The sequence below is a fragment of the Chitinimonas sp. BJYL2 genome (genome assembly GCF_027257935.1).
In the GTDB taxonomy this organism is placed as follows: Bacteria; Pseudomonadota; Gammaproteobacteria; order Burkholderiales; family Chitinimonadaceae; genus Chitinimonas.
In genome coordinates this window covers 1-113,221 of sequence record NZ_JANZKW010000003.1, presented here as the reverse complement: position 1 = coordinate 113,221, position 113,221 = coordinate 1, and the positions used below count along the sequence as shown (strand labels likewise).

Below are 113,221 nucleotides of genomic sequence, written 5' to 3'. Positions count from 1 at the left end.
CGCAACGCCCTCATCTGGTCGCCAGCCTCAGCGTGGCCGAGAACCTGCAGCTGGCGCAATATCTTGCCCACCTGCCGCAAGACCCGCAGCGCATCGACACGGTACTGACCGCACTGGGGATAGCCGAACTGGCCCGGCGCAAACCCGCCCAGCTCTCGCAAGGCCAGGCACAACGCGTGGCGATTGCACGTGCCGTGGTCAACCGCCCGGCCGTATTGCTGGCCGACGAACCCACCGCCAGCCTGGACGATGAAGCCACCGCCGCCGTACTGGCACTGTTGCGCAGCGCCGCCGACGAAGCCGGTGCCAGCCTGCTCGTGGCCAGCCACGATGGCCGCGTCAAATCCACCTTCGCGACTACCTTTGCACTGAGCAGGGCGGGGGTGTCGGCATGAACATCGTCCGCCTCGCGACCCGCCAGTTACTGGCTCGCCCGCTGCACAGTGCGCTCAATGTGATCCTGCTGGCGCTGGGCATCGCCACCATTACCCTGCTGATGCTGTTCAGCGCCCAGCTCAGCGACAAGCTGCTGCGCAATGGCGAGGGCATTGATCTGGTAGTGGGTGCCAAGGGCAGCCCGCTACAGCTGATCATGTCTACCGTGTATCACGCGGACATCCCCACCGGGAACATCGCCAAGCGCGATGCCGACAAGCTGGCGCGGCATCCGCTGGTGGCACGCGCCGTGCCCTTGGCGCTGGGTGACAATCTGGCAGGCTTCCGCATTGTCGGCACCACGCACGACTATCTGGCGCTCTATGGCGGCCAACTCGCCAGTGGTCAGCCTTGGTCGGTATCCATGGAAGCGGTGCTCGGTGCGAACGTGGCCCGCACGACGGGGTTGAAGCTGGGCGACAATGTTTCCAGCTCCCACGGCCTCGGCACAGGTGGCCACGCTCATGATGACAACCTGTATCAGATCGTCGGCATCCTTGCCCCCACCGGCACCATTCTCGATGAGCTGGTACTGACCGATCTGCAAAGCGTATGGGATCTGCACGAGGACCACGGCAGCACCAACCCCGCGCTCCAGGGCGCAGATGCGCATGCCGGACATGCAGAGAACGACGAAAACGGCAAACCGCGCGACATTACCGCCTTGCTGATCCAGTACAAAACCCCGCTGGCCGTGCTGGCGCTGCCACGGCAAATCAATGCCAACACGCCCATGCAGGCCGCGTCCCCAGCCATGGAATCGGTGCGCCTGCTCAATATCGTTGGTTTCGGGCTCGATGCCTTCCGCGCATTTGCAGCGATTCTGGTCATCTCGGCCGGCTTGTCGCTGTTTGTGGCGCTCTACACCACGCTCAAGGAGCGCCGCTACGACCTCGCGCTGATGCGCCTCTTGGGCAGCAGTCGCGCGCGCTTGTTCAGCGCAGTGCTGATCGAGGGGCTATTGATCGCTGGCTTCAGCGCCGTGCTGGGCCTAGCGCTGGGCCATGGGGTGGCAGAGCTGGCAGGTCAGCTCAAGCTCACCCCGGGCATCACACTGACCGGCGCACGCTGGGTAGCCGAAGAAGGCTGGCTGGTGCTGCTGGCGCTGGGCGTGGGGCTACTGGCCTCGCTGCTGCCCGCCTGGCAAGCCTGGCGCGCGGATATCGCCCTGATCCTGTCTGAACGATGATCTTGCTGAAAAGGAATCCGACCATGCGCACTCCCCTGCTTGCGCTTGCCCTGCTGGCCAGCGCCCATGCCTACGCCCACGACGAAACACCGTGCACCAAGGAACCCGCCAAGCAATGGCAACCATTCTCCGAGGCCATCAAGAAAGCCGAGCAAGCCGGCCACACGGTCAAGGTCGCCGAGGTGCACCACAGATGCTACGAAATTCGCGGTGTCGGTAAAGATGGCAAGCGCTTCGAATGGGTGCTTGATCCGGTTACCCTCTCACCGCGTAGCGAAGCCCGCAAGTAAGCCGATACCGTCGCCCCAGCCATACCGACCCACACACGACACAAGGAGCACACCATGCTGCGCCTCGCCCTCACAAGCAGCCTAGCCCTGCTGGCACTGAGCACCCAGGCAGCCGACCCCTCCAGCTTGCCCGCAGGCCCTGCGCCGGTGGGCAATGCGGCCTATGGCGTGACACCTACCACCGCCAAGCCGCTGGCCGATAAAGCCGGTTTTGTGTCGTGGAAAACGCTGACCCAAGTCGAGGCCATCAAACAGGGTGACACCATGGTGCCCAAGTTTGATCCCGCCATCGTGCAGCTCGACAAGAAAGTCGTCCGCCTTCAGGGATTCATGCTGCCGCTGGGCATGAGCGAGAAACAGACCCACTTCATTCTCACCGCCACGCCGCCATCGTGTGCCTTCTGCCTGCCTGGCGGACCGGACCAGGTGATCGAGGTCAAGGCCAGCAAACCGGTCAAGTTTGTGTATGACACCATTTCACTCAGCGGCAAACTGGAGTTGCTGAAGAGTGATCCCATGGGTTTGTACTACCGGCTCAGCAACGCCACACAGATCGATTGAGACGGTTGAAACTCTGCGGCGGTACACTGGTCTGAGCGCTGGATATCGAACAGAGGAGAACACCATGCAATGCCCGGTCTGCAAGGACACCCAGCTTGTGATGAGCGAACGCGCCGGCGTCGAGATCGACTACTGCCCGCAATGCCGGGGCATCTGGCTGGATCGCGGCGAGCTCGACAAGATACTCGAACGCGGTCGCCAGGATGCAGCACCCGCACCACAGGCTGCGGCCAGCGCACCCGCCTATCGCCAGGATGACCGGCGCCACGAGCATTCACACACCCACTCTCACGACAAGCACTACGGCCAGAAGCCCTATCGCAAGAAGAGCTTCCTGGAAGAGCTGTTCGATTGAGCAACTTGCGTTGCCGGCTCGCGGCAAGCAAAAAAAACGGCAACCATGGGGTTGCCGTTTTTTTATGGCTGCATCCACACCATCGTCGCCATTCGCCCTGTCGTCTTGTCTCGCCGGTACGAATAGAAGCGTTGCGCATCACGTACGGTGCAGAGACCACCGCCATAGACGGCATCGAGACCGATGGTTGCCAGGCGCAGGCGCGCGAGCAGATAGATATCGGCCCACCACTTGTCCGGTGTCGCACCGGGACGGAACGCAGCGGTAGCAGCAGGTAGATCGCGGGTAAACGCCTCACGCACTTCCTCGCCGACCTCGAAGGCATCGGGGCCGATAGCCGGACCCATCCAGGCGATCAGCTGGCTGCCGTCGCCCAATCGCTTTGCCGTGGCTTCGAGCACCCCCGCATGCAGACCTCGCCAACCCGCATGGGCAGCACCCACAGCCGTGCCGTCGCGCCGGGCGAACACCACAGGCAGGCAATCGGCCGTCATCACGGCGCAGACCGTGCCGGCGACTCGCGCGACAGCGGCATCTGCCTCGGGCACAGCCCCGGTGTATCGGTCTGCTTCCACCACAGCGACGCCATGGACCTGATTGAGCCATAGCGGTGCATTCGGCAAGGCTGCCGCCAGCAATGCGCGGTTGGCCGCAACCGCCTGCGGGTTATCACCGACATGGTCGCCCAGATTCAGGCTGGCATAGGGTGCAAGGCTGGTGCCCCCCGCCCGCGTCGTCACGCAGGCCCGCACATTGGGTGGCGCTGGCCAATCGGGAATCAGCGCGTGATCGTGCCAGTGGCTCATTCGGTGTCCTCGCGCAGCGCGCTGATCAGGGTTTGCATATCGGTCGGCATCGCACTCTGCCATTGCACGGTTTCACCCGAGCGCGGATGCACCAGGGCTAGCTTGGCGGCATGCAGGGCCTGCCGCTGGAACGCATCCAGCGTCTGCCGCAGCGGCGCCGACAGGCCCCCTCCCCGATTGCCGTAAACCGGGTCCGCCGCCAGTGCGTGGCCGATATGCGCCATGTGCACGCGGATCTGGTGCGTGCGGCCGGTTTCCAGCTTGCACTCCACCAGCGTATGCCGGGCCATGTTCTCGATCGGGATGTAGTGCGTTATCGCCGGCTTGCCACCAGGCACCACGGCCATCTTGAGACGGTTACGCGGATCACGGCCGATCGGCGCGTTCACTGTGCCGGCGCGGGTGATCCTGCCCTGCGCTACCGCCAGATAGTGCCGCGACACGGTACGCGCCTGGAGCTGGCGTACCAGCTCGGTCTGCGCGATCAACGTACGCGCCACCACCATCAGCCCGCTGGTGTCCTTGTCGAGCCGGTGCACAATGCCGGCGCGTGGCACGCCGGCCAGTTCGGGATAGCGGTGCAGCAAGCCATTGAGCAGCGTACCCGACCAATTTCCGGCAGCCGGGTGAACCACCAGCCCTGCCGGCTTGTCGATGACGATCAGCGTATCGTCTTCGTGCACCACCGGAAAATCGATGGCCTCGGGCGCAAAAGCATTGTCCTCGGCGCTGGGGGCGGGTTGCACCTCAATGGCCTCACCGCCCCACAGCTTGGTCTTGGGCGTGGCGGTCTTGCCGTTGAGCAGCACCGTGCCCTCGTCGATCCAGCGGGCGAGACGACTGCGCGAGTATTCCGGCAGCAGTCGTGCCAGAATCGCATCAAGCCGACCGCCGGCAGCATCGGGCGGCACAAGTAAACGTATGGTCTCAGCCGAATCGTTATAATCGTCGGCTTCGATATCGGAGTATTCCATGAAGCGCATTCTACCTTTGCTCGCCGGCAGCCTGCTGCTTGCAGCTTGCGGCTCGGTGAACGAGCCGGCCACCCTGGACCCCAAGGCCACGGCCGAGCAGATGTATCAGGAAGCCAAGTCCGAGCTCGATAGCGGCAGCTATGCACGCGCGGTGAAGCTGTTCGAGGCACTGCAGGCACGCTATCCCTATGGCCGATATGCGCAACAAGCCGAACTCGAAATCGCCTATGCCAACTACAAGGATCAGGAAAACGAGCTGGCGCTGTCCGCCATTGATCGCTTCCTGAAGCAGCACCCCACTCACCAGAACGTGGACTACGCGCTCTACCTCAAGGGTTTGGTGAACTTCATCGATGATCGCTCGCTGTTCGCCAGCATTGCGCGCCAGAACATGGCCGAGCGCGATCCCAAAGCCGCGCGCGAATCCTTCGAGGCATTCCGTGATCTGGTGACCCGCTTCCCCGCCAGCCGTTACGCTAACGATGCGCGTGACCGCATGGCCTATCTGGTTGTAGCCCTGGCCGACCACGATCTGTCTGTTGCGACCTATTACTACAAGCGCGGCGCTTATCTGGCCACCGTGAACCGCGCCAAGGCGGTGATCGAGCAATACGCCAATACCGACCGTGTGGAGACGGCACTGGTCATGCTGGCCGCGGCCTATGACAAGCTGGGTCAGAACGAACTGCGCGACGATACACGCCGCGTGCTTGCCAAGAACTACCCGGACAGCAAACTCAGCGAAGAGACCGTGTTCGCCGAAAGTTCCTGGTGGAAGCTCTGGTAACACGGCGAGCGCTTGCGCCTTGCCGGCAAGGCCGACTTGGCGCCATAAGCAGGTCCCGGATCAATGGGGGTTTACAAGCCGCAAGAACCTCTTTATGATTCGCGCCTCTTCGCCGCGGGCCCTGCTTGTTGCGTAGAACCTGTGGGGGTATAGCTCAGCTGGGAGAGCGCTTGCATGGCATGCAAGAGGTCATCGGTTCGATCCCGTTTACCTCCACCACAGAACACCGACAGGTAGCGCAAGCTGCCAGTCAAACTGGCCAAAGTCCCCATCGTCTAGAGGCCTAGGACACCACCCTTTCACGGTGACTACCGGGGTTCGAATCCCCGTGGGGACGCCAACACATCGGTTGGCGTAAACGCAGACCGATACGCGAAACAGCCACCCAGGCTGTGGATGCTTGCAGTAAACTGGGGGTATAGCTCAGCTGGGAGAGCGCTTGCATGGCATGCAAGAGGTCATCGGTTCGATCCCGTTTACCTCCACCAGTAATACCGATGTGCTGATGATGTCAGCATGTCGTAATGGCCAAAGTCCCCATCGTCTAGAGGCCTAGGACACCACCCTTTCACGGTGACTACCGGGGTTCGAATCCCCGTGGGGACGCCAATACAGGCAGTCAGTCTGCCAGCGTCAAAAAGCGGTCATGCGCAGGCATGACCGCTTTTCTTTTGTCCCAACCCTGGGTTCAGCGGGGTAGCAGGATACGCACGCTGGCACCGCCGGCATCGGCACGCGCCAGGATCAGCTGGCCACCATAGGCCGCCACAATGTCCGCCACCACGCTCAGGCCGATCCCGTGCCCGGGCACCTGCTCATCCAGCCGGACGCCGCGCTGCAAGGCCGCCTCCGTATCACCAAAGCCCGGGCCATCATCCTCGATACGGATGCGCAGACCGCCAGCCTCATTCACGAGCTGTATCGTCACCGTCCGTCTGGCCCACTTGGCCGCGTTATCGAGCAGATTCCCCAGCACCTCGAAGGCATCGCCTTCATCCAGCCGCCACCGCAAATCTGCCGGGCACTGCAAGACGAACTGGACACCCCGTTCCGCATACACCTTGCGCAAGGAATCCAGCACCCGCTCGCAGATAGGCCTGAGCGGCAAGGGGGGTGCCAGGCGGTTGCCGCCCTGCGCCCCTGCGCGCCCCAGCTGGTGCTGCACAATGCCATCCATGCGCGCCACCTGCTCGCTGACCGCCTGATTCAGGGTCTCGGGCTGAGCCTGCGCGCTACGCAGCACCGCCAGCGGTGTCTTGAGACTGTGCGCCAGATCAGCCAGCGCATCCTTGTAGCGCGCTTGTCTGGCTGCCTGCTGCTCAACCAGCGCATTGAGACTGCGCGCCAGAGGACTGATTTCAGCAGGGTAGTCGCCCTCGATACGCGCCTGCTCGCCGGATTCGATGCGGCCAATTTCACGGGCGACACGACGCAAAGGGGCGAGCCCCCAGCCCAGCAGCAGGGTCTGGGTCAGCAAGAGGAGAACGGCCGCACCACCCAGCCAGGTCCACAAGGTACGCCGGAAGCTCGCCAGCTCAGAGAGGAACTCGGCTTCATCTTCCAGCACGGAAAAGGTCAGCGGACGAGCCCGCGGCCCCTCGGTCCATTTGACGCCATAGGCAGCTGACAGGTAGGCCTTGCCATCGGCCTGAATCTCGGTAAAGCGCCAGGCACCCGACTGCTGGTCGCGCACAAAGGGCAGGCGCAAGCCCAGCGTGGACGCCGACTGCCACTCTTCACGGCTGCTGGGATTGGCGATATTGGCATACAGGCCTGATGCCGGCAGGGAAAGGCGCGGCTCCTCCAGCGACAGCGGCATGACCAGATTGCCATCCGCATCCAGCTCGGCACGCGCCAGCAACAGATAGACGGTGCTTTGCAAACGCTCGAAGCGTGCTTCGCGCACACCATCAGCGTAAGCCCGCTGCAGTGCCAGGCCGGCGCCGGCCAGAAAGGCCAGCAACACGAGTGCCGCGCCCGCGATCAGCCGGGTGCGGATCGACAGCGTCATGCGAGTACGAAGCGGTAGCCGCGGCCGCGCAGGGTTTCAATGGGCGCCAGACTGCCATCGGGGTCCAGCTTGCGGCGCAAACGGCCGATCAGCACTTCCAGCACATTGCTGTCGCGGTCTTCATCGTGCGGGTACAGGTAGTCTGACAGCTCTTGCTTGCTGACCACCCGGGCACGCTCGCGCACCAGGTATTCGAGCATGCGGTATTCAAACGCCGTCAGATCAACCGCCACCTGCTCCAGCCTGACCTGCTGCGCCGAAAAGTCGATGGCCAGTGTGCCAAACCTCATCACATCGGAACTGGCCTTGAGCGAGCGGCGCAACAAGGCCTTGATGCGGGCGGCCAGCTCGGGGTATTCGAACGGTTTGACCAGATAATCGTCGGCACCCGCCTCCAGCCCCTTGACCTTGTCCTGCCAGCTACCACGGGCCGTCAGAATCAGGATGGGCAGGGTGCGTCCGTCGGCACGCAGTTTTTCGACAACGGACAAACCGCTCAGCTTGGGCAGGCCCAGATCCACCACCACCAGATCCACCGGGTACTCACTGGCCTGGTACAGGCCATCTTCCCCATCTGCCGCCTCGTCTACCCGGTATCCGTCCGCTTCAAGCTGACGCTTGAGGCTGCTACGGAGTGCGGCTTCGTCTTCAATCAGCAACAATCGCATAAAGGTATCCGCTTACAGCACTCGACCGCTGGCCACATCCACCAGCACGACGCGAACCTCACCTTGCGGCGTCACCAGTTTGATGCGCCAGACCGGACGTCCATCCCGCTCACTTCGATCTACCGAGAGCACGCGCCCCTTGGCACTGCGCTGGGCAATCGAGGCCGCCTCATCCCGGCTCACGTCCGCCAGCACAGGCGGCGTCAGAACCAGCATTAGGCCAAGCAGCAAGGGCAAGTGTCGGATCATGATGGGCTACGTCGGTAAGGATGTCTGGATTCTAAGGCAGCAAAGGCTCAACCGACACCCGAACCGGCAGGGTTTTACCGGGTTTGTCGCGCAAAACGGTGCTGTACTGCTGACCACGGTAGTCGTAAACCACCCGATAACCCGTTACACGGGTCTGCCAGTCATCCACGGTACGGCAGCGCTGAATCTCGCTCGGCACCTGCTCGTACTCGGTGCGGCGGTCGCGGTTATCAAGGCGGTCGCCTGCCAGTGCACCGATCACGGCGCCCACGGCCGTCGCAGCTTCGCGACCATGGCCCTTACCCACCTGATTACCGAGCAGACCACCCGCAATCCCGCCAACCACCGCACCACCGTAGCTGCGCTCGCTCTGGGTCTTGCGCGTCTCGTAGACCGTTTCGACGGTACATTCGCGACGCGGCATGCTGATGCGCTCATACTCCGGCTCCACACTGCGGACGCGTGCGGTATCTTCGAAACTGTTGGCCGAGGCGCTACCCAGGCACACTGCCAACACACCGGGGATCAGGATCAGTCTGGACATGATGCACTCCTTGGTTGAGTTCGTGAGCGCAGTCTGTGCCTGATGGCGTGAACCCATGCTGAACGCATTCAGCCAAGAAAAAAGCCGCTGGATCATCAGCGGCTTTTATGTGGGCAGAACACTGCCGGTTTGGGTCAGAACGCTTCCGGCAAGCGCTGGATCAAGATCAGGCGACGGTTCTCGATACGCACATAGCCCCCGAACACCAGCTCCTTCATGATGCGCGCCACCATCTCGCGCGATGAGCCGACCCGATCCGCAATCGCCTGCTGGGTCATCGGTTCGTCGATCTGGCGCATGCCATCGCGTTCAATCGCCAGATCATCGAGCAGCAGGCGCACGCGGCTGTAAACATCCTTGAGTGCCAGATTCTTCACCGCCTCGGTGAGGTGGCGGGTACGGCGAACCAGGTTCACCAGCACCTTGAACTGGATATTCGGGTGTTTGTGCAGCAAGCTCAGGAAGTCATCCTTCTGGAACACGAGGAAGGTGCTCTGCTCTTCCGTTTCCACGGAGGCCGTGCGTGGCTCGTCATCGAGCAGGGCCAGCTCACCCACGTACTCACCGGGTCCCAGAACGGCGAGGATGTACTCCTTGCCGCTGATATCACCGACAAATACCTTCACCCGGCCCTGGATCAGCAGGTACATGGAGCTGCCAGGCTCACCCTCCTGAATGATGACGGTGCTCTTGGCATAGGTTCGCGCCGCGGCGGAAGCCTCGATATGACCCAGCTCTTCATCGCTGAGGCCGTGAAACAGGGGAATCTGTCTGAGTGTGGCGATCATGCTTGGTCCGTAATGGGTCAGGACGGTGCGGATTCAGTGGTGGCTGCCGGTTTGTCCGTAACCGGCGCCGGCGCTTCAGTGGACTCGGGTTCGGTCCCGCCGCCAATATCCACGCTGCTGGCCGGCCCGGTGCCCTTGGGTTGATCGGCTGGCGGGGGCACAACATCCAGGCTGTTCTTGGCCATGTACTCGTTCATTTGCTTCCAGCCGGCAAAGATGTCGGCCTTGGAAACACGGGCATTACGGCGATAGCAGTCTTCCAGATTGCGGCCGGAATGACGACAGGCAGCACCAATCGCCTGGCCATTCATCTTGGCCTGGCTGGCGAGCTCGTTAACGCGATCACAACCGGTGAGCCCCAGCAGGATGGCGATCAGAATTACCCGTGTTGTCATCGTGTTCCGGCGCTTTCTTCAAGTGCTATACGGATTGTATGCCAGAACCTTTGGCAATACTTACATCCATTCCTACCCGGCACTATCGGCACAAACCTTACTCCACTTTAATCTGGGCGTTCGGCACCTCGCCAAAACGCTCGGGTGCGTAGAGCGCCTCGACGCGGGTGGCCGGCAAGGCAAAACGGCCCCGGTTATTCAACCTTAGCGTGTATTCGAGCACATGGCGCCCCTTGGGGAGCCATTCATAGTAAGCGCGATACGCGGTTTCACAGCGTTCCTCGAAGGCCGGCCAATAGCCTTCGCGGCGCTCACCGCCTGCCAGCAAGGCCGAATCCGTGGCAAAACCACGCCCCAGCAACTGACCGCCAACCGGCACCGGGTCATTCACCGCTACCCAGCTCATGTCGGCTTGTGCATCAATCGTCAGCCGCACACGCCACACCTCGCCACGCGCATAGCCCTTGCTGCTGCCTTCGATGCGCGACCATTGCTTGTCCACTCGGTAACCCGCCATCAAAGGCGCGGTCAGTGGTATCGCCGCACGCGACTGTACCGTCACCCAGGGCTTGCCGCTGCCTCGATGGCTGAGCGTCAGCTCGGCTGCTTTGGCCGGCCAGCCCAGATTGATCTGGCCACCTTTGGCGGCACCGGCCCAATCGAACACCTGTTCCCTGGGCGCGGTTTCCTTGGCGAAAGCCGCCACCGTTTTTCCGGCAGGCGCACCGGATTCGACCTGGCTGGCGAACTGGCGCAGCGCCAGCGTGCCCCAGACATTGGCCACCGTGGTATCCCAATGGCCGCGTTGCTGACGCGCCACCAGGCCCCGTGCCAACCGGCCCAACTCGGCGGCATTGGCCGATTTTTGCGCCGTGGCGTCGATCAGGAGCTTGGCCGCATCGGCATCAGTCGAGTCCATCAACCACCAGCGCTCATCCCAGCTTGGGCCGGACAGGTTCAACGTGGTGCCGCCGAGATCCTGTCGCGCCAGCAGGATTTGCCTTGCTGCAGCCAGACGGGTTGCCCGCTGCGGGGCGTCGGGCAGCTTGTCGAGGATGGCAATCCAGTCGAGTACCGTACTGGTCGGCCAGCGATTCGGCTCCAGTACCATGCCATCGAGCATGGCTGGCCGGGCAGCATCGTGGCGGGCCAACGCAGCAATGGCGTCGAGCAGGTAGATCGCTTTGCTGGTTGAATCCCCCGTTGACGGGCGCGCTTGCAAGCGCCCAGCCACATGGCCGGTCAGCGCCGCCTTCATGCGCTCGCGGCCCGTATCGGGCAGCGGCCAGCCGCTGACAGCCGAGAGACTGAGCAAATGCGCGGTGAGAATGGGGCTGCCCTGGCGCATGCCGGGGAAGTACATGGCAAAGCCATCGGCATCCAGATAGTTGTCCAGCCGACTGACCACAGTATCCCAGCCCGCGCGGTCGTTGAGGCCGATCATGCGCGAGGTCTGCTGTTCCAGGCAGCTATAGGGGTAGCTTCGGAAGTAGTCCTCCACGCCATCGAGCGCCGCAGCAAGACTGGGTGAGAGACTGATGCTCAGCCCGCCTCGGCCCGGCAAGGCATCGGCCGGTGGTGCAATCGGCAGCGTGTAGTCCGGCGACAGTTGCGCGAGCGTGGCTTGCAGCACGCGCACCGGTATCGCCTCGATCACGCTCTGGTTCTGGGCGAGCTGGTCGTAACGACGGCCATCGCTACCGCTGACGGTCACCATCCAGTCAAGTTTGCTCGCGGCTACGGGCACGCTGAACGGCCAGCTGATTTCCTGGGCAGCACCGCCGGCCAGCTCGATCACCTGCGGTGGCAGCGGTGGCAAGCCGGCGACGTTGGCGCTCACACTGAGCTTGAGTGTCTGGCCCGTGGTGTTGCGCACGGTAAAGCCGGCATCGAACAGGTCACCTTGCCGCACAGTGCGCGGCAAACCACTGAACAGCATCACATCCTTGCTGGCGCGAATGCTGGCCTGGCCGGTGCCGAAGCGATCCGGCCCTGCGGTGGCCACGGCGACGATACGGAAGCTCGTCAAGGCATCATTGAGCGGCACTTCCACACTGGCCTGACCGCGAGCATCCAGCGCCACACGGGCACGCCAAAGCAGGAGAGTATCGAACAGCTCGCGCGTGCCCGTCTTGCCACCCCCGCCACCCACCGGCACGGCCTTGCGGCCAAAGTGGCGCTTGCCAATCACCATGCCCTGGGCTGTGGCCGTATGGAGTCCATAGGGGCGCTCGCCCAGCATGGCATCCAGCACCAGCCAGGAATCGTTCGGCCGCAGCGCCAGCAGGCCCTCGTCCACCGCGGCCAGCGCAACCTCGGCGCCGGCAGGCAAGGGACGACCATCGGCTGTTTTGACCGAGATACTGACGCGCGCTTTATCGCGAACCTGGTACAGCGTTTTGTCGCTGCTGACTTTCACCTCCAGCGCATAGGCGCTGACACCCACCTTGAGGCGCGCAATGCCCAGCCGGTACGCCGGCTTGCCCAGGTCCACCAAGGCCGTCGGCGCCGGCTCTGTCACGCGCCCCCGAACCAGCAGGACGGACACGTAGACATTCGGTCCATGGTTCGCCTGAATCGGGATGCGGATGGTCGGATTGGCCACCGTGACGCGTTGTGTACGCCAACTGAGCACCCCTTCGCGCTCAAGGGCAATCAGCGCGGTTGCCTCGCGGAAAGGCATCTCGATACGCAGGCTGGCGGTCTCACCGGGCTGGTAGGCCGCCTTGTCGGCAATCAGGTCGATACGGTCGGTGTCGCTGAGGCGCCAGCCGCCCTCATCCTCGCCGAGCCAGGTGTTCTGATGCGTGTATGCCGTACGGCCGGCCTCATCCTGCACACTGGCACGCAGGATCAGCGAACCCTTCAAGGTCGCAGGCAGGGCACAGCCAAAGCGACCGCGTGCATCGGTCTTGCCTTTGCAGACCTCGCCCAGCGGCACATACCGTGTCTGGTAGCTGTAACTGTAAAAGCCGCCCACCAAGCGCTTGCGATGGCTGTCATGGATTTGCGACCAGGCGTCCACGCGCACAGCGTGACCTGCACGCGGCTTGCCCGCCAGATCAGCCACGGCGGCGCTGATATGCTGGCGGCCATCGATACGCTGTCCGATATGCAAACCGGCCTGCACGGCCGCCGGCCAGATCACGGTGCTTGTCGCGCTGGTCTGGACCTCGCCATTGGGGTCCCGGTATTCCAGTTCGGCCATCAGTGTCAGCGCGCTATCACTACGAGCCCAGCCACCCAGATTGAGCGTGGCCGCGCCGGCCTTGTCGAGCCGCACGGTCTGCGGGCTGAGTGCTGCATCAGCCTGCGTTTCTTCCTCACGCTCTTCGCCTTGCAAGACAGCCGGGCTCACATTGCCACGCGAGAAACTGAACTGTTCAAAGCCCTCCAGGCGACGCTCACCGAGCCGGCTGACCATGCCACGCAGGGTGACGCCTTCCCCCGCCGCCGGCCCACCTGCCAGATACTGCACCTGCACGCTGACTGGCAATTGCTGGCTGGCTATAGGGTTAAGCGGCAATTTGAGCGTGCCACGCATCAAGGGCACGCGGAACTCGGCCACCTGGAACAAACCCGCATATCCCAGATGGTCGACCTGCTTGCCGCGCTGACGCTCCAGCTCCACCGCATAGCCTCCAAGTTTGGCTGTCGATGGAATCTGCCAGCTGAGCTCGGCTGAGCCGGCATGCCAGCGCACAGGCAAGACGATGCTGTCGTCCGAGCCCTGATGTCGCAGCCTCACCTGCGCCGGTAGCTGAGATGCTGCGAGGGGGCCGAAACCTGAGGCGGTGCGCTCTCTGGCCAGCAGCTTCATCGATACGGTTTCACCCGCCCGATAGAGCCCGCGGTCAAAAACGGCGTGGTATCCCTGCCGGCGCTGGCGGTCATACTCGGTGTTGATGCCGAACCGCCAGGATTCGATCCCCTCCCGCCAGTCCGATGCCACAAAGCTCACATCCGCGCCTTGCCGCGCAAACACGAACAAGGGACAGTCGTAACGCTCGGGTGGGAGCGCTTGCCGGTAGTGCCAGCCGCCCTGCTTGTCGGTCTTGCCGCTCGCCAGCAGCTTGCCGCGGCAATCGTAGATACCCACGACAGCCCCATTGACGAGCCAACCTTTGTCGAGCGTCGTCACCCACACCAGCGCATCATCAAAGCCACGGCGGAAGTGCACAGCCAGATTCGTCACCAGCGCACCCGCAACAATCTGCATGGGTGCCGCAGGCTGAAGCAGGCGCTGCCCCAGCCGCGTGCTGTCTATCTCGACCAGGGTGAGCCCCGCCTCGGGCAGTGGAATGCCGATCACCTCGGCTGCCTTGTCATCTGCGGGTACGGGCAAACGCAAACTGCGTGTGCCGGCCACATCGCGCAGCAAGGCGGCTGCGCGGTAGTCCTCGTTCGGCCCGGCCCGGGGACCGCGCCGGAGGCGCTGATACCAGTCCAGGATATCTGCCTCGCGGGTCAGGGTGAGCTGGCGGTAAGGCAAGCCCAAAGGCTTGGGTGTGGGCTGGCCATTGGGACTGGCCAATCCAACCAGGCGCTCGCTGAGCAGCACGGGGGGCGGATCGCCTATCCGCGCAGCCTCGCCCACATTGCGCAAGGTCACGGGCAAGGCCGGCAGGCTGCGTTCCACGATACCGAAATCCGCAGAAAACTTGGCTAGCGCAGGGTAGCTGTCGGTCCGTACCGTCTGGGGAAATGCCTTGGCATTGCTGAGCGCCCTGCCCCATTCATCCCGCAATCCCTGGGGCAAGGCCAGCAGCAATGCGGCTTTCTCCGCAAACGGGGGCTTGAAGCGCAGACCACTGACCAGTTCCATGGGCTTGCCTTGCTCATCCAGGCTGACCGTGCGGTCTTCGTCACGCATCAGCTCGCCGGGCCAGCGCTGCTTCCCGTCCGTACTGGTCAGCACCACGCCCCGTAGTTGGGCAGCAGGGAGTGGCGTCGAGAAGCGCAGTTCAATCGGGCTGATGGGTACGCAGGCGCCTTTGTCACGCTGTCGTTCGCAGCCGATCCAGGCACTGAAACCCGGCCGGACGCGATAATCAAATTGCATGGGCTCGGCCAGACGCAGGCCGTTGGCCGCAGCGAGGCCCGCATCAAAAACCAGACGCATGCCCACATCACTGGGCAAGGTGCGTTGGCAACGCAATGCCTCAGCGTGCATGGGCCACTGGCTACGCTGGCTGCCATACAAGCCGCGCAACAGGCTGTCCCGTTCCGCATCCGGTAGCCGTACCACCGGCAGGCGCTCGCTCAGGCCATCCACCTCACAGCGGGCATGGGCCAGCAGACTCTCCGGCGTGGGCGGCGCGGCAAAGGGCACTATGAACACCTGTTGCTCACCGATCCACTCACCCGTTTCCGGACGGATATCGGCCTGCGGCTCCGGCCCGCCAGTACTGAATGCGTAGCTGGCGGAGGCCACCGCCTTGCCGCTACGGCTGACCGTACCGGGACGCAACACAAAACGGCATTGGCTGGCGGCCGGCAAATCCGAGACGAAGTCGTATACCCAGTTACGCTCATCGACCCAGCGCCCCTGACCCGCCTGATTGCCACAGTCAGCATCGAAGGGATCGACGAGCCGCGGATCACCGAAATTCACCATGGGTTCGGAAAACAGCACCTTGACCTGACGGACCGTGCTCACCGCACCCTGAGGTGAGAAACGCTCAATGGTGGCGGCATCGGCAAGCATGGCCGACAGCAACAGGACAAACACGCGCATGGACAACTCCGGCAAGCTGGGTGATTGCCTACATCCTAGTCTGGATTACGCCGCATTCCGGGGATTTGGGGGTATATGCCAATCCGGATGCCCATTTCCCGCCGCATCCGATGACAAGCATGCGCTTGACCGGACGAATCTTATACAATGCGCCTAACCGTCACCGACGGCACTCACGATAACTAGACAAGACCATGACCACCCAAGAAGAGAAGACACGCCGGGCTGAACTGATTGCGGCAGCCAGCCGCCTGTTCAAGGAACAAGGTTACGAGCGCACCACCGTGCGCGATCTGGCGCAGGCCGTGGGCATGCAATCGGGCAGCCTGTTCTACCATTTCCGCACCAAGGAAGAGATGCTGGTCGCCGTGATGGCCGCCGGGGTTGGTGACCTGACCGACCGCGCCGAAGAGGCGCTGGCCAAGGCCAAGACACCGCTGGAACGCTTGCAGACGCTGTGCCGGGTACACCTCGACACCCTGCTGGGCGACGACAAGGGCGCACTCTCGGTGCTGCTGTACGAATGGCCCAGCCTGTCAGACAAGGCGCGTGCCGAGCTGATCAAGCTGCGCGACGCTTACGAGCGCGACTGGCAGAACGTGCTCGACGAAGCCGCGGCAGCGGGCTTGGTCCACAGCGATACGCGCCTCTTGCGCAAGCTGCTGCTAGGTGGCCTGCACTGGACCATCCAGTGGTACAAGCGCGATGGCGGCGACAGCCCGGCCGCGTTGGCGGACCGCATGCTGGCGCTGATCCTGAAGAAGTAAGCGAACGCTACCAACGACAACGCCCCGATCAATCGGGGCGTTGTCGTTTCATGCAGGACGGCAAGCGATCCGCAGGCGGCAGACCAGCCAGCTCAACGCGCCGGATAAGCTACCGTGCGTACACCGGCGCTGCTGGGGCCCTGCCAATCCCATTTATTGCGCCAGGCCGCCAGCACCATGTTCGGGTATTCGGGCTTGCCGAGGCTGCCGTTGTAGCGGCCCAGCGCGCGATAAAGATCGCCTTTTTCGATATCCAGATAATGGCGCAGGATCGTGCAGCCATAGCGCAGGTTCGTGTACATATCGAACAGATTGTGTTCGTTAGTGCCGATCTGGCGGACCCAGAACGGCATGACCTGCATCAGTCCGCGGGCACTGGCCGACGAGATGGCATACTTGCGGAATCCGCTTTCGACTTCAATCAGCCCCAGCACCAGTTGCGGATCCAGGCCGGCGCGCGTGGCTTCATAGTGAATGGCGGTCAGCAACTTCTCCCGCATGAAATCATCGGGAATCCGCTTGCGCAGACGTGACGACATCTCGGTCAGCCATACCGATGCCTCGGTCTGATTGGCAAACACCAGCCTGGGTGCGCTGCTGTCATTGATCGAACGCTGCATCGCCGTGGCCACAGAGTGCGCGAGCGCCACTTCCTTCTGTGCGCCGGCCCAAGCCGGGAGTGCACAGAAGAGTGTGGTCAGCAGAAAGAAATTACGCAGTTTCACGATCAGTGGCTTGTTCAGTTGTTCAGCTTGCCGCTCAGGAAGCCTGCGACCGCCGCTTGATCAATGAGTTCCGTATTGCCATTGCTGCGGCTGACGTACTCGACCTTGCCCTCGGCCAGTGACTTCTCGCCAATGGTGATCCGGTGCGGGATGCCGATGAGTTCCATATCGGCAAACATCACGCCAGGGCGCTCGTTGCGGTCATCCATCACGACATCGACACCGGCTGCCACAAGTTGAGCGTAAAGCGTATCGGCTGCCGCCTTCACGGCTTCGGAACGCTGATAGCCCACGGGCACGATGGCCACGGCGAACGGCGCGATACCGGCCGGCCAGGTAATGCCTTTGTCGTCGAAGTTCTGTTCGATGGCGGCACCGACGATGCGGCTCACACCAATACCATAGCAGCCCATTTCCATCGGCTTGAGCTGGCCGTCGGCATCCAGATACTGGCAACTCAGCGCTTCGGAATACTTGGTGCGCAGCTGGAAGATGTGGCCGACTTCGATACCGCGGCAGATATCGAGCACGCCCTTGCCATCCGGGCTCGGGTCGCCAGCCACCACATTGCGCACATCGGCCACCAGATCGGGCTCGGGCAGATCACGGCCCCAGTTCACGCCAGCCGTGTGGAACTTGGGCTTGTTGGCGCCACAGACGAAGTCGCTCATCACCGCCACGCTGCGGTCGGCGATCACGCGCACGGCACGGCGGTCGATACCGACCGGGCCGAGGAAGCCGGGCGGGCAGTTGAAGAAGGCGCGGATTTCATCTTCCGCCGCAAAGCGGAAGTCCGTCATGCCGGCAATCTTGCCGACCTTTACTTCGTTGAGACTGTGATCGCCGCGCAGCAGCACGATGTGCAGCTTGCCTTCGGCGTGCAGCGCGATCAGCTTCACGGTGCGATTCAGCGCAATGCCCAGCAGCTCGGCCACTTGCTCGCAGGTGGTTTGCTTGGGGGTATCGACATCACGCATCGCCTCGCTGGGCGCTGCGCGCGGCGTGGTCGGCGCCAGGGCTTCGGCCAATTCGACGTTGGCGGCAAAGTCGGACGTTGGGCAATAGGCCAGGGCATCCTCACCCGAATCGGCGAGCACATGGAACTCATGCGAACCATCTCCGCCAATGGCGCCGGTATCGGCCGCCACGGCGCGGAAGGTCAGGCCCAGGCGCGTGAATACGTTGGAGTACGCCTTGTACATCACGCCATAAGTGTCTTGCAGACTTTCCAGCGAGGTGTGGAAAGAGTACGCATCCTTCATCATGAACTCGCGCGCGCGCATCACGCCGAAGCGCGGGCGGATTTCGTCGCGGAACTTGGTCTGCACCTGGTAGAAGTTCAGCGGCAGCTGCTTGTAGCTCTTGATCTCGCTACGGGCGATGTCGGTGATCACTTCTTCGTGCGTGGGGCCGAAGCAGAAGTCGCGGTCGTGGCGGTCCTTCATCTTCAGCATCTGCGGGCCGAACACGGCCCAGCGGCCTGATTCCTGCCACAACTCGGCAGGCTGGATGGCGGGCATCAGGAGTTCCAGCGCACCGGCCTTGTTCATCTCGTCGCGGACCACGGCCTCGACCTTGCGCAGGACACGAAGGCCCAGTGGCATCCACGTATACAAGCCCGAACCGAGTTTCTTGATGAGACCCGCGCGCAGCATCAGCTTGTGACTGGGCAGCTCGGCCTCGTTGGGGGCTTCCTTGAGCGTGGAGAGGAAAAACTGGGAGGTACGCATCAGCGACAGGCTCGGTAATCGATTGAAAGTGCACGATTTTAGCCCAGCTACCGCCCTGCCGCACAGGTGATGGCAACGCAGTGCCCCGCAAGGGGCCGGTCGATACGCTGCAGATCGGCTCAGCGCCCCTTGAGGGCGTCATCAATCCGGCTGGTCACCAGCTTGTCGAGCTGCGGCTGCAGGGCGCCCAGCGTGCGCTTGACGGCCTCGGCATGCAGCACGGCGAGCTGCTTGGTGAGCTCGGCACGCACCATGCGCTCCAGCTCGGGGCGCAAGGAATCCACCACCGAGCCGGCCATCGCCGCCACATCCGGCACCGCATCCTGGGCATCGGGTGACTCATGTAGCTCCAGACTGAGCTCGGGAAAAGCATCCGACGTCAGTCGCGTTGCCGCCGGCGCCGTGACTGGCACGGCAGAGGCGGGCGCCGGCATGGCAGCGGCGGTCACAGGCGCAGCACGCGGCGCCACTGCCGGCGCGGCGACCGGCGCGGGCGCAATGGATGGGGCAAGCGTCGGCGAGGCTGCGGGCGGCGGGGGTACGGGTGCCGGAGCAGGTACTGGCTTGGCGGCCGCGGTCTTGGGCTCGTCCGGTGACGGAAAGTCGAAGTTCAGCGACAGCTCCGGCATCAGCAAATCGCCGGGCGCGGGTGCAGCGGGGCCGATAGGCGTGGCCGGCTTGGCCGCTGCCGGCTTGCTCTCTGGCAGCTTGAGCTCGGGGAAATCAAACATGGGCGCCGGTGGCGCGGTCACCACGGCAGGTTTGGGCTTGGCATTGAGATCCGGCACCGCAATCATGTCCGGCATTGCCGGCACGGCGGGCCTGGGTGGCGAGGCCGGGGTCGCCGTGGCGGGCTTGACGCTGGCCGCAGGTGCAACCGGGGGAGCCGACGCGGCAGGGGCCGGTGCATTCGCGGCCGGTGGATTTGCGGGGATGGCACGGATCTCGTCCGGCGTGAACATCAGGTCATCGCCAAACACAGACTCCACGCTGGTCAGCACGGGGATACCCCCTTGGCTTGGCGTTGCCGGCGCCAGATCCGTCAACACGGGCACATTGGGGTCGAGACCGGTACCGCGATGGCGGGCAATCAGCGCATCCATCTTGCCAAGTACAGCCGGCTCCTCGCTGTCCAGATTCCAATCAGATGGCTGGTCGGCCATGGGCTTACCCCTTTGCGAGCTGCAGCATGTCGGTGAACTCGATCTCGTAACCAGCCTGTTTGTAGTAGGCGAGACGCTGTCGTGCAATCTGCCTCAGACCATCATCGTCGCGCGGGACGATTTCGACAATACGCGCGATGCCGCGATCTGCCGGTACGGCTTGATCGCTCCAGTTGAATAACACATCACGCGGCAACAGGGCATCCAGCTCGTGGTGTATCCAGGCTGGCGTGGCTGCTGCCACCGGTTGGTCAGCCAGACAATGCGGCACAAAGCCGGTGCTGGGTATTTCCCACAACAAACGATCCACCGCCATGCTGTCGGCCTCATTGCCGGTCAGCACACCGGTGGCGAGCTTCCGCTTCACGGCTTTGCCGACAAGCTGGCAAAGCGCCTGCTCGCGGCTTGCAACGTTGTAGTAGAAGCTCGCCTGGGCCATCTTACTTCTTCTTCACGGCCGGTTTGGCCGCCGGCTTGGCTGCGGGCTTCGCAGCCGGTTTGGCCACGGCCTTGGCTACCGGCTTGGCGGCAACCTTGCCAGCAGGTTTAACCGGCTTGGCAACAGGCTTCGCGGCTGGCTTTGCGGCTGGCTTTGCGGCTGGCTTTGCGGCTGGCTTTGCGGCGGGCTTGGCAGCAGCTTTGGCGGGTGCCTTGCTCGCAGCCGCCTTGGCAGCTACCGGCTTGGCCACACCGGCCTGCACACGGTTACGCAGGAAACGCGTCAGCAGCGGAACAGGACGGCCGGTTGCGCCCTTGGCCGCACCTTGGCGCCAGGCCGTGCCGGCGATATCGAGGTGCGCCCAGTCGAACTTGTCGGCAAAGCGCGACAGGAAACACGCGGCGGTGATCGAACCACCACCGGGGCCGCCGATATTGCCGAGGTCCGCAAAGTTGGACTTGAGCTGCTCGTGGTATTCCTCGCCCATCGGCATGCGCCAGGCGCGGTCACCCGCCTGATCGCCCGCGCTGGCCAGCTCGGTCGCCAGGTAATCCTGGTTGGCGTACAGCCCACTGGTGTGGTTACCCAGCGCCACCACACAGGCACCGGTCAGCGTGGCCACATCCACCACCAGGGCGGGGTCGAAGCGTTCGGCATAAGTGAGGGCATCGCACAGGATCAAACGGCCTTCAGCGTCGGTATTGAGCACTTCCACCGTGAGGCCCTTCATCGTGGTGACCACGTCACCAGGCTTGCTGGCGTTGCCGGCCGGCATGTTTTCGCACGAAGCGACCACGGCGTAGACATTGAGCGGCAGCTTCATCGCGCCCACGGCATGCATGGTGGCAATGACGGAACCCGCGCCCATCATGTCGTACTTCATCTCATCCATGTTCGCGCCGGGCTTGAGGCTGATGCCGCCTGAGTCAAACGTGATGCCCTTGCCCACCAGCACCACCGGCTTGTCACCCTTCTTGCCGCCTTCGTGCTTGAGCACGATCAGCTTCATGGGCTCGGTGCTGCCCTTGGCCACGGAGACAAAGCTCATCATGCCGAGCTTTTCGATCTCGGCGCGCTCCAGCACTTCGACCTTCATGCCGAACTGCTTGGCGATGGTCTTGGCGGTGTTGGCCAGATGCGTGGGGGTGGCGAAGTTCGGTGGCAGATTGCCCAGTTCCTTGCCCAGGTTGAGGGCCGAGCCCAGCGCCACACCATTGGCCACACCGGCATTGGCGGCGGCTTCATCCGCCTTGGCAACCAGCAGGGTGACCTTCTTGATGGCGGGCTTGTCGTTCTTCTTGGACTTGGTGGCGTCGAACACATAGGTCGCGTCGAACAGGCCAACCACGATTTCCTCGGCGGCCCAAGCAGCATCGCGGCCATCAAAGGCAATGGCCAGCTCGCCACCGGCGGCTGCACCCGCAGCCTTGACGGTGGCGCGCACCGCATCGCGGAATTCCTTGTCGCTGCTGCCGGTGCTGACCAGCAGCACGCGATCGGCAGCGACGCCGGGCACCTTGTGCAACATCACAGTGCTGCCCGCCTTGGCCTCAAGATCACCTGCCTTGAGGATGGCAGCCAGATGGCCGCCTGCGGCCTTGTCCACCGCCTGACCGGCGCTACCGAGCTTGCCGCCGGTGACCGAGACAGCCAGTACGGCAGCCTTGTGTTTTTCGGGACTGCTAGCCTTGGCAATGATTTCCACGGTGGACTCCTGTAATATCGCGGCGCGACGGTCGGCGTGTTCCGGCCCCGCCCGCTGGTTTCTGGAAACGGCGCCGCTTATGGCCGCACCGTGATTTCGGGGGAATCCACCGGATTTTCCGAACTCGCCCGGCAAAAGTCAAAGCACATCCCTTGCTCGCCACCTTACCCCCCCCTTCCCTGCTGCGCCGCTGCATGCCCAAGGACACCTTGTTCGAGCGTGCCATGCTGCGCGAACTGGCGGGTGTAGGCACCGGTGTATTCATCGTGCTGCTGGGCATCATGATCGTTACCCGCGGCGCCCGTCTGCTGGCCATGGCGGCCAGCGGCAATGTCAGCGCCGACGCCGTGGGGGCGCTGCTCGGCTTCACCCTGCTGGGCGTCGTGCCATGGATTTTGACGATGACGGTGTTCATCACCATCCTGTGGTCACTCACGCGCGCTTGGCGTGACCACGAGATGGCCATCTGGCTATCGGCGGGACAGCCGCTTACCGCCTGGATCCGCCCGATTCTCACCTTTGCAGTTCCGCTGGCGCTGGTGGTTGCCCTGCTGAGCCTGGGTCTGAGCCCCTGGGCCAAGCACAAGAGCCGGGAATACCGTGAAGTGCTGGCCACCCGCGATGATGTTTCCGCACTCTCACCGGGCCTGTTCAAAGAATCCGCGCTGGCTGATCGCGTTACCTTCATTGAGAACTTTGCCGGCAAGGGCGGCGCCGCACGCAATATCTTTGTGAAGTCTGCCGAGCAGGACAACACCCAAAGCGTCACCGTTGCTGCCGAGGGTTACCTCAGCAGCCTGCCCGACGGCGAGCGCATCCTGGTGTTGCAAAATGGCCGACGCTATGAGGGCATCCCCGGCCAGGCCAATTATCGCGTCGTCGAATTTACCGAAGCGCGCATCCGTATCCAGGAGCCTGATCGACGCGAAATCACCACGCCTGCCGAAGCCATGCCCACCATGGCCTTGCTGGGCAGCCAGCAACTGGAAGAGCAGGGAGAACTGGCGCGGCGTATCGCCAGCCCGATCGCGACCCTGCTGCTAGCCATCCTGGCGATACCGCTGGCTTATGTGAACCCGCGCATGGGCCGTGGCGTGAACCTGATCACTGCCATCCTGCTGTTCTCCATCTACCTGAACCTGATCAACATCGCCCAGAGCTGGATCGCCAACGGCAAGCTGCCGGCAGCTATCGGCGTGTGGCCGGTGCATATCGTGATCGCCCTGATTACTTGGGGCCTGTTCCGCTGGCGGGCAAAGCCACGCGCATGAAAACCCTGACCCGATACCTGATCGCCGATGTGGTGCGCAACAGCCTTCTGGTGCTGCTGGCGCTGCTGGGCCTGTTCCTGTTCTTTGATCTGATCAACGAGCTGCGTGACCTCGGCCACGGTGGCTACACCTTTGGCAAGCTGCTCGCCTATGTGGTGCTGCTGGCGCCGGGCCATGCTTACGAGCTGATGCCGATTGCCGTACTGATCGGCGGCATGATCGGCCTATCGCTTCTCAATCAGTTCTCCGAACTCACAGTGATGCGGGTAGCCGGGCTATCGCTGCGACGCCTGCTGGGCATACTGGTGCTCGCCGGGCTGCTCTTTTCGCTGGCAACACTTGCGGCCGGTGAATATCTGGCTCCCAAAGCCGAACGCGCCGCCATCCAGCTCCTGCTATCGGCCAAGGGCCAGTTGCTGACCCAAGACTCGCGCTCGGGCTTCTGGCAGCGCGAGGACGGCAACTTTGTCAACGTGCGCGAGGTACTACCCGACCGGACCCTGCGCCATGTGCAGTATTACGGTTTCGATACCGCCCAACGCATGAACGTGCTCGCCTACGCAGAACGCGGCGAGTGGCAAGCCCAGGAGCGCGCCTGGAAGCTCAGCAAGCTGACCTTCACCCATTTTGACGACAAAGGCATCCGCATCGAGCAGCGCGCCGAGTACCTGTGGCGCTCCTCGCTGACGCCAGACACGCTCTCGGTGTTGATGCTGCAACCGGAACAGATGTCGGTGCTGACCCTGCTCGATTACATTGACCACCTGCGCCGCAACCAGCAGAAAACCAGCCGCTACGAGATCGCCCTGTGGACCAAGCTGGTCTACCCGCTGGCCTGTCTGGCCATGCTGGTGATTGCGCTGCCGTTTGCGCAGACATCGCGCCGCTCGGGCGGCGTGGGCATGAAGCTGTTTGTCGGCATCATGCTGGGGCTCGGGTTCTACTTCGTGAACAAGCTCGTCGGCACCTGGGGTTTGCTGTACGACTGGCCGCCGCTGCTGGCCGCGTCGCTGCCGACCCTGCTGTTCCTGCTGCTGGCCGTGATACTCCTGTACCGACAGGAACAGCGCTAGGGTTCACACCGCCCAGGCAAAGGCAAACAAGGCGATCATCATCAGCGCCAGTACCAGCTTGGCCACCGTACCCAGCAGCATACCCAGCCAGGTTGCCAGGCCCACCTTGCCGGCGCGTACGCGATCACCACTGGCGGCCCATTCGCCAGCGACGGCGCCGACAAATGGCCCGATGACCAGACCGATCAGCCCCAAAAACATGCCGACCACGGTGCCCAGCGCGGCGCCCACCATCGCGAGCCGGCTGGCGCCCTGCCGCTTGGCACCCAGCGCCGCGGCAACAAAGTCCACCACGGCCATCAGCGCCGTCAATATCAGCAACACACCCAGCCAGATCCAGCCTACACGCTCGAACTGATCAAGCCAGGCGCCCAGCAGAAAGCCGCCAAACAGCAAGGGTGCGGCGGGAATCAGCGGCAAGATGGTGCCGACCAGGCCTGCCAGCATCAGCAGGATGGCCAGTACCCAGCCGGCTATCGGGGCAAATTCCATGGTGATGTCCGTAGTTGATGGCGCGCCCAGTTGAGCACAATTGCCCTCTGGACCCAAGTTGCGGCAAAGCGTTCATTCTCCCGCCCGCAGGGTTGCCTGGACCAGAAAGTACAAAGGCGACCTCGAACAGGTCGCCTTTGAATGCCGATTGCAGCCGGCTGCAGCATTTACGCACGCTGCGTAGGGGCTAATGAAGCGTGTAGCCCGAATTCGATAGACAGTCGCTACGGCGACGGTCCCGTGATGCACGTCGTTCATCGCTCAACAGCGCAAGATTCGTGACCCGCCAACCTGCATGCTGCAAATCCAATTCATGGCGGCGCTGTTGCAGCCGACGCTCCGGACCGTTGTAGTCGGGGGTGTCGTTCAGAAGGTGATGTTCCTGCATCCGGCCTCCTCTCACTGGCGCGATCAGATTCATCGCACTGGCTGTCAATGTAGCGCCGACAGGGCAGCTAGGGGAGTCCCGTTCGTCGTAATTTCAGCCGCCCCAGCCAAAGCGGCGCATATCGATACGGCCTTGAGGGCCGAACTTCACGCCCTCGCCTTCGAGCAAGACCCGTTGCAGATCATCCGAACCATCCAGCCCGCGCGGGCTGATGCGCCCTTCGCCGTTGACCACGCGCCACCAGGGCACGCTACCTTCGGGATCATCCAGCTGCTTGAGCGCCACACCCACATGGCGCGCATGTCGGGGCAGGCCGGCGGCGCGTGCGACCGCGCCGTAACTCATCACCCACCCGGGCGGAATGGTGCGGATGACGGCGAGGAAGGCGGTGTGCATGTCGGAGCACTTGGAAGTCATTTGAATTTCTAACTAGGAACTAGTCAAAGTACCTCGTCACAGGGCACCAAGCACGGCACTGAGTACCCACCAAACTTGATTACCAGACATCTCCGCCCAAACGGCGTTGAGCTCAATGCACAGGATTCACGGGGCGAATCAAGCACTCGTCCCAAGAAAAGTCCTGACTCTTGAAGCTGTAAATGCCCTTATAGAACTGCGCGAATATCTCAGGATGGAAGTCCTTTGCCATCGAGCAGTCCAGCAGAATCGGGTCCTGAAGCGCGAAATCCTCATTGGCACTGGCTTGGCGATATGGCAACGCGACCGAGATGCGGAAAGGCTTCGGCTTATAGGCCACCATCTCAAGAATCAATGCGTCTGTTCTACCGGTTGGCAAATAGCTGTATGCGTCGTAAACAAAAGCCTGATGCGGCAAACTCTTGGGATTGCTTGCCATTTGCTGTGCACATCGCTCGATCGCCTCACCAGGGTGCTCGAACATATGACTGATCAGAGTGGCATTGCCGTCAGCGCCGGGCTCCAATGAGGTCGGCGTCAGCTGGCCTCCCTGCACCATAAAAATGCTTGTCGCTGCCAAAAAGCCGGTTTGCTCGACAGCAATCGCCCAGTTCGCCGGCAGGTCCAACGCGCCTCGCGGCCCTTGGTTACGCTCTGGTGTTGGAATTGAAACCAGTCGATCCGGATTCTCACGGAGAATCGCCTCCGCTTGACGACGACAGCTGATGTCAGCCTCGGGGGAAAAAAGAATCTCAGTGAGCGTACCCAGCGGGGTATAGAACTGCTTGCCAATCGCGCATATCTGGGTGGTTTCAAAAGAGAACTGCAGATTCTTCAACACCTTGCCTGCTTGGTCGAACGAATACCATTTCAGCGGGAATGACCCCAAACGGGCCACAGTAGCAGCAAGATAAAACGCCAGAAAACTCAGAAAGTTCTGCTCGGTGGTTTTGTTCACAAATGCAACGTACTCGGGAGACTGTTCGCCACGGATTTTCAACAGGAGCGCATCGATCCTGTCCAAACTTTCCATTGAGTAGTCAAGCTTTGCTTGCCGCAGAAGGAGGCGATATGCCAGCCCTCCACTCACATAACCGTCGCGAGCAAAGGCATCGAGCATTTCCTTGGACCAAACATTGAGATCCCTTCTTTGGTCAGCTTGGATGACATCCAGGCGACCTTCAACATACTCACGCGCAACGAATTTGGTATCACCATTGAACAGCCGCTCCATGATGTAGCCCAAGGGCAAAATGAGCTGGCCTCCCACAGTGCAGGTAATGTACGAGAAGAATTCACGTGGCAATCCCGCGTCCGGTGGCATAGCCGCGACCGTCTCATCATAATCACGCCATTCGATGAGCGACCCACTCGCCTTGGCAACATACTCGCCCAGATAGAACGCCAACATCAGTGCGAAGTTACGCTTGGTCACATCATCAATGAACCCCTCTTTGGAAGGGCGAATCTTTTGATGTATCTGATCAAGCAAAGCATCGATCCGATCCAGACTATGCGGTGTGAAATCCAATTTGGCTTGTTGCAGTGCCTTCGCGAACAGCAACCCACCAGGAACATCACGGCCATGGCGATATGCGTCCAGGAACGCTTTCGCCGTTTCATTCCAGTTCATTACTGCATGCCCTCCTCAGAGCGATCCATACTCGGTGGTTTTCCACCTTATTAGCTAACTTTCAACGCTCGATCTGGCTCACATCCCGTACAGCACCTGTATCGGCACTGGTCGTCATCGCCGCATAGGCACGCAATGCCGGGCTGACCACGCGCTGGCGGTTGGCAGGCTTCCAGCCGGCGGCGCCCTTGGCATCCATCGCGGCGCGGCGGCGCGCAAGTTCCTCGTCGCTGATCGCGAGGTGGATGCGGCGGTTGGGGATGTCGATCTCGATCGTGTCGCCTTCTTCGGCCAGACCGATCGCACCGCCCTCGGCCGCCTCGGGCGAGACGTGGCCGATGCTCAGGCCCGAGGTACCACCAGAGAAACGCCCATCGGTCAGCAGCGCACAGGCTTTGCCCAAGCCCTTGGACTTGAGGTAGGACGTGGGGTAGAGCATTTCCTGCATGCCGGGGCCGCCCTTGGGGCCTTCATAGCGGATCAGCACCAGATCGCCCGCGACGATCTGGTCGGCGAGGATGCCGGCTACCGCATCGTCCTGGCTCTCAAAGATGCGTACGCGGCCGGTGAACTTGAGGATGCTTTCGTCCACGCCGGCCGTCTTCACGATGCAGCCGCGCTCGGCGATATTGCCGTAGAGCACAGCCAGGCCGCCGTCTTGCGAGTAGGCGTTTTCCTTGGAGCGGATACAGCCTTCGGCCCGATCCAGATCCAGCTCGGGCCAGCGCATGCTCTGGCTGAAGGCGATGGTGGTGGCCACGCCGCCCGGTGCGGCGCTGAACAGCTTGTGTGCAGCCGAATCCTTGTCGTGGCGCATCACGTCCCAGACTTCGATGGCCGCGCCCATATTGACGCTGTGCACGGTGGGCACGTCGCGGTGGATCAGCCCTGCGCGGTCGAGTTCGGCGAGGATGCCGATCACGCCGCCAGCGCGGTGTACGTCTTCCATGTGGTACTTCTGGGTGGCCGGGGCAACCTTGCTCAGGCACGGTACGCGGCGCGATACGCGGTCGATATCGGCCATCTTGAAGTTGACGCCCGCCTCGCTGGCGGCGGCCAGCAGGTGCAGCACAGTGTTGGTGGAACCGCCCATGGCCACATCCAGGCTCATGGCGTTTTCAAATGCTTCAAAGGTGGCAATGGAGCGCGGCAGCACGCTGGCATCGTCGCCTTCGTAGTAACGCTTGGCGATCTCGACGATCAGGCGGCCGGCCTTGAGGAACAGCTCCTTGCGGTCGGCGTGCGTGGCCAGGGTTGAACCGTTGCCGGGCAGGCTCAGGCCCAGCGCTTCGGTCAGGCAGTTCATCGAGTTGGCGGTGAACATGCCCGAGCACGAACCGCAGGTCGGACACGCGCTGCGCTCGACGGCGGCGACTTCTTCATCGCTGACCTTGTCGTTGGCTGCTTCAACCATGGCATCGACCAGATCGAGCTTGCGGGTGGTGCCGTTCCAGTTGACCTTGCCGGCCTCCATCGGGCCGCCGGACACGAACACGACGGGGATGTTGAGACGCAGCGCCGCCATCAGCATGCCGGGGGTGATCTTGTCGCAGTTGGAAATGCATACCAGCGCATCGGCGCAGTGGGCATTGACCATGTATTCGACCGAATCGGCAATCAGCTCGCGGCTGGGCAGCGAGTACAGCATGCCGCTGTGGCCCATGGCGATGCCGTCGTCCACGGCGATCGTATTGAATTCTTTTGCTACGCCGCCGGCACGCTCGACTTCACGCGCGACCAGCTGGCCCAGGTTGTGCAGGTGCACATGGCCGGGTACGAACTGGGTGAACGAGTTGGCAATGGCGATGATGGGCTTGTCGAAATCACCATCCTTCATGCCGGTGGCGCGCCACAGGGCGCGGGCGCCGGCCATGTTGCGGCCGTGGGTCGTGGTGCGGGAGCGGTATGCGGGCATGCTGCGGAATCCAGAGTACGTAACGGGATCGACGGCCCGGTGATGCGGGTAGCAAACGGTGTCGCGCGCGGCTGCGGGGTGGGCAGCGGGCGGCGCGGTAATGGCCCGGATATGGGCACGTGACGTTCGCCGTGTCAGGCCGACGATTGTAGCCTGAAAAATCAGCAATCACGACCGGCCCGGCTATAATCGCCGGCTCTTAGCTATTAGCGGAATTGTCATGCTGATCCACCCCCAGATCGACCCGGTTGCCATCCACCTCGGCCCGCTGTCCATCCGCTGGTACGGGCTGATGTACCTGGTCGCTTTCGTGCTGTTCCTGGTGCTCGGCAGCCGCCGTATCAAGCAGCGCCCCGCATCGGGCTGGACCAAGGCACAGCTCGACGATCTGCTGTTCTACGGCGTGCTCGGCGTGATTCTCGGTGGGCGGCTCGGCTATGTGCTGTTCTACAAGCCCGCGTTCTATCTGAGCCATCCGCTCGATATCTTCAAGATCTGGGAAGGCGGCATGGCCTTCCACGGCGGCCTGATCGGCGTACTGGTCGCCCTGTGGCTGTTCGGCCGTAAAACCGGCCGCAGCTTTCTGGAAGTGGGCGACTTCGTCGCGCCATTGGTTCCGCTGGGTCTGGCGGCTGGCCGCATGGGCAACTTCATCAATGGCGAGCTGTGGGGCCGCGTCACCGGCATGGATGCGCCCTGGGCGATGATTTTCCCGCTGGTTGACCAGAGCCCGCGCCATCCTTCGCAGCTCTATCAGTTCGCCCTCGAAGGCCTGCTGCTGTTCGTGGTGCTGTGGCTGTATTCGAGCAAACCGCGCCGCACGGGCCAAGTCTCGGCCCTGTTCCTGATCGGCTACGGCAGCTGCCGCTTCATCGCCGAATTCGCCCGCGAGCCCGACAACTTCCTCGGCCTGCTGCAACTGGGCTTGAGCATGGGCCAGTGGCTGAGCCTGCCGATGATCGTGATCGGCGCAGTGTTGATGTGGCGTAGCAGCAAGCGCTAAGCAGGGCCTTCCGCACAATGAAAAACGGCACCATCAGGGTGCCGTTTTTCATTGCCGAATCACCCAATCAATCGGGCAGGTGCCCAGGGGCAACCAGGCATAGCGCCACCAGCCGCGCCAACACATCGTCCGTAAAGAATCCCTGCCGGTTATCTTCGGCATCGATGATGCCCACGATGCGGCCATCATCCGCGAACAATGGCAGGCAGGCCTCGCTCTGCACCTCGGCGTCGCAGGTGTAATAGGCACCGCCCTCGGCCACGTAGCTGCCCACGTCACTGATGATGCGGCCACGGCCCGAGAGGCCGACGGCGCTATTGTTCGAGTGTTCGGCAAACTCGGCCGTGAGCGGGAATTCGGCGCGGCTGGGTTTGCCGGCGTAAGCGAGCTTGACCAGCGCCTTGCCGCCGGCCACATCGCGCGTTTGATAGATGCCCAGCCAGCCGCAGCCCGTATCGGCAACAATCTGCGCGACCAATGCATGCAAGGCTTGCAGCTTTTGCGTGGTGTCTGGTGCGATACCGCCGAGCGTGGCGGCCAAATCATACGGCGCGGCGGCCAACTGGTCGGGCAAGGAACAGGCACCGTTCTCGCCCAGCTCGGGCACGCGGTAGGCGTACAGATCCGCTTCGGTAACTACACAGCTCGCACTAGTGGCACGCGCCTGCAAGGCGGCAGCGTGATCGCCGATGGCGGTAACAGACAGCGCAGCCTCAAGCTGCGCCAGATTCAGGTAATGCGAGGGAGTCATGGCGGCCAACAATCCGGTTCAGGCCGCCATTCTAACGCGCTAAACCGCCGTCTTCTTCGGCAGCGATCTGTACAGCGAGATCACCGCCAGCGCGATCATCAGGTGGTAGAGATCGAGCCGCGCCATGCCGCCCCAGCTACCTTGGGTGCCCACCACCAGGCCAGCCACGGTAAAACCGAACGAACCCGCGAGTGCCGACGAGAACTGTTGCGCGCGCAAGCGATAAGCACGAGCGATCAGTATCGCCAAGGCCAGCACATTGGTCGCCAGCTGGATCTGCCCGCCCAATCCCAATACCGCCAAACCCAAGCCAACGACCAGCAAAATGCCGACCGCACGCCGATGCGCGCCATACAGCGCCACAAGCAGCAAACCGCTCCAGCCCGCCCAAGACGACAGCAACTGGTGCAAGGGCAGCACCGCCGTGAAGCCGCCATAACGCATGCTACCCACCAAAGCTGCCGTGCCGATAAGTGCGAAGCCCGCCGCAGGCGCCTGCAAGGCATTGCGCAGACAACGATACGCCACCAGCAGGGCAACCAACGCCAGCACACCGTCGGAGACGGCGCTGTAAACGCCAGCCATCAGGCTGCGGCGGCCGTTGTCAGTTCAGGCTGTCGCACTATACGCAGTAGCCAGATCGCGCTACCCAGCGCTAGCGCCAGTGTGGTCACCATGATGGGCATGCCCAGTTGGGCGACGCCAAACCACGCGCCCCAGATCAGCACGATGCCGGCAAACAACGCCAGACGTAGCCATTCCGCCACGATGCCGCTGCGCCGATTTTCAAGCAGCGCCGCCAGTGTCCAAAGCGAACCCATCAAGAGGCCGGCATACAGGGCCGCCGCACTCAGGCTCACCAGTGGCTGCACGATCAGGAAATGAATGGCCAGCACCAGCACCAGCACAAACTGGCTCAGCGCGTACAACGCCATGCCCTTGGGCAAGGCGGGTGCGTAGCGCTGGAATCGGTGGATGTCGTAATCGGCTTTGGGGGCTTTGGCGATGGCCGAGGCCGGGCGCCAGCCCGGATCCATGAACCAGACCTTGATGCGGTCGAGCCAGTTATCGGCCAGCCGGCTATCGCGCAGCAGATCACCATACACATGCAGATTGGCGCGCAGCGGGCTCCAGGTGCCGAGCTGGCCGCGGATGCCGTAGACGATCTCTTCGTCGTCGCGCTCTTCCACAAAAGTGCCGAACAGGCGGTCCCAGATGATCAGGATGCCGCCATAGTTGCGATCGAGGCAGTAATCGTTCTGGCCGTGATGCACACGATGATTCGATGGCGACACGAACACACGGTCAAACCAGCCCAGTTTGCCGATCTGGCGCGTATGCACCCAGAACTGGTACAGCAGATCGATCAGCCCCACCACCACGAATACCAGCGGCGGCACGCCCAGCACAGCCATGGGCAGATAGAAGATCCAGCCCAGCAAAAAGCCCGTGCTGGTCTGGCGCAGCGCCGTGCTCAGGTTGTATTCCTCGCTGGAGTGATGCACCACGTGAGCGGCCCAGAGGATGTTGACCTCGTGGCCCATGCGGTGCAGCCAGTAATAGAGAAAGTCATACAGCACCAGGGCGCCAATCCAGACCCAGATGGCGTTCTGCGGCAGTGCAAACAGGGCCAGATTGTCGTAAGCCAGCGCGTACATGGTCACGCCGACCACCTTGGTGAACACCCCGGTGAGCTGGCTGAAGATGCCCAGACTCATGCTGGAAACAAAGTCCGCGCCACGATAGGCCAGCAAGCCACGGCGGTAGCCGACGGCAAGCTCGATCAGGATCAGCAACAGGAAGACCGGAACGGCGTAAACGATGGGATTGAGCATGACGAACCAGTTTGACGTTATCCCGTCATGCTAGTCGCAACCGTTCGTCCGTGGCTTGTTGTGCGCCGCCAGCCGTTTGTCGGGACGCGTCAGTTTGCCTGACGCAACGCTTGGCGGTACTCCAAAGGCGAGCATCCTTGCCAATCGCGGAACGCGTGGCTGAACGAACTCTGCTCCGCAAAACCCAGCCGCTGCGCCACATCCGCCAGCCCTAGCGTCGGTTCCTGCAAATAGCGTTGCGCCAGCTCCCGGCGCAAACCATCCAGCAGGCCGGTGAAGCTGCAGCCCTCTTCCGCCAGCCGCCGCTGCAAGGTGCGTTCCGACATCCCCAGCCGTGCGGTGACCTGCTCCAGCCGCGCCTCGCCCAATGGCAGCAGCTCATCAAGCAACAAACGCACACGATGCTTGAGCGAGAGGCCGGCAAACGCGCGGTCGAGCTGCGCTTCGGCGGCTTGCAGCATGGCACGGTGCAGCAGCGGGTCGGCATCGCGCACGGGCAGGTCGAGAAAACTGGGCGGGAACACCAGTGCGTTATCGCTCATGCCAAAGCGCACCGGGCAGCGGAACAGCTGCTGGTACGCGGCGGTATCGGCCGGTGCCGCTTCGCGGATGTGTATCTCCAGCGGCGCCTCGTCGCGGCCTGTAAGCCAGCGGCCAAAGCTGACCCAACCGGCCAGCACCGCTTCCGACAGCCCGATGCAGGAGGGATGTGCCTGATTGAGCACACGCTCCACCAGCATCGCCCGACCGGGTGTCTCTACCAGTTCGGAGCAGGTGGCGTCGGTATCGAACACCAGTCGGCCAAAACGCGGGATCAGCGCAATCGCGTCGCGCAAGGTGGCGCAGGTCATGGCCACATAGCCCAGACCGCTGTAGCTCGATGGCCGCACGGCCAGCCCGAAGTCGAGGCCGATGCGTGCATTGCCGGTCTGCTCGGCTGCCGCTTCAAACAATCGCACCAGCGCCGTCAGTTCGATCCGGGCGAGCGGATCGACCAACTCCGCATCGGCTATCCCCGATGCCTTTAACATGGCCTGCCGCGCTGCCCCCTGCCGCTCGGCCACATCGAGCAGCGTCAGCACATAGGCAGCACTGGTGGTAGGCGGCATGCGCGAGAGCGCTGACGAAGGCAGGGTCATGGTGTGGATTATATCGAGCAGACGTTGCGCAGTTCATGCGGCCTGCACATTGCTGTAAGCCGTGTAAAAAAGCGTTGCAAACGCGTGCATCGGGCAGACAGGCCTCGCTATAACGGCGTCACACCGGCCGCGCCGGCAACTTGCCTACCCAGGAGCACACCGTGAACCGCACCACTGCTTTCGCCGCCCTCGCCACACTGGCCTTCACCCTGCCCGCCTTCGCCGGCGATAACACGCCGCGCGTGGACAAGCGCCAAGCCAAACAGGAACACCGCATCGAACAAGGCATTGCCTCGGGTGAACTGACCGAACGCGAAGCCAATCGCCTGGAACGCCGCGACGACCGTATCGAGGCGCGTGAAGCCCACATGAAGGCCGACGGCACCGTGACCCGCGCCGAGCGCGCCCGCCTGCACCACGCACTCAACAAGGAAAGCCGTGCCATCAAGCGCCAGAAGCACGACGGCCAGAACTGATTACCCGTGCCCCCAAGCAAAAGGCCCGCTGATTGCGGGCCTTTTGCTTGAAGCTGGCTCAACGCTTCGTCAGCGTCTGCACCAAGGGCCACACATTCGCCAGCACCTTGGGCTGGGCCGCCGCCGTGGGGTGCAATTGATCCGGCAGGAACATTTCCGGATGCTCGGCGATCCCATCGAGCAGGAACGGCGGGGCGGGTAACTTGTGCTGTTTGGCCAGCTCGCGGAACATGGCATCGAACTTTGTCGTGTAAGCACCGCCAAAGTTGGGCGGCAGGCGGATGGCGATCAGCCCCACGCGCGCGCCGGCCTTGCGTGATTGTTCGATGATGGTGCTCAGGTTCAGCTTGGCGGCCTCCACCGGCAAGCCGCGCAGGCCATCGTTGGCACCGAGTTCGACCAGCACCACGGCCGGCTTGTGCTGCTTGAGCGCGGCCGGCAGGCGCGTCAATCCACCCGCCGTGGTTTCACCTGATACGCTGGCATTGACGACCTGCCAGTCCTTGCCGAGTTTTTGCTGCATCAGGCTGGGCCAAGCCTGCTCGATGCGGATGCCGTAACCGGCCGAGAGGCTGTCGCCCAGCACCAGCAGCGTCTTGGGCGCAGCCCAGACGCTTGCCGACAAACCGAACAACAACAGAAGCCCGAACACCATGCGCGATACGCCCGATTTCACCACAGTCCACTCCGAAGTCAGTTCGCCCGCATCGACCGGGCCCGCGCCGATTCTGGTGGCCGAAGGGCTCACCAGGCAAGTCGGCTTTGATTCAGAGTTGCTGACCATCCTCGATGGCGTTGGTTTCCAGTTGCCAGCCGGGGCCAGCCTCGCCATCGTCGGCGCGTCCGGGTCGGGCAAGTCCACCTTGCTGGGCCTGCTGGCGGGGCTGGATACGCCGAGCATGGGTACGGTGACGCTGGCCGGCCAATCGCTGAGCACACTCGATGAAGACGGTCGGGCGCTGCTGCGCGGCCAGCATGTGGGCTTTGTATTCCAGTCGTTCCAGCTGCTGCCGGCACTGACGGCCCTTGATAACGTGGCACTGCCGCTGGAACTGCGCGGAGAGCGCAATGCGCGCAACGAGGCGGCGGCATTGCTGGAGCGAGTCGGTCTGGGCCACCGCATCCAGCATCGCCCCAAGGAGCTCTCGGGCGGCGAGCAGCAGCGTGTGGCGCTCGCGCGGGCTTTTGTCACCCGGCCCAAACTGCTGTTTGCCGATGAGCCCACGGGCAATCTGGATACGCAGACCGGCGAGCGCATCATCGATCTGCTGTTCGAACTGAATGCCGAGGCTGGCACCACGCTGGTACTGGTTACCCACGACGAGCGCCTGGCCGCTCGCTGCGGTGCGCGGCTGCGTCTTGCGGCCGGCAAGGTCATCGAACGCGCCGGCATCTAGTCGCGCCCAACCGAACAACCAGAACAACGAGGCACCTTCATGCGTTCCACACTGCGTATTGCGATCCTGAGCGCCGCGCTCGCCACCCCGGCCCTCTCGGCTGAGCAGCCCGCCGACCGCTTCCTGAAAAACCTGGCCAGCCTGTGCGGCAAGGCCTTCGAGGGCAAGCTGGTCGAAGGCAATACCAGCGACAAAACCTTTGCCGACAAGAAACTGGTGATGCATGTGCGTGAATGCGGCGATACGGTGGTTCGCGTGCCCTTTCATGTCGGTGACGACCATTCGCGCACCTGGGTGATCAGCCGCACCGATACCGGTCTGCGCCTCAAGCACGATCATCGTCATGCCGATGGCAGCGAGGATGCCGTCACCCAGTACGGTGGCGACACCAGCGACGCGGGCACCGATACGCTGCAAGCCTTCCCGGCCGATGCACACACCGCCAAGCTGATTCCGGCCGCCGCGACCAATGTGTGGCGTGTGGAGGTCGTACCGGGTGAACGGTTCAGCTATCGCCTGCAGCGCGGTGAGCGTCGCTTCCGGGTGGACTTCGATCTCACCCAAGCCGTGGCCCTGCCGCCTGCCCCGTGGGGTGCCAAACCATGAAAGGCTGGGGACTCGCCTGGCGCTGGCTCAAGCGCGATCTGACCGCCGGTGAACTGACCGTGATGGCCGTAGCGCTGGTCGTGGCCATCGCCGCCATGAGCAGCGTGGGTTTCTTTACCGACCGAGTGGGTCAGGCTTTGCAGCGCGAGGCCGACCAGTTGCTGGCCGCCGATCTGGTACTCAATGCCGACTTGCCCATCCCGGCCGAATTCATTGCCGAGGCCGACCGGCGTGGCCTGCAACGCGGTGCCACCGCCACCTTCCCGAGCATGGCGCAGACGCCAGACGGCGCGCAGCTCTCCACGCTCAAGGCGGTATCCAGCACCTACCCCTTGCGTGGCGATGTGCGCCTGCTGCGCGATGGCAAGGAAGTGAAAGTCGCCGGTGGCCCGCCGCGCGGCAGCCTGTGGGCCGACCAGCGTCTGTTCGACGCGCTGGCGCTCAAGCCGGGCGACAAGGTCCAGCTCGGCAACAAGGTGTTCTTACTGGCCGATGTGCTGGCGCGTGAACCCGATGGCGCGATGGACCTGTACAACTTCATCCCGCGTGCCCTGCTCAGCGACGCCGATCTCGCCGAGACCGGCCTGATCCAGCCCGGCAGCCGCATCCGCTACCGCATGCTGATTGCCGGCGAGGCGGATGAAGTGACCGCGATGCGCGATTGGCTCAAGCCACGCCTGCAACGCGGCCAGCGGCTCGAAGACGTGCGCGAGGCACGGCCTGAGATCAACACCTCGCTGAACCGTGCTGAGCGCTTCCTGCGCCTGTCGGCCCTGATCAGCGTATTCATGGCTGCCGCTGCGATTGCGCTGGCGGCCCGCCGCTATGTGGATCGCCACCTCGATGGCGTGGCGCTGTTGCGCACGCTGGGGCTGACCCAGCGCGATATCGTGGGACTGTTCCTGCGCCAGTACGTACTCCTCGCGCTGATCTCGGTGGCAGTGGGCTTGGCCGCAGGCTGGCTGACCCAGTTCGCACTGGCCCACGTGCTCGCCGGCATGTTCGAAACCGCCCTGCCACCGGCCGGGCCACTGCCGGCACTGGCGGGGGCTGCCGTCGGCATCACCCTGCTGTTCGGCTTCTGCCTGCCGCCGCTGCTGCGCCTGCGTGGCGTCTCGCCGCTGCGGGTACTGCGCCGCGATGCCACACCGCCGGGCAATGCCTGGCTGGCGTTCGGTCTGGGTGCGGTCACGCTGGGCGGCCTGATTGCCTGGCAAGCCGGCGACAGCAAACTTGCGGGGCTGACGCTGGGCGGACTCGCCGGCACCGTGGCCGTGGCCACGCTGGCGGCCTGGCTGCTGGTATGGATCACCCCGCGCCTGCCGCTGCCGGCCAGTGCCGGCTGGCGCTTTGGCCTCGCCAATGTGGCGCGTCGGCGTGGTTTGAGCGTGGCGCAGATCGTCGCCTTGTCGCTGGGCCTGATGGCACTGATGTTGCTCACCGTGGTTCGCGGCGACCTGCTCGCTTCATGGGAGCGCTCGCTACCTGCCGATGCGCCGAACCGCTTCATGATCAACGTGCAGCCCGAACAGCGCGCGCCCATTGCCGCGCGCTTTGTCGGAGCCGGCCTCAAAGCCCCCGAGTTCGCACCGATGATCCGCGCCCGCCTCAAGGCCATTGCCGGCAAGCCGGTGCAGGTGGAGGGCTATCAGGACGAGCGTGCCAAGCGTCTGGCCGAGCGCGAGTTCAATCTCTCCTCGGGCATCACCCTGCGTGAGGACAACCGCATCGTCGCCGGTACGCCGCTCAAGGAGGATGAACCCGGCTGGACGGTGGAGGAAGGGCTCGCCAAATCGCTGGGCATCAAGGTGGGCGATACGCTGAGTTTCGACATAGCCGGCAGCGAGTTCACCGCGCCGGTGCGCAGCCTGCGCAAGGTCGATTGGGATTCGTTCCGGGTGAACTTCTTTGTGGTGGGTAGCCAGGCGCTGCTCAAGGATCAGCCTGCCAGCTACGTAAGCAGCTTCTATCTGCCCGCCAGCCAGAATGCATTCGCGAACAAACTCTCGCGCGAATTCACCAACCTCACGGTGATCGATGTGTCGGTGATCCTGCGCGAGGTGAAGAGCGTGCTCGACCGGGTATTGGCGGCCGTGGAAGTGGTGTTCGCGTTCAGTCTGGCCGCCGGCATTGCGGTGCTGTATGCCGCAACGCTGTCCACGCACGACGAGCGTAAACGCGAAGCCGCAATCCTGCGTACGCTGGGCGCATCGCGCAAGGTGGTGGGTCAGGCGGTCAGCGCGGAGCTTTTGCTGGTGGGCGGGCTGGCCGGCTTGCTGGCGGCCGGCGCGGCGCTGGTGATTGGTGCGGGCGCTGCCGTGCTGCTGTTCTCGCTCAATGCGGGGGTCAGCTGGTGGCTCTTACCCGTGGGCATGGTGGCCGGGGCACTCGCCGCCCGGCTGGCGGCAGCGCCATTGCTGCACAGGGTACTGCGTACACCACCCCTACGCGCGCTGCGTTAAGCAATCAGACAGGCATGGGCGTGTTCAATGATCTGCATCGAACACGCCCTCATTCGCTGCTGACTGGAAACCCCATGCGCTCACCGCTTTGCCTTGCCGTCGTGCTCGCCCTCACCATACCGGCCCAGGCCGCCGACGGCCCGCATCACTATGATCGGGCCAAGCCTTTGCGTATCGAACCGAACGCACCGGCCCAGCCCCCTGTGGCGCAACCACCGGCTCGACCGCAGCCCCCTCAAACACCGCCGCCACAAGGCCGTCCGCCGTTCGAGCGGCCACCGGTGGTCAAGCCTGAGCACCCGGGCAAGGGGCACATCCATGGCAATCGCCCGGATCACCGTCCGCCCGTGGTCGTCCAGCATCCGCACGGTTACTGGCCCAATCATGGTTGGTACATCGGTAAGCGCGTGCGCGTGCTGCCCCCGGGCCATCGCACACTCTGGCTCGGTGGCGCCGTGTATTACGTGATCAACGATGCCTATTTGCAGCGGGATACCGATACCTATGTGGTGGTACCGCCGCCCGTGGTCTCTGCATATCGTGAAGACGAGGATGACGAGCGTGACGGCGACCGCGAGCTGTTTGCCTACCCGCTCAAAGGCCAGGACGACAAGCAGCAGGCCCTGGATCGTTATGAATGTCGGCGCTGGGCAGTACGCCAGACCGATTTCGACCCCGAGGAAATCCCGTCCGGTCTGCGTGGGCAGGCGCTGGAAAAAGCCTGGGATGATTTGCTGCGGGCCGAGCGGGCTTGCCTGGAAGGGCGTGGTTACTCGGTGCAGTAAGGGGCCAAGGCTCAGTCGGCCAGCGTCGCGATCACCGGCGCATGGTCGCTGGGCCGCTCGACCCGGCGTGGTGCCTTGTCGATCTCGCAGGCCGTGCAGCGCGCGGCCAGCGCTTGCGACAGCAACACATGGTCGATACGCAGACCCGCATTGCGGCGGAAGCCCATCATCCGGTAATCCCACCAGCTGAAGCTTTTCTCGGCTTGTTCAAACAGGCGGAAGCTGTCCACCAGCCCCAGGCCGATCAAGGTCTGGAAACGCTCACGCTCAGGCGGGCTGACCAGTACATCGTTGGCCCACTTGGCCGGGTCGTGCACGTCGCGGTCTTCCGGCGCGATATTGAAATCGCCAACCAGTGCCAGCTGCGGGTACTGCGCCAGTTGCTCACGCACATAGGCAATCAACGCATCTATCCAGGCCAGCTTGTACGGATACTTTTCCGAATCGAGTGCCTGACCGTTGACCACATAGGCACCGATCACCCGCACTCCACCCACGGTGGCAGTGATGACGCGCTTCTGTTCGTCCGGGTAATTGGGCAGATTGAATTGCACTTCCGCCAGCGGCAAGCGCGAGATCAGTGCCACGCCGTTGTAGGTTTTCTGGCCGATGAAGGCGACGTGAAAACCGGCAGCCTCGATCTCCGCCTTGGGAAAGGCATGGTCTTCGAGCTTGGTTTCCTGCAAGGCCAGCACGGTCAGCTCGGGGCGCGAAGCCAGCCATTCGAGCACCTGTGGCAAGCGGACCTTGAGCGAGTTCACATTCCAGGTGGCAATCTGCATGGCAATCCCCAATAAAAGCAAAACGGCGGAATCATCCGCCGTTTTATGCGTTCCATAAAGCCGCTGATCAGGGCTTGGTCGTCGACGAGGCGGCGGCACCTTGCGAGCCCGCCTTCGGTGCTGCCGGCTGCGCATCCTTGAGGGTGGGGTCGGCCTGCTTGCCATACCCGGCAGCGTCCAGCGCCGAATCCCAGTTGGCATCCTGGAAGCCCTTGAGCACCTTGTCCCCCACTTGCAGGACCGGCACGATCAGATCGCCAGCAATCTTCTTCAGCTGATCGGCCTCGGCATCACTCGATTGCGGGTTGCGCAGGCTGTAAGGTACGCCGCGCTTGGCCAGCAGGGAGCGGGCTTCGTCGCAGTTTTGCCCGCAGTTATTGCTCCACAGGATCACTGGATTCTTGCGGATGGCCTCGCGGGTCGAGAAGGTGCCACCGCTGGTCTGGATCACATTGGTTTTCACATCACGCGGCTTGGTTTGCTGACCCGGTGGCGGCTGATCCGAGAACACCACGTTGCCATTGGCGTCTTTCCATTGATACACCTTGGCAGCCAGTGCCGACGTGGGCAATAGCAGCGCCAAGCAGAGAGACAGGCAGACTGAGGACCTCATAAGCAACTCCAGAAACCGGGTGCGGAATGACGATGGAATTATATGACGATGCGCTGATATTGCGCTAAGGCTTTCTTCGCAGGGCACTTTTTGACCGCCAGACGGCAAACGGCTCGCCGCTGCGACGCAGTTATCCAGATTGGTGAACAAGCGTTCTTTCGCCGAGATGTGCATAATCCGGTTACATCGATAGCCTCCCGACGCAGCACGCTGCCATGCAACTCCCTACCCTGAACCTGATCGGCCCCGGCAAGCTGGGGTTCAGCCTTGCCGGCATGCTGCATGCTGCCGGCTTGGTGAGCCTGCAGGCTGTGGCCAGCCGAGATGAGTCCGGCGCTCACGCCGCTGTCGACAAACTGGGGACAGGCATGGCCTGCACCTTGGCCAACCTGCCCACCGCCGACCTCACGCTGATCGCCACGCCCGACGCCGCACTGGCGCAAACCGCCACCGCTCTGGCGCGCAATCCGCAGCTGCAAGCCGGGCGCATTGTCTGGCATGCCAGCGGCGCGCTCGCCAGTAGCGAACTCAACCCTTTGCGCGCACGCGGCCTGCTGATTGCCAGCGTGCATCCACTACGCTCGTTTGCCACCGCTGCCAATACGTTGGCTGGCACCCATTGCGGCTGCGAAGGCGATGATGAAGCATTGGCTGTGCTTGAACCGCTGCACGCCGCGCTGGGTGCGCACTGTTTCCGCATCGATCCGGCGCACAAGACGCTCTACCACGCCGCCGCCGTGCTGGCCTGCAACGATCTGGTCGCGCTGATGGACCACGCCCTGCACTGCATGGCCGCTGCCGGCGTCGCGCGCGAACAAGCCTGGCCGGCCCTGCGCCCCTTGATCGACGGCACACTGGCCAATCTGGACCGGCTCCCCCCGGCCGCCGCGCTGACCGGCCCGGTAGCGCGCGGCGACATCGACACGGTCGCGCGGCAGCTCACTGCCACCAACGCGCTAGACGCTCAGGTAGGTGCCGTCTACCGCACGCTGGCGCGCTCGGCACTGAGGCTGGCGCAGATGGATGCCACGCGCCGCGACCCACTCAATCAGCTATTGAGCGAACAGCCATGAACTGGCACATGCAGGCCATCGGCCGGATCGAAAGCTGTTACCGCGAGAAGTTTGCGATTCCGCGCCAGCCCGGTCTCGCGCCCAGTTCCGAGGCCACGCTGCATCTGCTGCCGCCCTATGACCACCCCGATACCGTGCGCGGGCTCGATGCCTTCAGCCATGTGTGGGTGCTGTTCGTCTTTCACGAAACCGCCGCGCAAGGTTGGCGACCCACAGTGCGCCCCCCCAAGCTGGGCGGCAACCGCCGGGTCGGCGTGTTTGCCACACGCTCGACCTTCCGCCCCAACCCCATCGGCCTGTCGGTCGCACGCCTCGCCGGTATTGATACCGATGGCGGCGTACGCATCCATCTTGCCGGTATCGACCTGCTCGACGGCACGCCTGTGCTCGATCTCAAGCCCTACCTCGGTTACGCCGACGCGATTGCCGACGCGGGCAACGGCTATGCCGACGATGGCAGCCAGCCGCTTACCGTCGTGTTCGACCCGGCTGCAGAAGTCACCCTGCTTGAACAAGCACAGCGCCTGCCCAAGCTGCGCCAGCTGATCGCCGAAGTGCTTGCGCAAGACCCGCGTCCCGGCTATGCCGACGACCCGGATCGTGACTACGGCATGCAGCTTTACGATCTGAACATCCGCTGGCGCACGCAGGCAGGCGTGGCCCGCGTCACCAGCATCACGGCAGCATGAGTCTGGATTTCGCCAAGCTGCCCAAGGCCGTCGCCAGCCGTCTGGCCAAGCTGGGCATCCGCCAGCCGTTTGATCTGGTGCTGCACCTGCCGCTGCGTTACGAGGACGAAACTCATCTGTACACGATTGCCGATGCGCCCATGGGCGTGCCGGTGATGGTGGAAGGTACCGTCGAGCACGCCGACATCACCTTCCGACCGCGCCGTCAGCTCGTTGCCCGCATCAGCGATGGCAGCAGCGAGCTGTTCGTGCGCCTGCTGCATTTCTACCCCAACCAGCAACAGCAGCTCGCCGAGGGCAAGCGCGTGCGTTTGCTGGGCGAAATCCGCCGCGGCTTTTTTGGCGAAGAGATGGTGCACCCCAAGGTGCGCAGCGTGGGCAGTGAAACCCCGCTGGCCGAGGCGCTGACCCCCATCTACCCCACCGTCAACGGCCTCGCCCAGCCGCCGCTGCGCAAGCTGGTAAACCAGGCACTCAACCACTGCGTGCTCGACGACACACTGCCCGAGGTGCTCCGCCACGATCTGGGCCTGATGCCGTTTGACGCCGCCGTGCGCCTGCTGCACCAGCCCACGCCCGATACGGCGCAGCGCGCACTGTCCGAACGCACCCACGCCGCTTGGCTGCGCCTCAAGTTCGATGAGCTGCTGGCGCAGCAGCTGTCGATGCGCCTTGCCTACCGACGCCGCCGCGAACAGACCGCGCCGAGCCTGCGTGCCACCGGCCTGCTGGCGCAGCAGCTGCTGGCATCCCTGCCGTTCGGTCTGACCGGCGCGCAGACCAAGGTGCTCGCGGAAATCCGCCACGATCTGGCCAGCACACATCCGATGCAGCGCTTACTGCAAGGCGATGTGGGCGCAGGAAAGACCATTGTTGCCGCACTGGCGGCACTGGATGCAATTGAAGCCGGCCACCAGGCTGCGCTGATGGCACCGACCGAAATCCTCGCCGAACAGCACTACAAAAAACTCAGCCAGTGGCTGGCACCGCTAGGTATCGAGGTCGTCTGGCTCGCAGGCTCCCTCAAGCCCGCCGCCAAGGCCGCGGCCATTGCGCGCGTCGAATCGGGCGAGGCCTGGTTGGCAGTAGGCACCCATGCCCTATTCCAGGAATCCGTCAGCTTTGCGCGGCTGGGTCTCGCTATCGTGGACGAACAGCACCGCTTTGGCGTGCACCAGCGCTTGGCGCTGCGCGGCAAGGGCGGCTCGCCGCACCAGCTGATGATGTCGGCCACGCCGATTCCGCGCACGCTGGCGATGAGCTTCTATGCCGACCTCGACGTCAGCGTGATCGACGAGCTCCCACCGGGCCGCACGCCGATCAAGACCCGGCTGGTCAACGATGCGCGCCGCGAGGAAATGGTCGAACAGGTACGCAAGGTATGCAGCGAGGGCCGGCAGGTCTACTGGGTCTGCCCGCTGATCGAAGAGAGCGAAGCACTGGAGCTGCAAACCGCCATCGACACGCACGTCGCGCTGTCCGAATCCCTGCCTGAATACCGCGTCGGCCTCGTCCATGGCCGCCTCAAGCCGGCCGAAAAGGCCGAAGTGATGGCGGCGTTTGCGCGCAACGAGGTACAGGTACTGGTGGCCACCACCGTCATCGAGGTCGGCGTGGATGTGCCGAACGCGACGCTGATGGTGATCGAACATGCCGAGCGCATGGGCCTGGCGCAGCTTCACCAGCTGCGTGGCCGCGTGGGCCGGGGTGCGCTCGAGTCGAGCTGCATCCTGCTATACAGCGCGCCGCTGGGCGAAGTGGCCAAGCAGCGGCTCAAAGTGATTTTCGAAACCACTGATGGCTTCCTGATCGCCCGCGAAGACCTGCGCATCCGTGGTCCCGGCGAATTTCTGGGTGCGCGTCAGTCGGGCGTGCCCATGCTGCGCTTTGCCGATCTGGAGCGCGATACCGTGCTGCTGGAGCAGGCGCGCGATGTGGCCGGCACGCTGCTCGATCATCACCCGGCGGTGGTGGAAGCGCATCTGGATCGCTGGCTGTCCGGTCGCGAAGAGCTGCTCAAGGCCTGATCCCACCCGACCCATCCACCATGACGGATGGCAGACATGCCACACCCGTTATCGGTCCAGCATCGCAGCGGCAGTGACTTCTGGTTTATAAAGCAGAAAAAGGAGAACCAGCCGCCTCATGCTGCGCACACTGCTGATCTTTTGCGTCGCGCTGCTCGGCGTCACCCAGGCTGCCGACAAGCCCCTGCGGCTCGGCACGCTGGATGTGGCCCCCTATGGCTATCTCACGACCAAGGGTCGCCCGGATGGCGCGTTCTTCTTGCTGGGTAACCGCATCGGCGAAGTTGCCGGCGTGCCGACCCGCAACACCTTGCTACCTACCGCAAGGCTGTACGCCATGCTGGAGCGCAAGCAGCTTGATCTGGCGATTACCAGTGTCTCGCTGGATACCAAGGCGGGCATGATCAACCTTGGCAGGGTCTGGCGGTTTGAGGGCGTCGTGGTGTATCGCCCGGAACTCGGGCTAACCCCCCGCGCGCTGGCCGAATTTCGCCCCTATCTGATCGGGCGGCTCAACCACTCCTGTCCGGTGCTGAGCCGGCAGGGCATGCGGGTTTATGAACTCACCGATATCAGCCAGGGCCTGCGCATGCTCCAGGCAGGGCGCCTGGATGGACTGTGCGGTGAAGCGGGTTCGCTGAATGCCGCCGCCCACTCCAGCGGCATTGATATGCATCGCTTTGCCGAGCCCTTCGTGTTCCTGAGCACCGATGTCAGCGTCTATGCCAACCCCACTTTGCCCGCCGACACCCTGGCAAGACTGAGCGCCGCCATACGCCAGCTCAACGAGACCGGTGACACCGAGCGGCTGATCAGCAAATATATTGGTATCAGCCCAAGCAAACCCTCGCCCCCGCTGCGGAGTCGCCGATGACCGTCACTGCCCTGCAGGACTCGCTTCAGACCTGGCGTAGCCAGTACCCCCGCTTCGACCCGGCCGGGCTTACGGGTTGGCTGGTAGAAGGCACGCTGGCCGGTTGGGTGAGCCCTGCCATGGCCTCACGCCTGCGCGAGAGCGGCCTGTTTGAAGAAAGTGACGACGGCCTGACCCTGAGCCGCGCGCTCGGTGGCCCGCTGGGGCGATCCCACGCCTTGCAGTGTCTGGCCGAGGTTCTGCGGGGTGAGGGCTGGATTCAGGGATGGCGCGATGAAGCCTATGACTGGGTGGATGACTGGGGACGGGTGCGGTTCTCACTCGAGCGCGCTGCCTTCCGCCCGCTGGGTCTTTGCAGCCGCGCCGTCCACGTGAATGGTTACATCGAAGACGGCGGCATCTGGATTGCCCGTCGCGCCCTGCACAAAGCCGTGGACCCCGGCAGGCTGGACAATATGACCGCGGGCGGTATTGCCGCCGGGGAAACCGTACGCGACTGCCTGTTGCGCGAACTGGCCGAAGAGGCCGGGATCCCCACCCGCCTGGCCTTGCTGGCTCGTCCCGCCGGCGTGCTGCGCAGCCAGCGCCGCGAGCCGGATGGCATACACGACGAAATGCTCTACTGCTTTGACCTCGCCCTGCCGCCCGACTTTGTGCCTATCAATACCGATGGCGAGGTCGACGGCTTTGAACTCCTTGATGCCGATGAGGCCGCCGCCCGACTGGGCGAAATGACACTCGATGCGGCATTGGTCACCGCCGCCTGGCTGGATCGCTGGATGGATGGCGAGGTCTGAGGCAGCGCGCAGGCTGCAATCTGCGGCAACTTGCACAAAGGCCGTCCACCCCGCTCAGAACAGCTTGCCCTGTTCGGCACCGGCCGAATCGATGACGGCCCGGGCTTCGCCCTTGGCAAAGCGCATCGAGACAACCTGACCCGCTTTCAGCGTGGCCGCATCACTGATCACCTTGCCATCGCGGCTGGTGACCATGCTGTAACCGCGTGCCAGTACCGCTTCAGGATTCAGCCCTTCCAGCCGATCGACCAGCGCCGCAAGGCTGCGCTGGCGCAACTGCTGCTGCCGACCGTGCAGCTCCTGCAACCTTGCCCTGCGCGCTACCAGCAGCGCCCCCAGCGCCGCCGGGTCCGGCCGCTGGCGCGAGATGCGAAGCTGCATCCCTTCAAGTCGCCAGCGTGCGCGTTCAAGTCCTCGCGCATAGGCTTGGTCCCGGCGGACGGCGACACCCGCCAGCCGCTCTCGCTGCCGCGCAATCCGTTCACCCGGATGCAACAGGCGGCTCGCCAGCAGATCCAGCTTCTGCATGCGCCGCTCCAGCGCCTGCCGCAACAACCAGCCGCTACGCCGCGCCAGTTCGGCAAGGCGCGCGAGCTGGGCACTGCGGTCGGGTGAGACCAACTCAGCCGCTGCCGTTGGCGTAGGCGCACGCAGATCGGCCACAAAATCGGCAATCGTGAAGTCGGTTTCATGACCCACGCCACTTACAACGGGTAATTGGCTGCCGGCTATCGCCCGCGCCACGACTTCCTCATTGAACGACCAGAGGTCTTCAATGCTGCCGCCACCGCGACAGACCAGCAGCACATCCACCTCCTTGCGCGCATTCGCCTCGGCAATCCGACGGGCAATCTGCTGCGCCGCGCCCTCGCCCTGCACAGGCGTGGGGTACAGCACCACAGGCAGATGCGGCGCACGACGGCGCAAGGTGGCAATCACATCACGCAGAGCGGCAGCCTGCGGGGAGGTAACGATGCCGATGGCGCGGGGCTGCAATGGCAAGGGTCGTTTGCGGGCGGCATCGAACAGACCCTCTGCCGCCAGCCGTTGCTTGAGCAACTCGAAAGCCTCGTACAGCGCACCCAGACCCGCGGGACGCATGGCTTCCAGATTGAGCTGGAAATCCCCTCGTGCCTCGTAAAGGGTGACCTGCGCGCGCGCCTCCACTTTCATACCTTCGCGCGGTTTGAACGGCAGCAGCATGGCGCGGTTGCGGAACATCACGCAGCGCACCTGAGCCTGTGCATCCTTGAGCGAAAAATAACAGTGCCCGCTGGCGGCGATGGTGAGATTGGATATCTCGCCCGCCACCCAGACAAGCGGAATTTCCCGCTCGATCAAGGTTTTGACGCTTCGGTTCAACTCGGCGACCGACCATACCAGGCCGGGGCTTGACAACAAGGGGTTCATTCATTCTCCAGCGGCATTTCATCCACATTTCAAGCCGATCGTCGACCAACCAGACCGGTATGCATACCCCGTCTTACAGCAAAACCTTAAATTACTGATTTAAAAGACCAATTTAACTTAGCTCTTTTTTTGAGCAAACCAGAAAAGCGCAGGAATGACGGGCGAAAAACGCCATGCCCACAGGTTTACCCACAAAATTATCCACAGACTGTGTGAAAAAGCCGCGCGGCCCAACTGGCACCGGGCTTTGCAGGCAGTCTGACCCGGCATTCGGCACGACATTCATTGGTCAGACCGCGCAAAGATCGCGAACAGCCGCTCAGCCCGCTTGCTGCCTTCCGGGTGCGCCGCTAAAGTAGCGCGGTCTTTCACGCAGGGTGTTCTCTCTATGCTCGCCATTATCCAGGCAGCCGGTTGGCCGATCTACCTGATCATCCTGGCATCGATCATCGCCGTGGCGATCATCCTTGAACGGCTGATCAGCCTGCGCCGCTCGCAAGTCCTGCCAGACGGTCTGCTCGCTCTGACGGTACAGGAATACCGCCAGTCCGGCGTCAACGCCGACATGCTCTCCCGCCTGCAAGCCAGCTCGCCCTTGGGTCGCGTGCTCGCTGCCGGCCTCAAGAACGTGAAGAGCAGCCGCGACATCATGCGCGAGTCCATCGAGGAGAGCGGCCGCGCCGTCGCCCATGATCTCGAACGATTCCTGACCACGCTGGGCACCATTGCCACTGCCGCCCCGCTGATGGGCCTGTTGGGTACCGTGATCGGCATGATCGAGATCTTTGGCTCGCAAGCGCCGACCGGGGGCACCAACCCGACCATGCTCGCACATGGCATCTCGGTGGCGCTCTACAACACGGCGTTCGGCATTATTGTCGCGATTCCGGCGCTGGTGTTCTACCGCCACTTCCGCAGCAGCGTGGACAGCTTTGTCGTCGAAATGGAACAGCAGGCGATCAAGCTGGTTGAAGTTGTCCACGGTGAACGAGGTTAATCCGGCATGAACTTCCGCCGCGGCAGGGTGCGTGAAGAGCCCGAAATCAACTTCATCCCGCTGATCGACGTGATGCTGGTCATCCTGATTTTCCTGATGGCCACGACCACGTATTCCAAGTTCACCGAACTGAAGATTGCGCTGCCCACGGCGGCTGCCGAGAAGCAGGAAGCCAAAGCGCAGGAGATTGAGGTATCGGTGAGCAATTCGGGGCAGTACGCCATCAACGGTTCGCGCGTCTCGTTCAGTGGCGTGGAGCAGCTTGGCGCCGATCTACGCAAGGCCGCCAATGGCAAGGAACCCGTTATCGTCATCAATGCGGATGGCAATGCCAACCACCAGTCTGTAGTCAACGTGATGGAAGCCGCCCGCATGGCGGGTTTTGCGCGGTTGACCTTCGCGACCCAGACACCGCAGTGATAGGAGGGGATGGCGTGCGGTGAGACCCGCGCCTGAGCCTTCGAAATTTAACCATGCGTACCCCCGCCTTCTGGCAATCCCGCTTTCCCGCCGCCTTGCTCCTGCCGCTGGCGGCGTTGTTTTCTGTGCTCGCTGCCTTGCGCCGCTTCGCCTACCGCCGCGGCTGGCTCACCAGCACGCGCGTGCCTGTGCCCGTCGTCGTGATCGGCAACATCACTGCGGGCGGCGCCGGCAAAACCCCGACTGCACAGTATCTTGCCCGGCAGCTGCGCGCCGCTGGCTGGCAGCCGGGCATCATCAGCCGCGGCCATGGCGGGCAAGTGGACGGCCATGCTGCCGTGCCGGCGGATGGCGATCCTGCACGCTTTGGCGATGAGCCTGTGCTACTGGCCCGCACCACCGGTTGCCCGGTATTCGTAGGCCGCGATCGCGTTGCCACCGCACGCGCCTTGCTGGCGGCGCATCCCGATACCCAAGTCTTGCTATGCGACGACGGCATGCAGCACTACCGCCTGCACCGCGATATCGAGCTGGCGCTGATCGACGGCGCGCGCGGCTTGATGAATGGCTGGCCGCTGCCTGCCGGCCCGCTGCGCGAGCCTCCCAGCCGCCTGCAATGCTGCGACGCCGTCATCATCAACGGCGCGGCGGCCGTACCCGTGCCTGCGCACACCCATACCTTTGCCATGCGTTTGCAAGCCGAAGCGCTCTGGCGACTGGATGATGCACGGCAACAAAAACCGCTGGCAGCACTGGCAGGACAAACCGTGCACGCGTTGGCCGGCATCGCCAACCCCGAGCGCTTTTTTGCCACGCTGCGGGCAGCAGACCTGAACGTAATCGGCCACGCCTTTGCCGATCACCACGCCTATGCGGCGGCCGACGTGCGAGGCTTGGTCGATGCGCCCTTGCTGGTCACCGAGAAGGACGCCGTGAAACTGCAAACCCTGTTGGCGACAGGCGAGCTCTCGGCCAATGGTAATATCTGGGTTTTGCCGGTCACGGCACGCTACACGCCGGATCTGGCGAGCTGGCTGCTCGACCGCCTCACGCAACTTCGCCACCTTCCCTGATCCCGTGCCCCGGTGCGGGGTCGCACAGCGCGCCTTGGGCGCAAGGTTGTTATTCGCATGGACGCCAAACTGCTGGAAATCCTCGTCTGCCCGATTTGCAAGGGCCCCTTGCATTACGCCAAGGCACGCCAGGAGCTGATCTGCCGAGGTGATCGCCTGGCCTTCCCGGTGCGTGACGGTATCCCGGTCATGCTGGAAGGCGAAGCCCGCGAGCTGGCACCTGAAGAGGAAGTCGGCGCGTGAGCTTTGTGGCCATCGTCCCGGCACGGCTGGCATCAAGCCGCCTGCCCGAAAAGCCGTTGGCGGATATAGGCGGCAAGCCCATGGTCGTGCGCGTGGTAGAGCGTGCGCTGCAAAGCGGCGCGCGTGCCGTACATGTGGCCACCGATGACCAACGCATTTTCGATGTGGTAAAGGCCCACGGCCATAGCGTGCTGATGACGCGGCCCGAGCACACGTCCGGCACCGAGCGTCTGGCCGAAGCGGCGGACCTGCTGGGGCTGACCGACGATGTTGCCGTGGTCAACGTGCAAGGCGATGAACCGCTGATCGACCCGGCGTTGATCGACGCCGTTGCCGCCATGTTGCAGCGCGACAACACCTTGCCCATGAGCACCGCATGCCACGCCATCACTAGCGCTGCGGACATGTTCAACCCGAACGTCGTCAAGGTGGTGCTTGACCACGCAGGCCGTGCGCTCTACTTTAGCCGGGCTAGCATTCCCTACGCCCGCGATGCGTTCCAACAGAGCCGCGAGGCGTTGCCTGCCGACCTACCGGTCCATCGGCATGTCGGCATCTACGGCTACCGCGCCGGTTTTCTGCGTCAATACCGCACCCTGGCTCCCTGTGCGCTGGAGCAGTTCGAGGCTCTCGAACAGCTGCGCGTGCTCTGGCATGGCTTTGCGATAGGCGTGACCCAGATTGCCCATGCGCCCGAAGCCGGGGTGGACACCCCCGAGGATCTCGAACGGGTCCGCCAGCGCTGGCAGGCTTTGCAGCAGACCAAGTGATACCCGTGTTCGCGCCCGCCGGGGCGTGAATGCCGCAGTAACGATTATCGCCCGTATCGCTGGCGCCCTCATGGCTGACTCGATACGGCAAGCATGCCGTTTTACGTATTCATCCCATCCATCCCATCCATCCCATTCAGTCAGGAACCTCACCCATGCGATTGATCCTGTTGGGCGCGCCCGGCGCCGGCAAAGGCACCCAGGCCAACTTCATCAAAGAGAAGTTCGGCATTCCGCAAATCTCCACCGGCGACATGCTGCGCGCCGCCGTCAAGGCCGGCACCCCGCTGGGCCTCGAAGCCAAGTCCATCATGGATGCCGGCGGTCTGGTCCGCGACGACATCATCATCGGCCTGGTGAAGGAACGTATTGCCCAGCCCGACGCCGCCAAGGGCTTTCTGTTCGACGGCTTCCCACGCACGATTCCGCAGGCCGAAGCCATGCGCGAAGCCGGTGTGGATATCGACTTTGTGGTCGAGATCGACGTACCTGACGAAGCCGTGGTCGAGCGCATGGCCGGCCGCCGTTTCCACATTGCCTCGGGCCGCAGCTACCACGTCAAGTTCAACCCGCCCAAGGTCGAAGGCAAGGATGACCTGACCGGCGAAGATCTGGTCCAGCGCGACGACGACAAGGAAGAAACCGTCAAGAAGCGTCTGGCCGTGTACCACGAACAAACCGAAGTGCTGGTCGGCTACTACGGCAAGCAGGCCGCCAGCGGCGATGCCCGCGCACCCAAGTACATCAAGATTGCGGGCGTTGGCGCAGTCGAAGCCATCCGCGATCAAGTGTTCGCGGCACTGGGTGCCTGATCGGCATCCGGTTCAAGACAACAGGCGGGCTTTCCCGCCTGTTTGTTTTTGTGACGCTGCATTTATCTAGGGTTGTCGACAGGATTTCCGATGTACGCAGGCGAACGCTTCAACAGCATTACCCATCTGGTTGGCTCTGCACTCGCGCTGGTCGGCATGGTGATACTCATTGTGTTTGCCAGCTTGCCGGGCGATCCGTGGAAGATCGTCAGCGCCAGCATCTACGGCACCATGTTGTTCATGCTGTATCTGGGCTCCACCATTTATCACAGCATCAAGAGCCCGCGCGCCAAAGCGGTGCTGCAGAAGATCGACCACTGCGCGATCTACCTGTTGATTGCCGGGACCTACACCCCGTTTGCCCTTGTCACCCTGCGTGGCCCCTGGGGCTGGACGTTGTTCGGGCTGGTCTGGGGGCTGGCCGTATTCGGCATCGTTCAGGAGCTTACCCTGGGCCGCCGCACGCGCATCCTGTCGATGATCCTCTACGTGGTCATGGGCTGGCTGATCCTGATTGCCATGAAACCGCTGGTCGCCGCCCTGCCCACGGCAGGCCTGGTCTGGCTGGCGGCCGGCGGCCTGATCTATAGCGCCGGCATCTACTTCTTCCTCAACGACGAGCGCGTGCCGCACTATCACGGCATCTGGCATCTGTTTGTATTGGGCGGGAGTTTCTGCCAATACATCAGTGTGCTGTTCTACGTCACCTGACCTTGCGGGCTCCCGTAGCGAGTAGTTACACACTACAATTCGCCCCGCTTTGTACTAGGAGTTGTCGATGCGCTTCGTCCTGTCTGCCCTGTTGAGTCTTGCCGCCCTGTTCGCCAGCGCCGCTGAATCGGGCATCGAACTGGCCGTCACCGTCAAAGCACCGGTCAGTGAAGTCTGGAAAGCGTGGACCAGTAGCGCCGGCATCACCAGCTTCTTCGCCCCCGAGGCCGAAGTGGATCCCCGCCCCGACGGCGCCTTCCACATTCATATGGACCCCTATGGCGCGCCGGGCATGAAGGGCGCGGACACGATGACCGTGCTCGCCGTCGAACCCGAAAAGCTGCTGTCATTCACCTGGAACGCGCCACCGCACCTGCCACAGGCGCGGGCGCAGCGCACCGTGGTGATCCTGCGCTTTGCGCCCGATGCAGACGGCACACGGCTCACGCTGAGCCACGTGGGCTGGGGCAGTGAGGGTGAATGGCCCAAGGCGCGCACATACTTTGAAAAAGCTTGGCCCAACGTGCTGAAGAACCTGCAGACCCGGTTCGACACAGGCAAGCCCTATGACTGGACCGACTGGCTGGCGCGGCTCAAGCAACTGCACGCGCAGGACGCCGCCAAACCCAAATGATTCCCGGCCCGCCCTCACTGGCGCGGGCCTTTCCATTGCGGAGCATTCCATGAGCATCAAGAACGCCTTTTACGCCCAATCCGGCGGCGTCACCGCCGTCATCAACGCCAGTGCCTGCGGTGTGATCGAAACCGCCCGCCAGTACCCCGAAAAGATCGGCAAGGTCTACGCCGGCCGCAACGGCATCATCGGCGCGCTGACCGAAGACCTGATCGATACCTCGCTAGAGAGCGCCAACGATATCGCACGCCTCAAGCACACGCCGTCTGGCGCCTTCGGGTCCTGCCGCTACAAGCTCAAGAGCCTCGAAACACACCGCGAACAATACGAACGGCTGATCGAGGTCTTCAAGGCCCACGACATCGGCTACTTCTTCTACAACGGCGGCGGCGACTCGGCTGATACCTGCTTCAAGGTCGCGCAGTTGTCGGAAAAGATGGGCTACCCGATCCAGGCGATTCACGTGCCCAAGACGGTCGATAACGACCTGCCGATCACGGACTGCTGCCCCGGCTTTGGCTCGGTAGCCAAGTACGTGGCCACCAGCATCCGCGAGGCTGGTTTTGATGTGGCCTCCATGGCCAAGACCTCGACCAAGGTGTTCATCCTTGAAGTGATGGGTCGCCATGCCGGCTGGATCACGGCGGCATGTGGCCTGGCCGCCGAGGCCGAGGGCGAAGGTCCGCACATCCTGCTGTTCCCGGAAGTCGAGTTCGATGAAGAAGCCTTCCTCGCCAAGGTCAAAGCCACGGTGGAGAAGTATGACCACTGCGTGATCGGCGTGTCCGAAGGCATCAAGAACAAGGATGGGAAGTTCCTGTCCGAAACCGGGCTCAAGGACGCTTTCGGTCACGCGCAACTTGGCGGCGTGGCGCCGACGATTGCCCAGCTGATCAAGGACAAGCTCGGCTACAAGTATCACTGGGCCGTGGCCGATTACCTGCAGCGCGCTGCCCGCCATATCGCCAGTGCTACCGACGTCCAGCAGGCCTACGCTCTGGGGCGCGCGGCGGTGCAAGCCGCGATGGCCGGCAAGAACTCGGTGATGCCGGCCATCCGCCGTCTTAGCGATGCTCCCTATCAGTGGGACATCATTGATGCTCCACTGAGCGAAGTCGCGAATGTCGAGAAGTTCATGCCGCGTGACTTCATCACGGCTGACGGATTCCATATCACCGAGGCTTGCCGCCGCTATCTGTCGCCGCTGATCGCCGGAGAAGACTACCCGCCGTTCCGAAACGGCCTGCCCGATTACGTGCGGCTCAAGAATCTGGCTGTGCCCAAGAAGCTCGGCGAATTCAAGGTCTGAGACCATGACCGGCACGGACAGCCAGATTGCCAGTGATACCGCGCAACAAGACCGACGGGATGCCAACACCATCCCGCAATTCTTCATTTCGCTGGTCAACCAGTGTCCGTTCGCGCTGACCCTGAATGCGCTCGACGCCTCAGCCGGCTGCGGCTGGGTGCAGGAGCCCCTGATGGGTGAGCAGATCGACGCGCACGCCGAAAAAGTATGGTGCGGCATGCCCTGGGACGAGGGCACACGCATTGATGTGGCCATCACCCTGCATTGCGCCAAGGGCACAGTATGGTTGCGCCTGGAACGCGATGTGCGCCAGGCGGCGCTGGGTACTGTCAGCGTTGATGGCGAACCCGAACTCTGCGCGCGTGCCGAGTTACAGCGCGCGGACTCGGTCAGCCCTTTCCTGATGGTGGTGGTGCATACGACTTAGGGAGCGAGGGGTAAGGCAGCTCGGCGCACCAACGCGTAGAGTGCAATAAGCGCAGCGCATTGCACCCTGCCCGACCACCGGATTGCCAAGACCACAAAGACAAAAGGCCACCGCAAGGTGGCCTTTTGTCTTTCATGCTGAGCGCTGGAACTACACCGCCAGCGCCTCGCCCAGCCGCTTGCGCTTGGCCTCGATGGCAGGCGGCAAACGATCAGCCAGCTTGGCCAGCCACTCATCATGCGACAGCAACTCGCGGCGCCAGGCATCGGCATCCAGGCTCATCAGCTTGTCGAACAGCGCCGGGCTCATGTCCGCCAGATCGGTCCAGTTGATATCGGTGTAATCCGGTGCCCAACCCAGCAAGGTATCGCGTGCCGAGGCCGTGCCATTGAGGCGGCCGACCATCCATTCCAAGACACGCATATTGTCGCCAAAGCCCGGCCAGATGAACTTGCCGTTCTCGTCCACGCGGAACCAGTTCACGCAGAAAATCGCAGGCGGCTGAGCCAGCTTTTCACCCATGCTCAACCAGTGCTGGAAATAATCGCCCATGTGGTAACCACAGAAAGGCAGCATGGCGAACGGGTCCCGACGGGTCTGGCCCTGCGCGCCCATCGCGGCGGCCGTCGTTTCCGAACCCATGGTGGCCGCCATGTACACGCCGTCTTCCCAGCTGCGCGCCTCACACACCAGCGGCACCGTGCTGGAGCGACGACCACCGAAGATGAACGCCGAGATCGGCACACCCGCCGGGTCATCCCAGGCCGCATCGAGCGAAGGACATTGGGATGCCGATACGGTGAAGCGTGCATTCGGATGCGCTGCCTTGGTGCCCGAGGCCGGCGTCCAAAGCTTGCCCTGCCAGTCGGTCAGCGCGGCAGGGACTTCCTTGCTCATGCCTTCCCACCAGACATCACCATCTTCCGTCAGCGCCACATTGGTGAAAATGACGTTCTCGCCCAGCATCGCCATGGCATTGGGATTGGACTTCACCGAGGTACCCGGCGCCACGCCGAAGTACCCATTCTCCGGATTGATCGCATACAGGCGACCATCGCTACCGGGCTTGATCCAGGCAATGTCATCACCCACAGTGGTGATCTTCCAGCCTGCATAGGCCTTGGGCGGAATCAACATCGCGAAGTTGGTCTTGCCGCAGGCCGACGGAAATGCCGCCGCCACATAGCGCTTTTCGCCCTGCGGGCTTTCCACGCCCAGAATCAGCATGTGCTCGGCCAGCCAGCCCTGATCGCGGCCCATAGTGGACGCAATCCGCAGGGCAAAGCACTTCTTGCCCAGCAAGGCATTGCCACCGTAGCCCGAACCATAGGACCAGATCTCGCGGGTCTCGGGGAAGTGAACAATGTACTTGGTGTCCTTGTTGCAGGGCCAAGGCACATCCGCCTGTCCGGCTGCCAGCGGCGCACCCACGGTGTGCACGCAAGGGACGAACTCGCCATCGGTGCCCAGCACGTCGTAAACCTGTTTGCCCATGCGCGTCATGATGCGCATCGAAGCCACCACATAGGGCGAATCGGTAATCTCGATGCCGATATGCGCAATCGGCGAACCCAGCGGCCCCATGCTGAAAGGAATCACGTACATCGTGCGCCCGCGCATGCAGCCCTCGAACAGGCCACGCAGGGTGCCGCGCATCTCGGCCGGGTCCATCCAGTTGTTATTGGGTCCGGCATCCGCCTTGTCCTGCGAGCAGACGAAAGTCCGGTCCTCCACCCGCGCCACATCGCTGGGGTCGGAGAAGGCCGCATAGCTGTTGGGTCGTTTGGCCGGATTGAGCTTGGTCAGCGTCCCTGCGGCAACCATCTGCGCCAGCAGGGCCTCATTCTCGGCTTCAGAACCATCAACCCAGTGCACCGCATCGGCTTGTGTCAGCGCTGCGATCTGGGCAACCCAGTCGATCAGCTTGGCGTGTTGAACAAAGGCGGGATGTGGGAGAGACATGCACGGGCTCCGGAATTCGTAGTAAAGCCCGCACGACTACGCAACGCATTGGCAACAGACACGGGCTCGGGGGCTCAATTGTCCCAGAACCACGCGGTATCGTCTCCTGTTTGTGTAACTCATGTCGCACCAACTACATTCCGTGCCGCACCCCATAATCGGCGTTTATACAACTGTTGCGTATTTGACAAAGACAAGCCCAGTTTGTGTCCGAACACACACAAATTGGTGACGGGCACCACCCAAGCCGCTAACAATGCAGCCGGACGACTTTGCCGGCACCCCGGCCGGGTCATTTACCAATTAAAACTCTAAGGGAGTTTCAGGGATGAAGATGAAGCATCTGGCTCTGGCCGTCGCCGCTATCGGCTTCACTGGCCAAGCATTCGCCGCCGCAGACGAACCCAAGAAGGTCGAAAAGATCACCATCACGGGTTCCAACATCAAGCGCGTCTCGATCGAAACCGCCTCGCCGGTCCAGATCATCACCGCGGATGAAATCAAGCGTGGCGGTGCCACGACCCTGACGGAAGTGCTGCGCAACGTTGCCAGCAACGTGGGCGGTATCGATGAAAACCGCACCGGCGGCTTTACCGCCGGCGCGTCGGGCCTGAACCTGCGCGGTCTGGGCAGCCAAGCTACCCTGATGTTGCTGAACGGTCGCCGTCTGGCTGCTTATGCACAGCCTGAGTTCCAGACGACTTTCGTCGACTTGAACACCCTGCCGATCGGCGCCGTTGAACGTATCGAAATCCTCAAGGATGGCGCCTCGGCCATCTACGGCTCCGAAGCCATGGCTGGCGTCGTCAACATCATCCTGAAGGAAAGCTTTGTTGGCGCCGAACTGGGTGCTGCCTATGGCCAATCCGAAGTCAACGACGGTGAACTGACCCGCGTTACCGGTAGCTACGGCTTCGGCGATCTGGCTCAGGATCACTTCAACGTTTACGGCACCTTGGATATCCGTCAGCAAAAGCCGACGTTCATCTCCAAGCGCGATGGCTACCTGAGCACGCAGAATCTGACCGCCTACGGTTATCAGGATCAGCGCTCTATCTACACCGACATTGGCAACATCTACTGGACTGACAAGACGACCGGCAAATTCGTGATCCGCCCGATCACCGGCAACTGCCCAGCCGACCGTCTGGTCAGCGGCGACGTAATCTTCGGACCAGGCGCTTCGGTCCCCGGCACCCAGGCTTGCGTGTTCGACGACCTGAAGGACGGCACGTTCAACGCCGGCGGCAAGTCGGATCGTATCTCGTTTACCGGTAAGGCCACCTGGCAGCCGAGCGAGTCCGTTACCGTCTTCGCTGAAGCCATGTTCAACCAGAACAAGGCTCGCATCACCGGTGACCTGCACTGGATCGCCATGCAGAACGGCCAGCCTGGCGGCGCCTTCCCCATCACACACCCACAGTACCCCAAGGATCTGATTGATCCGGTCACGGGCAAGACGCTGGCTGGTGGTAACGGTACCGTACGTCTGCGCGCTCAGCTCAAGACCATCCCGGGCCAAGGTCAGGACAATACCGTCGACTTCGGTCGCTACCTGATTGGCGCCAAGGGCGACATCGGCAGCTGGAGCTGGGAATCGGCCGTGATGACTAACTCCAGCAAGGTGGAATCGCGTCGCACTGGCGGTCTGCTCACCGACAAGTTTGTCAATGCCGTTGTGACCGGTCAGTGGCTGTTTGGCGATGCCGCCAACAACATGGCCCTGTACCCCAGCCTTGTGACGCAGTCGGCCAGCAACTACGAGTCCACGCTGCGCATGTGGGACGCCAAGTTCTCCGGCGATATCATGGAACTGCCGGCCGGTACGATGAGCGCTGCCGTCGGCGTGGAAGCGCGGCGTGAAGGGCTGATCACCAATCCGGATCCGCAAGCAGTTGCGGGCAATCTGTGGCACTCGGCCAAGATGCCAGCCGGCATCGATAACAGTCGCAATGTACGTTCGGTCTACACCGAACTGAGCATTCCGGTTCTCAAGAATTTGGAAGCGTCGCTGGCTGGTCGGTTTGACCACTACTCCGACTACGGTAACTCCAAGACGCCTAAGCTGGGTCTGAAGTGGACTGCACTGCCAGAACTCGTTGTTCGCAGCACCTACGCCGAAGGCTTCCGCGCACCAACACTGGTGGAGAACTCCAATCAGGTTGCCGATGCATTCCTGAATGGATTCCGTGATCCGGCACGCTGTACCGCCACCTTCCGCGCAGGCTGCTCCTCCAGCTCGCCTTACAAGAGCGGTGCCAATCCAGACCTGAAGCCGGAAACTGGCAAGAGCTACACGCTGGGTCTGGTTTGGGAGCCCAACAAGTCGTTCAGCGCCTCGGCAGATTTCTGGAATATCAAGCGTACCGACGAAATCTCGACGTATGACCTGACAACCGTACTGAACAACGAAGCTCGCTACGCCAACAATCCGGCCACCAAGATCGTTCGTGCACCTCAAACACCGGCCGAAATTGCAGCCGGCGTCCCCGGTGAAATCACCTTGGTCCAACTCCTGCTGACCAACGTAGCCGTGACGCAAGTCAAGGGTGTGGACTTCGACTTCCGTGGTCGCGTCAACATGGGCGGCTTCGGTAAGCTTGAGCCGCGCCTGGTGGTTCAGTACACCGACTCGTTCAAGAGCGCACCAACGCCAACCGACGAGAAGATCGAGTACGCCGGCGCGCGCGGTACGCCACGTGTCAAGGGTGCTGCTGCCATGACTTGGAGCAAAGATCCCTGGACCGTCAACGTCGAGGCCAACTACGTCGGTCGCATGGCTTCCGTAGATGACCACAACGAAACGTGTACCTTCGCGGTGCAGGGCTATGACAACCTGTGTAACGGCATCTCGTCGTACACGACCGTCAACCTGAGCACGACCTACAAGGGCTTCAAGAACTGGAGCCTGAACGCTGCGGTGCGTAATGCATTCGATCGCAACCCGCCGTTCCACCCGTACGCCGTCAACACCAACTACTACCGTCCGTTGCACAATGCGATGGGCCGCTACTTCCAAGTCAGCGCTGCCTACGCATTCAAGTAAGCTGTAACTTGAGGGCGCCGGCATGCCGGCGCCCTTTTTCTTTGGCTTCGTCACCCGGTTTGGCTAATCTCCACAAGGGTATGGCCTGAACTGATTTACAAGATGGAATCGACCATGTTTCCTTCCCGCTTCATCCAATGCGTGCCTGCAGCGCTGATCGCCGGTTTGCTGTTGCTGGCTGCACCTGCCACGCTGGCCGATACGGCCAACACAATCACCGCCGAACAGCTGTTCTCGCGCGCACAGTATGGTTCCCCCAGCCTGTCGCCTGATGGCAAGCAAATGTCGGTGCTCACCCCGATCAATGGTCGCTTGGCCTTGGCTGTCATCGACCTGAAAACCCGTGAGGCCCGTGTACTCGCATCCAGCAAAGTCTGGGACGCGGCGGGGGTACGCTGGATCAATAACAAGCGCGTGCTGTTCTCGGTGCAGGACACGCGCGATGTGATGGAAAAGGCCAAGGGCGATGGCCCCTTTGCCATCAATATCGATGGCACTGGCTTCCGTGACCTATCAGAAAAAATGCGTGTGCGCGTGCTGGCTACCTTGAAGGATGGCAGCGACGATATTCTCGTCACCAGCAACAAGCGCAGCCCTGATGCAGGCCGTGATGACTTTGGCAGCAGCGACGTCTATCGCATGGACACCAAGTCCGGCAAGGCCAAGTTGCTGACCTTCACCAACCCCGGCAAGGTCAACAACTGGATTGTGGATGAGCAGGGCCAGGTTCGCGCTGCCGTGTCGTTCTTTGGCGATAAGGCCAGCGGCCGCTTCAAGACCGTGGTGAACTACCGCGACAATCAGGACGCTCCTTGGAAGGTCATCAGCGAATTCCTGATGGACGACGAAGGTTACGTGCCTGTCGGTTTTGATGCCGACGGCAAGACCATGTATGTGACTGGCCGCGGTAAGGAAGACAAGGAAGGCCTGTATATCTGGGACTTCGCGACCAACAAGCCAAAATCCTTGGTATTCCGTCACCCCGAAGCGGACTTTGGCGATGACCTTATTCGGGATTGGGACAGCGGCAAGGTGGTTGGCGTATTCATTAACGCCTACAAGCCGGAAGCCCATTATTTCGATGAGAGCTGGGCGCAACTGCAGGCCAACTTCAACGCCACGTTCCCCAATGCTTTCAACTCGCTACAGAAGCGTGGTGACCGCATTCTGGTGACGACCACCTCCGACATCAATCCGGGCCAAGCTTTCCTGTACGAGCCGAGCACTGGCAAACTGGAACAACTGCTGTCGTACAAGCCCGAGCTCAATCCCGAGTTGCTGTCACCTATGAAGACGGTGAGCTACACCGCGCGCGATGGTCTGGAGATTCCTGGCTATCTGACCCTGCCCAAGGGCAAGGATGCCAAGAAGCTACCCTTGGTGGCTTTTGTGCACGGTGGTCCGCATGCGCGTGACGACTGGGGCTTCAGTCCCATGGTCCAGTTCCTGGCAGCCCAAGGTTACGCCGTGTTGCAGCCCAACTTCCGCATGTCGACCGGTCTAGGCTGGAAGCTGCATCGCGCTGGCTGGAAGCAATGGGGTCTGGCCATGCAGGACGACATTACCGATGGCGTGAACTGGCTGGTCAAAGAAGGGATTGTTGATCCCAAGCGCGTCTGCATCATGGGTGCCAGCTACGGTGGTTACGCCACCATGTACGGCTTGGTCAAAGACCCGGATCTGTACCAGTGCGGCATCAACTATGTGGGCGTGACAGATATCAGCATGCTGTTCACCGTGGCGTGGTCTGATACCTCGGACAGTGCCTGGACGCGATTCCGCCAGAAGGATCTGCATGGCGATCCGGACAAGGATGTGGACTATATGAAGAAGTCGTCCGCGCTGGAAAATGCTGATCGCATCACCAAGCCGGTCATGATGGCCTACGGCTCTGAAGACATTCGCGTACCGCTGATCCACGGCGAGAAGATGCGCGACAAGCTCAAGGCCCGTGGCATTCCAGTCGAATGGATTGTCTACGCAGGTGAAGGCCACGGCTGGAGCAAGCCGGAAAACAACTACGACTTCGCTCATCGCGTTGGCGCCTTCCTAAAGCAGCATCTGGACAAGCCCGCCAAGTAATCGGGCAGGATGTACAGTCAGCACAAACAACAACGCCAGCTTCAATGCTGGCGTTGTTGTTTCAAACTGGCGGCGAGTGCTGTCAATGAGGTGCTTGCAAGCACAGTCTGGATGTCTGTCATCCCCCTCAGCCACGTTACCTGCCGCTTCGCCAGCTGCCGGGTCGCATACACACCCCGGTTCCGCAGCTCGTCCAGGTCATACAAGCCATCCTGATACTCCCAGACCTGTCGGTAGCCGACACAGCGCATGGCGGGCAGGTCCAGCGACAAGGCATAGCGCTGCCGCAGCGCGGCCACCTCTTCAATCAGCCCCCCGTTCAGCATTGCATCAAATCGCTGCGCGATCCGTTCGTGCAGTACCGGGCGCTCGGGCATCAGGGCGAGTTTGGTCAATTGATAGGGCAGCGGTTCGCTGGTTTGTTCAGCAAGCCAGGCCGACATGGGCTTGCTCGTCGCGAGAACGATTTCCAGGGCACGGCCCACACGCTGGCTATCGTTCGGGCTCAGGCGCGCTGCGGTGGGTGGGTCCAGATCAACCAGACGGGCGTGCATGCCCGGCCAGCCCAGCTTGGCCGCATCGGCTTCGATCTGAGCGCGCAAGGCGGGATCGGCACTGGGCAGATCGTGCAGTCCCTCCTCCAGCGCCTTGAAGTAGAGCATCGTCCCGCCCACCAGCAGGGGAATCTTGTCGCGCGCGGTTATCTCCGCCATCAGCCGCAGGGCGTCGGTCCGGAACTGGGCGGCGGAATAGCGCTCGGTCGGGTCGAGAATGTCGATCAAGTGATGCGGCGCAGCTGCCAGCTCGGCCGGTGTGGGCTTGGCAGTGCCAATGTCCATGTCCCGGTAGATCAATGCCGAATCAACGGAAATGAGTTCTACAGGCAGTCGCTGGGCCAGCTCAATGGCCAGCGCTGTCTTGCCGCTGGCGGTAGGGCCCATCAGGAAAATGGCCGGGGGCAAATGGTTCATGCGGCGCGCCTTGCCAGCAGGGTAGCGAACAAGCCCACGGCGATGCCGGCAACGACGGCAGGTATCGCCGCCCAAGGGCCAAATGGACCAGCACCGTGGCCCAGTACCAGAAAGAACACGGTAAAACCCATCAGGCCGGTGAGAAAGCCACGCAAAGCCAGAAGCAAGGCATCGCGGCCGCTATTGGCAAAGGTAAACGCCGGGATCACCGTGGCGGCAACCGGCGCGCCGGCAAACACGCCGGTAAGGCTGGGGCCAAACAGGTCGGCAGCGGCGGTGAGGGAAAGCACCAGCGCCGAAGCTGCCCCCATGCGCGCGATCAGCTCGATGCGGGGCAGGTGCACGGGCCTTGGCGGTGCGACAGGCTTGGGCAACCAGCGCGTGGCCGCCAGCCACAGGCCGGGCAACACCAGTAAACCCAGCCACAAGGCATCGGCAAGGCCACTGGTATCGATCAGCAAACAGGTGGCCAGATAGCCCAGCCAGCCCACGGGAATGGCAACCAACCACGCCCAGCGGGCACTGGCATAACCCACCAGCAACATGTAGACAATATTGGCCCACACGCCAGCCGGCGCAGCGCGCGCAACATCTGCAGCAAAGTCGCCGCCGTGGGCCAGCCACAGTGCCAGCACCACCGGCCCACCCACCAGTGGCAAGCCGCCCATGAGGCCGGCGATATTCGGCCCCCAGCGCTTGCCGGCCAGACTGGCCAAGCCGATCAAAGCGGGGGAAGCGAACAGCTTGATGGCCAGCACGAGTGTCATGATTACTGGCCACGCATGAACAGCTTGTCAAGCTCGCCCATGCCCAGCCGGAACCAGGTGGGCCGGCCATGGTTGCACTGGCCCGAGCGCTCCGTAGCTTCCATCTCGCGCAACAACGCATTCATTTCCGGCAGCGTCAGCGTGCGATTGGCGCGCACGGCGCCATGGCAGGCCATGCTGGCGAGCAGCGCGTCGCGTTTGTCGGTCAGCACACGGCTGGCGCCCACTTCGCGGATATCGGCCAGCACCGAGCGCGCAAGTGCAACCGGGTCGGCATCCTTGAGCAGCATCGGTACGGCGCGTACCGCCAGCTGGTTAGGCCCCAACACGGCCAGCTCGAAACCCAGCTGCGCCAGCGTGGCGCTGTGCTCTTCCACCGTCGCCACATCGAGGCGGTCGGCCGGAAAGGCCAGTGGCAACAAGAGCGGTTGATCGGGCATGCTGGCCGCATCAAGGCTGCGCTTGAGCTTTTCGTACACCACGCGCTCATGGGCGGCGTGCATGTCCACCACGATCAGGCCGTCACGCGCCTGTGAGAGGACGTAGACGCCATGCAGCTGTGCCAGTGCGAAACCCAGCGGCGGGAAGCCGTCATCATCGACCGGCATGGCGGCACGTGCGGGTGGATTGTTCGGTGGCACGGTGAACATTGGCGGCTGGCTGGCCGGCCTTGCTTCGGCCTCACGCACGCCCTGATACAGCGTCTCGTAAAAGCCGGCAGCGGGCACTTCATTCACCGCCAGGGGCATGCGTACCTGCTCGTAGCTGGGTGCGTAATGGGCCTGGATGGGCGCTGGCGCAGGTATGGCGATCGCCTGGCTATCCGCACCGGCGCGTGTCTCGGCCAGCGCACGATGCAATGAATGAAACAGGAACCGGTGCACCGCTTGCGATTCGCGAAAGCGGACTTCCGTTTTGGTCGGATGTACGTTCACATCGACCATCTCGGGGTCGAGCTCGATATCCAGCACATAGAGTGGCTGGCGATCCAGATGCAGCACGTCGCGGTAGGCTTCGCGCAGCGCGTGCTGCACGACCTTGTCGCGCACAAAGCGGCCATTCACGAACACGAACTGCGCATCGCGACTGGCGCGCGATACCGTGGGCGAACCGGCAAAGCCGCGCAGCCGCAGGGGGCCGGCCTCAGATTCCAGCGCCAGCATGGTGTCGGCAAACTCGTTGCCCAGCACGGCGCGTACGCGCTCAGCCGCAGTTTCGGGTTTGAGGCGCCATTGCACCTTGCCGTTGTGGGTGAGCGTGAGTGTCAGATCGGGGCGCGCCAAGGCAATGCGTTTAAACACGTCTTCGCAATGCGCGTATTCGGTCGCTGCCGTCTTGAGGAACTTGCGGCGGGCGGGCACGTTGAAATAAAGATCGCGCACCTCCACCGCAGTGCCTGCGGCCAGGGCTGCGGGTTCAGCATCGTGGATCGTGCCGTTATCGGCCTCCACGCGCCACGCCTGATCGCTGCCTGCGAGGCGGCTGCTGAGCATGAGTTGTGAGACAGACGCAATGCTTGCCAATCCCTCACCACGAAAACCCAGCGTGCGCACCCGGTGCAGGTCTTCTAGGCTGGCGATCTTGCTGGTGGCATGGCGGCTCAGCGCCAGCGTCAGGTCGTCACGGGCAATACCGCCACCGTCGTCAGTCACCCGGATCAGTTTGCTTCCACCCTCGGCGAGGTCTACGCTGAGAGAGGTCGCACCAGCATCCAGACTGTTTTCCAGCAACTCCTTGAGCGCGGATGCAGGCCGCTCGACGACCTCACCAGCAGCGATCTGGTTGATCAGGTGATCGGGCAGCTGACGGATGCTGGGCATGGAATAACTCGGCGTAGCGTAAGGGACAAGGCCTGCGTACAGACCTGCGCAGTATACCAGTGGCCCCAGAAGCAACCCGGAGAAGAGGCAAGATGGCGGGGGACAAACCGACCTTCGTGGTCATCGACGACGATAGCGTATTGCGTTCGCTGATACGCGGCATCCTGACCGATGCAGGGCTGGAATTTGCGGGTTCGGCCGTGAATGGTGAAGAGGGCCTCAAGCTGTGTCAGGACAAGTTGCCTGATCTGGTCCTGCTGGATATCAACCTGCCCGGCTCGGATGGCATCAATGTGCTCGCCAGTCTGGCCAAGATGCGACGAGTACCGCGCGTGGTCATGGTCAGTGGCGAAGCCACGCTGCCACGGGTCAAATCATCCATATCGCTGGGGGCTTCGGGATTTGTGGTCAAACCGTTTACTGCCGCCAAACTGATCGGCGTGACCGAGCAAGCACTGGGACGTAAGCTGGCCTGAGCCCGGCAAGTGTGGCGCTTCAGCCGCGCTTGTTGTCCAAGCCTGCCAGCAAACCCGCCAGCTTGGCGCGACCTTCACTTTTGCTCACCTGCGGCGCACCACCATTGCGCGCCAGCCGTCCGCTGATACGGATATCGTCCTGCGGCAGCTCCAGCAAGAATCGGCTTGGTTCAACCACTTGCCACTCCCCTGCCCGCTTGCGCTTGCCGCAGTAGGTAATCGTGAGGCTGCGCTGGGCGCGGGTGATCCCCACATACATCAGCCGCCGTTCTTCCTCGACCATGCCGCTGTCGATGCTGGCCTGATGCGGTAGCACACCCTCTTCGCATCCCACCAAGAAAACATGGCCGTATTCAAGACCCTTGGAGGCATGCAAGGTGGATAACCGCACCGCGTCGGGCTCTTCTTCCTCGCGACCATCCAGCAGCGTGATCAGCGCGATCTTCTGCGTCATGTCGATCAGCGTATCGCCCTGCTCTTCGGCACGCTTGTCGAACCAGGCCACCAGCTCCAGCACATTTTTCCATTTGCTCTCGGCAGGACGCGGCTCCTCGCTCTCGTAAAGCCAAGCCTCATATTCGATGGCTGTCAGCAGTTCCTTGAGCAGCGCCCCCGCGGGTTCGCGTGCCGCGCGGCTGGCCATACGGTTGATGAAACCACAAAAGGTCTGCAAACCTTCGTATTGCGCGGTCTGCAGCAGATCGGCACAGCTGGGCAGGAACACCGCCTCGAACAGACTGCATTTGCGCTCTGCTGCCAGCGCACCCAGCTTTTCCAGCGTGACATTGCCGATCCCGCGCTTGGGCGTAGTCACCGCGCGGATGAAGGCCGGGTCGTCATTCTGGTTGGCGATCAGGCGCAGGTAGCCCAGCACGTCCTTGATTTCGGCTTTATCAAAGAAGCTCTGCCCGCCAGAGATCTGGTAGGGAATCTTGTGATTGCGCAGCTGGCCTTCCAGGATGCGCGCCTGATGATTGCCGCGATACAGAATTGCGTAATCCGCAAAGCGCGTGCGGTTCTCGAACTTGTGGGCCAAGAGGCGCATGGCCACCATCTCGGCCTCGTGCTCCTCGTCCTTCATCTCGACCACGCTGATCGGATCGCCGATGCCCAGTTCGCTCCACAGCTGCTTCTCGAACAACTTGGGATTGTTGGCGATCACCGAGTTTGCCGCCTTGAGAATACGGCTGGTCGAGCGGTAGTTCTGTTCGAGCTTGATGACTTCGAGCCTGGGGAAATCTTCCTTGAGCAGGTTCAGATTCTCCACATTGGCACCGCGCCAGGCATAAATGCTCTGGTCGTCGTCCCCCACTGCGGTGAACTTGCCGTGAAACCCCGTCAGCAGCTTGATCAGCCGGTACTGGCAGGTGTTCGTGTCCTGATACTCATCAATCAATAGATAGCGCAGCCGCAACTGCCACTTGGTGAGGATGGCCGACTCGCGCTCGAACAACTCCACCGGCAGGCGGATCAGGTCATCAAAATCTACCGCCTGATACGCGAACAAGGTGTCCTGATAGGCGCGATACACCTTGGCGATCTGCATCTCGCCCTCGCTCTGGGCTTGCCCCAGTGCCATGTCGGGGCTCAGGAAATCGTTCTTTAGCCGGGAAATCGTCGAGATCGTCGAGCGGATCTTGTCTTTATCAGTGGTGGCGAGAATGTCGGAAATGATCTTGCCGGCATCGGCGCTATCCAGAATCGAGAAGCGCGGCTTGTAGCCCAGTGCCGCATGTTCCTGGCGCACGATCTGCAGACCCAGCGAGTGAAAGGTCGAGACGGTCAACCCCTTGAGCCGGGCCGGATCGAGCAACTGGCCCACCCGCTCCTGCATCTCGCGGGCGGCTTTGTTGGTGAAGGTGATCGCGGCGATATTGCGGGCGTCGTAACCCGCGTGCTCGATCATGTAGGCGATCTTCTGGGTGATCACCCGGGTCTTGCCCGAACCGGCACCCGCCAGCACCAGCAAAGGGCCATCCAGATGGCGTACGGCGGCTTGCTGGGGGGAGTTGAGCTTGTGGAGCATGACGGCACGGGTTCGGAACAGCCTGCGAATTTACCACTTTGGCGCCGTAAGCAACTGGCGGAAAAAGTAATTTGCCCGATAAATCGATTTGACAGCACCATATCGACTCGCTAACATTCGGCCTCTTTGCGATTTCTGGCAGGTCGTATTGCGTGTTTTCACCTTACGGCCAGCTGCTTGAAGTTCCGTTTTCTTAAGAATCCGTTGGAGTCCAAGATGGCTCGTGTATGCGTCATTACCGGCAAGAAGCCGATGGTGGGTAACAATGTTTCCCACGCCAACAACAAGACCAAGCGTCGTTTCCTGCCGAACCTGCAATATCGCAAGTTCTGGGTAGAAAGCGAAAACCGCTGGGTGCGCCTGCGCGTATCCAATGCTGGTCTGCGTAATATCGACAAGCTGGGCATTGATGTTGTCCTGGCCGACCTCCGCGCTCGCGGCGAACTGTAATCCAGGAATCTGAATCATGCGCGAGAAGATCAAGCTTGAGTCGACCGCTGGTACCGGTCACTTCTACACCACCACCAAGAACAAGCGCACCAAGCCGGAAAAGATGGAGATCATGAAGTTTGATCCCGTCGTCCGCAAGCATGTTGCCTACAAGGAAACCAAGCTTAAGTAAGCTTTGGTTCACCTGATGACGCATACGACACGCACCCCGCTCCTACGCGGGGTGTTTGTTTTTGTGCTGCGCCAACGCAAAGACGCCCACGAGACAAGACCATGAGCCACGCCATCATCCTGTTTGCCCACGGCGCCCGCGATCCACAGTGGGCCGAGCCCTTCCAGCGCCTGCGGGCCTTACTGGCAGCCCAGCGGCCGGATTGCCATGTCGTACTGGCATTCCTGGAACTGATGTCGCCTTCGCTGACCAGTTGTACCGGCGAGCTGGTTGCCCAAGGCTATACGCAGATCAGTATTGTCCCCGCCTTCATGGCCAGGGGCGCCCACTTGCGCCGCGATCTGCCCGAGATGCTGGCCGACTTGCGTAAGCAGCACCCCGACATCCAATTTGAAGTCACGGAAGCGCTAGGCGAAGCAGAAGGCGTATTGCAGGCCATGGCGGGATGGATCACCCGCCGCATTGGCTGAGGCCTACGGCCCAAATTCAGGCCGTGCCCGCCTCGGGCCAGATGGCGCGCAAGGTTTCGCGGAACAGGCCCAGCAAAGGGTCGTCAGCCATGTCGGCCGGGTAGATGAACGACAGCGGCACCATCACGCCGGCATCACCCCAAATCCATAGCCGTCCCGCCTGCTCCGCCGCTTCGGCCACATCCCGACGCAGCATGCACAGCCCCAGGCCCGCTTCCACGCAGGCCTGCATGCTCTGTTCCTGATCGACATCGCCAACCTTACGCGGCGCAATATTGTGCTCACGCCAGATTTCGGCATGGATTTTCGACAAGCTAGAAAATTGCGTTGCGCCCACCCAGGGCACTTTGCCCAGCGCCTTCCAGTCGCTCCCCGCAAGCTCGTCACGCCAACCCGGCGGGGCCGCAACCACATAAGGCAGGTCGACCAGCTTTAGCGAATGCACTGTTTGATAGGGGTTGCGGCCGATAAAAAAGCCAGCGTCGTATTCCTTCTTGCGGACCTCGTTGAGCACCGTACCCGAAATGCCCTGGAAGGTACTGATCTGGACCAGCGGATACTGGCTGTGCATGGCGGCCAGCATGGGGCCCAGCCGGAGTATCTCGGCGCTGAGTATGGTGCCCAGCCGCAACTTGCCGCTGGGTTGCCCCTTAAGGCCACGCGCCTTGGCCAGCATCTGCCGACTCTCGGCAAGGATGCGTTCGGCCTCGGGCAAAAGCGCCTTGCCCGCCTCGGTGAGACTCACGCCCGAGGGAATGCGCTCGAACAGGCTGACGCCGGTTTCCTCCTCCAGCGCCTTGATCTGCGCCGTCACCGCAGGCTGGCTTAGATGGAGGATTTCGGCAGCCTGGGTCAGATGCCCCTGCTGAGCGACGGTGACGAAGGTACGCAACTGGTAGATTTCCAACTCATCCCCTCCTTGTATTACGCATTCTGCCGCCGATCCGGGTCTTTTTGCCAGCGCGACACACGCGGGAGCGGTGCAATTCCAGACCACCTGAACACCTCGCCAGAGCGCATCAGCATTAGAGTTATTGCACTGCAATATCGATCCGCTGATTAGCGACATTCAAATTTGCGATTAGCCAGTCACTCGGGGCGCGGCATAGATTTCGGCCCAACACGACAATCCTCGTGTCCCACCTGCCAAACATCCGCAGAGATGTACCAAGGGCAGGATTCAACGACCTGGGGCTACGCGCCCGCCAGAGAAGATGGAGACTAGCAATGACCGTTATCGCCAGCACCGCCAGCGGTGCACAGGCCGCACCGCGGCCCATGACGAAAGAGGAGCGCAAGGTGATTTTCGCCTCGTCGCTCGGTACCGTGTTCGAGTGGTATGACTTTTATCTTTACGGCTCACTGGCCGCGATCATTGCCTCGCACTTTTTTGCCGGCGTGAACGACACCACAGCCTTCATTTTTGCGCTGATGGCCTTTGCCGCCGGCTTTGCCGTGCGTCCTTTCGGCGCCATCGTGTTCGGTCGCCTTGGCGACATGATCGGCCGCAAATACACCTTCCTCGTCACCATCCTGATCATGGGTCTGTCCACCGCCATCGTGGGTCTGCTGCCAGGCTACGCGAGCATCGGCATTGCCGCCCCGATCATCCTCATCATCCTGCGCTTGCTACAGGGCCTGGCGCTCGGCGGCGAGTACGGCGGTGCGGCGACCTATGTGGCCGAGCATGCGCCGCATGGCAAGCGTGGCCTCTACACCAGCTTCATCCAGACCACGGCAACGCTGGGTCTGTTCCTGTCGCTGCTGGTGATCTGGTTGTGCCGCAACAGCCTGGGTACGGAGGCTTTCAAGGAATGGGGGTGGCGCATTCCCTTCCTTGTCTCGCTGATCATGCTGGCCATCTCGGTCTACATCCGTATGCAGCTGAACGAGTCGCCGGCCTTCAAAAAGATGAAGGAAGAAGGCAAGCAGTCGAAGGCACCGCTGACTGAATCGTTTCTGCGTTGGCCTAACCTGAAGATCGTGCTGCTGTCGCTGTTCGGCGGCACTGCGGGCCAGGCTGTGGTCTGGTACACGGGCCAGTTCTATGCCTTGTTCTTCCTGACCAAGACACTGGGCGTGGAGGCCGACAAGGCCGATATCCTGATCGCGATCTCGCTGGCCATCGCCACGCCGGGTTTCATCCTGTTCGGTGCGCTGTCGGACAAGATCGGTCGCAAGAAGATCATCATGGCCGGCTGCCTGATCGCTGCGCTGTCGTACTTCCCGATCTTCAAGGCACTGACGCACTTCGCCAATCCGGCACTCGAAGCCGCAGTCGCCAACGCCCCGGTGAAAGTTGTCGCCGATCCGGCCAAGTGTGCCTTCCAGTTCGACCCGATCGGCAAGGCTGCCTTCAAGCAATCGTGCGACATCATCAAGTCGGCACTGGCCAAGAAAGGCATTCCCTACACCAACGAAGCCGCACCCGCCGGGACCCTGGCATCGGTCAGCATCGGCGCCACCGTGGTCAACAGCTTCGAAGGCGAGGCGCTGAGCAAGGACGACTTCAAGACTCAATCTGACGCGTTCAACAAGTCACTGGGTGAAGCATTGAAGGTAGCCGGCTATCCGGCCAAGGCCGATCCCAATGCAATGAACACGCCGATGGTGATTGCCTTGCTGACCATCCTGGTGATCTTCGTGACCATGGTGTACGGCCCGATTGCCGCCTGGCTGGTCGAGCTGTTCCCGACCAAGATCCGCTATACCTCGATGTCGTTGCCGTATCACATCGGCAATGGCTGGTTCGGTGGCTTCCTGCCCACTGTGGCCTTTGCGATGGTGGCTGCCACCGGCGACATCTACTATGGCCTCTGGTACCCCATCGTATTCGCCATCATGACCTTCGTGATCGGTGTGCTGTTTGCACCGGAAACCAAGGATCGCGATATCTACGCCAACGATTGACCCTGCAGTAAAGGCGCCGGGAAGAAGAGGACGGGACCCTCTTCTTTCCTGGCTCCTCAGGAAGGTTTGCACTGGGTTTGCCCAAGCCCGCTCGCGCCGCCGAGCCCAGCGCCAACCCTCTTCTCCCTACCCAAATTGACAAGGAAGCCCCATGTCCACCATCGACTCGGTACTCAAGGAAACCCGCCTTTTCCCGCCCAGCGACGACTTCCGCCGCCGTGCGCTGGTGCCCAGCCTGGATGCCTATCACGCGCTGTGCGAACAGGCCGATGATCACTATCTGTCGTTCTGGGGCGATCTGGCGCGCGAGCAGATCAGCTGGAAAAAGCCGTTCAGCCGCGTACTCGATGACAGCAACGCACCGTTCTTCAAATGGTTCGACGATGGTTTGCTGAACGTCAGCTACAACTGCCTGGACCGCCATCTGGCCCAGCACGGCAACAAGCTGGCCATCATCTTCGAAGCCGACGATGGCGCCGTCACCCGCGTTACCTATGCCGAACTGCACCGCCGCGTGTGCCAGTTTGCCAACGGCCTGAAGGCGCAGGGGATCAAGCGTGGCGACCGCGTGGTCGTTTACATGCCGATGAGCATCGAAGCGGTGGTGGCCATGCAGGCCTGCGCCCGTATCGGCGCCATCCACTCGGTGGTGTTCGGCGGCTTCTCGGCCAAGAGCGTGCAGGAACGCATTCAGGATGCCGGCGCCGTGGCCGTGATTACCGCCAACGAGGGCCTGCGCGGCGGCAAGAGCGTGCCGCTCAAGGCCGTGATTGACGAGGCGCTGGGCCTCGGTGGCTGCGAATCAATCCAGCGCGTGGTGGTATTCCAGCGCACCAATGGCGGCGCCAGCGATTGGCAGGAAGGCCGCGACATCTGGTGGCACAAGCTCACCGAGGGTCAGCCCGAACAGTGCGAACCCGAGTGGATGAACGCAGAAGATCCGCTGTTCATCCTCTACACATCCGGCTCGACCGGTAAGCCCAAGGGTATCCAGCACTCCACCGCGGGTTACCTCCTCGGCGCCATCAACTCCTTCCGCATGGTGTTCGACTACAAGCCGAACGACGTTTTCTGGTGCACGGCCGATGTGGGCTGGATCACCGGCCACAGCTATGTGTGCTACGGCCCGCTGGGCAATGCCGCCACCCAGGTCATCTTCGAGGGTGTGCCCACCTACCCCGACGCGCATCGCTTCTGGCAGATGATCGAGAAGCACAAAGTCACGATCTTCTACACCGCCCCCACCGCCATCCGTTCGCTGATCAAGCTGGGTGCCGATTTCCCGAACCAGCACGATCTCTCCAGCCTGCGCCTGCTGGGCACGGTGGGTGAGCCCATCAACCCCGAAGCCTGGATCTGGTACCACGAAGTTGTCGGCAAGGGCCGCTGCCCGATTGTGGATACCTGGTGGCAGACCGAGACCGGCTCGGTGATGATCGCCCCGCTGCCCGGTGCCGTGGCCACCAAGCCCGGTTCTTGCACGCTGCCGCTGCCGGGCGTGATTGCCGATATCGTCGATGAATCGGGCGCACCGGTCGAACCCGGCAAGGGGGGCATGCTGGTCATCAAGAAGCCCTTCCCCTCGCTGGTGCGCACCATCTGGGGTGACCCGGAACGCTTCAAGAAGACGTACTTCCCCGAAGAGTTCAATGGCAAGTACTACCTGGCCGGCGACTCGGCCAACCGCGACGAGCATGGCTACTTCTGGATCATGGGCCGCATCGATGATGTGCTCAATGTATCGGGCCACCGCCTGGGCACCATGGAGATCGAGTCGGCGCTGGTGGCCAACCCCTTGGTGGCTGAAGCCGCCGTAGTCGGCAAACCGCACGAGATCAAGGGAGAAGCCGTCGTGGCCTTTGTGGTGCTCAAGGGTCAGCGCCCTACGGGCGAGGACGCCAAGAAGATCGCCGATCAGCTCAAGAGCTGGGTGGCGCACGAGATCGGCAAGATCGCCCAGCCCGACGACATCCGCTTTGGCGACAACCTGCCCAAGACGCGTTCGGGCAAGATCATGCGGCGTTTGCTGCGTGCGATTGCCCGCGGGGAGGAGATCACCCAGGACACGTCCACCTTGGAAAACCCGGCCATCCTCACACAACTGCAAGAGGGTATCCGCTAAAGTCCGGCTGCGTTGTGGCCGCCCTGCGGCCACAACGCCCTGTGTCCTTAGTGATCGGCGAGCGCTTGTGCGCTGCCTTGGGCCAAGGCGGTCTCCGAGAGCGAGGTCTTGTACGCCAGCTCCCCGCTGTGAAGCAAGGCGGCGAGGTTCAGTTCCACTGCCGAGGGCCCGCCGCCCAGCGCCAATGCCCCCAACCATCCCCGTCGCCCGCCCTGCTTGACCAGATACAGTGCCTGGTCGGCCAGTTCCACCACCTGCGCCCACGCCAGCGGGTTGCCATCTCCCCGAACCATCGGAAAGCAGGCGTAGCCTATCGACATCGTCACCGGGAGCAGGCGCCCGTCTTCCAGCAGGATGGGCTGCTCCGCCATCGCGTTGCAGATGCGTTCCGCCAGATGGTGTGCACGATCACGCCCCGCATCACGGGACACCACCATGAACTCCTCGCCACCCCAGCGCACCACGTAGTCAGAGCCTCGCACGGCATGGCGCAAGCGATTGGCCACTTCCCGCAAGACCTGATCACCCGCGGCATGCCCAAACTGGTCATTCACACGCTTGAAGTAGTCGATATCCGCCAGATAGAACACCACATCCCCAGCCTGTGTGGCCTGGCCGCGAACATCGGCTTGGTGCCGACGCAAAGCCTGGGCAACATCGGTCTCGATATGCTGGAGGAAAAACCGGCGATTATGCAGCCCCGTCAAGGCATCGGTCAGACTGGCTTCTTCCAGCGTACGGTTCGCCGCCTCCAGATCACGGGTGCGCTCACGTACCCGCGCTTCAAGCTGCTCATTCGCGGCCGCCAGCTCCGCCAGCATGCGCCGGTACTCGTTATGCGCCAGTACATGCTCGACCAGTGCACCAAGGTGAGAGGCAAATAGCACCTCATCGCGACTCCAGCTCGCCACTTTGTCCTGACGGACAATCACGAACATCCCGACCAGCTCGCCATGCTGGCGCAAGGGAACCTCCAACGCAGACCGGGGTAACTGCCCCAGACACAAGGCAGACAGGATGGCGGGCTGGGGATGCAGCCGCACATCGTGCACCACGCGTACTTCCTGCAGGACAGCCAAGGCCACAGCGGATTCGGTCGGCTCTGCGCTGCGGGTTTCCAGCGCGGCGGCATGATTCGCCGCAAGGCGCAGCTGACCTGTCGGCTGGCATAGCCAGAGCAGGGCAAGACTCGCATTGAGTACCTGGGTGCCGGTCTCGCAGATGCGCTGCAAGGCCCGCTCGCCATCTTCGCCCTGCAGGCAAGGATCACCACTGAGCGCAAGCAGTGCCTCTATGGGTGGTTTGTCCGACAAATCGAACTGGCGCAACTCATCCAGTCGCTCGGCTACGACCAACTGGCGGATCAGCTCGCCTTGCAGGGACTGGCTGTAGCGGGTATGCATCAGCGCCTGAGCCAGATCACCCCGCAGTTCCGCCAGTCGAGCCAGCCATTCATGGCAATCTGCCTGCTGCCGCCGGGAGCCGGTCCGGGTCGCAACGGCCAAGGCTTGCTCGTAACCCTCCGTCGCTTCCGCCAATGCACCGCGTACCCGCAGCAGGTCGGCAAGCGTGCGGTAAGCACCGCCAAGCAGCCAGTCATAACCAGCCGCCTGGGCTTGCTTGAGGGCGATCCGGGTATGCTGCTCGGCCTCGTCGAAGGCCGCCTGACTGAGCGCCAGCGCCCCCAGATGCCAATGCGCCTCGGCTTCATAATGACGCACACCCGCAGCACGGGCGGCATCGATACCGCGTTCGAACTGGCGCCTTGCGGCATCCAGTTCACCGATCATTTTCAGATTGAAACCCTGATTGATGGCGACCTTGCTGATCAGATAAGGATCCGCCAACTCATCAGCCAGCTTGCTGGCGTCGCGGTGGAGACGCTCGGCGGTGGCACCATCGCCCATGGCATCATAAACCTGCCCCAAACCGATACGTGCCTCCACGCCGGCATGGTGGTTGCCGCACAGCTGGGCCAACTCGATGCACCGTGCCCAATACTGGGCCGCCTCACGGTATTCACCGTCGGTGTAGCGTATGCGTCCTATGGCTTCGAGCAGGGATGCCGCCTGCCAGGCCAAACCCTGCTCCTCCGCCTCGGTCAGGGCCTGGAGCAATTCCGGCAACAGAACAGCCGCCTCGCCCACCATTTCCAGACAGACATGGCGACGGTGCAGGGCATCCAGCACCAGAGTCCGGTTGCCTGCGCCATCCGACCGGGCAATCAGCGCGGCATAAAGGCGCGCTGCGAGACGCGGATGGCGACGCTCGCAGCGGCGGATACGGTCGAGAGAGGCTTGCATGGCCTGGTTCGTCAGGCGGGGGGCTGCCAGCGCCCTTGGGCCAAAAAGGCCGCCAGATCGTCCGGCGCCAGCGGACGGCTGACCAGATACCCCTGCACTTCACCGCAACCTTCCTGGCGCAGGAAGCGCCACTGTTCTTCCGTTTCCACCCCTTCGGCAATCACGTAGAGGCCCAGGTTGCGCGACAGATGGATCACCGCGCGGGTGATGGCGCTGTCATCGGAATCGCCGGGGATATCCATCACAAAGGAGCGGTCAATCTTGAGTTTGTCGACCTTGAAGCGCTTGAGGTAATTGAGCGAGGAGTAGCCGGTTCCAAAGTCGTCGATCGCCAGCTTGAGCCCCATGCGCTTGAGCGCCGCCAGCGTGCCGATGGTGGATTCCACGTCCTGAACAATGACGCTCTCGGTCACCTCTAGCGCCAGCCAGCGTGCGTCCAGCCCGGTTTCATTCAGGGTGCGTGCAATCTCGTCGACCAGTTCGCTGCGATAGAACTGCACTGCCGAGAGGTTGACCGCCACCTCGATGGGCGGAAGCCCGGCCTGCTGCCAGCGCAGGTTCTGCATGCACGCTTCACGGAGCACCCACTGGCCTATCGCACCAATCAGGCCGCGCTGCTCGGCGATGGGAATGAAGTGCATGGGGCCGACCAGCCCGCGCTCCGGGTGCTGCCAGCGTACCAGCGCTTCGACACCCACAATGCGGCCGGTTTCCATCTCGACCTGGGGCTGGTAATGCAGCACGAACTCGTTGCGTTCCAGCGCACGCCGCAGCTGGTTCTCCAGCGCCAGAATCTCGCGCGCCTTGGTGTTCATGTCGGCGGTGTAGAAGCTGAAGGTGTTCCGGCCATTTTCCTTGGCGTGGTACATGGCGGCATCGGCATTGCGGACCAGTGTGTCGTAGTCTTCGCCATCCACCGGGTACACCGCCAGACCCAGTGAGGGTGTGACTACCAGTTCATGCTCATCCAGCACGAAGCTCTCCGCGAGACGCTCCAGCACCCGCTCGGCCACGTAGCTCGCATCCTCGCTCTTGTCGAGATGGCGCAACAGGATCACGAACTCGTCGCCCCCTAGGCGCCCCACCACATCGCCGGCGCGCAATGCGTGGTTCAGGCGCACCGCCACCTCCTTGAGCAGGCGATCACCTACATCATGGCCCAGTGAGTCGTTGATGGTCTTGAAGTGATCAAGGTCTACGAATATCAGGGCGCGCTGCTCGTCGTGGCGCTTGGCCTCATCAATCGCGGCCTCGGCCAGATCCCGGAAGTAGCGCCGGTTGGGCAGCTCGGTCAGCGCGTCAAAACGGGCCAGCTGAAGGATGCGTTCCTGTGCCTGCTTGGCATCGCTGATATCACGGATCAGCGTGACCACCTCGCCGATCCGGTCGGTCACATCCCGGACTACATTGATCTGCACCCAGGCCGGGAACACCTCGCCCGACTTGCGCCGGAGCGGCACCTCGCCTTGCCAGGCGCCCTCGTTGATGTACTGACGATTGATGTTCTCGTAGACACGCGGGTCCACCTCCGGATCGCGCAGCAATGCCGAGGTGCTGCCCAGCACTACCTCGGTGGGATAGCCCAGCATCTGAGTAAAGGCGCGATTTACCGACTTGATGTGATTGTCGGCCCCGACCACCATGATGGCTTCTGCCGTGTTATCGAACACCTTGCCGGCCAGCTCGGTGCGCATGGCCGCCGCCTTGAGTTCGATCAGATCCCGGAAGATGCGCCAGATGCCGATAGGCTTGCCGTCCGCATCGCGCATCAGTACGCCCTTGGCGCTGACGGGCAGATGGGTGTGATCGGGGCGGATCAGGTCAATTTCGTACTCGCCGCAATGACCGTCGACCATGACCTTGGTCTGGATCATCTGCTCATCGTGATTTCGCCAGGGCTGTGCCACGCACTGGATGAACGGGCGGCCAACCATATCCTCATGCTGCAAGCCCAGCAGCGCCAGCAAGGCCGGGTTCACATCCTGTACCGCACCTTGCAGATCCACCACGCAGATGCCATCGAGATTGGACACGAACAGCTCGCGGTATTTGGCTTCAGATGCGCGCAACGCTGCCTCGGTGTGCATGCGTTCGACAATATCCTGTTCCAGCGCCTCGTTCTTGTCGTGCAGCTCACGTATCAGGCGGCTCAGTTCGCTGCGCGCCCAGGTCAGCCGACGACCCAGATCGCCGATCTCGTCATCTCGTGTCCACTCGGGTGGTGCAAAGCTGGCATCGTGATCGGTCAAGGCGCTGGCCTGCTCGGTCAGGCGCCGCAAGGGATTAAGGAACCGGGAGTTGAGCAGCAGCAGGATCAGGAAAAGACTGACGCCCAGCTCCAGACCGATCAGCAACACGAATTCCTTGGCCTGCGAGCGCAGCCGGCGATCCAGCTCGCCATCATCAAACTCGATCGCGACCTTGCCAATGATCTGGTCGCCGTAGCGTACCGGCTGTTCCAGCTGGGTGACCGAGCCGGTGCGTCGCTCTGGGCGCACCTTGGCGATAAAGGGCTCGCCGGGGAAGCTGCCATCCACGCGCACCGAGACGATGCGCGGATCCTTGAGCGTGGTATCGACTAGCGGCTGACCCGCATTGATGGACAAATCCCACAGCGGCTGCCGCAAGCCGAGCGCGAGCGTCTCCAGCATGCGTTCCTGTTCGGCACGGAACTGCTTGGTCAACTCGACCCGGCGGCCCTCCAGCATGAGCAAGGTAAACAGCACGCCCGGAATCAGCACGCCACCGGCCACCACGAGGATGAACAACTGCCTCAGGCTGATTCGGTGACGCACGGTCTGGCTGCGCTCAGCATCGGATCGCGGCGGCAGATCGGCCGTCGCGCGGGCTTGGTCCATATTGTCTCCGCGGTATGGTCAGCGCGGTTGTCACCGGATTGCGGCGACGGTGCGCTGCTGCCACTGTGTTCAGTTGGTTTTATGCCAGAAGTATCCGATACCGCGCGAGACTAAGCAAAATACCTAGACGAAAAAAAGCCCGGCATTGCTACCGGGCTTTTCGGGTTGCCATCGGCCTGAAGAATCAGGCCTCGGCCACCGGTGCGGCAACTGCCGGGGCTTCATCAGCCAGTGCTGCCTTGATGGACAGGCGCACACGGCCCTTTTCGTCCTGCTCCAGTGCCTTCACGCGGACAATCTGGCCTTCCTTGAGGTAGTCGGCCACATTGTTGACGCGCTCGTTGGCGATCTGGCTCACATGCACCAGACCATCACGGCCCGGCATGATCTGGACGATGGCGCCGACGTTCTTGTCGAGGATCTTCACGACCGGACCTTCGTAGATCTTGCCGATCTCGATTTCCGCAGTGATCTCGGCAATACGACGCTTGGCCTCATCGGCACCCTCGCTGGATACCGAGGCGATGGTGATCGTGCCGTCATCCTGAATGTCGATCTGGGTGCCGGTCTCCTCGGTCAGCGCACGGATCACGGCGCCGCCCTTGCCGATCACGTCGCGGATCTTCTCGGGGTTGATCTTCATCGTGTACAGACGCGGTGCATGCTGCGACACCTCGGTGCGGGCGTTGCCCAACGCATCCTTCATGATCGCGAGGATGTGCTGGCGGCCGTCCTTGGCCTGATCCAGCGCCACCTGCATGATTTCCTTGGTGATGCCCTGAACCTTGATGTCCATCTGCAGTGCGGTCACGCCATTGACGGTACCGGCCACCTTGAAGTCCATATCGCCGAGATGATCTTCGTCACCCAGAATGTCGGTCAGCACGGCAAAGCGGTTGCCTTCGAGAATCAGGCCCATGGCCACACCGGCCACGTGATCCTTCAGCGGCACGCCGGCATCCATCAGCGACAGCGAACCACCGCAGACTGAGGCCATCGACGAGGAACCGTTCGACTCGGTGATTTCCGACACCACACGCATCGAGTAGCTGAAGTCTTCCGGCTTGGGCAGCACAGCCAGCAAGGCGCGCTTGGCCAGACGGCCGTGACCGATTTCGCGACGCTTGGGCGTACCCACGCGGCCGGTTTCACCCGTCGAGTAGGGGGGGAAGTTGTAATGCAGCATGAAGCGGTCGCTGAACTCGCCCATCAGCGCATCGATCTTCTGCTCATCCTGCTTGGTGCCCAGCGTGGCAACCACCAGCGCCTGGGTTTCACCTCGGGTGAACAGCACCGAACCGTGGGTGCGTGGCAGCACGCCGGTGCGGATTTCGATCGGGCGCACGGTGCGGGTGTCGCGACCATCGATACGCGGGTAACCATCCAGAATCTGGTTACGCACGATCTTGGCTTCCATATTGTGGAAGATGTCCTTGATCTGGTTGGCGCGCAGCGTATCCGTGTTTTCATCAATCAGCGCTGCAGCCACCTTTTGCCAGGCTTCATTGAGCTTGGCGGTACGTGCCTGCTTTTGCGGAATGCGGAAAGCCAGCTTGATGTCTTCGCCGCCGGCTGCGGCGATCTGGGCTTCCAGCTCGGCATCGGTCGCGGGCGGGGTGAACTCGAACATCTCCGGGTTCACTTCATCGGCCAGCTCGTTGATGGCCTTGATGGCGGCCTGCATCTGTTCGTGACCGAACACCACGGCGCCCAGCATCACGGCTTCGGACAGTTCCTGCGCTTCCGATTCCACCATCAGTACCGCACGTTCAGTACCTGCAACCACCAGATCCAGTTGTGAGGTTTCCAGTTCGGTCTTGCTGGGGTTCAGCAGATACTGGCCATTGGCATAACCCACACGGGCAGCACCAATCGGGCCCTGGAACGGCAGGCCGGAAATCGCCAGCGCAGCCGAAGCACCAATCACGGCGGGGATGTCCGGATCGATTTCAGGATCAACCGAGACCACCGTCGCAACGATCTGGATTTCGTTGTAGAAACCTTCGGGGAACAGCGGACGAATCGGACGATCGATCAGGCGCGAAGTGAGGATTTCTTTTTCGGAAGGACGGCCTTCGCGCTTGAAGAAGCCACCGGGGATCTTGCCGGCAGCATAGGTACGTTCCTGATAATCCACGGTCAGCGGAAAGAAGTCCTGACCGGGTTTGACATTTTTGGCACCGACTACGGTGACCAGCACAACGGTGTCATCCATCGAGACCAGCACGGCACCCGAAGCTTGACGAGCGACTTCGCCGGTTTCCAGTTTTACAGTGTGATTGCCATAGGCAAACGACTTGGAGATGCGATTGAACACGCCTGTTTCCTTTTCGACTTGTCATGGTCAGCGTCCATGACGAATTACCGCCGGCGCGCTGAGTTCGGGATATCCGACGCCGGGGTTCTGGCCAACCACTTGCCCCGGAAGGTGGCCAGAACCACCTCACCTTCCGCGGAATTTCATTCTTGCCCGGTGAGCCGGACCGTCTATCGGTCGGCGCTTTGGATGCCTTTGGCATGCAGGAGCCGGCGCGGCCCCAAAATGACAAAAAGCCGCTGCGGGGCAGCGGCTTTTCGGGTAACGCTTACTTGCGCAGACCGAGCTTGGCGATCAGCTCACGGTAACCTTCGAGGTTGGTGCGCTTGAAGTAGGTCAGCAGCTTGCGGCGCTGGTTCACCATCTTCAAGAGACCGCGACGGCTGTGGTTGTCCTTGGAGTGGGCCTTGAAGTGACCGGTCAGGTCATTGATACGTGCCGTCAGCAGGGCAACCTGCACTTCGGTCGAACCGGTATCGCCAGCAGCGCGTTGGAATTGCTTGACGATGTCGGCTTTTTGTTCGGTATTGACTGCCATGGGGTAAAACTCCGTTACATATGAAGCACCTTGCGGTGCAGACGAGCAAGGCGAGTCTTGCGACCCCTCCCGGCTCCTATTTTTACTTGCCTGTCGCGCCCATCACGGCGGCGCACAGCCTGCGCGGATGCAGCGTGGACCCGTCCATTTCGCCCAGCCCCAGAAAGACCGGATGACCCGAACCTTGGTCGCCGTAAATACGCAAGCCGCGGATTATCTCATGCTTGCCGTCAAAACGCACTGCCATTCCATGCAGCACGCGATGAGTGGCATCGGCATCCAGCCTGATCTCGGGCAAATCCAGCAGCAGGCTATCCACCGGCAACAGACTTGCCATGCGATCCCGCTCGGGCAATGCTTCAAAGGCCTCAACGGTCATGGCGTCCGCCAGCGAGAACCCCGCTGTCTGCGTACGTCGCAAGGCGATCAGGTGCGCACCGCACCCCAGCGCCTCGCCGATATCCTCTGCCAGGGTGCGGATATACGTGCCCTTGCTGCAGCGCACATCCAGCACCAGCGTATCGGCCGTGCTGGAGAGCAAGTCAATGGCGTAGATGGTGACCCGCCGCGCAGGCCGATCCACTGTCTCACCCTGACGCGCGTATTCATACAGCGCCTTGCCCTCGTGCTTGAGTGCCGAATACATGGGCGGCACCTGGTCAATCTCGCCGGTAAAGCGCTGAAGTATCTGGCCCAGAACGGTCATATCCAGCGAAACGGGACGACGCAGCAGTACCTCGCCCTCGGTATCACCCGTCGTTGTGGTCGCGCCAAGCTGGACCGTGGCGGTATAGCGCTTGTCGGCATCCAGCATGCGCTGTGCGAACTTGGTTGCATCACCGAAACACAGCGGCAACAGCCCGGTAGCCAGCGGATCAAGCACGCCAGTGTGCCCGCCCTTCTCGGCCGACAGCAGCCAGCGGCAACGCTGCAGCGACTGATTGCTGGACCAGCCCAAGGGCTTGTCGAGCAGCAGCACCCCGTGTACCGGGCGCTTAATCCGCTTTGTCTGCATCGTCTGCGTCAGCCGGCTTGTCGGAACCGGTCATTTCCATCGCCTGATCGATCAGCTTGTCGAGCGACATGCCATATTCGACCGAACGGTCGTAGTGGAAGTGCAGCTCGGGCATCTTGAACAGCTTGATGCGCTTACCCAGCTGCGAGCGCAGCCAACCAGAAGAACGATCCAGCGTGGCTTGCGTCTCGGCCTCGTCGCCCTTCATCAGGGTGTAAAAGACTTTGGCGTGGCTCATGTCGCGCGTGACTTCAACGCCGGTCAGGGTCACAAAACCCACACGCGGGTCTTTGAGTTCAAGCCGGATCAGCTCGGCGAGTTCGCGTTGTATCTGGTCCGCCACGCGGTCGGAACGGGTGAAATCTTTGGGCATAGTGAGTGAGGTATCCGGCGCGAGGGGTGAGGTGTACCTCGCTCCCGCCAAGCAAGCATGAAAAAGACAACAGGCGCAAAGTCGTCAGACCTTGCGCCCGCCGGATGCATCAGGGCGAGACGAACACCTCACGCCTCACCCCTCACACCTCACAGGGTACGTGCCACCTCAACGATTTCGAAGGCTTCGAGCATGTCGCCTTCCTGGATATCGTTGTAGTTCTTGAGCTGGAGACCGCACTCGAAACCCGCCTTGACTTCCTTGGCATCGTCCTTGAAACGCTTGAGGCTTTCGAGCTCGCCCTGGTGGATGACCACATTGTTGCGCAGCAGGCGTACACCCGAGCCACGACGAATGACACCTTCGTGGACCAGACAGCCGGCAATCGAACCGACCTTCGAGATGGTGAAGACCTGACGGATCTCGACCATACCGGTGATCTGTTCCTTCTTTTCCGGTGCCAGCATGCCCGACAGCGCGGCTTTCACTTCATCCACGGCGTCGTAAATGATGTTGTAGTAGCGCAGATCCACACCCTCGGCCTCGGACAGCTTGCGCGCAGCCGAATCGGCGCGCACATTGAAGCCGATCACCACCGCCTTGGAAGCCAGCGCCAGGTTGACGTCGGATTCCGTGATGCCACCCACGGCGGAGTGCAGGATGTTGACGCGCACTTCGTTGGTCGAAAGCTTCTGTAGGCTGGCAGCCAGCGCTTCGCTCGAACCTTGCACATCGGCCTTGATGATGATGGGCAGCGACTGCACTTCGCCCTCGGTCATCTGGGCCATCATGTTTTCGAGCTTGGACGCTTGTTGCTTGGCCAGCTTCACATCGCGGAACTTGCCCTGACGGAACAGGGCGATTTCACGCGCCTTCTTCTCGTCAGCCAGCACCATGGCATCCTCACCGGCGTTCGGCACTTCGGACAGGCCGAGAATCTCGACCGGAATCGAGGGACCAGCTTCGTCGATCGGCTTGCCGTTCTCGTCCAGCATGGCGCGGACCTTGCCGAATACGGCGCCGGCCAGCACGGTATCGCCCTTGCGCAGGGTACCGGACTGGATCAGCATCGTCGCAACGGGGCCGCGGCCCTTGTCCAGACGCGCTTCAATGATGATGCCCTTGGCGGGCGCATCGGTCGCAGCCGTCAGTTCCAGCACTTCCGCCTGCAGCAGGATCGCGTCGAGCAGACCATCAATGTTCGTGCCCATCTTGGCCGACACTTCGATGAACTGGGCATCGCCACCCCAGTCTTCCGGCACCACTTCGTGGCTGACCAGTTCCTGGCGGATACGCTCGGGGTTGGCGCCCTGTTTATCGATCTTGTTCACGGCAACCACGATCGGCACCTTGGCTGCCTTGGCGTGGTGAATCGCTTCAATCGTCTGCGGCATCACACCGTCGTCGGCAGCCACGACCAGCACCACCAAGTCCGTTGCACTCGCACCACGGGCACGCATGGCGGTAAACGCTTCGTGACCCGGGGTGTCGAGGAAGGTGATCATGCCCTTGGGCGTATCGACGTGATATGCGCCGATATGCTGGGTAATGCCGCCGGCTTCGCCCGCCGCCACCTTGGCGCGACGGATATAGTCCAGCAGCGAGGTCTTGCCGTGGTCGACGTGACCCATCACGGTGACGACCGGTGCACGCGGCAGCAGCTCATGCTCCTGCTTCCCGGCGCCATCCAGATAGGTTTCCGGATCATCCAGCTTGGCCGCCTTGGCAACATGGCCCATTTCTTCGACCAGAATCATGGCCGTTTCCTGGTCCAGCACCTGGTTGATGGTCACCATCATGCCCATCTTCATCAGGGCACGGATGACTTCGGTCGCCTTGACGGCCATCTTGTGCGCCAGATCGGCCACGGAGATGGTTTCCGGCACATCGATTTCGCGCACCAGCGGCTCGGTCGGCGCCTGGAAGCCATGCGAATTGTCGTCATTGCCGCCGCCACCGCCACGCTTGCCACCCTTGCGGCCGCTCTTCCAGCCATTACCCGCGGCAGCATCGCCACCACGCGTCTTGAGGCCGGCACCGCGACGTTTGGCGCCTTCGCCCCAGCCATCCTGCGTCGCTGCTGCGCGCTTCTGGTCTGGGTTCGCTGCTGGCTTGGTCGCATCCTTCTTGGCCTCGCCGGGCTTGCTGGGTGCGCGATGCAGGGTGTGATCGGTATTGGCAGGCTTCTTCGGCGCAGCCGCAGCCTCGGCCGCAGCCTTGGCGGCGGCTTCCTGTGCAGCTTTGCGCGCTGCCTCGCGGTCTTGCTTGGCCTTCAGGTCAGCAGCCTGGCGCTCCAGCAGTGCGCGCTGGCGGTTGGCCTGTAATTCACGGGACTGCAGTTCGGCAACGCCCAGAATATCGGCGCGCGAGGGTTGCGGACGGGCAACCGCTTTTTCTTCCGGCTCAGCAGCCGGCTCAGGCTCAACAAGCACTTCAGGCTCGGGCTCAACGGGCGCGTCGACAACCGGCTCAGCCACCACCTCCACAACGGGTTCGGCAACGACTTCAGCCACCGGCTCCGCCACCAGCTCGGGTTCCGGCGCCGGTGCGATATCGGCTACCGGTGCCTGGTCAGGCTCGGGCAAGTCGTGCTCGGGCTCTGCCTGTAGTGCGGCTTCCGTGGCGGCCAGCTCTGGCGCCAGTACCACACGCTTTTTCTTGACCTCGACCTGAATCGTGCGGTTCTTGCCGCTGGCATCCGCCTTGCGGATTTCCGTGGTCTGCTTTCGACCCAGCGTCACCTTGGGCTTGTCCATGACCGACCCGTGCACGCTGCGCAGATAGCTCAGCAACTTGGTCTTGTCCTGTTCCGTCAGCAGATCGTCCGTACCGGATTTTTCGACACCGGCAGCGCGCAGCTGATCCAGCAGGTGCTGCGGCGGCATACGCAAATCCGCAGCGAATTGACTTACATTCATTTGGCTCATTCCTTCTCCCGTCCGCCTCAGCCTTGCTGCTCGGTAGCCTGGTCCTGTTCGAACCAGTGAGCGCGTGCGGTCATAATCAGTTGCTTGGCGGCGTCGCTGTCCATACCGGTCATCTCGACCAGTTCATCGACAGCCAGCTCAGCCAGGTCGTCACGGGTAGCAATACCGTTGGTCGCGAGTGCACGAGCGATCTCGGGGGTGATGCCGTCGAGATTCTGCAAGGCTTCCATATCGCTTTCGACTTGCTCTTCCTTGGCAATGGCCTGCGTCAACAGTGCATCACGGGCACGTGAGCGCAGTTCGTTGACCAGATCCTCGTCGAAGCCGTCAATATTCAGCAGCTCGCTAACCGGAACGTAAGCCACTTCTTCCAGGGTGGTGAAACCTTCCTGCACCAGGATTTCAGCGACTTCTTCATCCACATCGAGCGAGGCGATGAACAGCTCGCGCGACTTGGCGTATTCGACTTCATGCTTCTGCTCAACCTGCTCCAGCGTCATGATGTTGAGCTGCCAGCCGGTCAGCTCGGACGCCAAGCGCACGTTCTGGCCGCCACGGCCAATCGCCATGGCCAGATTCTCTTCGTCAACCGCCACGTCCATGCTGTGGCTCTCTTCGTCGACCATGATCTTCTGGACTTCGGCCGGGGCCAACGCACCCAGCACGAACTGCGCGGGATCGGCCGACCACAGCACGATATCGACGCGCTCACCGGCCAGCTCGCCCGTTACGGCTTGCACACGCGAACCTCGCATGCCGATACAGGTGCCTTGCGGGTCAACGCGCGGGTCGTTCGACTTCACGGCGATCTTGGCGCGCACGCCAGGGTCGCGCGCCGCGCCGCGGATCTCGATCACGCCCTCTTCGATTTCAGGCACTTCCAGCTCGAACAGCTTGGCGATGAAGTCCGGTGCGGTGCGGCTGAGGATCAGCTGCGCGCCACGGGCATCGCGGTCGATCTTGAGCAGATAGGCGCGCACACGGTCGCCAACCCGGAGGTTTTCCTTGGGGATCATGTACTCGCGTGGCAGCTTGGCTTCGAGCTTGCCGACTTCGACGATCGCATTGCCGCGTTCGATACGCTTGATGGTACCGGTAACCAGGTGTTCCTTGCGATCGAGGAAATCTGTCAGGATCTGCTCGCGCTCGGCGTCGCGGATACGCTGCAGGATGACCTGCTTGGCGGTCTGGGCGCCGATGCGGCCAAACTCGATCGGCTCCAGTGGTTCTTCGTAAAACTGACCCACCGACAGGCCCAGGCCTTTTTCATTGACATCGGTCATGGCGTACTGACGCGACGGCTCTTCGTGATCGTTGTCCTCAACGACTTCCCAGCGGCGGAAGCTCTCGTAATCGCCCGTCTGGCGATCGATCGTCACACGTACATCGATGTTGTCATCGCCGTAACGCTTTTTGGTAGCGGAGGCCAGAGCCAGCTCGAGCGCGCCGAAAACGATATCGGGCGCCACGTTCTTTTCACGCGCCAATGCATCAACCAACAACAGAATCTCACGACTCATTTCTTGAATACCTCCAACCGTATCGCTCGGGCCTTCGCCCCTGTATCTCGGAATCGCTCCGCCTCAGAACACCGGTACAAGGCGAGCCTTGTCGATCTGGGCCAGCGCAACAGCGACCATTTGTTCAGGTGCAACCAGCACCTCGACCTTGCCATCCACCACGCCGCGCAACTCGCCTTGCAGCGTTTTACGGCCGCCCTCAAGCGGCACGCGCAACTTGATCTTGACCTGCTGACCCGCGAAGCGAACGAAGTCCGCCTCCTTCTTGAGTGGCCGATCCATCCCGGGCGAGGACACCTCCAGGCGCTCGTAGCTCACGTTCTCCACGGTAAACAGGTGCGTCAGGTGGTTACTCACCTTGACGCAGTCGTCGAGCGTGATGCCGTTCGGGCTGTCGATGAAGAGACGAACCAAGCCGTTTCGGGCCAGTTCAAGATCGACCAGCTCGTAGCCGAGGCCGGGCAGGGTGTTGTCAAGTAGGTGCTGGATGTCCATATCGCGTCGCAGAAAAGAAAAGTGGGCTACTAAGAGCCCACTTCTCTGGTGCAAGAACTGAAATCCCCGCTATTTTAGCGACTTAGGTCACTTATGAACAAGTCGAATCCTGCTTTGATACGCCGAAAGGCGGGATATCACGCACGGGCAACCATCACGCAGGGGGTTTTGGGGCGATTTTACACCAGATCGAGCGATTGCTTGGTTGGGTCTTGGCTTGGATTCGTCTATTCCGGTACAGTGCCCGGCAGTGGCGCGATGCGACGCCCCTCCTGCCCGTCAGTGGCAGCGTACAGATACAGCAGACACGGAGACAGCAAAGATGGAAAGAATCTGGTTGAACCAGTATCAGCCCGGCGTGGCCGCCGACATTGACGTCAACGAGTTCCAGTCAGCCGCTGAGGTTTTCGAAACCAGCGCACGCAAGTTCCGTGATCGCCCGGCCTTTGCCAATTCGATCAAGTTTGCCGCCCGCACCATGAGCTACGGCGAGATCGACGACGCCTCTCGTGATCTCGGCGCCTATCTGCAGCACGAACTCAAGCTGGGCAAGGGCGAGCGTGTCGCCATCATGATGCCCAATCTGCTGCAGTACCCCGTGGCCGTGTTCGGCGCACTGCGCGCCGGCCTCACCGTGGTGAACGTGAACCCGCTGTACACGCCGCGCGAGCTGGAACACCAGCTCAAGGACTCCGGCGCTACCACCATCATCATTCTGGCGAACTTTGCCCATGTGCTGGCCGAGGTCATCAACAAGACCCCGGTCAAGAACGTGATCGTGACCGAAATGGGTGACCTGCTCGGCTTCAAGGGCACCATCATCAGCCTGCTGCTCAAGCACCTGAAGAAAATGGTGCCGGCCTACAATCTGCCGCAAGCCGTCAGCTTCAATGGCGTGCTGGCCATCGGCAAGCGCCACGAACTCAAGAAAGTACCGGTCGGCCACGACGATATCGCCTTCCTGCAGTACACCGGCGGCACCACAGGTGTCTCCAAAGGCGCCATGCTGACCCACCGCAACATCATCGCCAACATGCAGCAGGCCCACGCTTGGCTCAAGCCACTGGTCAAGGAGGGCGAAGAGGTCATCGTCTGCGCCTTGCCGCTGTACCATATCTTCTGCCTGACCGCGAACTGCATGGTGTTCAGCAAGATCGGCGGCCTGAATGTGCTGATCACCAACCCGCGTGACATCCCCGCCTTCGTGCAGGAACTTGGCAAGTTCCCGATCACCTGCATGACCGGCGTGAACACCCTGTTCAATGCGCTGCTGAACAATCCGGACTTCCCCAAGCTCAACTTTGCCACCTGGAAGTTGGCGCTGGGCGGCGGCATGGCCGTTCAACGTGCCGTAGCAGAGAAGTTCAAGCAGATGACCGGCGTGCCGCTGATCGAAGCCTACGGCCTGACCGAAACCTCGCCGGCCGCCTGTATCAACCCGATGAACCTGAAGGAGTACAACGGTTCGATCGGCCTGCCCGTTCCCTCCACCGACATCCAGATCCGCGATGCCGATGGCAAGGAACTGGGTTTCGAGGAACCGGGCGAGCTGTGGATCAAAGGCCCACAGGTCATGAAGGGTTACTGGAACCGCCCTGAAGAAACCGCCAAGTCCATCGATGCCGATGGCTGGCTGGCTACAGGCGACATGGCCATCGTCCATCCGGACGGCTTCGTGAAGCTGGTCGACCGCAAGAAGGACATGGTGCTGGTCTCGGGCTTCAATGTGTACCCGAACGAGGTGGAGGACGTGGTCGCCATGCACGCTGGCGTGCTGGAAGTCGCCTGTATCGGCGTGCCCGACGACAAGTCCGGCGAAGTCGTGAAGATCTTCGTGGTCAAGAAAGACCCGGCGCTGACCGAATCCGATCTGCTTGAGCACTGCAAGAAGAACATGACCGGCTACAAGGTGCCCAAGTTCATCGAGTTCCGTGCCGAGCTGCCCAAGACCAACGTGGGCAAAATCCTCCGCCGCGCCCTGCGCGATGAAGAATTGGCCAAGTCCAAGTAACTCGCCAGCCGGCACACGCCGGTCGGCAATCCTCCGCAAACCCGCCGCCATGGCGGGTTTGTTTTTTGTGCGTGCTAAACTTCAGGCACCTATCCCAACCCCAAGACGGGCCGCCGCAATGAACCTGCTCCCCTTCTTCAAGATGATGGCCGAAAAGCAGGCCAGCGATCTCTTCGTTACGGCCGGCAGCCCGGTGCAGGTCAAGATTCAGGGCGTGCTCTACCCGGTCAACCAGCAGGTGCTGCAACCCGCGCATGTGAAGTCGCTGGCTTATGAGCTGATGACGGACGACCAGCGAAACAGCTTCGAGGCCGAGTGGGAAATGAATTTCGGCCATCAGGTGGAGGGTGTGGGTAACTTCCGCGTCAATGTGTTCCGCCAGCGCGGCAATATCGGCATCGTGGTTCGCTACATCAAGGCCATCTCGCCCACCATTGATGATCTGCGCCTGCCCGAAGCGCTCAAGCAGCTGATCATGGAAAAGCGCGGGCTGATCTTTGTGGTCGGCTCCACCGGCTCAGGCAAGACCTCCTCGATCACCGCCATGCTGGAGCACCGCAATGCCACCAGCCCCGGCCATATCCTGACGATTGAAGACCCGATCGAGTACCTGTACCCGCATCGCAAGAGCATTGTCAGCCAGCGCGAAGTCGGTATCGATACCCACAGCTTCTCCGACGCACTCAAGAACGCCATGCGTGAGGCCCCGGACGTGATGATGATCGGTGAAATCCGCGACAAGATGACCATGCAGCACGCGCTGACCTACGCGCAGGCCGGTCACCTGATCATTTCCACGCTGCACGCGAACAACAGCTATCACTCGATGAACCGGATCATCAACTTCTTCCCGCACGAAGCACGGGAGAGCCTGCTCATGGACCTGAGCGTGGCGCTAAAGGCCGTGATCTCGCAGCGGCTGGTCAAGAACAAGCAAGGCAAGCTGATTCCGGCGGTGGAAGTCATGGTCAATTCGAGCCGCATTGCCGAGCTGATCAAGAACGGCGAAATCGACCAGATGAAAGAAGCGATGGAGCAAAGCCTGTATCAAGGTTCGCAAACCTTCGAGCAGGCCCTTTACAAGCTCTACCGCGACGGCGAGATTACCTACGAGGAAGCCATGGCCAATGCCGACTCGGCCACCAACCTCGCCTGGCTGATCAACAACGCGCAGTCACTCGAAGAGAAGGAAGCCGAACGCGCCACCAAGCGCCAGGCCACCGAGGCCGCACAGTCTGCGGAACCCGAAATCAGCTTTGATATCGACTTACACTGATGTCCACTTACACCCTCTACGGCATCCCCAACTGCGACACGGTCAAGAAAGCCCGCACTTGGCTCGACGCCCAACAGATCCCCTACACCTTCCACGACTACAAGAAGCAAGGTGTGGATACAGCGCAGCTGCAAAGCTGGATACAGGCACTGGGCTGGGAAGTGCTGGTCAATCGCCAAGGCACGACTTGGCGCAAGCTCGATGCAGCGACGCAAGCTGCCATCGTCGATGCCGGCAGCGCCATCTCCCTGATGGTCGCGCAACCTTCGGTGATCAAGCGGCCAGTGCTCGTGGGTGGCAGCAAGCCGCTGGTCGGCTTCAAGCCCGAGCTGTACGCAGCTGCCTTCCCCGGTTGAGCATCATGCAGGAACCCACGCTCACCCTGACCGAACAGCTGATCACGCTGCATTCGATCACGCCCCGGGATGCCGGTTGTCAGGCCATTCTGGCCGAGCGCCTCAACGCACTGGGTTTTGTGGTGGAACCCATGCCCCATGGCGATGTGGAAAACTTCTGGGCGCGCCGCGGCAGTACCGGCCCGGTGCTGTGCTTTGCCGGCCATACCGATGTGGTGCCGACCGGCCCGCATGAGCACTGGCATACGCCACCGTTCGAACCGGTACAGCGCGATGGCTTCCTGTATGGCCGCGGCGCGGCCGACATGAAGGCCTCTCTGGCCGCCTTTGTGGTGGCCATCGAGCAGTTTCTGGCCGAGCACCCGGATCATCGTGGTTCGATTGCCCTGCTGATTACCTCCGACGAGGAAGGCACCGCCGTTGACGGCACAGCGCGCGTCGTCGAGACCTTGGCAGCACGTGGCGAAAACATCGACTACTGCATCATCGGTGAACCCACCTCCAGCCAACGCTTTGGCGACACGATCAAGAATGGCCGGCGCGGCTCGCTTAGCGGCGTGCTGACCATCTACGGTATCCAGGGCCATGTCGCCTACCCGCATCTGGCGCGCAACCCCGTACACCAGGCTGCTCCGGCGCTGGCCGAGCTGGCCGCCACCGTCTGGGACGAAGGTAATGCCTACTTCCCACCCACGACCTGGCAAATCTCCAATGTGCATGCCGGTACCGGCGCGGGCAATGTGATACCGGGCGAGATGACGGTGCAGTTCAACTTCCGCTACAGCACCGCCAGTACGGCAGAGAGCCTCAAGGCACGCATGGCGGAGATACTCGAACGCCACGGGCTCGATCACCACATTGCCTGGACGCTCAGCGGCCGCCCCTTCCTGACACAGCCGGGCGAGCTATCCTCCGCACTGCAACAGGCCATCGCAGCCGAGGCTGGCGTGCAGGCCGAACTCTCCACCTCGGGCGGCACCTCCGATGGCCGCTTCATTGCCGCCATCTGCCCGCAAGTGGTCGAATTCGGCCCGATCAACGCCACCATTCACCAGCTCAACGAACGCGTCGCCATCGACGATTTGCCGCGCCTCAGCGCCGTTTACCGACGCACATTGGAACAGCTGCTGGGTTGAACACCCAAGCCACGGAAAGACCCATGCACGCACCCCGCATCGCTCTCGTCACCGGCGCCAGCGCCGGTTTTGGCCTCGCCATTGCCCGCCGCCTGCTCGCCGAGGGCTGGCACGTCATTGCTGCCGCGCGCCGCCTTGATCGGCTGGACGCACTGGCCGCCGAGTTTCCAGGCAAGGTGCTGGTACGGGGACTGGACGTCAGCCAGCTCGACGCCGTGGCGACCACGCTGGCTGACTTGCCGGGCGAATGGCAGGCCATCGACCTGCTCGTCAACAACGCCGGCTTGGCGCTGGGCCTGGCGCCTGCGCATCAGGCCGACCTGGGCGACTGGCAGACGATGATCAATACCAACTGCTTGGGCCTCGTGGCGGTCACACGTACCATCCTGCCCGGCATGGTGGCGCGCAATCGCGGCCTGATCATCAATATCGGTTCGATTGCCGGCGATTACGCCTACCCCGGTGGAAACGCCTATGGCGCGACCAAGGCTTTTGTCCACCAGTTCAGCCTCAACCTCAAATCCGACCTGCTGGGAACGGCCGTGCGCGTCAGCTGCATTGAACCGGGTCTGGCAGGCGGCAGCGAATTCTCGCAAGTGCGCTTCAAGGGTGATGAGACCAAGGCGCAGACCGTCTACAAGGGCACCACACCACTCACTCCCGAGGACATTGCCGAGACGGTGGTCTGGCTGGCGCAACTGCCACCTCATGTGAATATCAATGTGATCGAGATGATGCCGGTGTGTCAGGCTGCCGGCCCCTTGGCCATCCACCGGTCCGACTGATACCGGGCAGGGCGTTTGTCTCCGGCCTGGTGATCAGTCTAGCGACGCGGTCCCACTCCATCTCGCCTCAGGTGCAATATGCATTTCCGCTCCCTCCCGGCCATCGCGCACGACGCCGTGCATCTCCGACCGCTACGTGCCTCGGATTTGGCGGTATGGGCCGCTTATTTGAACCAGCCTGCCGTGTATGAGCACACTAGCTGGAATCATCCGACCGTCGAAGATCTGAGCGGATATCTGGGCAATGAAACCCATGGCGAACCCGATTCACGCCTTCGTCTGGCAATCGCCTTGCAAGATGGTGATGAACTGGTTGGCACCATTGGATTTCATAGCGTCGCCCCGGTCAACAAATCGGCTGAACTCGCTTATGACTTGAGTCCAGCGTTCTGGGGCAAGGGCATCGCGACCGCCGCAGGCAATGCCATCGTGAGCTGGGCTCATCAAGATGTTGGCCTTGTCCGGGTACAAGCCACCATACTGGAATCCAACCTCAAATCCCGCCGCTGCATAGAGCGCATGGGGTTCGCTCAGGAAGGCTTGCTGAAAAGCTACCGGCATGTACGCGGCACACCACGCGATTTTTTCATGTATGCACGTTTGGCTGGCCACGGCAGTTGCAACTGACCTTTCGGTCTGCCAGATGGCCTCACGCTCTGGCTATGCCCCCTTCCCGACCCGCGGTCTTCTGGTCACGCCCGTCCACACCCCAATCAGTTGCCCAATGATGACCACCTTCGTCCGCAAAGCGCTTCTCATTCTGGTCGCCCTGGGTATCGCCTGCGGCCTCACGCTGCTGCCCTGGTTCCTGCTCTTTCATGTCATCCCGGACTCGCTCAGTAATATCTGGGGCATGACGGCCATACTATGGGCTCCCTTGGCGCTGCTGCTGGGTGTGGCAGCCGGGGGGCTGTTTGCTTTCATGCTCTGGCCGCGGCAAAGACCTGAATAGTCGCCAATCGGACGGGGTCGGGTTCGCGATTGGCCCAGTGCTGCGCCTGGCTTAACCGACAGCCAACAAAAAGCCCCGCATGACGGGGCTCTTTGTTGCTGCGGCAAGCGGGTCTGATCAAGCAGGTTCTGCCACTTTCTCGTCGATCTGCAAGATCACCTTGTCATCGCCATCAACGTCGATGGTCACATCTCCACCACTGGCCAGACGACCAAACAGCAACTCATCGGCCAGCGCCTTGCGGATGGTGTCCTGAATCAGGCGCGCCATCGGCCGCGCACCCATGAGCGGATCGAAACCCTTCTTGGCCAGATAGGCCTTGAGTGCATCGGTAAAGTGCGCCTCGACCTTCTTCTCGTGCAGCTGGCTTTCTAGCTGCATCAGGAACTTATCGACCACTTGCAGGATGATGTCCTGATTCAGCGGTGCAAAGCTGATCACGGCGTCCAGACGGTTACGGAACTCCGGCGTGAAGAGACGCTTGATCTCGGCCAGCTCGTCCCCCGCCGTCTTGTTGACGGTGAAGCCGATGCTGGTCTTGTTGAGCGCTTCCGCCCCCGCGTTCGTGGTCATCACGATGATCACGTTGCGGAAGTCCGCCTTGCGGCCGTTGTTGTCGGTCAGCGTACCGTGATCCATCACCTGCAAGAGCACGTTGAAGATATCCGGATGCGCCTTCTCGATCTCGTCGAGCAGCAGCACGGCGTACGGATGCTTGGTGATGGCTTCGGTCAGCAAGCCACCTTGATCAAAACCCACATAGCCCGGCGGGGCGCCGATCAAACGGCTGACGGCATGGCGCTCCATGTATTCGGACATATCAAAGCGGATCAGCTCGATACCCAGCGTGTACGCCAGCTGGCGGGCCACTTCGGTCTTGCCCACGCCCGTCGGACCGCTGAACAGGAAGGAGCCGATCGGCTTTTGCGGGTTGCCAAGGCCAGCACGTGCCATCTTGATCGATGTCGCCAGAGCGTCGATGGCATTGTCCTGACCGAACACCACGTTTTTCAGATCGCGATCCAGTGTCTTGAGCGTGTTGCGGTCATCCGTGGAAACGCTCTTGGGCGGAATCCGCGCAATCTTGGCAACGATCTCTTCCACCTCGGGCTTGCCGATGGTTTTCTTCTGCCGCGACTTGGGCAGGATTTTCTGCGCGGCACCCGCCTCGTCAATCACGTCGATGGCTTTGTCCGGCAGGTGGCGATCATTGATGTATTTGGCCGACAGCTCGGCCGCGGTGGTCAGCGCAGCCGCCGTGTACTTGACGCCATGGTGCTCCTCGAAGCGGCTCTTGAGCCCTTTGAGAATCTCCACGGTCTGTTCCACGGTCGGTTCGGACACATCGATCTTCTGGAAACGACGCGACAGCGCGTTGTCCTTCTCGAAGATGCCGCGGTATTCCGTGTAGGTGGTCGCGCCTATGCACTTGAGCGTGCCGTTGCTCAGCGCGGGCTTGAGCAGGTTCGAGGCATCGAGCGTGCCGCCCGAGGCCGCACCTGCACCGACCACAGTGTGGATCTCGTCGATGAACAGGATGGCGTTGCGGTCTTCGGCCAGCTGCTTGATCACGGCCTTGAGGCGCTGCTCGAAATCGCCACGGTATTTGGTGCCGGCCAGCAGCGCGCCCATATCGAGCGCGTACACGGTGGCATCGGCGAGGATATCGGGTACATCGCCATCGACTACGCGCTTGGCCAGGCCTTCGGCAATGGCGGTCTTGCCCACGCCGGCCTCACCCACCAGTAGCGGGTTGTTCTTGCGCCGGCGGCACAGCACCTGGATCACACGCTCGATCTCGGTATCGCGGCCGATCAGCGGGTCGATACGGCCCTGCGAGGCAGCGAGATTCAGGTTCAGCGTGAAGCTCTCCAGGGCACCATGACTGGTCTGCTCGGCTTCATTCTCGTGTTCGTTATCGTGCTTGGGCGCACTCTGGCTGCCGCCGGCCTGCGGCGATACCTTGCTGATGCCGTGGGAGATGAAATTGACCACGTCGAGCCGGGTAATGCCCTGCTGATGCAGGAAGTAAACCGCGTGCGAATCCTTCTCGCCAAAAATGGCGACGAGCACATTGGCGCCGGTCACTTCCTTCTTGCCCGACGACTGCACATGCAGGATGGCGCGCTGGATGACGCGCTGGAAACCGATCGTCGGCTGGGTCTCCACATCCCCCGAGCCGGCGACGAGCGGTGTGTGTTCGGCGACGAATTCGGTCAACTCGCGACGCAGTTGGTCCACTTTGGCACCGCAAGCGCGCAGCACCTCCTGCGCGCTGGGGTTATCCAGCATGGCGAGCAACAGGTGCTCGACCGTGATGTATTCGTGCCGCTTCTGCCGGGCCTCGACAAAGGCCGTATGCAGGCTGACTTCAAGTTCCTGGGCAATCATCAGTTTTCCTCCATCACACACTGCAGCGGATGCTGATGCTGCCGTGAAAAATCCATGACCTGTGCGACCTTGGTCGCGGCGACGTCCTTGGAATAGACGCCACAGACACCCTTGCCCTCGGTGTGCACCTTGAGCATGACACGGTTCGCCCGTTCATGGTCCATGCCGAAGAACTGTTGAAGTACGATCACCACAAACTCCATGGGCGTGAAATCGTCATTGAGCAGCACCACCTTGAACATGGCGGGAGGCTTGACGACGGTGGGCAACTTGGCGAGTTCAACGCCATCTTGGTGCTTGCTGGGCATGTTCAGGTTTCGGATCCGGTATCACCTGCCCTCTAATTTTGGCCCGCTTGGCCCGCATTTCAAGTGACGTATTTCCCCGACACCCGCAAAAACACGTGCTCGCGGGGCTTGACGGCCAAAATCCACGGGCGTACAAGGCGAACGTTTGGATTCAAGTTGGTAGCTAGTACCGGCTGTCGGCTGTACGCGGTTGTCGTAGTACGTGAAGTGCCAGTCTTGCGAGCCTTGAACCATAACAACACGGAGGTGGCTCGCCGCTTCCTTATTACCGCAACCGCAATTGAGGAATTAGTACAATGGCAACTGGTACCGTTAAATGGTTCAACGACGCCAAGGGTTTTGGCTTCATTACCCCTGATGATGGCGGCGAAGATCTGTTCGCACACTTCTCGGCTATCAACATGGCTGGTTTCAAGACCCTGAAGGAAGGCCAAAAGGTTTCCTTCGAAGTGACCCAAGGTCCTAAGGGTAAGCAGGCTTCGAACATTCAGAACGCCTAAGCGTCTGAAGGTTTCAGCCGAAACAAAAAAACCCGCGAATTTCGCGGGTTTTTTTGTGGGTACCGCCACCGCAAGGGTGGCGGCAAACCGATACAGCCTTACATGCGGGCGATCATTGCGTCGCCGAAGGCCGAGCACGACACTTCGGTCGCGCCATCCATCAGGCGGGCGAAGTCATAGGTCACCTGCTTGTCGGCAATGGCCTTCTCCATCGAGCTGATGATCAGATTGGCGGCTTCGGTCCAGCCCATGTGGCGCAGCATCATTTCAGCCGAGAGGATCAGCGAACCGGGGTTCACCTTGTCCTGGCCGGCGTACTTCGGTGCGGTGCCGTGTGTCGCCTCGAACATGGCCACCGAATCGCTCAGGTTGGCGCCCGGGGCGATGCCGATACCGCCAACCTGGGCTGCCAGCGCATCGGAGATGTAGTCGCCATTCAGGTTCAGCGTGGCAACCACATCGTACTCGGCAGGACGCAGCAGAATCTGCTGCAGGAAGGCGTCAGCAATGGCGTCCTTGATCACGATGCCGTTCGGCAGCTTGAGCCACGGGCCGCCGTCGATCTCGACACCACCGAATTCGTTCTTGGCCAGCGCGTAAGCCCAGTCACGGAAGCCACCTTCGGTGAACTTCATGATGTTGCCCTTGTGGACAATGGTCACGCTCTTGCGGCCGTTGTCGATGGCGTACTGGATAGCCTTGCGCACCAGGCGCTCGGTGCCCTGCTTGGAAACCGGCTTGATGCCGATACCCGAGGTCTCGGGGAAACGGATCTTCTTGACGCCCATTTCGCCTTGCAGGAAGTTGATCACCTTCTTGGCACCGTCGGACTCGGCAGCCCACTCGATACCGGCGTAGATGTCTTCGGTGTTCTCACGGAAGATGACCATATCTGTCAGATCCGGGCGCTTCAGTGGCGAAGGCACACCGGTGAAGTAGCGCACGGGGCGCAGGCAGACGTACAGATCCAGCTCCTGGCGCAGGGCCACGTTCAACGAACGGATGCCACCACCCACCGGGGTCGTCATCGGGCCCTTGATCGAGACCACATAGTCCTTGAGGGCAGCCATGGTTTCTTCAGGCAGCCACACATCGGAGCCATATACCTTGGTCGACTTCTCACCAGCGTAGATTTCCATCCAGTGAATCTGCTTGCTGCCACCGTAAGCCTTGGCCACAGCCGCATCCACGACCTTCTTCATCACCGGGGTGATGTCAACGCCAATGCCGTCACCCTCGATGAACGGGATGATCGGGTTATTCGGGATGGCCTGGCCGGGGATGATCTTCTGGCCGCTTGCAGGGACCTTGATATGCGACATGGTGCGCTCCGTCTTGGGTGTTGATGACTATGACTAATTGGTTTGCACGGCCCGTGTGGGCGCCGCGTTGGCTGCTCAGGGATTGCCCAGCTGGCCAGGATAAAACACAAGCATCTCGTTCACGGTATAGGCAAAGACCGCGGCCTGTACCGAAGGATCCTTGTCAAACAAGGCCCTGACCTCATCGGCTGACGCCGCGGCAACCACGATCAGGCCCTTGTCGGCATAGCGGGCGCCGACACGCACCCGCCCTTCCTTGCGCAAGGCGGCGAGATTCGCCGAATGCGCCTTGAAACCTTCCTGCAAATGCGCAGGCTTGTCTGCCTGCCACGCCGCACCGGGTGTGAACTCCACGGCATACATCCGCAGTGCCGGTGCAGTCGTTTCAGCCCGCAACCCAAGGCCCGCAATGAGCAGCAACAACGGCAGCATCCAACGCATGGCGGCAACTCCGGGCAGGCAGGAATTTGAGCAGCGGGCTTCGGCACAGGCCAAAGCAGCCGTATTATACGACCGAGCCCGCCACTGAGCCGCATTCGCGTATGCCTGATTTGATTCTGTTCAATAAGCCCTATGGTGTGATCACCCAGTTCTCGGCGCACGAGCGACACCAGACACTGGCGGATTACATCGCGGCGCCCGGATTTTACCCCGCCGGACGACTGGATACCGACTCCGAGGGCCTGCTGCTGCTGACTGACGACGGCGCGCTGCAGACGCGCATTGCCGACCCGCGTCACAAACTGCCCAAGACTTACTGGGTGCAGGTTGAGGGCATACCGACACAGGCGCAGCTGGATCAGCTGTGTCGTGGCGTCGACCTGGGTGATTTCACTACCCTGCCAGCGGAAGCCCGGCTGCTGCCCGAACCCGATCTTTGGCCGCGCAACCCGCCCATCCGCGTACGCAAGGCGATTCCCGACAGCTGGATCAGTCTGACCATCCGTGAGGGCAAGAACCGCCAGGTGCGGCGCATGACCGCCAAAGTCGGCCTGCCCACACTGCGGCTGGTGCGCGTGCAGGTGGGGGAGTGGCGCATCGACGGCATCGTGCCAGGCGAATGGCAACGCCTCAGTGTGGCCTTGCCGGGCCGCAGCAGCCCGACTGCAACGCAGGCAAAGACGCCTTACCACGCGCGTGGTTTTGGCGCACGCAAGTGAGGCCTCACGGTCACACCCTCTCTCGGCAGACTTTTCCTTGAGGCCCTGCCCCGGTAGGCTCGACGCATTGCCATCGCAGCCTTGCGCTGGCGCGTTTGCAGAGACTGCCCATGCTGATTCCCTCCGGCCAACACCCCAAAGCCATCGGCATTGCCCGCGCCCTGATCGAAGGGTTTGATCGCCACTACAGCATCTTCCGCGAGGTCAGCCGCGCGGCCAAGGAACGCTTCGATGCGGGCGACTGGCATGCTGTGCAGCGCGCCGCCCGTGAGCGTATCCGCTTCTACGATGAGCGCGTGGACGAATGCGTACAACGCCTGCATGAGCAATTCCATGCGGACTGGCTGGATGATGACATCTGGCAACAAGCCAAACTGTTGTTCATCGGCATGCTGGTGAACCATAAGCAACCCGAGCTGGCTGAAACCTTCTTCAACTCGGTGTGTTGCAAGATCCTGCACCGCAATTACTTCCACAATGATTTCATTTTCGTGCGGCCCACGGTCTCGACTGAATACATCGAATCCGACCCACCCACCTATCGCAGCTACTACCCGCGCAACGGCGGCTTTCGTCAGGCGTTGCGACAGATCATTGATGATTTTGGCTGGCAACGTGGCTTCGCCGATCTGGAACGCGATCTGGGTTATCTGATCGAGAGCGCCCGCCTGCATGCAGGCGGGGTCTGGCCGGAGATCGAGGCCAACTTCCAGATCCAGGTGCTGTCGAGCGCCTTCTATCGGAACAAAGCCGCCTACATCATCGGCAAGGCCATCAACGGCGGCCTGGAGTACCCGTTTGCCGTGCCAGTGCTGCACGATGCAGATGGCAAGCTGTTCCTCGATACCATCCTGCTGGAACCCAGCCGGATTGCCATTCTGTTCTCGCTGAACCGCGCCTATTTCATGGTGGATATGGCCTCGCCTTCAGGCTATGTGGGCTTTCTGCGCTCCTTGCTGCCCTTCAAGCCCAAGGCCGAGCTCTACACCATGCTGGGCCTGGGCAAACAGGGCAAGACGGTGTTCTACCGCGACCTGATCCACCATCTGCGCCATAGCAACGACAATTTCATCGAGGCACCCGGTATCCGCGGCTTGGTGATGCTTGTGTTCACCCTGCCCTCCTTCCCCTATGTGTTCAAGCTGATCAAGGACGAGATTGCCCCCACCAAGGATGTCACCAAGGAAATCGTCCGCACCAAATACCAGCTGGTGAAGCAGCATGATCGTGTCGGGCGCATGGCAGATACGCTGGAATTCAGCAATGTGGCCCTGCCCAAGGCGCGCTTCAACGAGGACCTGCTGGGTGAACTGCGACGACTGGCGCCCAGCCTGCTGGAGGAGGACGAACACGAGATCGTGATACGTCACCTCTATATCGAGCGGCGCATGGAGCCGCTGAATCTTTACCTGAACCGCGCCACACCTGCCCAGCTGGAGCATGCGGTGCTCGACTACGGCAACGCCATCCGTGAACTGGCTACGGCCAATATCTTCCCGGGTGACATGCTGTTCAAGAACTTCGGCATCACCCGTTATGGCCGCGTCGTGTTCTACGATTACGACGAAATCGAGTACATGACCGACTGCAACTTCCGCGAGCTACCCGAACCCCAGACGCCCGAGCAGGAAATGGCCAGCGAGCCGTGGTATCCGATAGCCCGCAACGATGTCTTCCCCGAAGAGTTTGCCCGCTTCCTGCTGGGCCCGACTGAAATCCGCCGGGTCTTCCTGCAACACCACCGGGATCTGCTGAACCCGGCCTTCTGGCGCACACGGCAAGACCGGATCCGCGCCGGACATGTGGAAGACTTTTTCCCTTATCCGGACGACTTGCGATTCTCGCGTCGCTTTGGGAGCGCGGCATAAAAAAACCGGGCTTGCGCCCGGTTTTTACATGGTGACAGCGTGAGGTACTAGGTTCCGGTCAACCAGAGCGCCCCCACCGTCGCCGTCAGCAAGCCCGCAAGAACGGCCGCGAGCAAGGCCCGCATGCCGATGGCGGCAAGCGTCTGCTGCTGGTTGGGCGCCATGGCGCCAATACCGGCGACGCAGATACCCACGGAGGAAAAGTTGGAGAACGACGACAGGGCGAAAGTCGCGATCATGATCGAGTGGGGCGAGAGCTGACCCGCATCCTTGAGGCGCGCCAGGTCCAGATACGCCACGAACTCGTTGACGACGATCTTCTGACCCAGCAGCGAACCTACCTGCATGGTTTCCGCCCAAGGCACACCCAGCAGCCAGGCGACCGGACGGAAAAGCTGACCGAACAGATACTGCAGCGTCAAACCCGGGAACAAGCCGCCGGTCGCATCGCGAATCACCCCGTTCACCCCCAGCCATTCACCCACCACGTTCTGTGTCATATGGTTCAGGAAGGCAATCAGCGACACGAACACCAGCAGCACGGCTGCCACGATACAGGCCAGCTTGAGGCCCTCGATCGTGCCATCGACCAGGGCATTGATGAAGTGCCCATGCTGGCCGTGATCGTAATCCAGGCGGTTGGACGACATATGGCTTTCGTCCTCCTCGGGCAGGATCATCTTGGCAAAAATCACCGCAGCAGGTGCATTCATGATCGACGCCAGCAGCAGCCAGGTCGCAAACTTGGCCTGTGCAGCCGGGTCAGCACCGCCCAGAAACGCCACATAGGCCGCCATGACCGAACCCGCCAGGGTCGACATGCCACCCACCATCAGGCAGAACAATTCGGAGCGCGTCATCCGTGCGACGAAGGGGCGCACCAGCAGCGGCGCCTCAGTCTGGCCCAGGAAGATGTTACCGGCCACGGACAGACTCTCCGGACCCGAAAGCTGCATGGTCCGCTTCATGATCCAGGCGAAGCCGACCACGATCTTCTGCAGGATGCCGAAGTGGTACAGCAAGGCGGAAAAGGCCGAGAAGAACAGCAGGATCGGCAACACATTGAAGGCAAAGATGAAGGCCAGCTTGCCACCCGGATTGGCCAGATCACCAAAGATGAAGCGTGCGCCGTCACCCGCAAAGCTAAGCAGCTTCACGAAACCGACGCCAATGCTGTCCAGCGCCATCCGCGCCGGTGGCACCTGGCTGAACAGCAGGCAAAAACCCGTATGCAGGGCCAAGCCCACCAGTACGATGCGCCAGTTGATCTTGCTGCGGTTATACGAGCACAGCCAGGCGATGGCCAGCAGGGCAACCACGCCGATAATGGACTGTAGGGCTATGGGCATTACTCTCTCCTGAGGCCACCCCTGAATCGAAGGGCGCGATTCTATGCGAGACTGCCGTTTCCCACTACGAAAACAGGGAGATAGCGCGAATTCGTTGCCTTATCGCCCAGCGCTGCGGCATGGGCGCGACAAGCCTCAGGCGCCGGCCTTGTCCCAGCGGCCAAAGTTGGGCGACAAGGACAGCGACTGGCCAATCTCGCGCCACTCCTCGGCTTCCTGAATCAAGGCCGTGTGGGTCAGGGGGTTGGCGGCCAGCCAGTCATCCGGGGCTGACAGGCTGAAACCGTTCTTGATGGCCGCCAGGGAGATGGGGGGCGGCTCACGGTCAATGCGGCTGCGGCAACACAATACCGCCAGTCGCAGCGCCATCACCCGCGCCCAGCGATCCGGTGCATGGCCGCTGCCGAGCTTCTTGAGGCCACCCTTGTGGCCCAATACCAGCAGCGCGAGCCTGGCTTGCTCATGACTGGAAAAACCGGGCATGTCCGCGTGCTGGAGTATGTAGGCGGAGTGTTTGTGATAACTCGAATGCGAGACCGTCAGACCGATCTCATGCAGCCGCGCAGCCCAGAGCAGCAAGTTCAGGTCCGCCTCGGGGTCAATCTGCAGGCTGTGGGCCATCTGCCGATAGAACGTCTCCGCCAACGCAGACACACGCGCCTGCTGCGCCATATCGATGTGATAGCGACGCTTGAACTGCGTCACCGTCACGTCACGCAGATCACGATGATGCTGACGCCCCAGAAGATCGTAGAGCACGCCATCTCGCAAGGCGCCCAGCGTGATGCCCATCTTCTCGACACCCAGCTCGGCAAATACGGCGGCCATGATGGCAAAACCGCCGGGCAAGACCGGACGCCTGTCTGCACGTAAACCATTGAGCTGGACCGCATCGATATGGCCGGCCTTTAGCATGATGGCGCGCAGCTTTTCCATGCCATCGAGCGTGATCCCTCCGCTGCTCAGGTCATTGAGTTCCATGATGTCGGAAAGCGAACGGGCAGTCCCGGAGGTGCCGATGGCCAATTGCCAGTGCGCTTGATTGAAATCCTGCACGATGGCCTGCAGCTCCGAACGTGCGGCCAGCTCGGCATCACGGAAGGCACGCGCGGTGAGCTTGCCATCGGGAAAGAACTTGAGGCTGTAACTGACACAGCCCATCAACAGACTTTCGGTCTTGAGCGGCTTGAACTGCTGGCCGACGATGAATTCGGTGGAGCCACCACCGATATCCACGACCAGACGCTTCTCCTTGCTGGCCGGGAGGCTGTGTGCAGCGCCGATGTAAATCAACCGCGCTTCTTCGCGCCCGGCAATCACCTCAATGGGGAAACCCAGTGCCGCCTCAGCCTTGGGCAGGAAGTCGGCCGCGTTGCGGGCCACCCGCAGCGTATTGGTCGCCACCACCCGCACATGCTCGCGCGGCATGCCTCGCAAACGCTCGCCAAAACGGGCCAAGGCCGCCAGTGCGCGCGTCTGGCCCTTCTCATCAAGCTCATCACGGTTATCCAGGGCAGCGGCAAAGCGTACCGTGTCCTTGAGCGCATCCAGTGGATAAACCTGATCGTCGACCACGCGGGCGACTTGCAGGCGGAAGCTGTTGGAACCGAGATCGACCGCGGCAATCGTGTGCGTGGGGCTCATGGGCATTTCTTGGCTGGCTGGTATGGGCGGATTGTCGGAACCGGCACCACAAAAGACAAGCCCCGCGCACTGGCACGGGGCTGGCTTGCGACTTGGTACAACAGAATCAGGAGCTTTGCTTCTCGATCTGTTCGATTTCTTCGAGGGCGCTATGACGAATATCGATGCCCTTGACCAGATACACCACGTATTCCGCCACGTTCTTGGCATGGTCACCCACACGCTCGATGGCCTTGGCGATCTCGATGATTTCGAGCGCCAGGCTGATGGTGCGAGGGTCTTCCATCATGTAGGTAATCAGCTGGCGCTGGATGGCCTTGAACTCCTCATCCAGCTTGATGTCCTCGCGCGCGACCTGGCTGGCCACGCTCGGGTCCAGACGGGCAAAGCCATCGAAGGCCGAGCGCAGCATGGTCAGTGCGATACCGGCCTGGTAGCTCAGATCCGACATCCGCGGCACATTGACACGACCTGCCTCGTAAATCAGGCGGGCGCGGCCGGCAATCTTGGCGGCCTTGTCGCCGATACGTTCCAGATCATTCACCGCCTTGTTCACGGTGAGCACCATGCGCAGATCGCTGGCTGCAGGCTGGCGGCGCGCGATGATATGCATGCAATCATCGTCGATTTCGATATGCAGCGCGTTGACGCGCTTTTCGGTTTCTTCAACCTTGTTGATCAGCTCGGGGTTACCCGTCTCCAGTGCCTTCATGGCATCGCGGAACTGTTCCTCCACCAAACCGGCCATGGCCAGAATCTTGGCGCGAGCAGCTTCAAGCTCGATATCAAACTGCTTCGAAATATGTTCAGACATGCGGTTAAACCCTCGTGCGACCCGGTATCAAGCTTGGCATGTGCGTAGCAATGCGCCAAACGAATTTTCGGTGACAGTTTTCTTACGGTTTGCTGCGATCAGGTCAGCGTCTTGACGCCCTGCGCGCTGCCGAGCAGGAGCACATCCGCGCGCCGGCGGGCAAACAGTCCATTGGTGACCACGCCAACAATCTGGTTGATCTCGCCTTCCAGTTTGCCGGGTTCGGCAATCTGCATGCCGTGAACATCCAGAATCACATTGCCATTGTCGGTCACCACGCCCTCACGATACACCGGTCGGCCGCCCAGCAAAACCAGTTGGCGGGCGACATGGCTGCGCGCCATGGGGATCACTTCCACGGGCAACGGGAAGCGGCCCAGCACATCCACCAGCTTGGTCTCATCGGCAATGCAAATGAACTTGTCGGCGACGGCGGCTACAATCTTTTCCCGCGTCAGCGCGGCACCACCGCCCTTGATCGCGTGCAGATAGTGATTGATCTCGTCGGCGCCATCCACGTAGACCGGAAGCTTGTCTACCGCGTTCAAATCGAAAACGGCAATGCCGTGCTGCTTGAGCCGCGCCGCCGAGGCTTCGGAACTGGCTACAGCACCCTCGATACGACCCTTGATCGTGGCCAGCGCATCAATGAAGTGGTTGGCCGTGGAGCCGGTCCCGACACCCACCACACAGTTATCGGGGATGTGTGCGATGGCGGCCTGCGCTGCGGCACGCTTCATGTCATCCAGGGTCATGTCAGGCTCCTATGATCGATCAGACCGCCATTATACGGGCGCAGCGTGATGCAGCTGCAGGACAAACTTCTGGATACCCGCCAGCAGCATCTCGATCGCGATCGCTGTCAGGATCAGCCCCATCAGCCGCTCAAAGGCCATCGTGACCTGCTCGCCCAGAAAATCGGCAATCTTTTCGGCAAAGCCAAGCACTACCGCAGACACGCTCATCGCCACCAGGAGTGCGCCAATCCACTCCCACATGCGGTCCGGTTCGCGGGAAACGAGCAGCAGGACCGTCGCCATCGCCGAAGGCCCGGCGATGAAGGGAATCGCCAAGGGCACCAGGAAAGGCTCGCCTTTGACCTGATGCGCAAACGCCCCTTCCGGATGAGGGAAGATCATCTTCAGGGCAATCAGGAACAGGATCACCCCGCCAGCAATACCCAGCGATGTCTCACTGAGATGCATGACATCCAGCACACGCTGACCAAAGAACAGGAAGAACAGCAGGATCGCCGTAGCTAAGAGTACTTCGCGGATGATGATGCGGCGTCGCCGCGCCGGATCGACCTGGCGCAGCAGCCCGATGAACAAGGGGATGTTCCCCAGCGGATCGGTCACCAGGATCAGCAGGATGGTGGCGGAAATAAAGGAGGAGGTTTCCATAGGCGGATTGACTCCAGAAAGAGAGCAGTTGCTCGGAGCGGCCTTAGAGCGCCGCGATGACTTTGATCTCGACCCGATACTCCGGCGCAGCCAGCTTGGCCTCGACAGTGGCTCGCACAGGCGCATGACCCTCGGGCACCCAGGCGGTCCAGGCGGTATTCATCTCATCATAGTCATCCATATCCGCCAGCCATATCTGCGCGGACAGGATCTTGTCCTTGGCACTGCCCACTTCAGCCAGCAGAGTATCAATCAGCGAGAGCACCTCGACCGTTTGCGCACCCGTGCCGGCATAGAGCTGCTGATCGGCAACCTGTCCGGCCAGATAAACCGTATTGTTGTGGACGACAATTTCCGACATGCGCGGACCAATGTGATAGCGCTGGATGGACATGAATCAGCTTTCCTGAAAAAACAAAAGGGCGGCCATCGGGCCGCCCTCTGGATGATACGTGCTCAATCAGGCGAGCGCAGTACCACGCAAGCGCAGCGAGAATTCGCGTAGCGCTTCAATGCCGCTGGCCTCGGCACGCGCGCACCAATCCTGCAACTGTTTGAGCAACTGTTCCTTGGAAGCGGAGGAGCGCTCCCACAGCAAGGTCAGCTCCTGGCGCATGCTGTAAACGGTTTCCAGCACCTTGGACTCGGCCAGCAGCGCGTCCAGATGCGCCTGATCCTGCACCGGCGTGTCCTTGCGGTCCTGCTTGAGCCAGCGCTTCATGGCGCGTTGCAGATTGAAATCCACCTGCGGGCGATTGTGCGCACGCTGGCGCATCTGCTCGATCTCGGCAGACACGGTGGCCTTGAGTTGACGCGCATACGCCGAGGCAATCTCGTAGCGATTGGCAATGATTGCCTGAAGGGTATCGAAATCCGCCTGCGACTTGGCCTCGATAGCACGCACGGCGGGTGCCACGCGACGCACTTTGGCCAGACCAAAGGTTTCGAGAATGCGGATATACAGCCAGCCGATATCGAACTCCCAAGCCTTGTTGGACAGCTTGGCCGACGTACCGAAGGTATGGTGATTATTGTGCAGCTCTTCGCCACCGATCAGGATGCCCCAAGGCACGATATTGCGGGAGGCATCTTCATTCTCGAAGTTGCGGTAGCCCCAGTAGTGACCAATACCGTTGATGATGCCCGCTGCCGTCACCGGAATCCAGATCATCTGCACCGCCCAGATCCAGATACCGTTGGCACCGAACAGAAGTCCATCGATGATGGCCATGGTGACCACGCCCCACACGCTGTGTGGCGTGTAGAGATGACGTTCTAGCCAGTCATCGGGGGTGCCGTGACCGAACTTCTCCAGAGTTTCCTTGTTTTTGGATTCGGCGCGATATAGCTCCGAACCTTCCAGCAGGACCTTCTTGATACCCAGCACTTGCGGGCTGTGCGGATCTTCCGGCGTCTCGCAGCGTGCATGGTGCTTGCGGTGTATGGCCGCCCACTCTTTGGTGACCATACCGGTAGTCAGCCAGAGCCAGAAGCGGAAAAAATGACTGGCAATCGGATGCAGGTCCAGCGCACGATGCGCTTGGTGACGATGCAAGAAGATGGTGACGGATGCGATGGTGATATGGGTCAGCACCAAGGCGACCACGATATAACCCCACCAAGGCAGATCAATCAGACCATTGAGCCATGAGAGCATGGAATTCCCTTTTCAAGGTACACAGTACAAACGGGGCGGATTCTACGCCCTATCGCTTGCCTAGCGCGCGCTCGAACCGACAGCCGGAGTTTGATCCCGATCAATCGGGGCCTTGATGAACTGCACATCACGGCGCGGATAGGGGATCTCGATACCCTCAGCCCGGAATGCCGACCAGATCTGTTTGTTCAGATCGGAACGCAGCACAACGGTTCCCTGATCCGAATCAGCAATCCAGATGGCGAGCTCGACATCGATGCCGTTCTCGCCGAATGCCTTGATCAAGGCTTGCGGCGCCGGCTCCTCAAGCACCCTGGGCTGGGCCCGGGCAAGGTCCACCAAGATGGTGGAAATGCGCTCCAGATCCGAACCATAGGCCACCTGTACCGGCAGGACCACGCGCAAGAGCTTGTCCGAATGCGACAAGTTCAGCACGGTCGACGTAATCAGCGCTTCATTGGGAATGATGGCCTCGCTGCCATCACCGAGCTTGAGTACCACGTAACGGGAGGTAATCTGCGAGATGATGCCCTGACGGCCATCGATATTGACCAGATCGCCGATGCGAACCGAACCATCGAGCAGGATGATGAAGCCGGATACATAGTTGCTGGCAATCTTCTGTAAACCGAAGCCCAAGCCGACACCCAAGGCACCACCGAATACCGAGAGGACGGTGAGATCAATACCCACCAAAGGCAGCGCGACAATCACACCCAGAACAACCAACGCCGTGCGCGCCACCTTGGTCATGACGACCCGCACGCTGATATCGACGGTGGTTGCCGCCATGACACGCTGTTCCAGCAAGCGGCCCAGCCACATTGCCAGCAGCAGGGTGACAGCAATCGACACCAATCCGTTCAGCACGGTCAGCAGCGAAACATGTTGCTTACCCAAGGGCAGGGCAATCCCGTCCAGCATCTGCTTGATATCCGGCAGTACACCGGTGATATGCAGGGCATAGACCAGCCAGATCAAGGCAGAGAGGGGTCGCAAGGCGCGATTGACCCAGCCAGACTGTACGAAGGATTGCTGCAACAAGTGCGCCACGGTCCGAACGATGACCCAGGCAGACAGCAGGCTGGCCGACAAGCGCAGCAACGTCAGCGGATGAGCGGAATGCCATACCGCCAGCGCCAACTCAACGCCAAGCCAGAAACACATCGGAAACAGCACGTTGGCGACACCGTTCGAGCCGGCGCGCCAGCGATCACCCGCCGCTTTTCGTAGCCTGGGAGATAGCGCTGCCGCCAACAGCCAGGCCAGCACGCCACCCAGCAACAAGACGGCCAGCTGCCACAACAGCTGAGGTTCAGTCAGGCCTTGCCGCTGGAAATCCTCGATGAAGTCAAAAAGCGCAGTTGAATTGGCAGCACTCATCAGCGACTTGCCTCATCCTGCGCACGTATCTTCTTCAGGGTTGCCGTGGTCGAGGTATCAAACAGGAACGGGATGGAGTGCACGCTGCCTCCGCGCGCCAACACATCCGCACTGCCCACAATCTTGTCAGGCGCCCAGTCTCCCCCCTTGACCAGCACATCCGGGCGCACGGCCAGGATGAGATCAAGCGGCGTATCGGCGTCGAACCAGGTCACCAGATCGCAGGCTGCCAGTGCTGCCATGACTGCAGCACGATTTTCCAGCGGATTGATCGGGCGGTCGTCTCCCTTGCCCTGCCTGCGTACGGAGGCATCGGTATTCAATGCCACCACCATGGCGGCGCCCAACGCACGGGCTTGCGCCAGATAAGTGACATGCCCGCGATGCAGGATGTCAAAACAGCCGTTGGTAAAAACGAGGGGGCGGGGCAAGTCGTTCAGGCGCTCGAGCAACTGCTCTGGCGGACAAATCTTCGACTCAAAATCAGGCGTGGCATAAGGACTCATGAATTTATTCAAGTGCTGGCCAGCACGGCTGGGGCCTGCCCGAGCTGGCGCTGCAGTTCCTTGCGATAGAGATTAAGTTGACTGGCCGTTTCAAATGTACGGTCAAACAGGTTCGACATATTGCGCAAGATGCCGCCAACCACACGCGCCTCCCACTCCTTGTCGAAGTGGATCTGCTGATCAAGCCAACGCTCCAACCAGCCAGGGTCGGGGAGGCGGCTCTGAACGGTATCATTCGGGAACAACGACTGGTTCACATGCAGATTCGTCGGATGGAGCGGCTTGCTGGCCTTGCTGCTGGCCGCCATCAAGACGCCGATTTTCGCAAATGCATGCCTCGCCTCGTCGCCAAGGCGATCGATCGCGCGCTTCATGTATTTGAGATAAGCACCGCCGTGGCGTGCCTCGTCTTGCGAGAGCGTCTTGTAGATATGCTTGATGACCGGTTCGGTATGCCACTCGGAAGCACGTCGATACCACTGCGTCAGACGAACTTCGCCACAGAAATGCAGCATCAGGGTTTCCAGCGGAGGCGCCGGATCAAACTCGAATCGTACTGCATGCAACTCGGCTTCCGATGGTGCAAGGTCAGGGCGGAAGCGGCGCAAATACTCCATCATGACCAAGGCGTGTTTCTGCTCTTCATAAAACCAGATGGACATGAAGGCAGAAAAGTCGCTGTCATCCCGATTGTCACGCAGGAACATCTCGGTGGCTGGCAAGGCAGACCACTCGGTAATGGCATTGAGCTTGATGGTTTGTGCCTGCTCATCAGTCAGTAAAGCAGCATCAAACTGCTCCCAAGGGATATCGCGCTGCATATCCCAGCGTGCTTTTTCGAGTGAGGAGAACAATTCGGGGTAGAGCATGGTCGATCCATCCTTGTGACGCGATCTTTGGTAATGACAGCATATCGGATCAATTTGTTCATCTTGATGACGATACCGGCATGTACCCCGACCGTTAGCGTCGGCGACAAAGGGGAAGATACTACCAAAACAAAAAACCCCAGCTGATTAGCTGGGGTTTTTGTATAGGGTAGCCTGGCGGTGACCTACTTTCACACGGGAATCCGCACTATCATCGGCGCGGCCTCGTTTCACGGTCCTGTTCGAGATGGGAAGGCGTGGGTCCAAGGCGCTATGGCCGCCAAGCAAA

103 protein-coding genes, 4 tRNA genes and 1 rRNA gene (1 of these 108 cut by a window edge) are annotated in these 113,221 nt (G+C 61.8%); 52 read left to right on the top strand and 56 right to left on the bottom strand.

Going from position 1 to position 113,221, the window contains the following annotated elements:
• From O9X62_RS10350 to O9X62_RS10330, 5 genes are all read left to right on the top strand, one after another.
• Positions 1 to 395, top strand: the 3' portion of a protein-coding gene (locus O9X62_RS10350) for an ABC transporter ATP-binding protein (protein WP_269532770.1). The gene continues 253 nt to the left of window position 1, outside the view; only the last 395 of its 648 coding nucleotides appear in the window; the start codon falls outside the window, past its left edge; it ends in the stop codon at positions 393 to 395.
• Positions 392 to 1,624 carry an ABC transporter permease gene (locus O9X62_RS10345; RefSeq protein WP_269532769.1) on the top strand — a complete coding sequence of 411 codons (1,233 nt, stop codon included), beginning with the start codon at positions 392 to 394 and terminating at the stop codon, positions 1,622 to 1,624. The genes O9X62_RS10350 and O9X62_RS10345 overlap by 4 nt, the downstream gene beginning before the upstream one ends.
• Positions 1,625 to 1,647: 23 nt before the next feature.
• Positions 1,648 to 1,914, top strand: coding sequence for a PepSY domain-containing protein (locus O9X62_RS10340; RefSeq protein ID WP_269532768.1), 267 nt, complete (start codon positions 1,648 to 1,650; stop codon positions 1,912 to 1,914).
• A 54-nt stretch (positions 1,915 to 1,968) separates the two neighbouring features.
• On the top strand, positions 1,969 to 2,475 hold the full coding sequence (locus O9X62_RS10335) for a DUF3299 domain-containing protein (protein ID WP_269532767.1): 507 nt from the start codon (positions 1,969 to 1,971) through the stop codon (positions 2,473 to 2,475).
• A 64-nt stretch (positions 2,476 to 2,539) separates the two neighbouring features.
• On the top strand, positions 2,540 to 2,830 hold the full coding sequence (locus O9X62_RS10330; protein ID WP_269532766.1) for a zf-TFIIB domain-containing protein: 291 nt from the start codon (positions 2,540 to 2,542) through the stop codon (positions 2,828 to 2,830).
• Between the two features lie 62 nt (positions 2,831 to 2,892).
• Here O9X62_RS10330 and pgeF read toward each other — a convergent pair whose 3' ends face one another.
• Both pgeF and rluD read right to left on the bottom strand, forming a co-directional pair.
• On the bottom strand, positions 2,893 to 3,636 hold the full coding sequence (gene pgeF / locus O9X62_RS10325) for a peptidoglycan editing factor PgeF (protein ID WP_269532765.1): 744 nt from the start codon (positions 3,634 to 3,636) through the stop codon (positions 2,893 to 2,895).
• Entirely contained in the window at positions 3,633 to 4,610 is a 978-nt protein-coding gene (rluD, locus tag O9X62_RS10320; protein ID WP_269532764.1) for a 23S rRNA pseudouridine(1911/1915/1917) synthase RluD, read from the bottom strand. The genes pgeF and rluD overlap by 4 nt, the downstream gene beginning before the upstream one ends.
• Between rluD and O9X62_RS10315 the strand changes: the two genes are divergently transcribed.
• The 5 genes from O9X62_RS10315 to O9X62_RS10295 all read left to right on the top strand — a co-directional run bounded on the left by O9X62_RS10315 (position 4,609) and on the right by O9X62_RS10295 (position 6,006).
• Positions 4,609 to 5,397, top strand: a complete 789-nt coding sequence (locus O9X62_RS10315; protein ID WP_269532763.1) for an outer membrane protein assembly factor BamD — start codon at positions 4,609 to 4,611, stop codon at positions 5,395 to 5,397. The genes rluD and O9X62_RS10315 overlap by 2 nt on opposite strands.
• A gap of 143 nt (positions 5,398 to 5,540) precedes the next feature.
• A tRNA-Ala gene (locus tag O9X62_RS10310) sits at positions 5,541 to 5,616 on the top strand.
• Positions 5,617 to 5,661: 45 nt separating this feature from the next.
• Positions 5,662 to 5,737 (top strand) — tRNA-Glu (locus O9X62_RS10305).
• A gap of 72 nt (positions 5,738 to 5,809) precedes the next feature.
• Positions 5,810 to 5,885 (top strand) — tRNA-Ala (locus O9X62_RS10300).
• A gap of 45 nt (positions 5,886 to 5,930) precedes the next feature.
• Positions 5,931 to 6,006 (top strand) — tRNA-Glu (locus tag O9X62_RS10295).
• Positions 6,007 to 6,085: 79 nt separating this feature from the next.
• Here O9X62_RS10295 and O9X62_RS10290 read toward each other — a convergent pair.
• The 7 genes from O9X62_RS10290 to O9X62_RS10260 form a co-directional block, all read right to left on the bottom strand.
• Positions 6,086 to 7,408, bottom strand: a complete 1,323-nt coding sequence (locus tag O9X62_RS10290) for an ATP-binding protein (protein WP_269532762.1) — start codon at positions 7,406 to 7,408, stop codon at positions 6,086 to 6,088.
• Positions 7,405 to 8,076: a response regulator transcription factor gene (locus O9X62_RS10285; RefSeq protein ID WP_269532761.1), complete on the bottom strand. Its 672-nt coding sequence runs from the start codon at positions 8,074 to 8,076 to the stop codon at positions 7,405 to 7,407. The genes O9X62_RS10290 and O9X62_RS10285 overlap by 4 nt, the downstream gene beginning before the upstream one ends.
• A gap of 12 nt (positions 8,077 to 8,088) precedes the next feature.
• Complete coding sequence (locus O9X62_RS10280; protein ID WP_269532760.1) at positions 8,089 to 8,325, bottom strand: PepSY domain-containing protein; 237 nt, start codon at positions 8,323 to 8,325, stop codon at positions 8,089 to 8,091.
• 31 nt (positions 8,326 to 8,356) lie between these two features.
• Positions 8,357 to 8,869 (bottom strand): glycine zipper 2TM domain-containing protein, encoded by a 513-nt coding sequence (locus O9X62_RS10275; RefSeq protein ID WP_269532759.1) that lies wholly within the window; start codon positions 8,867 to 8,869, stop codon positions 8,357 to 8,359.
• A gap of 134 nt (positions 8,870 to 9,003) precedes the next feature.
• Entirely contained in the window at positions 9,004 to 9,657 is a 654-nt protein-coding gene (locus tag O9X62_RS10270) for a Crp/Fnr family transcriptional regulator (protein ID WP_269532758.1), read from the bottom strand.
• Positions 9,658 to 9,674: 17 nt separating this feature from the next.
• Positions 9,675 to 10,052: a hypothetical protein gene (locus O9X62_RS10265; RefSeq protein WP_269532757.1), complete on the bottom strand. Its 378-nt coding sequence runs from the start codon at positions 10,050 to 10,052 to the stop codon at positions 9,675 to 9,677.
• A 97-nt stretch (positions 10,053 to 10,149) separates the two neighbouring features.
• Positions 10,150 to 15,789 (bottom strand): alpha-2-macroglobulin, encoded by a 5,640-nt coding sequence (locus tag O9X62_RS10260; protein ID WP_269532756.1) that lies wholly within the window; start codon positions 15,787 to 15,789, stop codon positions 10,150 to 10,152.
• Positions 15,790 to 15,983: 194 nt separating this feature from the next.
• On the opposite strand from O9X62_RS10260, the gene O9X62_RS10255 reads away from it, so the two are divergent.
• Positions 15,984 to 16,556, top strand: a complete 573-nt coding sequence (locus O9X62_RS10255; protein ID WP_269532755.1) for a TetR/AcrR family transcriptional regulator — start codon at positions 15,984 to 15,986, stop codon at positions 16,554 to 16,556.
• Between the two features lie 92 nt (positions 16,557 to 16,648).
• Here the strand turns inward: O9X62_RS10255 and O9X62_RS10250 are convergent, their stop codons facing one another.
• The 5 genes from O9X62_RS10250 to O9X62_RS10230 all read right to left on the bottom strand — a co-directional run bounded on the left by O9X62_RS10250 (position 16,649) and on the right by O9X62_RS10230 (position 22,318).
• Complete coding sequence (locus O9X62_RS10250; protein ID WP_374708396.1) at positions 16,649 to 17,275, bottom strand: lytic transglycosylase domain-containing protein; 627 nt, start codon at positions 17,273 to 17,275, stop codon at positions 16,649 to 16,651.
• A 20-nt stretch (positions 17,276 to 17,295) separates the two neighbouring features.
• A complete protein-coding gene (locus tag O9X62_RS10245; RefSeq protein ID WP_269532753.1) occupies positions 17,296 to 19,011 on the bottom strand; it encodes a proline--tRNA ligase in 1,716 nt (571 codons plus the stop codon).
• A 119-nt stretch (positions 19,012 to 19,130) separates the two neighbouring features.
• Positions 19,131 to 20,174 carry a hypothetical protein gene (locus O9X62_RS10240; RefSeq protein ID WP_269532752.1) on the bottom strand — a complete coding sequence of 348 codons (1,044 nt, stop codon included), beginning with the start codon at positions 20,172 to 20,174 and terminating at the stop codon, positions 19,131 to 19,133.
• A gap of 4 nt (positions 20,175 to 20,178) precedes the next feature.
• Complete coding sequence (locus tag O9X62_RS10235) at positions 20,179 to 20,613, bottom strand: DNA polymerase III subunit chi (protein WP_269532751.1); 435 nt, start codon at positions 20,611 to 20,613, stop codon at positions 20,179 to 20,181.
• A 1-nt stretch (position 20,614) separates the two neighbouring features.
• Positions 20,615 to 22,318 carry a leucyl aminopeptidase gene (locus tag O9X62_RS10230; protein ID WP_269532750.1) on the bottom strand — a complete coding sequence of 568 codons (1,704 nt, stop codon included), beginning with the start codon at positions 22,316 to 22,318 and terminating at the stop codon, positions 20,615 to 20,617.
• Positions 22,319 to 22,512: 194 nt separating this feature from the next.
• Here O9X62_RS10230 and lptF point away from each other — a divergent pair, with 194 nt between their 5' ends.
• Together lptF and lptG are read left to right on the top strand one after the other, a co-directional pair.
• Entirely contained in the window at positions 22,513 to 23,589 is a 1,077-nt protein-coding gene (gene lptF, locus O9X62_RS10225) for an LPS export ABC transporter permease LptF (RefSeq protein WP_269532749.1), read from the top strand.
• Positions 23,586 to 24,662, top strand: coding sequence for an LPS export ABC transporter permease LptG (gene lptG / locus O9X62_RS10220; protein ID WP_269532748.1), 1,077 nt, complete (start codon positions 23,586 to 23,588; stop codon positions 24,660 to 24,662). The genes lptF and lptG overlap by 4 nt, the downstream gene beginning before the upstream one ends.
• 3 nt (positions 24,663 to 24,665) lie before the next feature.
• Here the strand turns inward: lptG and O9X62_RS10215 are convergent, their stop codons facing one another.
• From O9X62_RS10215 to ilvD, 4 genes are all read right to left on the bottom strand, one after another.
• On the bottom strand, positions 24,666 to 25,154 hold the full coding sequence (locus O9X62_RS10215; RefSeq protein WP_269532747.1) for a DUF456 domain-containing protein: 489 nt from the start codon (positions 25,152 to 25,154) through the stop codon (positions 24,666 to 24,668).
• A gap of 481 nt (positions 25,155 to 25,635) precedes the next feature.
• Positions 25,636 to 25,959 (bottom strand): MGMT family protein, encoded by a 324-nt coding sequence (locus O9X62_RS10210; RefSeq protein ID WP_269532745.1) that lies wholly within the window; start codon positions 25,957 to 25,959, stop codon positions 25,636 to 25,638.
• A gap of 112 nt (positions 25,960 to 26,071) precedes the next feature.
• The gene (locus O9X62_RS10205; RefSeq protein ID WP_269532744.1) at positions 26,072 to 27,592 is read right to left on the bottom strand and encodes a hypothetical protein; all 1,521 of its coding nucleotides are present in this window, start codon (positions 27,590 to 27,592) and stop codon (positions 26,072 to 26,074) included.
• 61 nt (positions 27,593 to 27,653) lie between these two features.
• Complete coding sequence (gene ilvD, locus O9X62_RS10200; protein WP_269532743.1) at positions 27,654 to 29,507, bottom strand: dihydroxy-acid dehydratase; 1,854 nt, start codon at positions 29,505 to 29,507, stop codon at positions 27,654 to 27,656.
• A 220-nt stretch (positions 29,508 to 29,727) separates the two neighbouring features.
• Here ilvD and lgt point away from each other — a divergent pair, with 220 nt between their 5' ends.
• A complete protein-coding gene (gene lgt, locus O9X62_RS10195; RefSeq protein ID WP_269532742.1) occupies positions 29,728 to 30,510 on the top strand; it encodes a prolipoprotein diacylglyceryl transferase in 783 nt (260 codons plus the stop codon).
• A 67-nt stretch (positions 30,511 to 30,577) separates the two neighbouring features.
• Here the strand turns inward: lgt and O9X62_RS10190 are convergent, their stop codons facing one another.
• From O9X62_RS10190 to O9X62_RS10175, 4 genes are all read right to left on the bottom strand, one after another.
• Positions 30,578 to 31,261 carry a GAF domain-containing protein gene (locus O9X62_RS10190; RefSeq protein WP_269532741.1) on the bottom strand — a complete coding sequence of 228 codons (684 nt, stop codon included), beginning with the start codon at positions 31,259 to 31,261 and terminating at the stop codon, positions 30,578 to 30,580.
• A gap of 39 nt (positions 31,262 to 31,300) precedes the next feature.
• Positions 31,301 to 31,846 (bottom strand): hypothetical protein, encoded by a 546-nt coding sequence (locus O9X62_RS10185; protein WP_269532740.1) that lies wholly within the window; start codon positions 31,844 to 31,846, stop codon positions 31,301 to 31,303.
• Complete coding sequence (locus O9X62_RS10180; protein ID WP_269532739.1) at positions 31,846 to 33,096, bottom strand: sterol desaturase family protein; 1,251 nt, start codon at positions 33,094 to 33,096, stop codon at positions 31,846 to 31,848. The genes O9X62_RS10185 and O9X62_RS10180 overlap by 1 nt, the downstream gene beginning before the upstream one ends.
• Positions 33,097 to 33,185: 89 nt before the next feature.
• Positions 33,186 to 34,235 carry an AraC family transcriptional regulator gene (locus tag O9X62_RS10175; protein WP_269532738.1) on the bottom strand — a complete coding sequence of 350 codons (1,050 nt, stop codon included), beginning with the start codon at positions 34,233 to 34,235 and terminating at the stop codon, positions 33,186 to 33,188.
• A gap of 161 nt (positions 34,236 to 34,396) precedes the next feature.
• On the opposite strand from O9X62_RS10175, the gene O9X62_RS10170 reads away from it, so the two are divergent.
• Positions 34,397 to 34,711: a hypothetical protein gene (locus O9X62_RS10170; RefSeq protein WP_269532737.1), complete on the top strand. Its 315-nt coding sequence runs from the start codon at positions 34,397 to 34,399 to the stop codon at positions 34,709 to 34,711.
• 58 nt (positions 34,712 to 34,769) lie between these two features.
• On the opposite strand, the gene O9X62_RS10165 is transcribed toward O9X62_RS10170, so the two are convergent.
• Positions 34,770 to 35,366 carry an arylesterase gene (locus tag O9X62_RS10165; RefSeq protein WP_269532736.1) on the bottom strand — a complete coding sequence of 199 codons (597 nt, stop codon included), beginning with the start codon at positions 35,364 to 35,366 and terminating at the stop codon, positions 34,770 to 34,772.
• On the opposite strand from O9X62_RS10165, the gene O9X62_RS10160 reads away from it, so the two are divergent.
• The 4 genes from O9X62_RS10160 to O9X62_RS10145 all read left to right on the top strand — a co-directional run bounded on the left by O9X62_RS10160 (position 35,365) and on the right by O9X62_RS10145 (position 39,961).
• The gene (locus O9X62_RS10160; RefSeq protein WP_269532735.1) at positions 35,365 to 36,108 is read left to right on the top strand and encodes an ABC transporter ATP-binding protein; all 744 of its coding nucleotides are present in this window, start codon (positions 35,365 to 35,367) and stop codon (positions 36,106 to 36,108) included. The two genes, O9X62_RS10165 and O9X62_RS10160, sit on opposite strands and share 2 nt — an antisense overlap.
• A gap of 39 nt (positions 36,109 to 36,147) precedes the next feature.
• Positions 36,148 to 36,714: a hypothetical protein gene (locus O9X62_RS10155; RefSeq protein WP_269532734.1), complete on the top strand. Its 567-nt coding sequence runs from the start codon at positions 36,148 to 36,150 to the stop codon at positions 36,712 to 36,714.
• Positions 36,711 to 39,176: an ABC transporter permease gene (locus O9X62_RS10150; protein WP_269532733.1), complete on the top strand. Its 2,466-nt coding sequence runs from the start codon at positions 36,711 to 36,713 to the stop codon at positions 39,174 to 39,176. Before O9X62_RS10155 ends, O9X62_RS10150 begins: the two co-directional genes overlap by 4 nt.
• Before the next feature lie 74 nt (positions 39,177 to 39,250).
• Positions 39,251 to 39,961: a hypothetical protein gene (locus O9X62_RS10145; RefSeq protein ID WP_269532732.1), complete on the top strand. Its 711-nt coding sequence runs from the start codon at positions 39,251 to 39,253 to the stop codon at positions 39,959 to 39,961.
• A gap of 11 nt (positions 39,962 to 39,972) precedes the next feature.
• Here O9X62_RS10145 and xth read toward each other — a convergent pair whose 3' ends face one another.
• Positions 39,973 to 40,743 carry an exodeoxyribonuclease III gene (gene xth, locus O9X62_RS10140; RefSeq protein ID WP_269532731.1) on the bottom strand — a complete coding sequence of 257 codons (771 nt, stop codon included), beginning with the start codon at positions 40,741 to 40,743 and terminating at the stop codon, positions 39,973 to 39,975.
• Positions 40,744 to 40,810: 67 nt separating this feature from the next.
• Positions 40,811 to 41,356, bottom strand: coding sequence for a glutaredoxin family protein (locus tag O9X62_RS10135; RefSeq protein ID WP_269532730.1), 546 nt, complete (start codon positions 41,354 to 41,356; stop codon positions 40,811 to 40,813).
• Between the two features lie 215 nt (positions 41,357 to 41,571).
• Here O9X62_RS10135 and O9X62_RS10130 point away from each other — a divergent pair, with 215 nt between their 5' ends.
• The 5 genes from O9X62_RS10130 to O9X62_RS10110 all read left to right on the top strand — a co-directional run bounded on the left by O9X62_RS10130 (position 41,572) and on the right by O9X62_RS10110 (position 46,816).
• Positions 41,572 to 42,429: a Rossmann-like and DUF2520 domain-containing protein gene (locus O9X62_RS10130; RefSeq protein WP_269532729.1), complete on the top strand. Its 858-nt coding sequence runs from the start codon at positions 41,572 to 41,574 to the stop codon at positions 42,427 to 42,429.
• A complete protein-coding gene (tsaA, locus tag O9X62_RS10125; RefSeq protein ID WP_269532728.1) occupies positions 42,426 to 43,118 on the top strand; it encodes a tRNA (N6-threonylcarbamoyladenosine(37)-N6)-methyltransferase TrmO in 693 nt (230 codons plus the stop codon). The genes O9X62_RS10130 and tsaA overlap by 4 nt, the downstream gene beginning before the upstream one ends.
• Positions 43,115 to 45,145 carry an ATP-dependent DNA helicase RecG gene (gene recG / locus O9X62_RS10120; protein WP_269532727.1) on the top strand — a complete coding sequence of 677 codons (2,031 nt, stop codon included), beginning with the start codon at positions 43,115 to 43,117 and terminating at the stop codon, positions 45,143 to 45,145. Before tsaA ends, recG begins: the two co-directional genes overlap by 4 nt.
• Before the next feature lie 118 nt (positions 45,146 to 45,263).
• The gene (locus tag O9X62_RS10115; protein WP_269532726.1) at positions 45,264 to 46,019 is read left to right on the top strand and encodes an ABC transporter substrate-binding protein; all 756 of its coding nucleotides are present in this window, start codon (positions 45,264 to 45,266) and stop codon (positions 46,017 to 46,019) included.
• Entirely contained in the window at positions 46,016 to 46,816 is an 801-nt protein-coding gene (locus O9X62_RS10110; protein ID WP_269532725.1) for an NUDIX hydrolase family protein, read from the top strand. Before O9X62_RS10115 ends, O9X62_RS10110 begins: the two co-directional genes overlap by 4 nt.
• A gap of 54 nt (positions 46,817 to 46,870) precedes the next feature.
• Here O9X62_RS10110 and xseA read toward each other — a convergent pair whose 3' ends face one another.
• Positions 46,871 to 48,226, bottom strand: a complete 1,356-nt coding sequence (gene xseA / locus O9X62_RS10105) for an exodeoxyribonuclease VII large subunit (RefSeq protein WP_269532724.1) — start codon at positions 48,224 to 48,226, stop codon at positions 46,871 to 46,873.
• A gap of 388 nt (positions 48,227 to 48,614) precedes the next feature.
• On the opposite strand from xseA, the gene O9X62_RS10100 reads away from it, so the two are divergent.
• The 10 genes from O9X62_RS10100 to O9X62_RS10055 all read left to right on the top strand — a co-directional run bounded on the left by O9X62_RS10100 (position 48,615) and on the right by O9X62_RS10055 (position 55,622).
• Positions 48,615 to 49,223 carry a MotA/TolQ/ExbB proton channel family protein gene (locus O9X62_RS10100; protein ID WP_269532723.1) on the top strand — a complete coding sequence of 203 codons (609 nt, stop codon included), beginning with the start codon at positions 48,615 to 48,617 and terminating at the stop codon, positions 49,221 to 49,223.
• A 6-nt stretch (positions 49,224 to 49,229) separates the two neighbouring features.
• Positions 49,230 to 49,643, top strand: a complete 414-nt coding sequence (locus O9X62_RS10095; protein WP_269532722.1) for a biopolymer transporter ExbD — start codon at positions 49,230 to 49,232, stop codon at positions 49,641 to 49,643.
• A 53-nt stretch (positions 49,644 to 49,696) separates the two neighbouring features.
• Complete coding sequence (gene lpxK, locus O9X62_RS10090; RefSeq protein WP_269532721.1) at positions 49,697 to 50,716, top strand: tetraacyldisaccharide 4'-kinase; 1,020 nt, start codon at positions 49,697 to 49,699, stop codon at positions 50,714 to 50,716.
• Positions 50,717 to 50,773: 57 nt separating this feature from the next.
• Positions 50,774 to 50,959, top strand: a complete 186-nt coding sequence (locus tag O9X62_RS10085) for a Trm112 family protein (RefSeq protein ID WP_269532720.1) — start codon at positions 50,774 to 50,776, stop codon at positions 50,957 to 50,959.
• On the top strand, positions 50,956 to 51,729 hold the full coding sequence (kdsB, locus tag O9X62_RS10080) for a 3-deoxy-manno-octulosonate cytidylyltransferase (protein WP_269532719.1): 774 nt from the start codon (positions 50,956 to 50,958) through the stop codon (positions 51,727 to 51,729). The genes O9X62_RS10085 and kdsB overlap by 4 nt, the downstream gene beginning before the upstream one ends.
• A 155-nt stretch (positions 51,730 to 51,884) precedes the next feature.
• On the top strand, positions 51,885 to 52,541 hold the full coding sequence (adk, locus tag O9X62_RS10075; protein WP_269532718.1) for an adenylate kinase: 657 nt from the start codon (positions 51,885 to 51,887) through the stop codon (positions 52,539 to 52,541).
• A 90-nt stretch (positions 52,542 to 52,631) separates the two neighbouring features.
• Positions 52,632 to 53,252, top strand: a complete 621-nt coding sequence (locus O9X62_RS10070; RefSeq protein WP_269532717.1) for a hemolysin III family protein — start codon at positions 52,632 to 52,634, stop codon at positions 53,250 to 53,252.
• 67 nt (positions 53,253 to 53,319) lie between these two features.
• A complete protein-coding gene (locus tag O9X62_RS10065) occupies positions 53,320 to 53,886 on the top strand; it encodes an SRPBCC domain-containing protein (protein ID WP_269532716.1) in 567 nt (188 codons plus the stop codon).
• 49 nt (positions 53,887 to 53,935) lie between these two features.
• Entirely contained in the window at positions 53,936 to 55,195 is a 1,260-nt protein-coding gene (locus tag O9X62_RS10060; RefSeq protein WP_269532715.1) for a 6-phosphofructokinase, read from the top strand.
• 4 nt (positions 55,196 to 55,199) lie between these two features.
• Positions 55,200 to 55,622, top strand: coding sequence for a hypothetical protein (locus O9X62_RS10055; protein WP_269532714.1), 423 nt, complete (start codon positions 55,200 to 55,202; stop codon positions 55,620 to 55,622).
• Between the two features lie 150 nt (positions 55,623 to 55,772).
• On the opposite strand, the gene O9X62_RS10050 is transcribed toward O9X62_RS10055, so the two are convergent.
• On the bottom strand, positions 55,773 to 57,584 hold the full coding sequence (locus O9X62_RS10050; RefSeq protein ID WP_269532713.1) for a phosphoenolpyruvate carboxykinase (GTP): 1,812 nt from the start codon (positions 57,582 to 57,584) through the stop codon (positions 55,773 to 55,775).
• 328 nt (positions 57,585 to 57,912) lie between these two features.
• Here O9X62_RS10050 and O9X62_RS10045 point away from each other — a divergent pair, with 328 nt between their 5' ends.
• Together O9X62_RS10045 and O9X62_RS10040 are read left to right on the top strand one after the other, a co-directional pair.
• Positions 57,913 to 60,630, top strand: a complete 2,718-nt coding sequence (locus O9X62_RS10045; RefSeq protein ID WP_269532712.1) for a TonB-dependent receptor — start codon at positions 57,913 to 57,915, stop codon at positions 60,628 to 60,630.
• A gap of 114 nt (positions 60,631 to 60,744) precedes the next feature.
• Entirely contained in the window at positions 60,745 to 62,712 is a 1,968-nt protein-coding gene (locus tag O9X62_RS10040) for a S9 family peptidase (protein ID WP_269532711.1), read from the top strand.
• 41 nt (positions 62,713 to 62,753) lie between these two features.
• On the opposite strand, the gene miaA is transcribed toward O9X62_RS10040, so the two are convergent.
• From miaA to mutL, 3 genes are read right to left on the bottom strand one after another with little or no spacing between them, the layout of a single operon-like run.
• Positions 62,754 to 63,683 carry a tRNA (adenosine(37)-N6)-dimethylallyltransferase MiaA gene (gene miaA, locus O9X62_RS10035; RefSeq protein WP_269532710.1) on the bottom strand — a complete coding sequence of 310 codons (930 nt, stop codon included), beginning with the start codon at positions 63,681 to 63,683 and terminating at the stop codon, positions 62,754 to 62,756.
• Entirely contained in the window at positions 63,680 to 64,450 is a 771-nt protein-coding gene (locus tag O9X62_RS10030) for a hypothetical protein (protein WP_269532709.1), read from the bottom strand. The genes miaA and O9X62_RS10030 overlap by 4 nt, the downstream gene beginning before the upstream one ends.
• Positions 64,451 to 64,452: 2 nt before the next feature.
• Positions 64,453 to 66,270, bottom strand: a complete 1,818-nt coding sequence (gene mutL / locus O9X62_RS10025; RefSeq protein ID WP_269532708.1) for a DNA mismatch repair endonuclease MutL — start codon at positions 66,268 to 66,270, stop codon at positions 64,453 to 64,455.
• A 92-nt stretch (positions 66,271 to 66,362) separates the two neighbouring features.
• Between mutL and O9X62_RS10020 the strand changes: the two genes are divergently transcribed.
• Positions 66,363 to 66,746, top strand: a complete 384-nt coding sequence (locus O9X62_RS10020) for a response regulator (protein ID WP_269532707.1) — start codon at positions 66,363 to 66,365, stop codon at positions 66,744 to 66,746.
• 19 nt (positions 66,747 to 66,765) lie between these two features.
• Here the strand turns inward: O9X62_RS10020 and O9X62_RS10015 are convergent, their stop codons facing one another.
• On the bottom strand, positions 66,766 to 68,772 hold the full coding sequence (locus O9X62_RS10015) for a UvrD-helicase domain-containing protein (protein ID WP_269532706.1): 2,007 nt from the start codon (positions 68,770 to 68,772) through the stop codon (positions 66,766 to 66,768).
• Between the two features lie 216 nt (positions 68,773 to 68,988).
• Between O9X62_RS10015 and rpmB the strand changes: the two genes are divergently transcribed.
• The 3 genes from rpmB (at position 68,989) to O9X62_RS10000 (ending at position 69,864) form a co-directional block, all read left to right on the top strand.
• Positions 68,989 to 69,222 carry a 50S ribosomal protein L28 gene (gene rpmB, locus O9X62_RS10010; protein WP_269532705.1) on the top strand — a complete coding sequence of 78 codons (234 nt, stop codon included), beginning with the start codon at positions 68,989 to 68,991 and terminating at the stop codon, positions 69,220 to 69,222.
• A 16-nt stretch (positions 69,223 to 69,238) separates the two neighbouring features.
• Entirely contained in the window at positions 69,239 to 69,394 is a 156-nt protein-coding gene (gene rpmG, locus O9X62_RS10005) for a 50S ribosomal protein L33 (protein ID WP_269532704.1), read from the top strand.
• Positions 69,395 to 69,495: 101 nt separating this feature from the next.
• Positions 69,496 to 69,864 (top strand): sirohydrochlorin chelatase, encoded by a 369-nt coding sequence (locus O9X62_RS10000; protein WP_269532703.1) that lies wholly within the window; start codon positions 69,496 to 69,498, stop codon positions 69,862 to 69,864.
• A gap of 16 nt (positions 69,865 to 69,880) precedes the next feature.
• Here O9X62_RS10000 and O9X62_RS09995 read toward each other — a convergent pair whose 3' ends face one another.
• Positions 69,881 to 70,771, bottom strand: coding sequence for a LysR family transcriptional regulator (locus tag O9X62_RS09995; protein ID WP_269532702.1), 891 nt, complete (start codon positions 70,769 to 70,771; stop codon positions 69,881 to 69,883).
• A 320-nt stretch (positions 70,772 to 71,091) separates the two neighbouring features.
• Between O9X62_RS09995 and O9X62_RS09990 the strand changes: the two genes are divergently transcribed.
• Both O9X62_RS09990 and acs read left to right on the top strand, forming a co-directional pair.
• Complete coding sequence (locus O9X62_RS09990) at positions 71,092 to 72,774, top strand: MFS transporter (RefSeq protein WP_269532701.1); 1,683 nt, start codon at positions 71,092 to 71,094, stop codon at positions 72,772 to 72,774.
• A 151-nt stretch (positions 72,775 to 72,925) separates the two neighbouring features.
• Positions 72,926 to 74,896, top strand: coding sequence for an acetate--CoA ligase (gene acs, locus O9X62_RS09985; protein ID WP_269532700.1), 1,971 nt, complete (start codon positions 72,926 to 72,928; stop codon positions 74,894 to 74,896).
• A 47-nt stretch (positions 74,897 to 74,943) separates the two neighbouring features.
• Here the strand turns inward: acs and O9X62_RS09980 are convergent, their stop codons facing one another.
• The 9 genes from O9X62_RS09980 to rimP form a co-directional block, all read right to left on the bottom strand.
• Entirely contained in the window at positions 74,944 to 77,199 is a 2,256-nt protein-coding gene (locus tag O9X62_RS09980; protein WP_269532699.1) for a diguanylate cyclase, read from the bottom strand.
• A gap of 11 nt (positions 77,200 to 77,210) precedes the next feature.
• Complete coding sequence (locus O9X62_RS09975) at positions 77,211 to 80,057, bottom strand: EAL domain-containing protein (RefSeq protein WP_269532698.1); 2,847 nt, start codon at positions 80,055 to 80,057, stop codon at positions 77,211 to 77,213.
• Between the two features lie 184 nt (positions 80,058 to 80,241).
• Positions 80,242 to 82,374, bottom strand: a complete 2,133-nt coding sequence (pnp, locus tag O9X62_RS09970) for a polyribonucleotide nucleotidyltransferase (RefSeq protein WP_269532697.1) — start codon at positions 82,372 to 82,374, stop codon at positions 80,242 to 80,244.
• A gap of 268 nt (positions 82,375 to 82,642) precedes the next feature.
• The gene (gene rpsO / locus O9X62_RS09965) at positions 82,643 to 82,912 is read right to left on the bottom strand and encodes a 30S ribosomal protein S15 (protein ID WP_269532696.1); all 270 of its coding nucleotides are present in this window, start codon (positions 82,910 to 82,912) and stop codon (positions 82,643 to 82,645) included.
• 82 nt (positions 82,913 to 82,994) lie between these two features.
• Positions 82,995 to 83,927 carry a tRNA pseudouridine(55) synthase TruB gene (gene truB, locus O9X62_RS09960; protein WP_269532695.1) on the bottom strand — a complete coding sequence of 311 codons (933 nt, stop codon included), beginning with the start codon at positions 83,925 to 83,927 and terminating at the stop codon, positions 82,995 to 82,997.
• A complete protein-coding gene (rbfA, locus tag O9X62_RS09955) occupies positions 83,908 to 84,300 on the bottom strand; it encodes a 30S ribosome-binding factor RbfA (RefSeq protein ID WP_269532694.1) in 393 nt (130 codons plus the stop codon). Before rbfA ends, truB begins: the two co-directional genes overlap by 20 nt.
• 149 nt (positions 84,301 to 84,449) lie before the next feature.
• The gene (infB, locus tag O9X62_RS09950) at positions 84,450 to 87,227 is read right to left on the bottom strand and encodes a translation initiation factor IF-2 (protein ID WP_269532693.1); all 2,778 of its coding nucleotides are present in this window, start codon (positions 87,225 to 87,227) and stop codon (positions 84,450 to 84,452) included.
• 17 nt (positions 87,228 to 87,244) lie between these two features.
• Entirely contained in the window at positions 87,245 to 88,747 is a 1,503-nt protein-coding gene (gene nusA / locus O9X62_RS09945) for a transcription termination factor NusA (protein WP_269532692.1), read from the bottom strand.
• A 63-nt stretch (positions 88,748 to 88,810) separates the two neighbouring features.
• Complete coding sequence (gene rimP, locus O9X62_RS09940; protein WP_269532691.1) at positions 88,811 to 89,242, bottom strand: ribosome maturation factor RimP; 432 nt, start codon at positions 89,240 to 89,242, stop codon at positions 88,811 to 88,813.
• 322 nt (positions 89,243 to 89,564) lie between these two features.
• Here rimP and O9X62_RS09935 point away from each other — a divergent pair, with 322 nt between their 5' ends.
• The 7 genes from O9X62_RS09935 to O9X62_RS09905 all read left to right on the top strand — a co-directional run bounded on the left by O9X62_RS09935 (position 89,565) and on the right by O9X62_RS09905 (position 95,758).
• Entirely contained in the window at positions 89,565 to 91,253 is a 1,689-nt protein-coding gene (locus O9X62_RS09935; protein ID WP_269532690.1) for an AMP-binding protein, read from the top strand.
• 118 nt (positions 91,254 to 91,371) lie between these two features.
• On the top strand, positions 91,372 to 92,529 hold the full coding sequence (locus O9X62_RS09930) for a PilT/PilU family type 4a pilus ATPase (protein ID WP_269532689.1): 1,158 nt from the start codon (positions 91,372 to 91,374) through the stop codon (positions 92,527 to 92,529).
• Positions 92,529 to 92,885: an ArsC family reductase gene (locus tag O9X62_RS09925; RefSeq protein ID WP_269532687.1), complete on the top strand. Its 357-nt coding sequence runs from the start codon at positions 92,529 to 92,531 to the stop codon at positions 92,883 to 92,885. Before O9X62_RS09930 ends, O9X62_RS09925 begins: the two co-directional genes overlap by 1 nt.
• Before the next feature lie 2 nt (positions 92,886 to 92,887).
• Complete coding sequence (gene dapE, locus O9X62_RS09920) at positions 92,888 to 94,021, top strand: succinyl-diaminopimelate desuccinylase (protein WP_374708395.1); 1,134 nt, start codon at positions 92,888 to 92,890, stop codon at positions 94,019 to 94,021.
• Between the two features lie 23 nt (positions 94,022 to 94,044).
• Positions 94,045 to 94,806: an SDR family NAD(P)-dependent oxidoreductase gene (locus tag O9X62_RS09915; RefSeq protein WP_269532685.1), complete on the top strand. Its 762-nt coding sequence runs from the start codon at positions 94,045 to 94,047 to the stop codon at positions 94,804 to 94,806.
• 78 nt (positions 94,807 to 94,884) lie between these two features.
• Positions 94,885 to 95,433 carry a GNAT family N-acetyltransferase gene (locus O9X62_RS09910; protein ID WP_269532684.1) on the top strand — a complete coding sequence of 183 codons (549 nt, stop codon included), beginning with the start codon at positions 94,885 to 94,887 and terminating at the stop codon, positions 95,431 to 95,433.
• A gap of 97 nt (positions 95,434 to 95,530) precedes the next feature.
• Complete coding sequence (locus O9X62_RS09905) at positions 95,531 to 95,758, top strand: hypothetical protein (protein ID WP_269532683.1); 228 nt, start codon at positions 95,531 to 95,533, stop codon at positions 95,756 to 95,758.
• Between the two features lie 117 nt (positions 95,759 to 95,875).
• Here the strand turns inward: O9X62_RS09905 and clpA are convergent, their stop codons facing one another.
• Both clpA and clpS read right to left on the bottom strand, forming a co-directional pair.
• On the bottom strand, positions 95,876 to 98,149 hold the full coding sequence (gene clpA, locus O9X62_RS09900) for an ATP-dependent Clp protease ATP-binding subunit ClpA (RefSeq protein WP_269532682.1): 2,274 nt from the start codon (positions 98,147 to 98,149) through the stop codon (positions 95,876 to 95,878).
• Positions 98,149 to 98,457, bottom strand: coding sequence for an ATP-dependent Clp protease adapter ClpS (gene clpS / locus O9X62_RS09895; protein ID WP_269532681.1), 309 nt, complete (start codon positions 98,455 to 98,457; stop codon positions 98,149 to 98,151). Before clpS ends, clpA begins: the two co-directional genes overlap by 1 nt.
• 296 nt (positions 98,458 to 98,753) lie before the next feature.
• Here clpS and O9X62_RS09890 point away from each other — a divergent pair, with 296 nt between their 5' ends.
• Positions 98,754 to 98,957: a cold-shock protein gene (locus tag O9X62_RS09890; protein ID WP_028445562.1), complete on the top strand. Its 204-nt coding sequence runs from the start codon at positions 98,754 to 98,756 to the stop codon at positions 98,955 to 98,957.
• Between the two features lie 98 nt (positions 98,958 to 99,055).
• On the opposite strand, the gene icd is transcribed toward O9X62_RS09890, so the two are convergent.
• Entirely contained in the window at positions 99,056 to 100,279 is a 1,224-nt protein-coding gene (gene icd, locus O9X62_RS09885) for an NADP-dependent isocitrate dehydrogenase (protein ID WP_269532679.1), read from the bottom strand.
• Between the two features lie 75 nt (positions 100,280 to 100,354).
• Entirely contained in the window at positions 100,355 to 100,720 is a 366-nt protein-coding gene (locus tag O9X62_RS09880) for a YciI family protein (RefSeq protein WP_269532678.1), read from the bottom strand.
• A gap of 101 nt (positions 100,721 to 100,821) precedes the next feature.
• On the opposite strand from O9X62_RS09880, the gene O9X62_RS09875 reads away from it, so the two are divergent.
• Together O9X62_RS09875 and aceK are read left to right on the top strand one after the other, a co-directional pair.
• A complete protein-coding gene (locus O9X62_RS09875) occupies positions 100,822 to 101,439 on the top strand; it encodes a pseudouridine synthase (RefSeq protein WP_269532677.1) in 618 nt (205 codons plus the stop codon).
• Between the two features lie 110 nt (positions 101,440 to 101,549).
• Positions 101,550 to 103,307, top strand: a complete 1,758-nt coding sequence (aceK, locus tag O9X62_RS09870) for a bifunctional isocitrate dehydrogenase kinase/phosphatase (RefSeq protein ID WP_269532676.1) — start codon at positions 101,550 to 101,552, stop codon at positions 103,305 to 103,307.
• 47 nt (positions 103,308 to 103,354) lie between these two features.
• Here aceK and O9X62_RS09865 read toward each other — a convergent pair whose 3' ends face one another.
• From O9X62_RS09865 to rrf, 11 genes are all read right to left on the bottom strand, one after another.
• Positions 103,355 to 104,656 (bottom strand): NupC/NupG family nucleoside CNT transporter, encoded by a 1,302-nt coding sequence (locus O9X62_RS09865; RefSeq protein ID WP_269532675.1) that lies wholly within the window; start codon positions 104,654 to 104,656, stop codon positions 103,355 to 103,357.
• A 135-nt stretch (positions 104,657 to 104,791) separates the two neighbouring features.
• Complete coding sequence (gene ppx, locus O9X62_RS09860) at positions 104,792 to 106,306, bottom strand: exopolyphosphatase (RefSeq protein ID WP_269532674.1); 1,515 nt, start codon at positions 106,304 to 106,306, stop codon at positions 104,792 to 104,794.
• Between the two features lie 100 nt (positions 106,307 to 106,406).
• Positions 106,407 to 107,114, bottom strand: coding sequence for a phosphate signaling complex protein PhoU (gene phoU, locus O9X62_RS09855; RefSeq protein ID WP_269532673.1), 708 nt, complete (start codon positions 107,112 to 107,114; stop codon positions 106,407 to 106,409).
• A 98-nt stretch (positions 107,115 to 107,212) separates the two neighbouring features.
• Positions 107,213 to 107,869, bottom strand: a complete 657-nt coding sequence (gene rpiA / locus O9X62_RS09850) for a ribose-5-phosphate isomerase RpiA (protein WP_269532672.1) — start codon at positions 107,867 to 107,869, stop codon at positions 107,213 to 107,215.
• A gap of 30 nt (positions 107,870 to 107,899) precedes the next feature.
• A complete protein-coding gene (locus O9X62_RS09845; protein ID WP_269532671.1) occupies positions 107,900 to 108,517 on the bottom strand; it encodes a MarC family protein in 618 nt (205 codons plus the stop codon).
• A 43-nt stretch (positions 108,518 to 108,560) separates the two neighbouring features.
• Positions 108,561 to 108,911, bottom strand: a complete 351-nt coding sequence (locus tag O9X62_RS09840) for a RidA family protein (RefSeq protein ID WP_269532670.1) — start codon at positions 108,909 to 108,911, stop codon at positions 108,561 to 108,563.
• A 66-nt stretch (positions 108,912 to 108,977) separates the two neighbouring features.
• On the bottom strand, positions 108,978 to 110,174 hold the full coding sequence (locus tag O9X62_RS09835; protein ID WP_269532669.1) for a fatty acid desaturase: 1,197 nt from the start codon (positions 110,172 to 110,174) through the stop codon (positions 108,978 to 108,980).
• A gap of 60 nt (positions 110,175 to 110,234) precedes the next feature.
• Positions 110,235 to 111,557, bottom strand: a complete 1,323-nt coding sequence (locus tag O9X62_RS09830; RefSeq protein WP_269532668.1) for a mechanosensitive ion channel family protein — start codon at positions 111,555 to 111,557, stop codon at positions 110,235 to 110,237.
• Entirely contained in the window at positions 111,557 to 112,063 is a 507-nt protein-coding gene (locus tag O9X62_RS09825) for an adenylyltransferase/cytidyltransferase family protein (RefSeq protein WP_269532667.1), read from the bottom strand. The genes O9X62_RS09830 and O9X62_RS09825 overlap by 1 nt, the downstream gene beginning before the upstream one ends.
• Before the next feature lie 8 nt (positions 112,064 to 112,071).
• Positions 112,072 to 112,932 carry a ferritin-like domain-containing protein gene (locus tag O9X62_RS09820; RefSeq protein WP_269532666.1) on the bottom strand — a complete coding sequence of 287 codons (861 nt, stop codon included), beginning with the start codon at positions 112,930 to 112,932 and terminating at the stop codon, positions 112,072 to 112,074.
• 172 nt (positions 112,933 to 113,104) lie between these two features.
• A 5S ribosomal RNA gene (rrf, locus tag O9X62_RS09815) occupies positions 113,105 to 113,217 on the bottom strand.
• Positions 113,218 to 113,221 lie beyond the last annotated feature (4 nt).

What these genes read in the sequence shown, in the direction of transcription:
- O9X62_RS10345 (WP_269532769.1), top strand. Translation starts at nt 392, where the DNA reads ATGAACATCGTCCGCCTCGCGACCCGCCAGTTACTGGCTCGCCCGCTG.
- O9X62_RS10340 (WP_269532768.1), top strand. Translation starts at nt 1,648, where the DNA reads ATGCGCACTCCCCTGCTTGCGCTTGCCCTGCTGGCCAGCGCCCATGCC.
- O9X62_RS10335 (WP_269532767.1), top strand. Translation starts at nt 1,969, where the DNA reads ATGCTGCGCCTCGCCCTCACAAGCAGCCTAGCCCTGCTGGCACTGAGC.
- O9X62_RS10330 (WP_269532766.1), top strand. Translation starts at nt 2,540, where the DNA reads ATGCAATGCCCGGTCTGCAAGGACACCCAGCTTGTGATGAGCGAACGC.
- pgeF (WP_269532765.1), bottom strand. Translation starts at nt 3,636, where the DNA reads ATGAGCCACTGGCACGATCACGCGCTGATTCCCGATTGGCCAGCGCCA.
- O9X62_RS10315 (WP_269532763.1), top strand. Translation starts at nt 4,609, where the DNA reads ATGAAGCGCATTCTACCTTTGCTCGCCGGCAGCCTGCTGCTTGCAGCT.
- rluD (WP_269532764.1), bottom strand. Translation starts at nt 4,610, where the DNA reads ATGGAATACTCCGATATCGAAGCCGACGATTATAACGATTCGGCTGAG.
- O9X62_RS10290 (WP_269532762.1), bottom strand. Translation starts at nt 7,408, where the DNA reads ATGACGCTGTCGATCCGCACCCGGCTGATCGCGGGCGCGGCACTCGTG.
- O9X62_RS10285 (WP_269532761.1), bottom strand. Translation starts at nt 8,076, where the DNA reads ATGCGATTGTTGCTGATTGAAGACGAAGCCGCACTCCGTAGCAGCCTC.
- O9X62_RS10280 (WP_269532760.1), bottom strand. Translation starts at nt 8,325, where the DNA reads ATGATCCGACACTTGCCCTTGCTGCTTGGCCTAATGCTGGTTCTGACG.
- O9X62_RS10275 (WP_269532759.1), bottom strand. Translation starts at nt 8,869, where the DNA reads ATGTCCAGACTGATCCTGATCCCCGGTGTGTTGGCAGTGTGCCTGGGT.
- O9X62_RS10270 (WP_269532758.1), bottom strand. Translation starts at nt 9,657, where the DNA reads ATGATCGCCACACTCAGACAGATTCCCCTGTTTCACGGCCTCAGCGAT.
- O9X62_RS10265 (WP_269532757.1), bottom strand. Translation starts at nt 10,052, where the DNA reads ATGACAACACGGGTAATTCTGATCGCCATCCTGCTGGGGCTCACCGGT.
- O9X62_RS10260 (WP_269532756.1), bottom strand. Translation starts at nt 15,789, where the DNA reads ATGCGCGTGTTTGTCCTGTTGCTGTCGGCCATGCTTGCCGATGCCGCC.
- O9X62_RS10255 (WP_269532755.1), top strand. Translation starts at nt 15,984, where the DNA reads ATGACCACCCAAGAAGAGAAGACACGCCGGGCTGAACTGATTGCGGCA.
- O9X62_RS10245 (WP_269532753.1), bottom strand. Translation starts at nt 19,011, where the DNA reads ATGCGTACCTCCCAGTTTTTCCTCTCCACGCTCAAGGAAGCCCCCAAC.
- O9X62_RS10240 (WP_269532752.1), bottom strand. Translation starts at nt 20,174, where the DNA reads ATGGCCGACCAGCCATCTGATTGGAATCTGGACAGCGAGGAGCCGGCT.
- O9X62_RS10235 (WP_269532751.1), bottom strand. Translation starts at nt 20,613, where the DNA reads ATGGCCCAGGCGAGCTTCTACTACAACGTTGCAAGCCGCGAGCAGGCG.
- lptF (WP_269532749.1), top strand. Translation starts at nt 22,513, where the DNA reads ATGCCCAAGGACACCTTGTTCGAGCGTGCCATGCTGCGCGAACTGGCG.
- lptG (WP_269532748.1), top strand. Translation starts at nt 23,586, where the DNA reads ATGAAAACCCTGACCCGATACCTGATCGCCGATGTGGTGCGCAACAGC.
- O9X62_RS10215 (WP_269532747.1), bottom strand. Translation starts at nt 25,154, where the DNA reads ATGGAATTTGCCCCGATAGCCGGCTGGGTACTGGCCATCCTGCTGATG.
- O9X62_RS10210 (WP_269532745.1), bottom strand. Translation starts at nt 25,959, where the DNA reads ATGACTTCCAAGTGCTCCGACATGCACACCGCCTTCCTCGCCGTCATC.
- O9X62_RS10205 (WP_269532744.1), bottom strand. Translation starts at nt 27,592, where the DNA reads ATGAACTGGAATGAAACGGCGAAAGCGTTCCTGGACGCATATCGCCAT.
- ilvD (WP_269532743.1), bottom strand. Translation starts at nt 29,507, where the DNA reads ATGCCCGCATACCGCTCCCGCACCACGACCCACGGCCGCAACATGGCC.
- lgt (WP_269532742.1), top strand. Translation starts at nt 29,728, where the DNA reads ATGCTGATCCACCCCCAGATCGACCCGGTTGCCATCCACCTCGGCCCG.
- O9X62_RS10190 (WP_269532741.1), bottom strand. Translation starts at nt 31,261, where the DNA reads ATGACTCCCTCGCATTACCTGAATCTGGCGCAGCTTGAGGCTGCGCTG.
- O9X62_RS10185 (WP_269532740.1), bottom strand. Translation starts at nt 31,846, where the DNA reads ATGGCTGGCGTTTACAGCGCCGTCTCCGACGGTGTGCTGGCGTTGGTT.
- O9X62_RS10180 (WP_269532739.1), bottom strand. Translation starts at nt 33,096, where the DNA reads ATGCTCAATCCCATCGTTTACGCCGTTCCGGTCTTCCTGTTGCTGATC.
- O9X62_RS10175 (WP_269532738.1), bottom strand. Translation starts at nt 34,235, where the DNA reads ATGACCCTGCCTTCGTCAGCGCTCTCGCGCATGCCGCCTACCACCAGT.
- O9X62_RS10160 (WP_269532735.1), top strand. Translation starts at nt 35,365, where the DNA reads ATGCGCGATACGCCCGATTTCACCACAGTCCACTCCGAAGTCAGTTCG.
- O9X62_RS10165 (WP_269532736.1), bottom strand. Translation starts at nt 35,366, where the DNA reads ATGGTGTTCGGGCTTCTGTTGTTGTTCGGTTTGTCGGCAAGCGTCTGG.
- O9X62_RS10155 (WP_269532734.1), top strand. Translation starts at nt 36,148, where the DNA reads ATGCGTTCCACACTGCGTATTGCGATCCTGAGCGCCGCGCTCGCCACC.
- O9X62_RS10150 (WP_269532733.1), top strand. Translation starts at nt 36,711, where the DNA reads ATGAAAGGCTGGGGACTCGCCTGGCGCTGGCTCAAGCGCGATCTGACC.
- O9X62_RS10145 (WP_269532732.1), top strand. Translation starts at nt 39,251, where the DNA reads ATGCGCTCACCGCTTTGCCTTGCCGTCGTGCTCGCCCTCACCATACCG.
- xth (WP_269532731.1), bottom strand. Translation starts at nt 40,743, where the DNA reads ATGCAGATTGCCACCTGGAATGTGAACTCGCTCAAGGTCCGCTTGCCA.
- O9X62_RS10135 (WP_269532730.1), bottom strand. Translation starts at nt 41,356, where the DNA reads ATGAGGTCCTCAGTCTGCCTGTCTCTCTGCTTGGCGCTGCTATTGCCC.
- O9X62_RS10130 (WP_269532729.1), top strand. Translation starts at nt 41,572, where the DNA reads ATGCAACTCCCTACCCTGAACCTGATCGGCCCCGGCAAGCTGGGGTTC.
- tsaA (WP_269532728.1), top strand. Translation starts at nt 42,426, where the DNA reads ATGAACTGGCACATGCAGGCCATCGGCCGGATCGAAAGCTGTTACCGC.
- recG (WP_269532727.1), top strand. Translation starts at nt 43,115, where the DNA reads ATGAGTCTGGATTTCGCCAAGCTGCCCAAGGCCGTCGCCAGCCGTCTG.
- O9X62_RS10115 (WP_269532726.1), top strand. Translation starts at nt 45,264, where the DNA reads ATGCTGCGCACACTGCTGATCTTTTGCGTCGCGCTGCTCGGCGTCACC.
- O9X62_RS10110 (WP_269532725.1), top strand. Translation starts at nt 46,016, where the DNA reads ATGACCGTCACTGCCCTGCAGGACTCGCTTCAGACCTGGCGTAGCCAG.
- xseA (WP_269532724.1), bottom strand. Translation starts at nt 48,226, where the DNA reads ATGAACCCCTTGTTGTCAAGCCCCGGCCTGGTATGGTCGGTCGCCGAG.
- O9X62_RS10100 (WP_269532723.1), top strand. Translation starts at nt 48,615, where the DNA reads ATGCTCGCCATTATCCAGGCAGCCGGTTGGCCGATCTACCTGATCATC.
- O9X62_RS10095 (WP_269532722.1), top strand. Translation starts at nt 49,230, where the DNA reads ATGAACTTCCGCCGCGGCAGGGTGCGTGAAGAGCCCGAAATCAACTTC.
- lpxK (WP_269532721.1), top strand. Translation starts at nt 49,697, where the DNA reads ATGCGTACCCCCGCCTTCTGGCAATCCCGCTTTCCCGCCGCCTTGCTC.
- O9X62_RS10085 (WP_269532720.1), top strand. Translation starts at nt 50,774, where the DNA reads ATGGACGCCAAACTGCTGGAAATCCTCGTCTGCCCGATTTGCAAGGGC.
- adk (WP_269532718.1), top strand. Translation starts at nt 51,885, where the DNA reads ATGCGATTGATCCTGTTGGGCGCGCCCGGCGCCGGCAAAGGCACCCAG.
- O9X62_RS10070 (WP_269532717.1), top strand. Translation starts at nt 52,632, where the DNA reads ATGTACGCAGGCGAACGCTTCAACAGCATTACCCATCTGGTTGGCTCT.
- O9X62_RS10065 (WP_269532716.1), top strand. Translation starts at nt 53,320, where the DNA reads ATGCGCTTCGTCCTGTCTGCCCTGTTGAGTCTTGCCGCCCTGTTCGCC.
- O9X62_RS10060 (WP_269532715.1), top strand. Translation starts at nt 53,936, where the DNA reads ATGAGCATCAAGAACGCCTTTTACGCCCAATCCGGCGGCGTCACCGCC.
- O9X62_RS10055 (WP_269532714.1), top strand. Translation starts at nt 55,200, where the DNA reads ATGACCGGCACGGACAGCCAGATTGCCAGTGATACCGCGCAACAAGAC.
- O9X62_RS10050 (WP_269532713.1), bottom strand. Translation starts at nt 57,584, where the DNA reads ATGTCTCTCCCACATCCCGCCTTTGTTCAACACGCCAAGCTGATCGAC.
- O9X62_RS10045 (WP_269532712.1), top strand. Translation starts at nt 57,913, where the DNA reads ATGAAGATGAAGCATCTGGCTCTGGCCGTCGCCGCTATCGGCTTCACT.
- O9X62_RS10040 (WP_269532711.1), top strand. Translation starts at nt 60,745, where the DNA reads ATGTTTCCTTCCCGCTTCATCCAATGCGTGCCTGCAGCGCTGATCGCC.
- miaA (WP_269532710.1), bottom strand. Translation starts at nt 63,683, where the DNA reads ATGAACCATTTGCCCCCGGCCATTTTCCTGATGGGCCCTACCGCCAGC.
- O9X62_RS10030 (WP_269532709.1), bottom strand. Translation starts at nt 64,450, where the DNA reads ATGACACTCGTGCTGGCCATCAAGCTGTTCGCTTCCCCCGCTTTGATC.
- mutL (WP_269532708.1), bottom strand. Translation starts at nt 66,270, where the DNA reads ATGCCCAGCATCCGTCAGCTGCCCGATCACCTGATCAACCAGATCGCT.
- O9X62_RS10020 (WP_269532707.1), top strand. Translation starts at nt 66,363, where the DNA reads ATGGCGGGGGACAAACCGACCTTCGTGGTCATCGACGACGATAGCGTA.
- O9X62_RS10015 (WP_269532706.1), bottom strand. Translation starts at nt 68,772, where the DNA reads ATGCTCCACAAGCTCAACTCCCCCCAGCAAGCCGCCGTACGCCATCTG.
- rpmB (WP_269532705.1), top strand. Translation starts at nt 68,989, where the DNA reads ATGGCTCGTGTATGCGTCATTACCGGCAAGAAGCCGATGGTGGGTAAC.
- rpmG (WP_269532704.1), top strand. Translation starts at nt 69,239, where the DNA reads ATGCGCGAGAAGATCAAGCTTGAGTCGACCGCTGGTACCGGTCACTTC.
- O9X62_RS10000 (WP_269532703.1), top strand. Translation starts at nt 69,496, where the DNA reads ATGAGCCACGCCATCATCCTGTTTGCCCACGGCGCCCGCGATCCACAG.
- O9X62_RS09990 (WP_269532701.1), top strand. Translation starts at nt 71,092, where the DNA reads ATGACCGTTATCGCCAGCACCGCCAGCGGTGCACAGGCCGCACCGCGG.
- acs (WP_269532700.1), top strand. Translation starts at nt 72,926, where the DNA reads ATGTCCACCATCGACTCGGTACTCAAGGAAACCCGCCTTTTCCCGCCC.
- O9X62_RS09980 (WP_269532699.1), bottom strand. Translation starts at nt 77,199, where the DNA reads ATGCAAGCCTCTCTCGACCGTATCCGCCGCTGCGAGCGTCGCCATCCG.
- O9X62_RS09975 (WP_269532698.1), bottom strand. Translation starts at nt 80,057, where the DNA reads ATGGACCAAGCCCGCGCGACGGCCGATCTGCCGCCGCGATCCGATGCT.
- rpsO (WP_269532696.1), bottom strand. Translation starts at nt 82,912, where the DNA reads ATGGCAGTCAATACCGAACAAAAAGCCGACATCGTCAAGCAATTCCAA.
- truB (WP_269532695.1), bottom strand. Translation starts at nt 83,927, where the DNA reads ATGCAGACAAAGCGGATTAAGCGCCCGGTACACGGGGTGCTGCTGCTC.
- rbfA (WP_269532694.1), bottom strand. Translation starts at nt 84,300, where the DNA reads ATGCCCAAAGATTTCACCCGTTCCGACCGCGTGGCGGACCAGATACAA.
- infB (WP_269532693.1), bottom strand. Translation starts at nt 87,227, where the DNA reads ATGAGCCAAATGAATGTAAGTCAATTCGCTGCGGATTTGCGTATGCCG.
- nusA (WP_269532692.1), bottom strand. Translation starts at nt 88,747, where the DNA reads ATGAGTCGTGAGATTCTGTTGTTGGTTGATGCATTGGCGCGTGAAAAG.
- rimP (WP_269532691.1), bottom strand. Translation starts at nt 89,242, where the DNA reads ATGGACATCCAGCACCTACTTGACAACACCCTGCCCGGCCTCGGCTAC.
- O9X62_RS09935 (WP_269532690.1), top strand. Translation starts at nt 89,565, where the DNA reads ATGGAAAGAATCTGGTTGAACCAGTATCAGCCCGGCGTGGCCGCCGAC.
- O9X62_RS09930 (WP_269532689.1), top strand. Translation starts at nt 91,372, where the DNA reads ATGAACCTGCTCCCCTTCTTCAAGATGATGGCCGAAAAGCAGGCCAGC.
- O9X62_RS09925 (WP_269532687.1), top strand. Translation starts at nt 92,529, where the DNA reads ATGTCCACTTACACCCTCTACGGCATCCCCAACTGCGACACGGTCAAG.
- O9X62_RS09915 (WP_269532685.1), top strand. Translation starts at nt 94,045, where the DNA reads ATGCACGCACCCCGCATCGCTCTCGTCACCGGCGCCAGCGCCGGTTTT.
- O9X62_RS09910 (WP_269532684.1), top strand. Translation starts at nt 94,885, where the DNA reads ATGCATTTCCGCTCCCTCCCGGCCATCGCGCACGACGCCGTGCATCTC.
- O9X62_RS09905 (WP_269532683.1), top strand. Translation starts at nt 95,531, where the DNA reads ATGATGACCACCTTCGTCCGCAAAGCGCTTCTCATTCTGGTCGCCCTG.
- clpA (WP_269532682.1), bottom strand. Translation starts at nt 98,149, where the DNA reads ATGATTGCCCAGGAACTTGAAGTCAGCCTGCATACGGCCTTTGTCGAG.
- clpS (WP_269532681.1), bottom strand. Translation starts at nt 98,457, where the DNA reads ATGCCCAGCAAGCACCAAGATGGCGTTGAACTCGCCAAGTTGCCCACC.
- O9X62_RS09890 (WP_028445562.1), top strand. Translation starts at nt 98,754, where the DNA reads ATGGCAACTGGTACCGTTAAATGGTTCAACGACGCCAAGGGTTTTGGC.
- icd (WP_269532679.1), bottom strand. Translation starts at nt 100,279, where the DNA reads ATGTCGCATATCAAGGTCCCTGCAAGCGGCCAGAAGATCATCCCCGGC.
- O9X62_RS09880 (WP_269532678.1), bottom strand. Translation starts at nt 100,720, where the DNA reads ATGCGTTGGATGCTGCCGTTGTTGCTGCTCATTGCGGGCCTTGGGTTG.
- O9X62_RS09875 (WP_269532677.1), top strand. Translation starts at nt 100,822, where the DNA reads ATGCCTGATTTGATTCTGTTCAATAAGCCCTATGGTGTGATCACCCAG.
- aceK (WP_269532676.1), top strand. Translation starts at nt 101,550, where the DNA reads ATGCTGATTCCCTCCGGCCAACACCCCAAAGCCATCGGCATTGCCCGC.
- O9X62_RS09865 (WP_269532675.1), bottom strand. Translation starts at nt 104,656, where the DNA reads ATGCCCATAGCCCTACAGTCCATTATCGGCGTGGTTGCCCTGCTGGCC.
- ppx (WP_269532674.1), bottom strand. Translation starts at nt 106,306, where the DNA reads ATGCCCATGAGCCCCACGCACACGATTGCCGCGGTCGATCTCGGTTCC.
- phoU (WP_269532673.1), bottom strand. Translation starts at nt 107,114, where the DNA reads ATGTCTGAACATATTTCGAAGCAGTTTGATATCGAGCTTGAAGCTGCT.
- rpiA (WP_269532672.1), bottom strand. Translation starts at nt 107,869, where the DNA reads ATGACCCTGGATGACATGAAGCGTGCCGCAGCGCAGGCCGCCATCGCA.
- O9X62_RS09845 (WP_269532671.1), bottom strand. Translation starts at nt 108,517, where the DNA reads ATGGAAACCTCCTCCTTTATTTCCGCCACCATCCTGCTGATCCTGGTG.
- O9X62_RS09840 (WP_269532670.1), bottom strand. Translation starts at nt 108,911, where the DNA reads ATGTCCATCCAGCGCTATCACATTGGTCCGCGCATGTCGGAAATTGTC.
- O9X62_RS09835 (WP_269532669.1), bottom strand. Translation starts at nt 110,174, where the DNA reads ATGCTCTCATGGCTCAATGGTCTGATTGATCTGCCTTGGTGGGGTTAT.
- O9X62_RS09830 (WP_269532668.1), bottom strand. Translation starts at nt 111,557, where the DNA reads ATGAGTGCTGCCAATTCAACTGCGCTTTTTGACTTCATCGAGGATTTC.
- O9X62_RS09825 (WP_269532667.1), bottom strand. Translation starts at nt 112,063, where the DNA reads ATGAGTCCTTATGCCACGCCTGATTTTGAGTCGAAGATTTGTCCGCCA.
- O9X62_RS09820 (WP_269532666.1), bottom strand. Translation starts at nt 112,932, where the DNA reads ATGCTCTACCCCGAATTGTTCTCCTCACTCGAAAAAGCACGCTGGGAT.